General features: G+C 61.1%; 115 protein-coding genes and 1 pseudogene (1 of these 116 cut by a window edge). 56 read left to right on the forward strand and 60 right to left on the reverse strand.

Features of this window, described 5'->3' with window-relative positions; all coding sequences use genetic code 11:
* The 8 genes and pseudogenes from BFN67_RS23855 to BFN67_RS02900 all read right to left on the reverse strand — a co-directional run.
* Positions 1 to 123 (reverse strand): helix-turn-helix domain-containing protein (locus BFN67_RS23855; RefSeq protein WP_139789006.1); only part of this gene is annotated, 123 nt, incomplete at its 3' end.
* 123 nt (positions 124 to 246) lie between these two features.
* Positions 247 to 393 (reverse strand): annotated as a pseudogene (locus BFN67_RS23860) (A/G-specific adenine glycosylase); the annotation flags it as partial.
* A 161-nt stretch (positions 394 to 554) separates the two neighbouring features.
* The gene (locus BFN67_RS02875) at positions 555 to 1811 is read right to left on the reverse strand and encodes a TRAP transporter large permease (protein ID WP_080918111.1); all 1257 of its coding nucleotides are present in this window, start codon (positions 1809 to 1811) and stop codon (positions 555 to 557) included.
* Positions 1808 to 2353, reverse strand: a complete 546-nt coding sequence (locus BFN67_RS02880) for a TRAP transporter small permease (RefSeq protein WP_080918112.1) — start codon at positions 2351 to 2353, stop codon at positions 1808 to 1810. Before BFN67_RS02880 ends, BFN67_RS02875 begins: the two co-directional genes overlap by 4 nt.
* 26 nt (positions 2354 to 2379) lie before the next feature.
* Positions 2380 to 3375 (reverse strand): TRAP transporter substrate-binding protein, encoded by a 996-nt coding sequence (locus BFN67_RS02885; protein WP_080918113.1) that lies wholly within the window; start codon positions 3373 to 3375, stop codon positions 2380 to 2382.
* 75 nt (positions 3376 to 3450) lie between these two features.
* The gene (locus BFN67_RS02890) at positions 3451 to 4476 is read right to left on the reverse strand and encodes a transketolase family protein (RefSeq protein ID WP_080918230.1); all 1026 of its coding nucleotides are present in this window, start codon (positions 4474 to 4476) and stop codon (positions 3451 to 3453) included.
* 38 nt (positions 4477 to 4514) lie between these two features.
* Positions 4515 to 5369 (reverse strand): transketolase, encoded by an 855-nt coding sequence (locus BFN67_RS02895; protein ID WP_080918114.1) that lies wholly within the window; start codon positions 5367 to 5369, stop codon positions 4515 to 4517.
* 5 nt (positions 5370 to 5374) lie between these two features.
* On the reverse strand, positions 5375 to 6130 hold the full coding sequence (locus BFN67_RS02900) for an SDR family NAD(P)-dependent oxidoreductase (RefSeq protein WP_080918115.1): 756 nt from the start codon (positions 6128 to 6130) through the stop codon (positions 5375 to 5377).
* A 98-nt stretch (positions 6131 to 6228) separates the two neighbouring features.
* Between BFN67_RS02900 and BFN67_RS02905 the strand changes: the two genes are divergently transcribed.
* Complete coding sequence (locus BFN67_RS02905) at positions 6229 to 7113, forward strand: LysR substrate-binding domain-containing protein (protein WP_080918116.1); 885 nt, start codon at positions 6229 to 6231, stop codon at positions 7111 to 7113.
* Between the two features lie 26 nt (positions 7114 to 7139).
* On the opposite strand, the gene BFN67_RS02910 is transcribed toward BFN67_RS02905, so the two are convergent.
* Positions 7140 to 7340: a hypothetical protein gene (locus tag BFN67_RS02910; protein ID WP_080918117.1), complete on the reverse strand. Its 201-nt coding sequence runs from the start codon at positions 7338 to 7340 to the stop codon at positions 7140 to 7142.
* Positions 7340 to 8278 carry an arginase family protein gene (locus BFN67_RS02915; RefSeq protein WP_158083463.1) on the reverse strand — a complete coding sequence of 313 codons (939 nt, stop codon included), beginning with the start codon at positions 8276 to 8278 and terminating at the stop codon, positions 7340 to 7342. Before BFN67_RS02915 ends, BFN67_RS02910 begins: the two co-directional genes overlap by 1 nt.
* Before the next feature lie 127 nt (positions 8279 to 8405).
* On the opposite strand from BFN67_RS02915, the gene BFN67_RS02920 reads away from it, so the two are divergent.
* A complete protein-coding gene (locus BFN67_RS02920) occupies positions 8406 to 9392 on the forward strand; it encodes a DMT family transporter (protein WP_080918119.1) in 987 nt (328 codons plus the stop codon).
* Here the strand turns inward: BFN67_RS02920 and mtnA are convergent.
* The 12 genes from mtnA to rocF all read right to left on the reverse strand — a co-directional run bounded on the left by mtnA (position 9328) and on the right by rocF (position 23295).
* Positions 9328 to 10419 carry an S-methyl-5-thioribose-1-phosphate isomerase gene (gene mtnA / locus BFN67_RS02925; RefSeq protein WP_080918120.1) on the reverse strand — a complete coding sequence of 364 codons (1092 nt, stop codon included), beginning with the start codon at positions 10417 to 10419 and terminating at the stop codon, positions 9328 to 9330. The genes BFN67_RS02920 and mtnA overlap by 65 nt on opposite strands.
* Positions 10416 to 11687: an S-methyl-5-thioribose kinase gene (gene mtnK / locus BFN67_RS02930; protein WP_080918121.1), complete on the reverse strand. Its 1272-nt coding sequence runs from the start codon at positions 11685 to 11687 to the stop codon at positions 10416 to 10418. The genes mtnA and mtnK overlap by 4 nt, the downstream gene beginning before the upstream one ends.
* A 95-nt stretch (positions 11688 to 11782) precedes the next feature.
* A complete protein-coding gene (gene glpK, locus BFN67_RS02935; RefSeq protein WP_080918122.1) occupies positions 11783 to 13270 on the reverse strand; it encodes a glycerol kinase GlpK in 1488 nt (495 codons plus the stop codon).
* Positions 13271 to 13371: 101 nt separating this feature from the next.
* Entirely contained in the window at positions 13372 to 15099 is a 1728-nt protein-coding gene (locus tag BFN67_RS02940) for an ABC transporter substrate-binding protein (protein ID WP_080918123.1), read from the reverse strand.
* A 76-nt stretch (positions 15100 to 15175) separates the two neighbouring features.
* The gene (locus BFN67_RS02945; protein WP_425349731.1) at positions 15176 to 15583 is read right to left on the reverse strand and encodes a DUF2160 domain-containing protein; all 408 of its coding nucleotides are present in this window, start codon (positions 15581 to 15583) and stop codon (positions 15176 to 15178) included.
* A complete protein-coding gene (locus BFN67_RS02950) occupies positions 15583 to 16461 on the reverse strand; it encodes a carbohydrate ABC transporter permease (protein WP_245295145.1) in 879 nt (292 codons plus the stop codon). The genes BFN67_RS02945 and BFN67_RS02950 overlap by 1 nt, the downstream gene beginning before the upstream one ends.
* Positions 16462 to 16495: 34 nt before the next feature.
* Positions 16496 to 17362 carry a carbohydrate ABC transporter permease gene (locus tag BFN67_RS02955; protein WP_080918126.1) on the reverse strand — a complete coding sequence of 289 codons (867 nt, stop codon included), beginning with the start codon at positions 17360 to 17362 and terminating at the stop codon, positions 16496 to 16498.
* Entirely contained in the window at positions 17362 to 18453 is a 1092-nt protein-coding gene (locus BFN67_RS02960; protein ID WP_080918127.1) for an ABC transporter ATP-binding protein, read from the reverse strand. Before BFN67_RS02960 ends, BFN67_RS02955 begins: the two co-directional genes overlap by 1 nt.
* Positions 18454 to 18464: 11 nt before the next feature.
* Positions 18465 to 19544: an ABC transporter ATP-binding protein gene (locus BFN67_RS02965; protein ID WP_080918128.1), complete on the reverse strand. Its 1080-nt coding sequence runs from the start codon at positions 19542 to 19544 to the stop codon at positions 18465 to 18467.
* 20 nt (positions 19545 to 19564) lie between these two features.
* Complete coding sequence (gene glpD / locus BFN67_RS02970) at positions 19565 to 21094, reverse strand: glycerol-3-phosphate dehydrogenase (protein ID WP_080918231.1); 1530 nt, start codon at positions 21092 to 21094, stop codon at positions 19565 to 19567.
* 199 nt (positions 21095 to 21293) lie between these two features.
* Complete coding sequence (locus BFN67_RS02975) at positions 21294 to 22361, reverse strand: ornithine cyclodeaminase (RefSeq protein WP_080918129.1); 1068 nt, start codon at positions 22359 to 22361, stop codon at positions 21294 to 21296.
* Between the two features lies 1 nt (position 22362).
* The gene (gene rocF, locus BFN67_RS02980) at positions 22363 to 23295 is read right to left on the reverse strand and encodes an arginase (RefSeq protein ID WP_080918130.1); all 933 of its coding nucleotides are present in this window, start codon (positions 23293 to 23295) and stop codon (positions 22363 to 22365) included.
* Between the two features lie 129 nt (positions 23296 to 23424).
* On the opposite strand from rocF, the gene BFN67_RS02985 reads away from it, so the two are divergent.
* Positions 23425 to 23862 carry an Lrp/AsnC family transcriptional regulator gene (locus BFN67_RS02985; RefSeq protein ID WP_080918131.1) on the forward strand — a complete coding sequence of 146 codons (438 nt, stop codon included), beginning with the start codon at positions 23425 to 23427 and terminating at the stop codon, positions 23860 to 23862.
* 22 nt (positions 23863 to 23884) lie between these two features.
* On the opposite strand, the gene BFN67_RS02990 is transcribed toward BFN67_RS02985, so the two are convergent.
* The 7 genes from BFN67_RS02990 to BFN67_RS03020 all read right to left on the reverse strand — a co-directional run bounded on the left by BFN67_RS02990 (position 23885) and on the right by BFN67_RS03020 (position 31928).
* Positions 23885 to 25153 (reverse strand): cysteine desulfurase-like protein, encoded by a 1269-nt coding sequence (locus BFN67_RS02990; RefSeq protein ID WP_158083464.1) that lies wholly within the window; start codon positions 25151 to 25153, stop codon positions 23885 to 23887.
* A 129-nt stretch (positions 25154 to 25282) separates the two neighbouring features.
* The gene (locus BFN67_RS02995; protein WP_080918133.1) at positions 25283 to 26890 is read right to left on the reverse strand and encodes an FGGY-family carbohydrate kinase; all 1608 of its coding nucleotides are present in this window, start codon (positions 26888 to 26890) and stop codon (positions 25283 to 25285) included.
* Between the two features lie 22 nt (positions 26891 to 26912).
* The gene (locus BFN67_RS03000; RefSeq protein WP_080918134.1) at positions 26913 to 27641 is read right to left on the reverse strand and encodes an SDR family oxidoreductase; all 729 of its coding nucleotides are present in this window, start codon (positions 27639 to 27641) and stop codon (positions 26913 to 26915) included.
* Positions 27642 to 27660: 19 nt separating this feature from the next.
* On the reverse strand, positions 27661 to 28920 hold the full coding sequence (locus BFN67_RS03005; RefSeq protein WP_080918135.1) for a sugar ABC transporter permease: 1260 nt from the start codon (positions 28918 to 28920) through the stop codon (positions 27661 to 27663).
* Positions 28917 to 29738, reverse strand: a complete 822-nt coding sequence (locus tag BFN67_RS03010; protein ID WP_080918136.1) for an ATP-binding cassette domain-containing protein — start codon at positions 29736 to 29738, stop codon at positions 28917 to 28919. Before BFN67_RS03010 ends, BFN67_RS03005 begins: the two co-directional genes overlap by 4 nt.
* Positions 29739 to 29811: 73 nt before the next feature.
* Positions 29812 to 30897: an ABC transporter substrate-binding protein gene (locus BFN67_RS03015; RefSeq protein WP_080918137.1), complete on the reverse strand. Its 1086-nt coding sequence runs from the start codon at positions 30895 to 30897 to the stop codon at positions 29812 to 29814.
* A gap of 146 nt (positions 30898 to 31043) precedes the next feature.
* Entirely contained in the window at positions 31044 to 31928 is an 885-nt protein-coding gene (locus tag BFN67_RS03020; protein WP_080918232.1) for an AraC family transcriptional regulator, read from the reverse strand.
* Positions 31929 to 32208: 280 nt separating this feature from the next.
* Here BFN67_RS03020 and BFN67_RS03025 point away from each other — a divergent pair, with 280 nt between their 5' ends.
* Complete coding sequence (locus BFN67_RS03025) at positions 32209 to 32946, forward strand: SIS domain-containing protein (RefSeq protein WP_080918138.1); 738 nt, start codon at positions 32209 to 32211, stop codon at positions 32944 to 32946.
* Positions 32947 to 32961: 15 nt separating this feature from the next.
* On the opposite strand, the gene BFN67_RS03030 is transcribed toward BFN67_RS03025, so the two are convergent.
* The 11 genes from BFN67_RS03030 to BFN67_RS03080 form a co-directional block, all read right to left on the reverse strand.
* On the reverse strand, positions 32962 to 33879 hold the full coding sequence (locus BFN67_RS03030; RefSeq protein WP_080918139.1) for an SMP-30/gluconolactonase/LRE family protein: 918 nt from the start codon (positions 33877 to 33879) through the stop codon (positions 32962 to 32964).
* Positions 33880 to 34004: 125 nt separating this feature from the next.
* Positions 34005 to 35519 carry an L-piperidine-6-carboxylate dehydrogenase gene (gene amaB, locus BFN67_RS03035; protein ID WP_080918233.1) on the reverse strand — a complete coding sequence of 505 codons (1515 nt, stop codon included), beginning with the start codon at positions 35517 to 35519 and terminating at the stop codon, positions 34005 to 34007.
* Positions 35520 to 35778: 259 nt separating this feature from the next.
* On the reverse strand, positions 35779 to 37041 hold the full coding sequence (locus tag BFN67_RS03040) for an RNA polymerase sigma factor (RefSeq protein ID WP_080918140.1): 1263 nt from the start codon (positions 37039 to 37041) through the stop codon (positions 35779 to 35781).
* Positions 37038 to 37412: a YciI family protein gene (locus tag BFN67_RS03045; protein ID WP_080918234.1), complete on the reverse strand. Its 375-nt coding sequence runs from the start codon at positions 37410 to 37412 to the stop codon at positions 37038 to 37040. Before BFN67_RS03045 ends, BFN67_RS03040 begins: the two co-directional genes overlap by 4 nt.
* A 91-nt stretch (positions 37413 to 37503) precedes the next feature.
* The gene (locus BFN67_RS03050; RefSeq protein WP_080918141.1) at positions 37504 to 38697 is read right to left on the reverse strand and encodes an acyl-CoA dehydrogenase; all 1194 of its coding nucleotides are present in this window, start codon (positions 38695 to 38697) and stop codon (positions 37504 to 37506) included.
* A gap of 88 nt (positions 38698 to 38785) precedes the next feature.
* The gene (locus BFN67_RS03055) at positions 38786 to 39949 is read right to left on the reverse strand and encodes a serine hydrolase domain-containing protein (RefSeq protein WP_080918142.1); all 1164 of its coding nucleotides are present in this window, start codon (positions 39947 to 39949) and stop codon (positions 38786 to 38788) included.
* Between the two features lie 32 nt (positions 39950 to 39981).
* Entirely contained in the window at positions 39982 to 41181 is a 1200-nt protein-coding gene (locus BFN67_RS03060) for a serine hydrolase domain-containing protein (protein WP_080918143.1), read from the reverse strand.
* Between the two features lie 78 nt (positions 41182 to 41259).
* The gene (locus tag BFN67_RS03065) at positions 41260 to 42291 is read right to left on the reverse strand and encodes an ABC transporter substrate-binding protein (protein WP_080918144.1); all 1032 of its coding nucleotides are present in this window, start codon (positions 42289 to 42291) and stop codon (positions 41260 to 41262) included.
* Between the two features lie 28 nt (positions 42292 to 42319).
* Positions 42320 to 43069 (reverse strand): ABC transporter permease, encoded by a 750-nt coding sequence (locus tag BFN67_RS03070; RefSeq protein ID WP_425349732.1) that lies wholly within the window; start codon positions 43067 to 43069, stop codon positions 42320 to 42322.
* A gap of 43 nt (positions 43070 to 43112) precedes the next feature.
* Positions 43113 to 44039: an ABC transporter permease gene (locus BFN67_RS03075; RefSeq protein WP_080918146.1), complete on the reverse strand. Its 927-nt coding sequence runs from the start codon at positions 44037 to 44039 to the stop codon at positions 43113 to 43115.
* A gap of 19 nt (positions 44040 to 44058) precedes the next feature.
* The gene (locus BFN67_RS03080) at positions 44059 to 45159 is read right to left on the reverse strand and encodes an ABC transporter ATP-binding protein (RefSeq protein WP_080918235.1); all 1101 of its coding nucleotides are present in this window, start codon (positions 45157 to 45159) and stop codon (positions 44059 to 44061) included.
* 227 nt (positions 45160 to 45386) lie between these two features.
* Between BFN67_RS03080 and BFN67_RS03085 the strand changes: the two genes are divergently transcribed.
* The 4 genes from BFN67_RS03085 (at position 45387) to BFN67_RS03100 (ending at position 49051) form a co-directional block, all read left to right on the forward strand.
* Positions 45387 to 46103, forward strand: a complete 717-nt coding sequence (locus BFN67_RS03085) for a TetR/AcrR family transcriptional regulator (RefSeq protein ID WP_245295141.1) — start codon at positions 45387 to 45389, stop codon at positions 46101 to 46103.
* Between the two features lie 27 nt (positions 46104 to 46130).
* On the forward strand, positions 46131 to 47162 hold the full coding sequence (locus BFN67_RS03090; RefSeq protein WP_080918147.1) for a histone deacetylase family protein: 1032 nt from the start codon (positions 46131 to 46133) through the stop codon (positions 47160 to 47162).
* Positions 47163 to 47567: 405 nt separating this feature from the next.
* Positions 47568 to 48287 carry a helix-turn-helix transcriptional regulator gene (locus tag BFN67_RS03095; protein WP_080918148.1) on the forward strand — a complete coding sequence of 240 codons (720 nt, stop codon included), beginning with the start codon at positions 47568 to 47570 and terminating at the stop codon, positions 48285 to 48287.
* Positions 48284 to 49051 (forward strand): helix-turn-helix transcriptional regulator, encoded by a 768-nt coding sequence (locus BFN67_RS03100; protein ID WP_080918149.1) that lies wholly within the window; start codon positions 48284 to 48286, stop codon positions 49049 to 49051. The genes BFN67_RS03095 and BFN67_RS03100 overlap by 4 nt, the downstream gene beginning before the upstream one ends.
* An 18-nt stretch (positions 49052 to 49069) precedes the next feature.
* Here the strand turns inward: BFN67_RS03100 and BFN67_RS03105 are convergent, their stop codons facing one another.
* The 6 genes from BFN67_RS03105 to motA are packed head-to-tail and all read right to left on the reverse strand — an operon-like array spanning position 49070 to position 53874.
* Positions 49070 to 49501 carry a hypothetical protein gene (locus tag BFN67_RS03105; protein ID WP_080918150.1) on the reverse strand — a complete coding sequence of 144 codons (432 nt, stop codon included), beginning with the start codon at positions 49499 to 49501 and terminating at the stop codon, positions 49070 to 49072.
* A gap of 16 nt (positions 49502 to 49517) precedes the next feature.
* Positions 49518 to 50600 (reverse strand): flagellar biosynthesis protein FlhB, encoded by a 1083-nt coding sequence (gene flhB, locus BFN67_RS03110; RefSeq protein WP_080918151.1) that lies wholly within the window; start codon positions 50598 to 50600, stop codon positions 49518 to 49520.
* 19 nt (positions 50601 to 50619) lie between these two features.
* Positions 50620 to 51636 carry a flagellar motor switch protein FliG gene (locus BFN67_RS03115; protein ID WP_080918152.1) on the reverse strand — a complete coding sequence of 339 codons (1017 nt, stop codon included), beginning with the start codon at positions 51634 to 51636 and terminating at the stop codon, positions 50620 to 50622.
* Positions 51633 to 52043: a flagellar motor switch protein FliN gene (gene fliN, locus BFN67_RS03120; protein WP_080918237.1), complete on the reverse strand. Its 411-nt coding sequence runs from the start codon at positions 52041 to 52043 to the stop codon at positions 51633 to 51635. Before fliN ends, BFN67_RS03115 begins: the two co-directional genes overlap by 4 nt.
* A 14-nt stretch (positions 52044 to 52057) precedes the next feature.
* Complete coding sequence (locus tag BFN67_RS03125) at positions 52058 to 52999, reverse strand: FliM/FliN family flagellar motor switch protein (RefSeq protein ID WP_080918153.1); 942 nt, start codon at positions 52997 to 52999, stop codon at positions 52058 to 52060.
* Between the two features lie 2 nt (positions 53000 to 53001).
* Positions 53002 to 53874, reverse strand: coding sequence for a flagellar motor stator protein MotA (gene motA / locus BFN67_RS03130; protein WP_080918238.1), 873 nt, complete (start codon positions 53872 to 53874; stop codon positions 53002 to 53004).
* Between the two features lie 146 nt (positions 53875 to 54020).
* On the opposite strand from motA, the gene BFN67_RS03135 reads away from it, so the two are divergent.
* From BFN67_RS03135 to BFN67_RS03280, 30 genes are all read left to right on the forward strand, one after another.
* The gene (locus tag BFN67_RS03135; protein ID WP_245295142.1) at positions 54021 to 55136 is read left to right on the forward strand and encodes a DUF1217 domain-containing protein; all 1116 of its coding nucleotides are present in this window, start codon (positions 54021 to 54023) and stop codon (positions 55134 to 55136) included.
* Positions 55137 to 55152: 16 nt separating this feature from the next.
* Entirely contained in the window at positions 55153 to 55875 is a 723-nt protein-coding gene (gene flgF / locus BFN67_RS03140; protein ID WP_080918155.1) for a flagellar basal-body rod protein FlgF, read from the forward strand.
* Between the two features lie 139 nt (positions 55876 to 56014).
* Entirely contained in the window at positions 56015 to 57373 is a 1359-nt protein-coding gene (gene fliI / locus BFN67_RS03145; protein ID WP_139789011.1) for a flagellar protein export ATPase FliI, read from the forward strand.
* Positions 57354 to 58022, forward strand: coding sequence for a hypothetical protein (locus tag BFN67_RS03150; RefSeq protein ID WP_080918157.1), 669 nt, complete (start codon positions 57354 to 57356; stop codon positions 58020 to 58022). The genes fliI and BFN67_RS03150 overlap by 20 nt, the downstream gene beginning before the upstream one ends.
* A gap of 135 nt (positions 58023 to 58157) precedes the next feature.
* A complete protein-coding gene (flgB, locus tag BFN67_RS03155; RefSeq protein WP_080918158.1) occupies positions 58158 to 58538 on the forward strand; it encodes a flagellar basal body rod protein FlgB in 381 nt (126 codons plus the stop codon).
* 4 nt (positions 58539 to 58542) lie between these two features.
* On the forward strand, positions 58543 to 58962 hold the full coding sequence (flgC, locus tag BFN67_RS03160; protein ID WP_080918159.1) for a flagellar basal body rod protein FlgC: 420 nt from the start codon (positions 58543 to 58545) through the stop codon (positions 58960 to 58962).
* Complete coding sequence (gene fliE, locus BFN67_RS03165; RefSeq protein WP_080918160.1) at positions 58959 to 59282, forward strand: flagellar hook-basal body complex protein FliE; 324 nt, start codon at positions 58959 to 58961, stop codon at positions 59280 to 59282. Before flgC ends, fliE begins: the two co-directional genes overlap by 4 nt.
* A 7-nt stretch (positions 59283 to 59289) precedes the next feature.
* On the forward strand, positions 59290 to 60078 hold the full coding sequence (gene flgG, locus BFN67_RS03170; RefSeq protein WP_080918161.1) for a flagellar basal-body rod protein FlgG: 789 nt from the start codon (positions 59290 to 59292) through the stop codon (positions 60076 to 60078).
* A 2-nt stretch (positions 60079 to 60080) separates the two neighbouring features.
* On the forward strand, positions 60081 to 60611 hold the full coding sequence (gene flgA, locus BFN67_RS03175) for a flagellar basal body P-ring formation chaperone FlgA (protein ID WP_080918162.1): 531 nt from the start codon (positions 60081 to 60083) through the stop codon (positions 60609 to 60611).
* Positions 60608 to 61864, forward strand: a complete 1257-nt coding sequence (locus BFN67_RS03180) for a flagellar basal body P-ring protein FlgI (RefSeq protein ID WP_080918163.1) — start codon at positions 60608 to 60610, stop codon at positions 61862 to 61864. Before flgA ends, BFN67_RS03180 begins: the two co-directional genes overlap by 4 nt.
* Positions 61865 to 61945: 81 nt before the next feature.
* Positions 61946 to 62521 (forward strand): MotE family protein, encoded by a 576-nt coding sequence (locus BFN67_RS03185; RefSeq protein WP_139789013.1) that lies wholly within the window; start codon positions 61946 to 61948, stop codon positions 62519 to 62521.
* A complete protein-coding gene (gene flgH, locus BFN67_RS03190) occupies positions 62518 to 63222 on the forward strand; it encodes a flagellar basal body L-ring protein FlgH (protein WP_080918164.1) in 705 nt (234 codons plus the stop codon). The genes BFN67_RS03185 and flgH overlap by 4 nt, the downstream gene beginning before the upstream one ends.
* Positions 63223 to 63234: 12 nt before the next feature.
* Positions 63235 to 63717, forward strand: coding sequence for a flagellar basal body-associated FliL family protein (locus tag BFN67_RS03195; protein WP_080918165.1), 483 nt, complete (start codon positions 63235 to 63237; stop codon positions 63715 to 63717).
* The gene (gene fliP / locus BFN67_RS03200; protein WP_080918166.1) at positions 63714 to 64445 is read left to right on the forward strand and encodes a flagellar type III secretion system pore protein FliP; all 732 of its coding nucleotides are present in this window, start codon (positions 63714 to 63716) and stop codon (positions 64443 to 64445) included. Before BFN67_RS03195 ends, fliP begins: the two co-directional genes overlap by 4 nt.
* 239 nt (positions 64446 to 64684) lie before the next feature.
* Positions 64685 to 65476 (forward strand): flagellin N-terminal helical domain-containing protein, encoded by a 792-nt coding sequence (locus tag BFN67_RS03205; RefSeq protein ID WP_080918167.1) that lies wholly within the window; start codon positions 64685 to 64687, stop codon positions 65474 to 65476.
* A 123-nt stretch (positions 65477 to 65599) separates the two neighbouring features.
* The gene (gene fliF / locus BFN67_RS03210) at positions 65600 to 67234 is read left to right on the forward strand and encodes a flagellar basal-body MS-ring/collar protein FliF (RefSeq protein ID WP_080918240.1); all 1635 of its coding nucleotides are present in this window, start codon (positions 65600 to 65602) and stop codon (positions 67232 to 67234) included.
* A gap of 6 nt (positions 67235 to 67240) precedes the next feature.
* Positions 67241 to 67870, forward strand: a complete 630-nt coding sequence (locus tag BFN67_RS03215; protein WP_080918168.1) for a hypothetical protein — start codon at positions 67241 to 67243, stop codon at positions 67868 to 67870.
* Positions 67867 to 69111: a MotB family protein gene (locus tag BFN67_RS03220; protein WP_080918169.1), complete on the forward strand. Its 1245-nt coding sequence runs from the start codon at positions 67867 to 67869 to the stop codon at positions 69109 to 69111. The genes BFN67_RS03215 and BFN67_RS03220 overlap by 4 nt, the downstream gene beginning before the upstream one ends.
* On the forward strand, positions 69111 to 70487 hold the full coding sequence (locus BFN67_RS03225; protein ID WP_080918170.1) for a chemotaxis protein MotC: 1377 nt from the start codon (positions 69111 to 69113) through the stop codon (positions 70485 to 70487). Before BFN67_RS03220 ends, BFN67_RS03225 begins: the two co-directional genes overlap by 1 nt.
* Positions 70484 to 71800 carry a flagellar hook-length control protein FliK gene (locus BFN67_RS03230; protein WP_080918171.1) on the forward strand — a complete coding sequence of 439 codons (1317 nt, stop codon included), beginning with the start codon at positions 70484 to 70486 and terminating at the stop codon, positions 71798 to 71800. The genes BFN67_RS03225 and BFN67_RS03230 overlap by 4 nt, the downstream gene beginning before the upstream one ends.
* A 22-nt stretch (positions 71801 to 71822) precedes the next feature.
* Positions 71823 to 72320, forward strand: a complete 498-nt coding sequence (locus tag BFN67_RS03235) for a transglycosylase SLT domain-containing protein (RefSeq protein ID WP_139789014.1) — start codon at positions 71823 to 71825, stop codon at positions 72318 to 72320.
* A 216-nt stretch (positions 72321 to 72536) separates the two neighbouring features.
* Complete coding sequence (locus tag BFN67_RS03240; RefSeq protein WP_080918173.1) at positions 72537 to 73208, forward strand: response regulator transcription factor; 672 nt, start codon at positions 72537 to 72539, stop codon at positions 73206 to 73208.
* 103 nt (positions 73209 to 73311) lie between these two features.
* On the forward strand, positions 73312 to 74568 hold the full coding sequence (locus BFN67_RS03245; RefSeq protein WP_080918174.1) for a flagellar hook protein FlgE: 1257 nt from the start codon (positions 73312 to 73314) through the stop codon (positions 74566 to 74568).
* 27 nt (positions 74569 to 74595) lie between these two features.
* On the forward strand, positions 74596 to 76062 hold the full coding sequence (gene flgK, locus BFN67_RS03250) for a flagellar hook-associated protein FlgK (protein ID WP_080918175.1): 1467 nt from the start codon (positions 74596 to 74598) through the stop codon (positions 76060 to 76062).
* A 2-nt stretch (positions 76063 to 76064) separates the two neighbouring features.
* Complete coding sequence (locus BFN67_RS03255) at positions 76065 to 77111, forward strand: flagellar hook-associated family protein (protein WP_080918176.1); 1047 nt, start codon at positions 76065 to 76067, stop codon at positions 77109 to 77111.
* 15 nt (positions 77112 to 77126) lie between these two features.
* Positions 77127 to 77474: a flagellar biosynthesis regulator FlaF gene (gene flaF / locus BFN67_RS03260; RefSeq protein WP_080918177.1), complete on the forward strand. Its 348-nt coding sequence runs from the start codon at positions 77127 to 77129 to the stop codon at positions 77472 to 77474.
* The gene (flbT, locus tag BFN67_RS03265; protein ID WP_080918178.1) at positions 77471 to 77911 is read left to right on the forward strand and encodes a flagellar biosynthesis repressor FlbT; all 441 of its coding nucleotides are present in this window, start codon (positions 77471 to 77473) and stop codon (positions 77909 to 77911) included. Before flaF ends, flbT begins: the two co-directional genes overlap by 4 nt.
* A 1-nt stretch (position 77912) precedes the next feature.
* Complete coding sequence (gene flgD, locus BFN67_RS03270; RefSeq protein ID WP_080918179.1) at positions 77913 to 78317, forward strand: flagellar hook assembly protein FlgD; 405 nt, start codon at positions 77913 to 77915, stop codon at positions 78315 to 78317.
* An 18-nt stretch (positions 78318 to 78335) separates the two neighbouring features.
* The gene (gene fliQ / locus BFN67_RS03275; protein ID WP_080918180.1) at positions 78336 to 78602 is read left to right on the forward strand and encodes a flagellar biosynthesis protein FliQ; all 267 of its coding nucleotides are present in this window, start codon (positions 78336 to 78338) and stop codon (positions 78600 to 78602) included.
* A gap of 130 nt (positions 78603 to 78732) precedes the next feature.
* A complete protein-coding gene (locus BFN67_RS03280) occupies positions 78733 to 80400 on the forward strand; it encodes an MFS transporter (RefSeq protein ID WP_192856755.1) in 1668 nt (555 codons plus the stop codon).
* A 9-nt stretch (positions 80401 to 80409) separates the two neighbouring features.
* On the opposite strand, the gene BFN67_RS03285 is transcribed toward BFN67_RS03280, so the two are convergent.
* Positions 80410 to 82191 carry a chloride channel protein gene (locus BFN67_RS03285; protein WP_080918181.1) on the reverse strand — a complete coding sequence of 594 codons (1782 nt, stop codon included), beginning with the start codon at positions 82189 to 82191 and terminating at the stop codon, positions 80410 to 80412.
* 204 nt (positions 82192 to 82395) lie between these two features.
* On the opposite strand from BFN67_RS03285, the gene flhA reads away from it, so the two are divergent.
* The 7 genes from flhA (at position 82396) to BFN67_RS03320 (ending at position 87566) form a co-directional block, all read left to right on the forward strand.
* Complete coding sequence (flhA, locus tag BFN67_RS03290) at positions 82396 to 84483, forward strand: flagellar biosynthesis protein FlhA (protein WP_080918182.1); 2088 nt, start codon at positions 82396 to 82398, stop codon at positions 84481 to 84483.
* A gap of 17 nt (positions 84484 to 84500) precedes the next feature.
* On the forward strand, positions 84501 to 85244 hold the full coding sequence (gene fliR / locus BFN67_RS03295; protein WP_080918183.1) for a flagellar biosynthetic protein FliR: 744 nt from the start codon (positions 84501 to 84503) through the stop codon (positions 85242 to 85244).
* 4 nt (positions 85245 to 85248) lie between these two features.
* Positions 85249 to 85629: a hypothetical protein gene (locus BFN67_RS03300; protein ID WP_080918184.1), complete on the forward strand. Its 381-nt coding sequence runs from the start codon at positions 85249 to 85251 to the stop codon at positions 85627 to 85629.
* Between the two features lie 57 nt (positions 85630 to 85686).
* A complete protein-coding gene (locus tag BFN67_RS03305) occupies positions 85687 to 86232 on the forward strand; it encodes a rod-binding protein (protein WP_192856756.1) in 546 nt (181 codons plus the stop codon).
* Between the two features lie 3 nt (positions 86233 to 86235).
* Positions 86236 to 86661 (forward strand): hypothetical protein, encoded by a 426-nt coding sequence (locus BFN67_RS03310; protein ID WP_080918185.1) that lies wholly within the window; start codon positions 86236 to 86238, stop codon positions 86659 to 86661.
* A 16-nt stretch (positions 86662 to 86677) separates the two neighbouring features.
* A complete protein-coding gene (locus BFN67_RS03315) occupies positions 86678 to 87193 on the forward strand; it encodes a hypothetical protein (protein WP_080918186.1) in 516 nt (171 codons plus the stop codon).
* Positions 87194 to 87281: 88 nt separating this feature from the next.
* Positions 87282 to 87566, forward strand: coding sequence for an SCP2 sterol-binding domain-containing protein (locus tag BFN67_RS03320; RefSeq protein ID WP_080918187.1), 285 nt, complete (start codon positions 87282 to 87284; stop codon positions 87564 to 87566).
* A 21-nt stretch (positions 87567 to 87587) separates the two neighbouring features.
* Here BFN67_RS03320 and BFN67_RS03325 read toward each other — a convergent pair whose 3' ends face one another.
* Positions 87588 to 88154, reverse strand: coding sequence for a GNAT family N-acetyltransferase (locus BFN67_RS03325; protein WP_080918188.1), 567 nt, complete (start codon positions 88152 to 88154; stop codon positions 87588 to 87590).
* A gap of 92 nt (positions 88155 to 88246) precedes the next feature.
* Positions 88247 to 89380 (reverse strand): ornithine/lysine decarboxylase, encoded by a 1134-nt coding sequence (gene odc2, locus BFN67_RS03330; RefSeq protein WP_080918189.1) that lies wholly within the window; start codon positions 89378 to 89380, stop codon positions 88247 to 88249.
* Positions 89381 to 89897: 517 nt separating this feature from the next.
* On the opposite strand from odc2, the gene BFN67_RS03335 reads away from it, so the two are divergent.
* The 3 genes from BFN67_RS03335 to BFN67_RS03345 all read left to right on the forward strand — a co-directional run bounded on the left by BFN67_RS03335 (position 89898) and on the right by BFN67_RS03345 (position 92611).
* Positions 89898 to 90797: a LysR family transcriptional regulator gene (locus BFN67_RS03335; RefSeq protein WP_080918190.1), complete on the forward strand. Its 900-nt coding sequence runs from the start codon at positions 89898 to 89900 to the stop codon at positions 90795 to 90797.
* Positions 90798 to 90876: 79 nt separating this feature from the next.
* The gene (locus BFN67_RS03340; protein ID WP_080918191.1) at positions 90877 to 91536 is read left to right on the forward strand and encodes a DUF1007 family protein; all 660 of its coding nucleotides are present in this window, start codon (positions 90877 to 90879) and stop codon (positions 91534 to 91536) included.
* Positions 91537 to 91546: 10 nt separating this feature from the next.
* Positions 91547 to 92611 (forward strand): nickel/cobalt transporter, encoded by a 1065-nt coding sequence (locus BFN67_RS03345; RefSeq protein WP_080918192.1) that lies wholly within the window; start codon positions 91547 to 91549, stop codon positions 92609 to 92611.
* A gap of 12 nt (positions 92612 to 92623) precedes the next feature.
* On the opposite strand, the gene denD is transcribed toward BFN67_RS03345, so the two are convergent.
* The 4 genes from denD to BFN67_RS03365 all read right to left on the reverse strand — a co-directional run bounded on the left by denD (position 92624) and on the right by BFN67_RS03365 (position 95605).
* The gene (gene denD / locus BFN67_RS03350; RefSeq protein WP_080918193.1) at positions 92624 to 93601 is read right to left on the reverse strand and encodes a D-erythronate dehydrogenase; all 978 of its coding nucleotides are present in this window, start codon (positions 93599 to 93601) and stop codon (positions 92624 to 92626) included.
* 1 nt (position 93602) lies between these two features.
* On the reverse strand, positions 93603 to 93809 hold the full coding sequence (locus BFN67_RS03355) for a hypothetical protein (protein WP_080918194.1): 207 nt from the start codon (positions 93807 to 93809) through the stop codon (positions 93603 to 93605).
* 64 nt (positions 93810 to 93873) lie between these two features.
* Positions 93874 to 94866, reverse strand: coding sequence for a cation diffusion facilitator family transporter (locus tag BFN67_RS03360; RefSeq protein WP_080918195.1), 993 nt, complete (start codon positions 94864 to 94866; stop codon positions 93874 to 93876).
* Between the two features lie 40 nt (positions 94867 to 94906).
* Positions 94907 to 95605, reverse strand: a complete 699-nt coding sequence (locus tag BFN67_RS03365) for a GNAT family N-acetyltransferase (protein WP_245295143.1) — start codon at positions 95603 to 95605, stop codon at positions 94907 to 94909.
* 59 nt (positions 95606 to 95664) lie between these two features.
* Here BFN67_RS03365 and BFN67_RS03370 point away from each other — a divergent pair, with 59 nt between their 5' ends.
* Positions 95665 to 96849, forward strand: a complete 1185-nt coding sequence (locus tag BFN67_RS03370; protein ID WP_080918196.1) for a pyridoxal phosphate-dependent aminotransferase — start codon at positions 95665 to 95667, stop codon at positions 96847 to 96849.
* A gap of 4 nt (positions 96850 to 96853) precedes the next feature.
* Here the strand turns inward: BFN67_RS03370 and BFN67_RS03375 are convergent, their stop codons facing one another.
* Entirely contained in the window at positions 96854 to 97609 is a 756-nt protein-coding gene (locus BFN67_RS03375; RefSeq protein ID WP_080918244.1) for an SDR family oxidoreductase, read from the reverse strand.
* A gap of 215 nt (positions 97610 to 97824) precedes the next feature.
* Positions 97825 to 98760 carry an oxygen-dependent tRNA uridine(34) hydroxylase TrhO gene (trhO, locus tag BFN67_RS03380; RefSeq protein WP_080918197.1) on the reverse strand — a complete coding sequence of 312 codons (936 nt, stop codon included), beginning with the start codon at positions 98758 to 98760 and terminating at the stop codon, positions 97825 to 97827.
* A 179-nt stretch (positions 98761 to 98939) separates the two neighbouring features.
* Here trhO and BFN67_RS03385 point away from each other — a divergent pair, with 179 nt between their 5' ends.
* Together BFN67_RS03385 and BFN67_RS03390 are read left to right on the forward strand one after the other, a co-directional pair.
* Positions 98940 to 99815, forward strand: coding sequence for an N-acetylmuramidase domain-containing protein (locus tag BFN67_RS03385; protein WP_080918198.1), 876 nt, complete (start codon positions 98940 to 98942; stop codon positions 99813 to 99815).
* A 90-nt stretch (positions 99816 to 99905) separates the two neighbouring features.
* On the forward strand, positions 99906 to 100550 hold the full coding sequence (locus BFN67_RS03390) for a 2-dehydro-3-deoxy-phosphogluconate aldolase (protein WP_080918199.1): 645 nt from the start codon (positions 99906 to 99908) through the stop codon (positions 100548 to 100550).
* Between the two features lie 185 nt (positions 100551 to 100735).
* On the opposite strand, the gene BFN67_RS03395 is transcribed toward BFN67_RS03390, so the two are convergent.
* The 5 genes from BFN67_RS03395 to BFN67_RS03415 all read right to left on the reverse strand — a co-directional run bounded on the left by BFN67_RS03395 (position 100736) and on the right by BFN67_RS03415 (position 107437).
* Positions 100736 to 101092: a hypothetical protein gene (locus BFN67_RS03395; RefSeq protein WP_080918200.1), complete on the reverse strand. Its 357-nt coding sequence runs from the start codon at positions 101090 to 101092 to the stop codon at positions 100736 to 100738.
* Between the two features lie 478 nt (positions 101093 to 101570).
* Complete coding sequence (locus tag BFN67_RS03400; protein WP_204842118.1) at positions 101571 to 103241, reverse strand: AIPR family protein; 1671 nt, start codon at positions 103239 to 103241, stop codon at positions 101571 to 101573.
* Between the two features lie 211 nt (positions 103242 to 103452).
* Positions 103453 to 103800 (reverse strand): SH3 domain-containing protein, encoded by a 348-nt coding sequence (locus BFN67_RS03405; protein ID WP_080918245.1) that lies wholly within the window; start codon positions 103798 to 103800, stop codon positions 103453 to 103455.
* A 108-nt stretch (positions 103801 to 103908) separates the two neighbouring features.
* On the reverse strand, positions 103909 to 105690 hold the full coding sequence (locus tag BFN67_RS03410) for a peptidoglycan L,D-endopeptidase MepK (RefSeq protein ID WP_080918202.1): 1782 nt from the start codon (positions 105688 to 105690) through the stop codon (positions 103909 to 103911).
* 259 nt (positions 105691 to 105949) lie between these two features.
* Complete coding sequence (locus tag BFN67_RS03415) at positions 105950 to 107437, reverse strand: sigma-54-dependent transcriptional regulator (protein ID WP_080918203.1); 1488 nt, start codon at positions 107435 to 107437, stop codon at positions 105950 to 105952.
* A gap of 134 nt (positions 107438 to 107571) precedes the next feature.
* Between BFN67_RS03415 and BFN67_RS03420 the strand changes: the two genes are divergently transcribed.
* The 5 genes from BFN67_RS03420 to BFN67_RS03440 form a co-directional block, all read left to right on the forward strand.
* Positions 107572 to 109407: a M3 family oligoendopeptidase gene (locus BFN67_RS03420; protein WP_080918204.1), complete on the forward strand. Its 1836-nt coding sequence runs from the start codon at positions 107572 to 107574 to the stop codon at positions 109405 to 109407.
* A 23-nt stretch (positions 109408 to 109430) separates the two neighbouring features.
* On the forward strand, positions 109431 to 110561 hold the full coding sequence (locus BFN67_RS03425) for an aminodeoxychorismate synthase component I (RefSeq protein ID WP_139789016.1): 1131 nt from the start codon (positions 109431 to 109433) through the stop codon (positions 110559 to 110561).
* Positions 110510 to 111172 carry an aminotransferase class IV family protein gene (locus BFN67_RS03430; protein WP_080918247.1) on the forward strand — a complete coding sequence of 221 codons (663 nt, stop codon included), beginning with the start codon at positions 110510 to 110512 and terminating at the stop codon, positions 111170 to 111172. The genes BFN67_RS03425 and BFN67_RS03430 overlap by 52 nt, the downstream gene beginning before the upstream one ends.
* A gap of 52 nt (positions 111173 to 111224) precedes the next feature.
* Positions 111225 to 112169 carry a heme-dependent oxidative N-demethylase family protein gene (locus tag BFN67_RS03435; RefSeq protein WP_245295144.1) on the forward strand — a complete coding sequence of 315 codons (945 nt, stop codon included), beginning with the start codon at positions 111225 to 111227 and terminating at the stop codon, positions 112167 to 112169.
* Between the two features lie 101 nt (positions 112170 to 112270).
* A protein-coding gene (locus BFN67_RS03440; RefSeq protein ID WP_080918206.1) for a homospermidine synthase crosses the window boundary here: on the forward strand, positions 112271 to 113647 show its 5' portion. It continues 69 nt past the right edge of the window; the window shows 1377 of its 1446 coding nt (coding positions 1-1377); it begins with the start codon at positions 112271 to 112273; its stop codon lies off the right edge, out of view.

The following is a 113647-nucleotide window of genomic DNA, read 5'->3' on the forward strand; positions in this document are numbered from 1 at the left end:
CGGCGGCGTCGAATACGACAGCATCTTGGCCACGCTGTCGCGCGATATGTTGAAATGCTTCGCAGCCTGACGCCGGCTCATTCCTTCCGAGCAAGCCAGACGAACCTTCAGATACAATTCCACGGTGTAGATCCCCTAACCCTCCTGCGCTCGTTGCAGAAGGAAAATAGGTGGCCGGGTTTTACGCCGCCCGCAGCGGGATTATCCCGCCGCTACCGTGGACGAATTTTGCACCGCCGCTCTCACGCCGTCCTTGCGCGCTGTCCAACCTGTGGTCGGTACCTCGCTCATGCCGCCCAGCAGGCCACTTTCGGTGCGTTTGCGCAGCAGGATCGCGCCATCGTCGCGCACCGCGACAAAAGCGGCACCGCGACGCATGGGTCGTTCCGGCTTGGTCTTCGCGGCCCTCGCTCCATTCGCAATCGTCGGTATTCCTTTCATGATCGTCGCCGCAACAAGCGGCCCCGCGGCGCGCAAGGACGCCGATCATCGTGCCGCCGGCGGCGGGTTCCCGGCACCCCTTTCGCCTCCAGACATCTGCCAGCGGCGGCACTTCAGATTGTCAAAAATGGCACGAAGCTGAACAGCATCAATATCCCAAAGGCGGCCACATAGAACGGCATTAGTTCTCGGGTGGCGTGGAATATTGAGACCCGAGCGATCGAGCTCGAGATAAACAGTGTCGTCCCGACAGGCGGCGTAAACAGGCCGATCGCCAGATTGAGCACCATCATGATGCCGAGCTGGGTCAGGTCGAGATCGATCGCATTTGCAAGCGGCACGAAGATCGGACCGAGCAGCAGGATGGCAGCGGGAAGATCGATGAACATGCCGACGATGAGCATGATCAGGTTCATCGCCAGAATGATTAGCCACGGCTCCTGAAGGGTATCGACGCACCATTGCGCGAAGATTTGAGGAATCTGGGCAAAGGTGAGGAGCCAGCCGATGATTGCCGAACCCATGATGACCAGCATGACGACGCCTGTCGCGACGCCGGCAGAGAGCACGGCACTTTTCAGCCTGGCAAGCGTCATGTCGCGATAGACGAGAACCCCGACGAGCAGAGCGTACACGGTTGCGATCACCGAAACCTCGGTCGGCGTGGCAAATCCGAAGCGAAGCAGGACAAGGATCAGTATCGGCATCACGAGGGCGGGGCCGGCTCGCAAGGTCAGCAAACCAAACTTGCTCCACTCGAACGATTTCCGTTCGTAAGGAAAACCCCTCATCCGGGCCGATAGATTACAGACCGCTACAAAGGCGGCCGTGATCATCAGGCCGGGCAGGACGCCCGCCGCGAACAGCGCGCCGACAGACACGCCGGAAACCAGAGAATACAAAATGAGCGGGATCGAGGGTGGGATGAGGATGGCGATCATGGCCGAGGCAGAATTGTTGGCTGCGATAAATCCGGCCGGATAGCCTTCTTTTTTCTGCCATGGGATCAGCATCGAGCCCAGCGCCGTAGCGTCGGCGACAGCAGATCCCGACACACCACCGAAGACCGCTGAACCCACGACTGTGATCGAGGCCAGACCGCCCCGGTAGCGCTGCACGATGGCTCCGGCGAAATCGATGAGGTTGCGCCCGAGCGTACCGCTCATCATGAGGCTGCCCGCCAATATGAAGAACGGCAGCGCCAACATCGGGAACGACTGCGTCTGGCTGAACATCTGCTGGACGACCAGGTTCAGCGGCAGGAAGTCGGACGACAGCACGCTCAGGCCGGAAGCGATGACCAGGACATGCCCGACAGGGACCGATAGCAGGACCAGGACAAAGAATGAGATCGCGAGAACGATAATCATACGATACTCTCCTCTGCATTTGGTTCGGGCAGTCCCTGTAGGCCGAACAGGCAAATTCGAAGGATGAAGGATAGGCTGGTGAGGAAGACTCCCACTGCGAGAAAGACCAGCGCGTAATAGGCGTAGCTGCGGGAGATATGGAGAAGGGAGCTGTATTCGACCGAAACGATTTCGGACACGTTCAACGCGACCTTGGCGAATATCAGATAGGTGACTGCGAGGAGCACCTGGATGGAGATAGCCAGCAACCGAGCCGCTCGGGCAGGCAGGGATTGGATCACGAAGTCCACCGCGATGTGTGCGTTGTGTTGGGCCGCCAAAATGACTCCGGCGGCGATCATCCACGGAAAGAAATGCTCAGGTAGCTCGTTCAGCCAATTCAGGCCGCCTCCCGGCAGGATGTAACGAAAAATCACGTTCAGGGTCAGCGCGACCAGCAGAATTCCGGTTGTCAGATAGATGACCACCGCAGAAATCTTCTTGATCGCGCTATCCATGCGATCGGCCAAGGGCAAGACACGCCCTTCAAGAAATGACGTCATCTTGCCCTCCCCGATAAGGTCGCTCGCTAGCCTACCGCCGCGACGAGTTCCTTCACGAAATCCCCGAACGGCTTCGCCTGCCACTTGTCGTAAACGCTGGCCGTCGCCTTGCGAAGCGCATCGCGATCCGGCACGTTCACCGTGAGCGCCTTGTCGTCCTCGAACTGCTTCAGATATTTGGCATCGGCTTCCTGCATGAGTTGGCGTTGAAGATCGCCCGCCTCTTTCGCAGCTTCCTTGACCACTTTCATCTGGTCCTCGTTCAACCGCGCGGCGGCGATCTTGGACATCAGGAAAGGCGTGCTCTCCCATTTGTGGGAGGACATCGAGATGTACGGAGTCACCTCGTAGAGCTTGGCGCTGGCGATGTTTGCCAACGGATTTTCCTGCCCGTCCACGACCCCTTGCTGCAAGGCAACGTAGAGTTCGGAGAAGGCGATCTGTTCCGTAGACGCGCCAAGGGCCTCGAAGATGTCGATCGTCATCGGATCCGCGGGCGTGCGGATTTTCATGCCCTTGAGATCATCAGGTACATTGATCGACTTCTTCGTGTTCGAGATCTGGCGCACGCCGTTGTCCCACCAGCTCAACGGTATGATGCCGAGAGGATCGAATTTCGCCGCCAGCGTCTCGCCGATGCTTCCGTCCAGCACCCTGAAAGCCGCCGCTGCGTCAGCGAACAGAAACGGCAGCCCAAGTGCGCCGACTTCCGGCACGATGCCGGAGACGGGTCCCTGGCTGTTTGCCGTGAAATCGAGGCTTCCCGTGCGCAGGCTGGTGAGCATGGCAACGTCGTTGCCGAGCTGCTCCGATCCCGCGACGCGGATTTCGACCGCACCATCCGTCTTTTGCTTGACGAGTTCCGCAAACTTGTCCGCAGCGACAGTCCGAGGATTTCCCGGAGCGGCTCCATGGCCAAACGTCATTGTCGTCTGGGCCGAAGCCTTCCCGATGATGGCAAAACTTCCGCAAAGCGCTGCACTCGCGCCGAGAAAGGCGCGCCGATTCAACACAACAGACATTGCATTACCTCCCTTTTGCGGCCCTACTGCCGCGTTGAAATTCTCCCTGAGACCGTCACCTCAAACTTGCCCGATTCACTTCAACCAGGATCGAATCGAACCGCAGATAGCCTTCGTCGATAGCCCGTATTGATCGTGCAGGGTGGGCAGCGCTCCGGCGTCCAGGAACTCGTCCGGCAGTGCGATCTGTCGAAAGATGTTCTGGTTGGCCCCCTCTCTCATGAGAGTCGTCGCCACTGCTTCGCCAAGCCCGCCAATCACCGAATGGTTTTCAGCCACGATTACCGGGCGACCTAGCCGTGTGCATTCGCGCACGATGGTTTCGGTATCCAGCGGCTTGACCGTCGGGACATGGAGAACGCCGCAGGAAACACCTTCCTTTGCCAGTTCCTTTGTCGCCTCCAGGACGCGCATCGTCATCAGGCCGCTGGAAACGAACAGGAAGTCCTGGCCGTCGACGATCATCTTGGCCTTGCCAAGCTCGAATTTGTAGCCGTACTCGTCGAGCACGCGCGGAACCTTGCCGCGCAGCAGGCGCATGTAGACCGGGCCCTGATGAACGGCGATCTGGGGAACCGCCTGTTCGATCTCGATGGCGTCGGCCGGGTCGACGATCATCAGGTTCGGCATCCCTCTGAAAATAGCGATGTCTTCGGTCGCCTGGTGACTGGGACCGTATCCCGTGGTCAGGCCGGGCAGCGCGCAGACGATCTTGACGTTCAGCATCTCCTCGGCGATCGCAAGGCAGATGAAATCGTAGGCCCGGCGCGAGGCAAAGACGGCATACGTGGTCACGAACGGGGTGAAGCCCTCCCGCGCCATACCAGCCGCAGCACTCATCAACACCTGTTCGGCCATGCCCATTTGATAAAAGCGAGCAGGATAGGCTTTCGCGAAGACATGCAGGTCAGTGTACTTGCTGAGGTCGGCTGTCATTCCGACGATGTCATCGCGTTCCGCCGCCAGCTTGGTAAGCGCGTTGCCAAACGGAGCGGCAATCGTAGGCACGTCGTCGCCTGCGATCGAGGCGATCATTGCCGAAGTCGTCTTCCTCTCCGACGAGGCAACCGGACGGCGCGGGTCGTATTTTGATCGACGCAGGGAATGAGCCTGGCGCGCGCGATCTTCCAAAACACGGCTCATTGCGGTCTCCCTTCATCGAGAACCTTGAGAGCCTTTTCCCACTCGTCGGGTTCAACCCGGACGAAGTGCGTGATCTCGCGAGTTTCCAGGAAAGGCACGCCTTTGCACATGGTTGTGTCGCAGATCACCACGCGCGGCTGTTTTCCCTTGTGGCTTCGTGCCTGGTCGAAGGCGTCGCGCACGGCATCGATATCGTTGCCGTCCACCCGTTGTACGAACCAGCCGAATGCCGCGAACTTGTCGGTGATCGGCTCGCTCGACAGCATCTGCGTCGAAGGACCGTCGGCCTGCTGATTGTTGAAATCCACGATGGCGATGAGATTATCCAGGCCGTGATGGGCAGCCGACATCGCGGCTTCCCAGGTCGACCCCTCTCCCAATTCGCCATCCGACATCAGGTTGTAGACCAGTGATGAAGATTTCTTCCGCTTCAGACCTAGGCACATGCCCACGCAAATGCCGAGTCCGTGGCCAAGCGAACCGCCTGTGATCTCCATCCCCGGCGTATAGGTCACCATGCCCGACATCGGCAGACGACTGTCGTCTGTCCCGTAGGTCTCGAGTTCGAACTCCGGCAATATCCCGGCCTCGATCAGTGCCGAGTAGAGCGCAATCGCGTAGTGACCGATCGACAGGCAGAAGCGGTCCCTGTCCTCCCACTCCGGATCTTCAGGCTTGTAACGCAACGCATAGAAGTAGGAGACGGCGAGTATATCGGCGACGCCAAGAGCCTGTCCTATATAACCCTGACCCTGGACTTCGCCCATGCGCAGCGCATTCCGACGAATGCGATAGGCACGTTCGGGCAAGGAGATGTTCGAGCCACGATGTTGTTCGTGAGGTGAATCCATCTCCTTTATCCGTGGATCAACATGCCGCCGTTGACGTCGATGACGGCACCGGTGATGTACGAGGAGAGATCGGAGGCAAGGAACACGTAGGCTCCAGCCACGTCGGCCGCATCGCCAAGGCGGTTGAGGGGAATTCCTTTCAGGATTTCTGCCCGCATGGCATCGGTCAGCTTGCCGCCCGTAATATCGGTTTGGATCAGGCCGGGCGTGATGCAATTCACGCGGATGCCGTCAGGACCGAATTCGCGGGCCATTGCCTTGGCAAGACCCAGCACCCCTGCCTTTGCTGCGGAATAATGCGGGCCGCCAAAGATGCCACCCCCGCGCTGCGCCGAAACCGACGACATGCAGATGATCGAGCCCGATTTGCGCTTCTGCATCTGCGGGATGGCTGCCTGGCTGAGGTTGAGAATGCCAGTGAGATTGACCGCCAGGATTTTCTCCCAACCGTCTGGTTTGATATCCAAAAACTTCACCGGAGCAGTGATCCCGGCATTGTTGCAGAGTACGTCGATCCGGCCGTGTCGTCCGACGATTTCGTCGATAGCCTTCTGACAGGCTTCCCTATTCGTAACATCGCAGGCTACGCCAAAATGGCCCTCGCCGGTCAGGCTGTCGGCAGCCTTTTGCGATGCGTTGGCGTCGAGATCGAGAATAACAACCTTGGCACCGAAGGAGGCCATCATCTTCGCGGTGCTGAGACCAATCCCACGCTCGCTGGCCGCGCCCGAGATCGCAACAATCTTATCCTTAAGGATCATCTAGTCCTCCCGAAAAATCGAGGGGAGACTGCCTGATGCCAGAAGGAGGCACAAACGCAAGATTTACAAGCTAAGGTGAATTGTGTTCATCTATCCGGATGACGCCGCTGCCCCTGTCACTTTTGGCTCCCTTCGAAGCCGCAGGGCGATCTTGCTCGTTCCGGATTGCCTCTGAGGAGTTGAACCTGACTCCCAGCGCCGTAAGCCATGCCATCCGTAAGCTCGAGACACTCACAGGCGTGCGTCTGTTTTTGCGATCTGGCAGAAAAGTCCGGCTGACAGCCGAGGGCGAAGCACTACTCGAGCGGGTTCAGGCCGGAATGGAATCGATCAGGGAAGGCCTTGACCTGATTTCTACTCACCAGCCGCAGTTGCTCCGCCTGCATTGCGCTCCGAGCCTGGCGGCCCAATGGCTCACACCGCGGCTCTCTTCCCTCTTCCGCAGTTATCCGTCACTGGATGTGCGGTTGTCCGCAAACCTCCGGTATGCGGATTTCCCGGGGGCCGAATTCGACGCAGACATCACTTATGGCCAACACACGAGCGCAGGATGTGTCTCAATTCCCCTTGGCGACGAGACGGTGACCCCACTTTGCGCACCTCATCTCGCGCCTCGCATCCGGCAACCATCCGACCTGCTCCGAGAACGTCTCATCCATAGCGACAACAAACGGGTGCGTTGGGTCGACTGGTTTCGTGAAAACAAGATCACCGCTCCCGAGACAACAGGTTCTCGCTTCGACAGGAGTTTCATTGCCATTGCAGCAGCAGCCGATGGCCTCGGTGTTTGCCTGGAGTCGACTCGCCTCGCCGAGCGGGAACTTCGGGACGGCCGTCTTGTGAACCCCTTGGCGTCTTGCTCTCGTGCCGTCCAGTATGTCGGCCACTACTTCGTCTACCCGGAGAGTTCGAATAACAAAGCCAGCGTTCGGATATTTAGGGATTGGCTTCTGAAGGAAATCGGATTGCCCGAATTTCAATAAATTCAACTCGCCAGATCGCCACTTCTTCAAAATCCCTGCCAATATGCATGTTCGAGCGAATCGCTGACTCTTGTAAAGTCCAAACGCAAATCCGCAAAAAATTTTACGCCGCCATTTGCAAGATTGCTTGATTCCAACAGACTTCCTGCGAGCCTGACGAGTGCTTGCAGCATGGCATGATGCGCGATCCGCTCGCAACGAATCCCGTTTAAAACGATGTTCAGCATCAGGCAGCCCGTGCCAGATGGCCGAGAACATGGCTTACCAATCTACCGACGATTGTTGCTGTCATGCCGTTGATATCGGCGTTTGGCTGGAATTCCACGATGGAGAAGCCGGCCAGCCGCCGACCGCGCAACGCCTCGCCGATCAGATTTGTCATTTCGCCGAAGGTGAACCCCCCGGGCGATAGGGCATTTACTCCCGGACAGATGCTCGGGTCCATTGCATCGCAATCGATGTGGATCAGGAGCCGGCGGTCGCGAGGAAGCATATCGGCAACCTCCCTGATACCGATACGACGCCCCTCGCTGATCGTGACGATGTGTGATCCCCACGCCCGCGCCGTCTCGACCTCCTGCCGGCGCGCGCTGCCGACTGCGCGAATCCCCACCTGCGTCATGGAAGAAACACAGGCAAGTTCCGAGGCCCGTCGCATCGTACTGGAATAGCCGAACCGCTCACCGCCTATGTCGTCGCGCCAATCGATATGGGCGTCGACCTGCAATATGTGCAGGTCTTCGCCACCCTCAAAAGCACGCATGAAGGGAATAGCGACGGAATCGTCCCCTCCGATGAGAATCGGGACAGCCTTGGCCGCAAGCACACCTTGCGTGACAGCCTCGATATTGTGGCGATTGGCAGGCGCGTCATCATGGCTGGTCATTACGTTACCAAGGTCGAGAACCCGCAATTTTCCGTCGTCCAGCAACGGTCCGTCGAAATCGAAGTCCCAGTGTTCGATGTCGAGGGATGCGGCTGTGATTGCACGGCGTACCGCATCCGGCCCGGTCACAGTCGCGCTATCGCCGGTTGCGCGGGCATAGGGCGTGCCGTGAGCGGCCCCGAATATGGCGACCGCTCCTCCGGTTGGCTGTCGCGCCGCCGGAATTCCGAGGAATGTCTGCGCGCACGGCACGAGCAAATCTGAGGCAAAGCTGTTCATCGCGAGAGCTAAGGGACTGTATCTCGCGCTGTCCAGGCAAAATCGATGTTGAGTAAAACTGCGGGCCGGAATAATGGGACTGGCTGGGCCAGTCGGCTCCGCCTTTTCAGCAAGGATAGCACCGGCAATGGCCGTCTCCGTCGAGGATTCCCGCCCCGCGAATCGTGCCTTATGGTCCGCTTTCATCGCCCTTCTCGGGGGCGCTCTGGCCATGGGTATTTCGCCGATTTTCGTCCGCCTTTCGGATGTCGGCCCGTTTGCAAGCGCGTTCTATCGCGTGTTTCTTGCCTTGCCTGTGCTCTATGCCTGGATGCGGCTTGAGCAATCAAAGAACAAAACAGGCAAACCAGCCCGCCGCTTTTCGCCAGCGGTTATCGCCACTGGCCTCGCATTCACCGGAGACCTGTTCTTCTGGCACCTCGCCATTCTCAACACCAGCATCGCAAATTCCACATTCTTTGCGACCACGGCCCCGGTCTGGGTTGGGTTGATCGGCTGGGCCGTTCTGGGTCGCCGCGTAGCTCCCATGACCGTCCTTGGCCTTGTTTTCTGCCTCGTCGGAGGCACAGCGTTGGTTTGGCAATCGGTAGCCCTTTCGCCCGGCCATCTGATTGGCGACTTCTACGCCGAACTCACCGCCGTGTTCTTCGGCATCTATTTTCTAACCGTCGAATGGGCACGCCGCACCGAAGGCGCAGCGACCATTACATTCCACATGAGCCTGATCACGGCTGCATTGCTGGCCGTGACCGCAATCTGTGCCCATCTGCTTTACGGGCAACAACTGTTTCCATCGAATGCCATCGGTTGGTTGGTATTGCTGTGTCTGGCGATTATCAGCCATGCCGGCGGCCAGGGCCTGCTTTCGCTGGCGCTAGGCTCGCTACCTTCCATGTTCTCGTCTCTGGTGATCTTCCTCGAAGCGATTGCAGCCGCGGCGCTTGCCTGGCTTATTCTCGGCGAAGCCGTGACGCCGCTCCAGGCGCTCGGAGGACTGGCCATTCTCTTTGGCATCTGGCTGGCGCGGCCCCGCAAGGAGAAAAAGCACTTCACCGGTCAGGAAACAACGCCCTCAAGCCTTCGCGTGAAGCCGCTGCGACGCCGCGTTCGGTAATCAGGCCGGTGACGAGCCGCGCAGGCGTCACGTCGAAGGCCGGATTGCCGGCAGGTGTCGCATCCGGTGAAACACGCACCTGCGCGATATCGCCTGATGCGGTCTTGCCCCAAACCAGCGAGACCTCATCGCCAGACCGTTCCTCGATAGGGATCTCCTTCAGGCCGTCGAACACTGTCCAGTCGATAGTCGGCGAAGGCAACGCCACATAGAAAGGCACGCCATTGTCCTTGGCGGCGAGTGCCTTGAGATAGGTGCCGATCTTGTTGCAGACATCACCGTTGGCGGTGGTACGGTCGGTGCCGACGATGACCATATCAACATCGCCATGCTGCATCAGATGACCGCCGGCATTATCCACGATCAGGGTATGCGGCACGCCATGCCCTGCCATTTCCCAAGCGGTGAGTTGCGCGCCCTGATTGCGCGGGCGCGTCTCGTCCACATAGACATGGACTGGAATATCCGCCTCCATCGCCAGATAGATCGGCGCGGTGGCGGTACCGTAATCCACCGTGGCCAGCCAGCCGGCATTGCAATGCGTAAGGATATTGACCGGTTCGCCTGGTTTCTTACCGCTAGCGGTCTTGCGGATGATTTCCAGACCGTTCTCGCCGATAGCGCGGTTCAGTTCGACATCCTCGTCGGCAATTTCAGCCGCCCGCCCGTGAGCCGCTTTTGCCCGCTCGCCTTCTGGCAGCGGCTTCAGAAGCGCGCGCATCGCATCCAGGGCCCAACGCAGATTGATCGCGGTGGGCCGCGTCGCGTGCAGCTTTTCCCACGCGGCATCGAGCGCAGTGTCAGAAGAGTCATCAGTCATGGCAATTGCCATGCCATAAGCGGCGGTGACACCGATCAAGGGCGCGCCGCGGACCCACATGTCGCGTATGGCAATTGCAACATCGTCGAGCGTGCGCAACGTGACGATGCGGAATTCGTGCGGCAGCCAGCGCTGGTCGATGATATCGACCGCTCGCCGATCGTCATTCAGCCAGATGGTGCGATAATGACGACCGCCGACGTTCATGCGCGCACCTCCTTTTCAATCAGCGACGCCAGGGCATTTACATCTTCGGCGCAGTGCAGATGACGCCGATTGACGACCAGATGGCGGCCGAAGCTCAATGCCGGCGCCTCGCAGCGCGCGCGCAAGACCTCATCCCCGATGGTCTCGAAATCGGCATTGTGGGCAAGCCCAAGAATACGGCGATGGATCTCCACACCGGCAAAACCGAGTAAATCCTGCCAAAGCGAGTGCAGCACATGATCGAGCGCCTGCTCGGCGCCGAGCGGATCGCCGCATTTCTCGAAAAGGCTCGAAGCGTAGAGCATGCCGGTGCGCTCGGTACGCCACAAATGAGCAAACTCGGCGCGGAAAATCGACCATGTATCGGAGACGGTGCGTAACAGATATGCCCGCATGGATGCGCGTGAGCCTTCCTGCTCATGACCTGCTTGCGAGAAAAACGACATCCAGAAATTGGCCAGCAACATGCCGATATCGAATGCCATCGGGCCGTAGAAGGCGAATTCGGGGTCGATCACGCGGGTATCGTCATCCGTCACCATCACCGATCCGGTATGCAGATCCCCATGCAGGAGGGTCTCGGCATTGGCCGCAAACAAATGCTTGAGGCGCTGCGCCTCGACCTTGAGATCGCGGTCGGCACGAAGTTCAACCACCAGCGGATCGAGTTCTGGCGTGTGGCGGTTCAGCTCCGCCTCGAAATAGGGATCGGTAAAAACGAGGTTTTCGGTGATGTCGCATAGTTCGACGTTACCGGCGAACAGCGCTAGATCAGCTTTGCGCTCGCGCGCCGTCATTGCAAGATCGGAGCCGCGGAACAGCGTGCGTGCCGCAAACAAGCCGAGATCGGAGGCAATGCTCGGCAGTTCGCGCCCGTCGATCAGCGCCCTGCGCAGGATGATATGCGGCGAAAGATATTCCATGACGATAAGCGCCTGCGTCTCGTCGAAATGGTAGATCGCCGGCACTGTCCCCTTGCCGGCACGCGCCTCCTGCCGAACCAGCGCGTGATATTCGAAGAACGAGCGTTTCAGCGGCAGCGGCCAGCTTTCGCCGACAAGGCGAACATAGGGCAAAGCCTGTTTGACGACCGCCGCGCCCTTCGGCCCTTCCACGATGAAGACCAGATTGAGGTTGCCATCGCCAACCTCGCGCACGGCCCACGCCGTACTATCCGGGCCGAGTTTCGAGGCCAGTATCTCCAGTTCGCCCAGACGCGCCGGCAGAGCTTCAACCGTCAGGGGTTGAAAAGGAGCGGTACTGTTCATGAGCGGCCTCCCGATCCGTCACTGTTTTGATAACGGAACACTTGCCGGGTGGAAAGGCCGCGTACATTCGGTCGCCTTCCGGGATTTGCCAAGGGTTACGAAATCACCTTGCCGACCGCCTTGTGCCAGCCCTTCAGCTTGCGGGTCCGCTCGGCTTTGTCCATTGCCGGCTCGAAGCGCCGTTCCAGCGCCCATTGCGCGGCGAAATCTTTCGCCTGCGGCCACACGCCGGCTCTTGAGCCGGCAAGCCAGGCAGCCCCTAACGCCGTCGTTTCCAATATGGTCGGTCGATCCACCGGCGCATCGAGAATGTCGGCAAGCCGCTGCATGGTCCAGTCGGACGCGACCATTCCGCCATCGACCCTGAGCACGGTCCTGGAGGTCGCACCCTTCCAGTCTTTCTTCATCGCGTCCAACAGGTCGCGTGTCTGATAGGCGACCGACTCCAGCGCCGCGCGGGCAAATTCCGCCGGGCCGGAATTGCGCGTCAGGCCGAAGATCGCGCCACGGGCTTCCGCATCCCAATGCGGTGCGCCAAGCCCAACAAAGGCCGGCACCAGGTATACGTCCTGCGTCGGATCGGCTTTGGACGCCAGTTCACCGCTGTGCTCGGCCTTGCCGATGATCTTGAGCCCGTCGCGCAGCCATTGCACGGCCGCGCCAGCAACGAAGATCGAACCCTCCAGAGCATAGGTCGTCTCGCCGCCGAGACGATATGCGATGATGGTGAGCAGGCGGTTCTTTGAGCGCACCAGATCGGCGCCGGTGTTGAGCAACGCAAAGCAGCCCGTGCCATAAGTCGATTTCATCATGCCCGGCTCGAAACAGGCCTGGCCGATCGTTGCCGCCTGCTGGTCACCTGCAACGCCCAGAATTTTTATCGGCGCTCCGAAGAGCTTTGGATCGGTTTGCCCATAATCGTCGGCGCAATCCTTGACCTCGGGCAACATTGCCCTTGGCACGCGCAGGATCGAAAGCAGTTCATCGTCCCAACGGTTCTTGATGATGTTGTAGAGCAGCGTGCGCGAAGCATTGGTTGCGTCGGTTGCATGGAGCTTACCGCTGGTCAAACGCCAGATCAGGAAGCTGTCGATGGTCCCGGCCAGCAATTCGCCTTTCTCGGCGCGACGCCTCGCGCCTTTTATTTTGTCGAGGATCCAGGCGATCTTGGTACCGGAGAAATACGGATCGAGCAGCAGACCGGTCTTTCTGGCGAATTTCGGCTCCAGTCCCTGCTTTCTCAGCCGCGCGCAGAGTGGCGCGGTGCGACGGTCCTGCCAGACGATCGCGTTATAGATCGCCTTGCCGCTATCGCGTTCCCATATGACCACCGTTTCGCGCTGATTGGTAATACCGATGGCAGCGATTTCAGCAGCTTTGCGGCCGGCATTTCCAAGCGCCGATCTCGCCGTTGAGACAACACTTGACCATATTTCTTCCGGGTCATGCTCGACCCAGCCGGAGGCCGGAAAATGCTGGGAAAATTCCTTCTGCCCGACACCTGCCACCTTCATGGCATCGTCGAACACGATGGCGCGGCTAGATGTCGTGCCCTGGTCGATGGCGAGGATGAAACCGGTCATTGCCTTCCCTCTATCGCCTCCCTTACGCACACATGAACAGGGGAGACGGCGCGATGCCGCCTCCCCCGAGGTCATAATACGGGCGCGGCGCCCGCATCAACTCACTGCTGCTGCCAGCTCTTCACCAACTCGTCATAGTCGATGGTGATCGGCTTCTCCTTCTCGTTGTCCAGCTTGAGTTGCGGCGCCAGATTGCCCTTCTTCACCGCATCGTCGTGCCAGTACTGAAGGTCATGCTCTTCGGCGAGCTTGGGACCGATATCGCCTTGAACGCCCGACTTCTCCAGCCGACCAAGCACCTTCTCCTGCTCGGCGCACAGCGAATCCATCGCCTCCTGCGCGGTCTTGGCACCCGAGGCCGCGTCACCAACCGCCTGCCACCAGAGCTGCGCCAGCTTCGGATAGTCCGGCACGTTGGTACCGGTTGGCGACCATTGCACCCGCGCCGGCGACCGATAGAACTCGATCAGGCCACCGAGCTTCGGCGCACGTTCGGTGAAGCTCTTGTCATGGATGGTAGAGTCCCGGATGAAGGTAAGGCCGACATGGCTCTTCTTCACATCCACCGTCTTGGAGGTCACGAACTGGGCATAGAGCCAGGCCGCCTGGGCGCGCTTCGTCGGCGTCGATTTCATCAACGTCCACGAACCCACATCCTGATAGCCGAGTTTCATGCCGTCCTTCCAGTAGGAGCCGTGCGGCGAAGGAGCCATGCGCCATTTCGGCGTGCCGTCCTCGTTCATCACCGGCAGGCCGGGCTTGACCATGTCGGCCGTGAAGGCGGTGTACCAGAATATCTGCTGGGCAATGTTGCCCTGCGCCGGAACAGGCCCGCTTTCGGAGAAGGTCATGCCCTGAGCTTCCGGCGGCGCATAGGCCTTGATCCAGTCGAGATATCTCTGGATCGAATAGACGGCTGCCGGGCCATTGGTGTCGCCGCCACGCGCGACGCAGGAACCGACGGGCCGGGAATTCTCGTCAACCTTGATACCCCATTCATCCACCGGCAGACCGTTTGGCAGGCCCTTGTCGCCATTGCCGGCCATGGAAAGCCAGGCATCGGTGAAGCGCCAGCCGAGCGAAGGATCCTTCTTGCCATAATCCATATGGCCATAGACCTTCTTGCCGTCGATCTCGCGGCCGGTGAAGAACTCGGCTATGTCCTCATAGGCCGACCAGTTGACCGGAACGCCGAGATCGTAGCCATATTTCGCCTTGAAGTCGGCCTTGTTCTTCTCGTCATTGAACCAGTCGTAGCGGAACCAGTAGAGATTGGCGAATTGCTGATCGGGCAACTGGTAGAGTTTCTTGTCGGGGGCGGTCGTGAACGATGTGCCGATGAAGTCGTCGAGGTCGAGCATCGGATCGGTGACGTCCTTGCCCTCTCCGGCCATCCAATCGGTCAGATTGCGCACCTGCTTGTAGCGCCAGTGCGTGCCGATCAGATCGGAATCGTTGACCCAGGCATCATAAAGATTTTGCCCGGTCTGCATCTGCGTCTGGATTTTCTCCACGACGTCACCTTCCTGGATGATGTCGTGCGTGACCTTGATGCCGGTGATGGCGGTGAAAGCGGGCGCCAGCACCTTGGACTCGTATTCATGGGTGGTCAGCGCCTCCGACACCACCTTGATCTCCATGCCCTGGAAAGGCTTGGCGGCGTCGACGAACCACTGCATCTCCTTTTCCTGATCGGCGCGCGAAAGCGTCGAAAGATCGCCTATTTCCTTGTCGAGAAATGTCTTGGCCTCGTCCATCCCGGCATAGGCATTGCTTGCGCCCAGCAACAGGATGAGCGCCGTCGTCGATGTCAGAAAATGTCGTCTCATGTCTCTCCTCCAGATTAACTCGATTTTTCAGTTCCATCCGCGGCGGCACCTGCAGCCGTCGCGGCAGTTTTCCCCTCTAAACGTAGCGGAACACCCCCAGGGCATAGACCACGGAGAGAGCGAGAGCCCACCACAAGCTGGAGCCGACAAGCCCCAGCCAGGCGATGTGAATGAAAGCCGCGCCGAGCAGCGAAACGAACAGACGATCGCCGCGCGTCGTCTCGAAGCGCAATATGCCGACGCGCGGATTGCCGCCGGGCGAGGCATATTCCCATACGGCCATCAGCGACAGTAGCGCCGCAATTGTGAGGAAAAACAGGGCCGTAGGGAAGGTCCAGGCCATCCAGCCGCCGCTGGCCAGAGGCGCGGTCCAATCGCGCGCACCATCCTGGACGGGAACGAAAGCCGCAATCAATCCTGTGGCAATCGCATACACGCCAAGCACGATAGTCAGTGGGAGAACCCAGCGGCGAGTAGCCGTCATCATACCCTCCCCAGGGCAAAGCCCTTGGCAATGTAATTGCGTACGAACCAGATCACCAGGGCACCGGGGATCAGCGTCAGCACACCGGCAGCGGCAAGCAAGCCCCAGTCCATGCCGGCGGCCGAGACGGTGCGCGTCATGGTGGCGGCGATCGGCTTGGCATTCGTCGTCGTCAATGTGCGCGCCAGCAGCAGTTCCACCCATGAGAACATGAAGCAGAAGAAGCAGGCGACACCGATGCCCGACGCGATCAGCGGCATGAAGATCTTCACGAAGAAACGCGGGAAGGAATAGCCGTCGATATAGGCTGTTTCGTCGATCTCCTTCGGCACGCCCGACATGAAGCCTTCGAGAATCCACACCGCCAGCGGCACGTTGAAAAGACAATGCGCCAGCGCAACGGCGATATGCGTGTCGATGAGCCCGAAGGCCGCATAAAGCTGGAAAAAGGGCAGAGCGAATACCGCTGGCGGCGCCATGCGGTTGGTCAGCAGCCAGAAGAACAGATGCTTGTCGCCAAGGAAGCGATAGCGCGAGAAAGCATAGGCGGCGGGCAGCGCCGCACCGACCGAGATCACCATGTTCATCAAGACATAGATGATCGAGTTGATGTAGCCCGAATACCAGGCACTGTTGGTGAAGATAACGCGATAATTGGCCAGTGTCGGCTTGTGCGGATAAAGCGTCAACGAGTTGAGGATTTCCGCGTTGGTCTTGAAGCTCATATTGATGAGCCAGTAGATCGGCAGCAGCAGGAAGACGATGTAGAGCGTCGGCACCAGCCACCACCAGCGCGATTCCTCGCCACGCCGGCGCATCCGCTGGGCGATCTTGTCCTGCGTCACGCCACCGGCTGAAGGCATGGCCTCCCTGCCCATCGCTTCGCCCGTTCTCTCGTTCGCGCCGGCCATCTCAGCGCTCCGTGTCATAATTGGTCATGACCGTGTAAAACGCCCAGGACAAAAGCAGGATGATGAGGAAGTAGACCAGCGACATGGCCGCCGCCTGCCCCAGGTTGAATTCACCGAGCGCCATCTTGACCAGGTCGATCGAAAGGAAGGTGGTCGAATTGCCCGGTCCGCCGCCCGTCACCACGAAGGGCTCGGTATAGATCATGAAGGAATCCATGAAACGCAGCAGAATGGCGATCAGGAGCACGCGCTGCATTTTCGGCAGTTGGATGTAGCGGAACACCGCCCAGCGCGAAGCCCCGTCGATCTTGGCCGCCTGATAGAAGGCGTCGGGAATGGAAACCAGTCCGGCATAACAGAGCAGTACGACCAGGCTCGTCCAGTGCCAGACATCCATGATGATGACCGTCACCCAAGCGTCGAACGGGTCCTGCACATAATTATAATCGAGGCCGATTGCATGAGCGTAGTAGCCGAGCAGGCCGATGTCGTTGCGGCCGAACACCTGCCAGATAGTGCCGACAACATTCCACGGAATCAGCAATGGCAGCGCCATCAGCACCAGGCACACCGGAACGCCCCAGCCCTTGCGCGGCATGTTGAGCGCGATGAGGATGCCGAGCGGCACCTCGATGGCGAGAATAATGCCCGAGAAGATCAGGTTGCGCATCATCGACGCCCAGAAGCGGTCGGACGCCAACAATTCCTGATACCAGTCTATGCCGTTCCAGAAGAACACATTCTTGCCGAAGGTGTCCTGCACCGAATAATTCACCACGGTCATCAACGGGATTACCGCCGAAAATGCGACCAGCACCAGGACCGGCAGCACCAGGAACCAGGCCCGATTGTTCCAGGTCTTGTCCATCAGGCAGTGTCCCCCACTTCGACGCGCCCACTCATTTCGACGCGCCATGAATCGGAATAGATGTTGATGCCGGCCGGATCGAACCGCATATGCGGCTCGGCCGGAATGGTGTCGTCCTCGCCGATGATGGCCGCGATCTCCCGGCCCTCCAGAGAGGCGCGCACAACCTTGTGGCGTCCGACATCTTCGACCTTCGTTACCGTGACGGCCATGCCCTCACGCCCGACACGCACATATTCCGGGCGGATGCCGAGTTCGACCTGCCCGCTCGCCGCCTTTGGCGCGCCCGGAAGCTGGATGGTCTGTGAGCCGAGACGCGCCGTCGCGTCCGTCACAGCCACCGGAAGCACATTCATGCCCGGTGAGCCGATGAAATAGCCGACAAAGGTGTGGCGCGGCCGCTCGAAAAGGTCGGCGGGCGTGCCGATCTGCACGATGCCGCCGTCATACATGACCACCACCTGATCGGCGAAGGTGAGCGCCTCCGTCTGGTCATGCGTGACATAGACCATGGTGTAGCCGAAGCGGTGGTGAAGCTGCTTCAACTGCGAGCGCAGCACCCACTTCATGTGCGGATCGATGACTGTCAGCGGCTCATCGAACAGGATGGCGTTGACATCGGAGCGCACCAACCCGCGCCCCAACGATATCTTCTGCTTCTGGTCGGCGGTCAGGCCGCGCGCCTTGCGCGTCGCCCAATCGGCCAAACCGATCATGTCCAGCGTCTCGCGCACACGGCGATCGACATCTGCCGGCGCCACGCCGCGATTGCGCAGTGGGAAGGCCAGATTGTCGTAAACCGTCATCGTGTCGTAGATCACCGGGAACTGGAACACCTGCGCAATATTGCGCTCCTGCGTCGAAAGGCCGGTCACTTCATGGCTGTCGAACAGCAGGCGGCCATGCGAGGGCCGCAACAGGCCCGAAATGATATTGAGGAGCGTGGTCTTGCCGCAACCGGAAGGCCCAAGCAGCGCATAGGCGCCACCATCTTCGAAGACATGGCTCACTTGCCTGAGTGCGAAATCCGAATCCCGGCTGGGATTTGCAAGATAGGAATGGCGGATCTTGTCGAGTTCGATGCGTGCCATCACAATCTCCCTCAGGCCGCCAACTTCGGCGCTTCGACGGCCAGACCCTTGGCATCGAAGACCATCATGTGGCGCGGATCGACAAAGACCTCGATCTCGTCGTCGGCCTTCAGTTCATGGATTCCATGCGCCAGCATGACCCAGCGTACATCGGCAAAGCTGAGATGAATAAAGCTTTCCGATCCGGTGATCTCAGTCATGATAATCTTGGCGCGCACCGGAACCGCCGCCGCGTTGGGCTGTTCGAAGGCAAGATGGTGAGGCTGGAAGCCGATCGTATAGGTTGCGTCGGCAATGCCCGCGAATTTCGGTGGCACCGGCAGGTTGATGCCGCCATCGAGCAGGAAGTGCGAACCCTTCTTGGTTAGCTCGATGGTGTTCAACGGCGGATCGGCGAAGGTTCTCGCCGTTACCAGATCGACCGGATCGCGGAAGACCTCCACCGTCGGCCCGAATTGCGTGACTCGACCCTGGCTGAGCGTCGCCGTATTGCCGCCGAGCAGCAGCGCCTCCTGCGGCTCAGTCGTCGCATAGACGAAGATCGCACCGGATTCGGCAAAAATCTTGGGCAGTTCCTCGCGCAATTCCTCGCGCAGCTTGTAATCCAGATTGGCCAGCGGCTCATCGAGCAGCACCAGGCTGGCATTCTTGACGATGGCGCGGGCAAGCGCGGTGCGTTGCTGCTGTCCGCCTGAAAGGTTGAGCGGCGTGCGATCGAGAAAAGGCGTCAGCTTGAGCAACTCGGCAGCCTTACGGACCTCGCTGTCGATCTTGCTCTTTTGCACACCCGCCACACGCAGCGGCGAGGCGATGTTCTCATAGACCGTCATCGCCGGATAATTGATGAACTGCTGATAGACCATGGCGACATTGCGCTTCTGGACCGCAACGCCGGTCACGTTCTTCCCATCGAACCAGATAGAACCGGAGGTCGGCACATCGAGCCCGGCCATCAAACGCATCAAACTGGTCTTTCCTGAAAGCGTCGGTCCAAGCAGGACGTTGAGCGAGCCACGCTGGAGCGTCAGCGACACGTTGTCGATATGGGTATCGGCACCCACCGCCTTGGAAACGCCCCTCAGTTCCAGCATCCGCTCCTCCCCTCGCGCCGCTATTCCGCTGCTACGCTATGCCGGCCGCCGAGCTCTCGCAAGAATGCGTCGAGAGCTTCGGTCTCGTCCTTGCTGAAATGCAAGCCGCGCTTGGTGCGCCGCCACAGCATGTCTTCGGCGGTAAGCGCCCATTCGTTTTCGGCCAGGTAACGCACCTCGGCCTCATAGAGATCGGCGCCAAAGCAGCAGCCAAGATCGGCAAGCGACGCCGCGCTGCCGAGAATGGTTTTGGCACGCGTCCCGTAAAGGCGCACGAGGCGGCGCGCTATGCGCGCGGCGATAAATGGATAGGCCCGCCGCAGAGCCGCCACCTGGTCGTCAAATCCGGTGACCGGAAAATCTCCGCCCGGCAGTGGTGCCTCGGCTGTCCATGGTTGCCCGCGCTTGCCGAGAAAGCCCTCGATCTTGTCCACCATTGTTTCCGAGAGCCGACGATAGGTGGTGATCTTGCCGCCGAAAACGTTGATCAGCGGCGCACGCCCGTCGCCGCCCTCCGCCTTGAGCACATAGTCGCGCGTCGCTTCCTGCGCCTTGGAAGCGCCATCGTCATAAAGCGGGCGCACGGCGGAATAGGTCCACACAATGTCGTCGCGCTTGACCGGCTCGACAAAATAGTCGCTTGCCGCCGCGCACAGATAGTCGACTTCACTTTCGCTGATTTTCGCCAGATGCGGATCGCCTTCATAATCCCGGTCGGTCGTGCCGATCAGCGTGAAGTCCTCCTCATAAGGAATGGCGAAAATGATGCGGCCATCCTTGTTCTGGAAGAAATAGGCCCTGGGATCGTCGAACTTCCTGGCGATGACGATATGGCTGCCCTGCACCAGCCGGACATTGCGACCGGTGCTTTCGCCGATTGTGTCGTTCAAAATATGATCCACCCACGGCCCCGCAGCATTAACCAGCAGCCGGGCCGAAACATTTTCGGTCTTTCTCGCAAGGCGATCCTCGATCTGGAGCCTCCAGTGGTCGCCTTCGCGCCGCGCGCTCAGCACCTTCGTGCGGGTGCGGATAATCGCACCTCGATCAGCGGCGTCGCGGGCATTGAGCGTCACCATGCGGGCGTCGTTCACCCAGCAGTCAGAATACTCAAAAGCCTTGGAAAACAGCGGCTTCAAAGGCTTTCCGGCCGGGTCCGTGTGCATATCGAGCGTGCGTGTCGCGGGCAAAAGCTTGCGGCCGCCGATATGGTCATAAAGAAACAGGCCGAGCCTGAGCAGCCATGCCGGTCGTGACCCGCCGCGGAAATAGGGCAGCACGAAACGCAGCGGCCAGATGATGTGCGGTGCATTGCGCCATAAAACCTCGCGCTCCATCAGGGCCTCGCGCACCAGCCGGAACTCGTAGAATTCCAGATAGCGCAAGCCGCCATGGATCAGTTTGGTCGAACCGGAGGACGTGCCGCTGGCGAGGTCGTCCATCTCGGCAAGAAACACTGAAAACCCGCGTCCGGCTGCATCACGCGCGATACCGCAGCCATTGATGCCGCCGCCAATGACGAAAATGTCATGGATTGCAGACGCGTTCACCGAAACCCCTCTCCCACTTTCGGAATACATCCTCGTTCACATTCCGAAATCTCAATAATAAGGATATGAACCTAAAACGAATGTCAAACGAAATGTCGAGGAAAACGTGAGCCGCAGCACATACGCCAAAAAGCAAAGCGCGGCGCCCAAAGGCACCGCGCTTCCATTCCATTGAATCCGCTCAGATTTTACTGAAAGATCAGGTCGCCATCTGCGGCTTGGCCACCGCCTGCTCGGCCCTGAGCAGCATGCCGAACAGATCACGTGGCTCATCGGGATCGGCCAAGAGGTCGAGTTCTTCGTAGAGGCCGGTTGCCCGCAACTGATCGCGCACATAACGCAGCGCTGAAAAATCCTCTGTGGCAAACCCAACCGAATCGAACAGCGTGATCTGTTTGGCGTCTTTCCGCCCGGCCGCCTTGTCCGTCATCACCTGCCACAGTTCCGTCACCGGATGATCGGCGGCAAGTTGCTGGATTTCGCCCTCGATGCGGGTCTGCGGCGGATATTCGACGAAAATATCGGAGCGCAGCAGGATATCGCGATGCAGTTCGGTCTTACCGGGACAATCGCCACCAACCGCATTGATGTGGACACCAGAGCCGACCATATTGTCGGTCAGGATCGTGGCATATTGCTTGTCGGCCGTGACCGTGGTGATAATCTCCGCGCCCTCCACCGCCTCATGCCCGCTGGAGCAGATGGTGATGTCGAAGCCCATACCGGCAAGATTTTTGGCGCATTTGCGCGAAGCGGATCCGTCAAGATCGTAAAGTCGCAATTTATCAATGCCGAGCAGCGACTTGAAGGCAAGTGCCTGGAATTCCGATTGCGCGCCATTGCCGATGATCGCCATGGTGCGGGCGCCCTCCGGCGCCAGATATTTCGCCGCCAGCGCCGAAGTCGCGCCGGTGCGCAACGCCGTCAGGATCGTCATTTCCGTGAGCAGCATCGGATAGCCGGAGCCGACGTCAGCCAGCACGCCGAAGGCCGTCACGGTTTGCAGGCCCTCCCGCGTGTTTTTCGGATGGCCGTTGACATATTTGAAGCCGTACATCTTGCCGTCGCTGGTCGGCATCAGTTCGATCACGCCTTCGCTCGAATGCGAGGCGATGCGCGGCGTCTTGTCGAAACTTTCCCAGCGCAGAAAATCCTCCTCGATATAACCGGCCAGTTCGGTCAGGAATTTTTCCACGCCGACAGTCAGCACCAGTTTCATCATCGAATCGACACTGACGAAGGGAACGACGTTAAGTTTAGCGGTCATGTCAGTGGCTCCCGGAATAACTGCGTGTCGGACGGTCCATGATGCGCCGTCCCATCAGGCTGGCGGTCAGATCGACCATCAGCGTCGCGGTGCGGCCGCGCTCGTCAAGGAACGGATTGAGTTCGACAAGATCGAGGCTCGTCACCAGGCCGCTGTCATAGAGCATCTCCATGGTGAGATGCGCCTCGCGGAAGGTCGCGCCGCCGGGCACCGTGGTGCCAACCGCCGGCGCGATCGACGGTTCGAGGAAATCGACATCGAGGCTGACATGCAGCATGCCGCCGGCACTCGCCACCCGTTCGATGAAAGCGCGCAACAGCGGCGCAATGCCGTGTTCGTCGATGGCGCGCATATCATGCACGGTCACGCCGGTTTCGTTCAGGGCGTGCCGTTCCGCCGGATCGATGCTGCGCAGGCCAAGCGTGCAGATATGAGACGGCTCGACCGCGACAGGAAGATCGGGAAAATAGCCGGCAAAGCCGGGCCGGCCGCTGGCATAGGCCAACGGAACGCCGTGCAGATTGCCGCTGGCGGTCGTCTCCAGGGTATGAAAATCGGGATGCGCGTCCAGCCACAGTACGAATAGCGGACGCTTCGCCTCGGCGGCGCGGCGCGCCACGCCCGACAGCGTTCCGGCCGAAATGGAGTGATCGCCGCCAAGAAAGATCGGCATGGCGTCCTGGCTCGCTTCATAGGCCGCCTGCGCAATGGCGACCGTCCATGCATTGATTTCCGGCAGAGCCTTCAGCGCCGCATTGCCGTGAACAAGCGGACGAACGTCGCCCCGCTGCACCTGGCCAAGGTCCTCGACCTCATGCCCCAATTCCTTGAGCATGGCGACAAGGCCCGCTGTACGCAGCGCGCTCGGCCCCATTTCGCATCCCATACGCCCGGCGCCATCCTGTACCGGAGCGCCAACAATCCTGCAGCGCATCGCCTGCCTCCAACCAGATTCTCTGGCCTCATTGGAATGCCGACGCATGGCGAAGTGAACAATTTAAATTGGCAAGATAGACGATATTGCCTATCGATATGGAATGTATTTCCGCCAATATGGGAAGACATGGATAATCTCGACGAAAGACTGGTGACATTGCTGCGCCATGACGCACGCCGTTCGATCTCCGATCTGGCGATGGATCTCGGCGTATCGCGCGCCACCGTTCGCGGGCGCATCCAGCGCCTCGAACAGCAGGGCGAGATCATCGGCTATACCGTGATCCTGCGCGCCGACGCCTTCGGGCAATCCGTGCGCGGCATCATGATGATCGATGTCGAAGGCCATGCCGCCGACCGCGTGGTGCGCGCGCTCGGCGGTTTCTCCGAAGTCTCGGCCGTTCACACGACCAATGGCCGCTGGGATCTGGTGGTCGAGCTTTCGACGACCACGCTCACCGAACTCGATGCGGTGCTACGGCGCATCCGATTGATTCCCGGCATCACCGGCAGCGAAACCAGCCTGCTTCTGGCAACGCCGCGCAGCACCCGCGCGCGGCTGTGAAGCTATGGATTAAAGTTCCATTTCACGCACGCTTTGCCGCAAATTCGCTCAGAAGAGTGACGACCGAATCGACTTCCTCAAGGCTGCTATAGTGCGAAAGGCCGAGGCGGACGACGCCGCCGCTTTCGTGCACGCCCAAAAAGCCGGCAGCCTCATGGGCATAGAAATCGCCGGCCCAGCCAAACACGTTGTTGGCAGCGAGGTGCTGGATGGTTTCTCGCGGCGAGCGGTTCGGCAGGCGGAAGGAGAAGGTCGGAACCCGCGCGTCGAGCCGGTTGCGGCTGGCGATGCCGTAGAGCTTCAACCCGTCGATCCGGCCAATGCCGACGAGAAACCGGTCCATGAGACTGGCTTCGTAAGCCGTCGCGGCATGGAGGCCCGCCACGATCCTGTCGCGCAACGGCTGGTCGGCCTGCACGCCGCCGAAATTTTCGCCGAGCCAAGCCATATGCTCGATCGCGGCCTGCGTTCCCGCCTGTGTCTCGAAAGCCGGCGTTCCCGGCGCCAGGCGCCAGGGCATATCCTGTGCGGCGGGACGCACCTTGAGCGGCGTCAGATCATCGCGCAGCGCAGCGCGCACGAACAGGATGCCGGCATGAGGACCGAAGAATTTGTAGGCAGAACAGACCAGCAGATCGCAACCGATGGCTTGCACATCGATCGGAATATGCGGCGCGGATTGCACCGCATCGACCATGGTGACGGCCCCTGCCGCCTTGCCCGCCGCAACAATGCGAGCAACATCGTTGATGGTACCGAGCATATTGCTGGCGTGATTGCAGGCGACCAGTCGGGTTTTGGGACCGATCAAATCGTCCAGCATGTCATAACGGTATTCGAAACTGTCCTGATCGAACTCCAGCCAGCGCACTCTCACGCCGCGCTCCTCGGCTGCGATCAGCCAGGGTGCGACATTGCCGTCATGGTCCATGCGCGTCAGCACGATCTCGTCGCCCGCCCGCCAATCGCGCGACAGCATGCGCGAGAAATGGAAGATCAGCGATGTGCTGTTGAGGCCGAAGACGATCTCGTCGGCAGACGCATTGAGCAGCGAAGCCACCGCCGCATGCGCGTCCATCAGCACGTACTCGGCGGCGCGCGAGGTGCGGAACGCGCCGCCATCATTGGCGCAGCTTTCGATCATGGCGCGTGTCATCGCCTCGATTACGCGCTGCGGCACCTGCGAACCGCCGGGAGCATCGAGATAGATGCGCGGCCTGCCCTCGTCGGTCAGTGCCAGCGACGGAAAAGCGGCGCGTACCGCATCGATATCCCACCCGCTCGGGATCATGTCAGGTTCCTCCAGGATTCGGTGGTTCGCGCAGGATACGGCGCCAGGATCGATGCAGACCATAAGTCATGCAAATCGCAAGCGGAAGATCGCTTACTTGGGCCAGAACTCCCGCCGCGACGGGTAGCATCAAGCGCCGCGGATCGTCCGGCCTGTGGCCTGCAAAAGCTCGAATGCCTCGAACCGTTTGTCATGCCAGGCCCGCATGGCGGGGTCTGGCGCATAGATCTCGCCAAGCTCCGACATCGCCGCCATGGCGGCAACGGCATCGGGATAACGGCCGGCGGCAACCGCGCCTAGAATGGCGGAGCCAAGCAGGACGGGCTCCGGTGAGGTTGACGCAGCGACCGTCAATCCGGTCGCATCGGCCAGCAATTGCCGCACCAGCGGGCTTTGCCCCGCGCCACCACTGACGACGATCATATCGGTCGCGATGCCCTTGCCCTGCTGCACCTTGACGATCTGGCGAGCGCCGTAGCCGAGACCACAAATGCCGGCAAGGTACAGCGAGACAAGGCTTTCCGTTCCGGTATCCATGTCCAGCCCAGCGATCAGCCCGCGCGCATCAGGGTCGGCGAAGGGCGCACGGTTGCCGAGAAATTCCGGCACCACATGAACGCCGCCGACCAGTTGTGGCAAAGCCGCCGTGCCACCGCGCTCTTCAGCCTGCACGGCAAGCCAACCATTGAGGCTCAGGCCCCCGCGCGCTGCTTCCTTTTCGGCCGCTCCGGCAGCCGGATGAAAGCGCACGAGGTGATCGACGGCGGCACCTGCCGCAGATTGCCCGCCTTCGTTCAGCCAGAGTCTCGGCACCATGGCCGAAAAATACGGCCCCCACACGCCGGGCACGAAGGCCGGTTCTTGTGTGGTGGACAGAGTGCAGGCGGACGTACCGAACACATAGGCCATGCGTGAAAGTGCGCTGCCGCTGCCGCCGCGTGCGCCCACCGTTCCGATGCCGCCGGCATGCGCGTCGATCAGGCCCGCCGCGACAGGCGTGCCTGCCAGCAGACCCAAATCAGATGCCGCCTCCACCGTGAGGCCCTGTCCAAGCGATGTGCCGCCCGGAACGACCTCACGGCCTATGCGCGTGAAACCGTCATCCGCCAGCGCGCCGAGCCCAATAGCCTTGAAATAGCTCTCGTCCCAGCGCCCTTCATGCGCGAGATAGGTCCATTTGCACGTCACCGTGCAAACCGAGCGCGCCAAACTGCCCGTCGCTTTCCAGGTCAGGAAGTCGGTCAGATCCATGAACTGCCAGGCATCCGAGAAGGTCGCCGGCATGTTTTCGGCCAGCCACAGCAGCTTTGGCGTCTCCATTTCCGGAGAGATCGAGCCGCCGACATAGTTGAGCACCGCATGGCCGGTGGCATTGATGCGCCGTGCCTGCTCGATCGCGCGGTGATCCATCCACACGATGATGTTGCGCTCGGCTTCGCCGGACGGGCCGACCGGCAGCGGCGCCCCGCCGCTGCCCAGTACCACCAGCGAGCAGGTGGCATCGAATCCGATGCCGGCAATGGATGCGGGCGCGATGCCCGCCTGCTTCACGGCGTCCCGCACGCTGGCGCAAACGGCGCGCCATATATCGCTGCTGGATTGTTCTACAATGTCACCCGCCTCGTGCCAGACCTCGATCTCATGCTTGGCGGATGCAAGCAGCGCTCCCACCTCGTCGAACACGCCGGCGCGCGCGCTTCCCGTTCCGACATCGATGCCGATGAAATGAGCAGTCATGGAAACTCTCAGGCGTTAGGTGTCAGAGGTCGTTGCTTTGCGGCAGGATCACCAGATCGCGAATGGTGACATTGCGCGGCCGCGTCAGCATGAACAGGACTGCTTCGGCCACCTCCTTCGCTTCGATCAGGCCGCCGGCGGCCATTTCCTCGTCCAGCTTGGCTTTCGGCCAATCCTTGATGAGCGCGGTAACAACCGGTCCCGGCGCGACGGCGCCCACCCGCAGGCCGTGCTTGGCGACCTGGCGGCGCACCGTATGCACGAAGGCCTGCACCGCATGCTTGGAAGCCGTGTAGATCGGCTCCCACACCACCGGCACGAGGCCTGCGATCGAACTGGTCATGATGATGTCGCCGGTCTTGCGTTCCACCATATGCGGCAGGACCGCATGAACCGAGCGGAACATGGCATTGATGTTGAGGTTCAGCATGCGGTCCCAGGCATCGGGGTCGCCATCGATGATCTGGCCGCCGATATAGGAGCCGGCATTGGCGTGAAAAATGTCGAGTTGACCGGTCTTTTCCAGTATCTGCGGCATCATGGTGGCGACACTGGCCGGACTGGTCAGGTCGATCACCAGCGGGATCGCGTTGGCACCTAGTTCCGCTTGAAGACTTTTGAGCGCGGCCTCGTCGCGGTCCACCAGCACCACACGCACGCCGGCATCGAGCAGTTCTTTGGCGCACGCCAGGCCGATGCCCGACGCGGCTCCGGTGATGGCCGCGACTTTTCCCGAAAGATCCTGTTTCATTGTCCTGCCTTTGTTTGAATTACGCCCGGCCGTGTGAAACCCGCGAACGGCGTGCCAGCGAGTCGACGATGACGGCAATGGCAAGCACCGCGCCGGTGATCATGTAACGGAGCGATGACGACAGATCGAGCAGCGTGAGACCACTGGCGATCGACTGGATGACGATGATGCCGAGCAGCGCCGAATAAGCGCTGCCCCGGCCGCCGAACAGGCTGGTGCCGCCGATGACGGCCGCTGCGATGGCGTTCAAATTGACATCGCCCGTACCGGCCTGCTGGCTGGCCGAGGCCAGCCGTGCAGCCGCCATGATGCCGCCGGCTGCGGCAAGCGTCGAACACAGCACGAAGGCGCTGGCATAGACCCGCCGCACATTGATGCCGGCACGGCGCGCGGCCTCGCGGTTGCCGCCCACCGCATTCAGCGAGCGGCCCCATTTGGTGCGCGTCATGGCATAGTGCATGGCAATGACAAGGCCGACGAACAGGCCGAACATCCACGGCACGCCACGGTCGGTGTTCATGTAGAAGGCCAGAAACTCGAGTATGACGATGAGCACCACGGCTCTCAGGACGAGGCTCGCCAGCGATTGCGAGGAAAGTCCCGCTTCCTTGCGGCGCATCGCGGTACGATAGCCGGCCAAGAAAATCACCAGTCCGGCAAGCGCGGCAAGCGCATAGGAAACCCAATACGGCATGACCAGCATCTGGCCGAAATTCACCAGAGGCGAGCCGTAGGGCAGATTGATCGAGCCCGTTGAGCCGAGCAGATAAAGTTGCAGGCCGAGCACCGCAAGCAGCCCGGCCAGCGTAGAAACGAAGCTCGGCATGCCGAAGCGGTTGAACAGGAAGGAATAGAGCCCGCCGATCAGAGCGCCGACAATGAGCGCTGCAACGATGGCGAGCACCACCGGCCAGCCCTGATTAACCCACAGCACCCCGACCAGCGCCGAGGAAAAGCCGCTCACCGAACCGACCGAAAGATCGATTTCACCGACCATCAGGACGCAAACGACGCCGAGCGCGATCACGCCCACGGTCGAACAGTCAAACAGCAGATTGACGAGATTGTTGGCGGAAAGAAAGACTGGATTAAGGCTTTGGAATACCGTCCAGATGATGATCAGCCCGACGATTACCGGCAGCGAGCCTAGATCGCCCGAACGCACCCGGTCAAGGAAGGCGCGCAACGCCCCGCCGACACCGGCTTCATGCTTCACGCGTTCGTCGGCACGATCGAGCAGCGGCCCGGTGGAGGCATGGTTCCCGGCATTGTCGGTCATGGCCGTGCCTCCTCGCTGTTCTGCTGCATCGCCCTTCGCCGCCCGGCCCGCCGCGACACCGAATTGTCGGACGCGCCGGTAATGGCGCTGACCAGTTCCTGATTGGAAGCATCGGGATAGAAGATGCCATTGTTGCGGCCGAGCCTCAGCACCACGATGCGATCGGCCACGGCGCGCACATCCTCCATATTGTGGCTGATCATCACCACGCCGAGCCCGCGATCTCGAACGCGTTCGATCAGGTCGAGCACTTCGGCCGTCTGCGCCACGCCCAGCGCCGCCGTCGGTTCATCGAGAAGAATGACCTTCGGATCGAGCAGCAGCGAACGGGCAATCGCCACGGTCTGCCGCTGGCCGCCGGAAAGTGAGGCGACCGGCTCGCGCACACTGGGAATCCGGGCCGATAATTCGTTGAGCAGCGTCCAGGCACGGATTTCCATGGAAACCTCGTCCAGCCGCAGCGGCTCCAGTTCGCGCCCGAGAAAGATATTGGCCACGACGTCGAGATTCTCGCACAGCGCGAGATCCTGGAAGACGGTGGCGATGCCCAGCCCCAAAGCGGCGCTGGGGTCCGACAGGGTAACAGGCTTGCCCTTGAAGGTGATGGTGCCCGAGGTGGGCTGATGGACGCCGGCAAGCACCTTGACCAGCGTGGATTTGCCCGCGCCATTGTCGCCGACCAGCGCGACGACCTCACCGGCATGAACATCCAGATCGATGTCCGTCAAAGCCGACACGGCGCCGAAATTTTTGGAGACGCCGCGCAGGCTGAGCACCGCCTCATGCTCCCGAGCCGTTTCCTTCGCAATCTCTGCCATGGCTAGCCCTTTCCGGTAATGTTCAACATCCTCCGGCCGCCGGCAAAGGCGGCCGGAAAGCAGTTTACTCACATTACTCCGTGATACCGAGTTTCTTGCAGCCTTCGGCATAGCGGCCGGTGCATAGCGTCTCCGCAGTCTGGATCGGCTTGCCGTTGACCTGCTTGTCGATGATCTCGGCCTTCAGGTTCTCGGCGGTGATCAGCGTCGGCTTGAACAATTGCGAAGGCGTGTCGAACAGCGTCGTGTCGGCCTTCGGCGTCTTGCCTTCCAACAACTGAATCGCCACTTGCGCGGCTGCGGCAGCAACGATTTCGCTCGGCTTGTTGATCGTGTTGTACTGATCGCCGGAGATGATGAGTTGCAGGCCGGCGATGGTGGCGTCGTTGCCTGTCACCGGCGGCACCGGATTGACGCCCGCCGCCTTGAACGCGGCAATGGCCGCACCACCCGTACCGTCGTTGGCCGCGACCACGCCGACGATCTTCTTGCCGAAGCGGGTGATCTGGCCGCTGACCCATTGCTGCGCCTTTGGCGGCGCCCAGTCCGGCGTGTCGTATTCGGCCAGCGTCTTGTAGCCGCTGTCGGCGAGCCCTTCATGGATACCGTCGCGGATCAGGCCGGCGGCGGCATCTGTCGGCGAGCCGTTGACTTCGAGCACGCCAACATCTTCCGTCGGCACCTTTTCCGCTTTCAGATGTTCGACCAGGGAGGTGGCGATCATCTTGCCGATTTCCTTGTTGTCGAACGACACATAGAAATCGGCCGGGGTCGAGGGGATAGGCCGGTCATAGGCGATCACCTTGATGCCCTGTGCCTGCGCCTGCTTGACCAGCGAGGCGGCTGCTGTGGAGTCCACCGGGTCGATGACGATAACCTTGGCGCCCTGCGAGATCACCGAATTGAACTGCTGCTGCTGACGCGAGACATTGGCGTCGGCGTTCTGGTAGAGCACCTTGCAGGACGGGCACAGCTTGGACATTTCGGCGACGAAGCCGGGATGGTCATGCTCTTCATAGCGCGTGGAAGCCTGGTCGGGCATCAGGAACGCGATGGTTGCGTCCTTGACGGTCGATTCCTGCGCAAAGGCGGTAGTGCTGCCGAGCAGGATCGCCGCGAAAGCGGCAACGCCGGATAGTTTCCAGGATAGTTTGGTCATTCGATTTTCCTCCGCTGTTGCGTGTTTGGTCGGTCACGATACCTTCCCGGAAATCAGCTCAGCTGTTTCCGGAAGATTTGTTTTCGGCGCGGCGGGACGCCGTCACCACTTCTGTTTCTGTCGATGCTTTTCCTCCCTTGGTTCGCTCAGGCGGCCTTGTTCGCATTTATATTGTCCGCCAGAAGCCGCCTGAACTGGGATGGCGGCATGCCCTTTTCCGCCAGGAACTGGCGGTTGAAATTCGACAGATTGTTGAAGCCGACCTCGAAGCAGATATCGGTAATCGCCGCCTGTCCGTCGCTCATCAGCAACTGGCAGGCGAGATTGATGCGCAGCCGTTTGACATATTGCACCAGCGACATGCCGGTGTGCCGTCGAAAGGCGCGCGAGAACGCGCTTGGCGACTGCCCGGCGATGGCTGCCAGATCGGCTTCGCCGAAGGGGCGGGTCAGGTTTTCGCGGATATAGGCGATGGCCTTGTTGATGCCGACGGACATATAGCCGGACGGGTCGGGCAGATAATCGGGGCCGGTCAATGTCCGCACCGGCGAGGCGCGGACAAGCACGCCGGCAATCATCATGAAAAGCTCGATGCGCCGCACACCTTGCGCATCCATCATCTCTTCCATCAACGGCGCCACCTGCCCGGCTGTCTCCTTGCCGAACAGGGCGCCTCGACGCGAGGTTTCGAGCAGTGGCCCCAATGCCGAGAGTTCGGGGAAGACCTTCATCGTTCCCTCGATGAAACTCTCGCTGAACTGGATGATGCGGCCCCGCAGCGGCACGCTTGTGCCCTTGGGAATATCGCTGACCCAATTGTGCGGAAGGTTCGGCCCGGTAAGGACCAGATTGCCGGGCTCGAACTCGCCGATGAAATCGCCGACGAAGTAACAGCCGCTGGTCTCGACGACCAGATGCAACTCGTATTCGGGATGGAAATGCCAGCGCACGGTCCGGAACGGGTAACCATGCGACCAGGCGGTGAAGGATTCACCCCGCCTTATCTGCACGACCTCAAGGTCCGGTTCCATTTCATCTCCTCCGGCCAGCGCCGACGATAGGCTGGCGCCGCCTTTCATTCCCCCGGTTGACCGACTTGGCGTCGGTTCTGATCTGTCAGCAACGCTAGTCTCGAGAGAAGAACGGCGCCACTACGATTCAGCGATCCATACGATACTTTTTTGACATTCACGCCTTTATGGTATCACCATTTTGCGAGACGCGCGCGATCCGGCATACGCCGCTTTACAGGTCTCGGCTCTCTGACGCATATCTTTTGCCGTCTTCGGATCATTCACGCGGAGCCATAATATGAGTTCGACGCCGGTAGCCGCCGCTTATCTGGCCGAATTAGCCGCCCGCATGGGCCGATTGCTGGAACAGAACGCCGGAGCTATCGAGGCAGCAGCCGATGCGGTGGAAAAGACCGCGAAAGCTGACGGTCTCGCCTATCTGTTCGGCACCGGCCACAGCCACATTCTGGCCGAGGAGGCGCATTACCGCGCCGGCGGCCTGGCGCTTGCCGTGCCGATCCTGTCCACGCCGCTGATGGTGCATGAGGGTGCTGTCGCCAGCACCGGTTTCGAGCGCATGCCGGGCATGGTGGTGCCGATCCTCGAACATTATCCGATGGGCGCCAATGACGTGCTCATCATCGCCTCCAACAGCGGCGTCAACACCGCGACCATAGAGGCAGCCGGGATCGCCAAAACGCGCGGCACGACCGTCATCGCCGTAACGTCGCAGGAGTATTCAAGGCAGGCAGCGCACGGCCGCACCCGCCTGGCCGATATTGCCGACATCGTGCTCGACAATGGCGCACCGCCCGGCGACGCCATCACCGCCGTGCCCGGCAGCGAATTGCGCGTCGGGCCGATCTCGACCTCGATCGGCGCGGCCCTCATCAACGCCATCTTCGCCGAAGTCGCAGTGCGCTTGCAAGCGGCGGGTGCCGATGCGCCGATCTATCTCAGCGCCAATATGCCTGGCGCCAAGGAAGCCAACGACAGGTTGATTGCCCGCTACAAGTCGCGCAACCGGCACCTTTGAAAAACGGCGATCCGTTCAGTAGGTCTTGGCGCCGTTGACCATCAGGCGCACGCCATAGAGCGAAGTCGTGCCGCAGATATAGAGCACGTTGCGCTTGATGCCGCCGAACACGCAATTGGCCACCACTTCCGGCACCTTGATCTTGCCGATCAGCGTACCGTCCGGATCATAGCAATGAACGCCGTCGGCCGCGCTCGTCCAGATGCGGCCCTGATCGTCCAGACGGAAACCGTCGAAAAGGCCCACCGTACAATCGGCAAAGACCCGTCCCCCTGAAACCTTGCCCTCTTCGCTGACATCGAACACCCGCATATGCGCCGGATGCTCCGCGCCATGGGTGCGCCCGGTATCGACGACATAAAGCTGGCGCTCATCGAGCGAAAAGGCGAGGCCGTTCGGCTTGACCATATCGGTGACAACGGCATCCACCGCTCCGGTGGCCGGATCGACGCGATAAACATAGGAAGCGCCGATCTCGCTCTCGGCCTTGTCGCCCTCATAATCGGTATCGATGCCGTAGGTCGGATCGGTGAACCAGATCGAGCCGTCCGACTTGACGACGACGTCATTGGGCGAATTCAGCCGCTTGTCTTGCCAGCGATCGGCAATCGTAACAATGGTGCCGTCATGCTCAGTGCGGCTGATCCGCCGCGCCTGATGCTCGCAGGTAACGAGGCGGCCCTGCCGGTCAACGGTATTGCCGTTGGAATTGTTGGAGGGGTCGCGAAAGACGCTGACCGAACCGTCGGTCTCGTCAAAACGCATCATGCGGTTGTTTGGATTATCCGACCAGACAAGATAGCGCCCCGCCCCGAACCAGGCCGGACCTTCCGCCCAGCGGCAGCCCGTATAGAGCTTCTCCACATGCGCCGTACCGTTGAACAGCCGCGCGAAACGCGGATCGAGAACTTCATAGTGATCGGCGGCAGACATTTTGCTCTCCCATGCGCGTCCAGTGTGCTGACGCACACAAGAGCAAGCCGCGGCCAAAAGCAAGGGCGCGGCGTTGCCGCCGCACCCTTTTGTCCGACTTATCGGAAGATCCGTCGATATCGACCTCAGTCGATATCGAACGACACGCCCTGCGCCAGCGGCAACGCCGCCGAATAATTGATGGTATTAGTGGCGCGCCGCATATAGGCCTTCCAGGCATCTGAACCGGACTCACGTCCACCGCCGGTCTCCTTTTCGCCGCCGAACGCACCGCCGATCTCGGCTCCCGACGTGCCGATATTGACGTTGGCGATGCCGCAATCCGAACCGTCCGCACCGAGGAATCGCTCGGATTCCTGAAGGTCGCGCGTGAAGATGGACGAGGAAAGGCCCGCACCAACCGCATTGTGCAATTCGAGCGCGGTGTCGAAATCGGAATACTTCATCACATAGAGGATCGGGGCGAAGGTCTCTTCCGTCACAGGGGCAACCTGTTTCGGCATTTCGACCAGCGCCGGGTGCGCATAATAGGCTTCCGCATGGCCGCTTTCGAAACGCCCGCCACCCGTCACCTTGCCGCCGGCGGCCTCCGCCTCTTTCAATGCCTTCTGCATGCCTTCAAAGGCCGCCTTGTCGACCAGCGGGCCGACCAGCGCCGAACTTTCCAGGGGATTGCCGACCGAAACGCTCTCATAGGCTTTCTTGAGGCGCGGCACGATCTGGTCATAGACGCTCTCATGCACGAACAGCCGGCGCAGCGTCGTGCAGCGCTGGCCGGCTGTGCCCATCGCACCGAAGGCGATGGCGCGCAGCGCCATGTCGAGATCGGCGGTCGGGCAGACGATGCCGGCATTGTTGCCGCCAAGCTCCAGCACGGCGCGGGCGAAGCGCTTCGCCAACCGTGGCCCAACCGCCCGGCCCATGCGGGTCGAGCCGGTCGCCGAAACCAGCGGAACTTTCGGATGATCGACCAGCACTTCGCCGACGGCAGGCCCCCCGATCAGCACCTGAAGCAATCCCTCCGGCGCGTCGGAACCGAAGCGCTCCACGGCGCGCGCAAAAATCGCCGCACAGGCAAGCGCCGTCAGCGGCGTCTTTTCCGAAGGCTTCCACACCACCGCATCACCGCATACCAGCGCCAACGCCGTATTCCAGGACCACACCGCGACCGGGAAATTGAACGCCGAAATCACGCCGACCACGCCGAGCGGATGCCATGTTTCCATCATGCGATGACCAGGGCGCTCGGTGGCGATTGTCAGCCCGTATAACTGCCGGGAAAGACCGACCGCGAAATCGCAGATGTCGATCATCTCCTGCACTTCGCCCAGGCCCTCTGACGGGATCTTGCCGACTTCGATCGACACCAGCCGGCCGAGTTCGGCCTTGTGCGCGCGCAATTCCTCGCCGAGCAGCCGCACCAGCTCACCGCGCCTGGGACCAGGCACCAGGCGCCATTTCTGGAACGCCGCATGGGCCGCGCCGATGGCCTTGCCGGCTTGCGCCCCGGACATCTGCTTCAACGCCGCGATCTGCTCACCGGTGACCGGCGTGCGCACGATCAGGTCGCCGCCGCCAAGCGCATCACCGGAAACGCCAAGTTTCGACAACAGTTCGGAAGTCTCTTTCGCGATCGTCATTGCTTTTCCTCTTGGATCGGTTTTGGCGCCCTGCTGCGCCATTAGAGCGCCGTGCGTTCAATTGAACGCACAAAGGACGCTCTAACACTTTGATGGAGCATCGGAATAACTCGAAAACCGGATTCCACTTTTCGGTCCGATGCTCTAGGCGTGGCAATAACCCTTTCCGGAGCCTCGCGCCACCCCGGCATGGCCCAAGATCGGAACGCGCGGCTGGGCCAGAGGTCTGCGCCGTCACCTTCTCAAAAGATATTATTCGTTATCCAGTCTTCGCCGACGAACCCTGCTTCATCAGCCGGTCGATATGCATGCGGATATGGGCCGCCTCGGCCGCGGTATTGGCCAGCGCAATGGCACGGTCGAACGCGATGCGCGCCTCATTAGAACGGCCAAGCTGCATCAAAAGGCCGCCTTTCAGGCCGAAGAAATGGAAATAGCCGGACAGCTTTTCCTCCAGCGGCGCAATCATCTCCAGTGCCGCTTCCGGCCCGCGCACCTTGGAAACGGCAACCGCCCGGTTGAGTCTGACCACCGGCGAAGGCTGTATCCTCTCCAGCAGGCCATAAAGCAGGTCGATTTCCTGCCAGTCGGTGTCCTCGGGCTTGGCGGCACGGGCATGAAGTGCGGCGATTGCCGCCTGCACCTGATAGGGACCGGGTTTCCAATGACGCAGCGCCTTGTCGACCAGCGCCAGCCCCTCGCCGATCATCTGGCGATTCCACAGGCTGCGATCCTGATCGTCCAGAAGGACGATTTCGCCATTGGCATCGAACCGCGCTGATTGGCGCGCATGCTGGAGCAGCATCAGCGCCGTCAGGCCCATGATCTCCGGCTCGGTCTGGAACAGTTTGAGCAGCAGCCGGGCGAGCCGGATCGCCTCGTCGCATAGAGGAAAACGCGCCGCCACCTCGGCGCCGCCGCTGGAATAGCCTTCGTTGAAAACGAGATAAATCATGGCGGCCACCGCCGCGAGCCGCTCGGAGCGTTCGACCGCACCCGGCGCCTCGAATGCCACGTCGGCAGCGGCGATGCGCGCCTTGGCGCGGGTGATGCGCTGTTCCATCGCACTTTCACTGACCAGAAAAGCCCGCGCGATCTGCTTGACGCTCAGGCCGGAAACGATGCGCAGCGCTACCGCGATCTGCTGCGTTTCCGGCAGGTCGGGATGGCAGCAGATGAACAGAAGCCGCAATATATCGTCGCGGTAGTGTGCGCCGTCCAGCCGATCCGCCATATCGGCCTCGACATCGTCGAGATCGGAGACAATCTCCTCTGCCGGCATCGGTGCCTGGCGGCTGCGCTTGCGCACCGCATCGATGCCGCTGTTGCGTCCGACAAGGATCAGCCAGGCGGCGGGATCGCGTGGCGGGCCGTTCTGCGACCAGTTCTTCAAGGCGCGCAGGCAGGCATCCTGAAAGGCTTCCTCGGCCGTATCGAGATCGCGGAAATAGCGCAGCAGCGCGCCCATCGCCTGTGGACGGGCGGCACTGATCGCCGAACTGATCCAGCCGAGATCGGTCATAGCGTGGCCGCAACCCTGTTGAGAACGGAGATCGGCCGGATCTCGTATGAGCCGCCACTGGGATTGACCTCGGAAAGCTCCTTGGCAAAGCCCACGGCTTCATCGAGATTGGCGCAATCTATCGTATAGAAGCCGAGAAACTGCTCCTTGGTCTCGGCGAACGGCCCGTCGATCACCACCGCCTCGCCTTTGACCTTGCGCAGCGTCGTTGCCGCCGTTGTCGGCAAAAGCCGGGCCACCGGCCCAAGCTTGCCGGCCTTGGCGTATTTCTCCTGCACCGTCACGAGCCTGGCGATGACAGCTTCGTCCTCTTCCTTTGTCCATGAGCAGACGACGTCTTCGGAAGCATAACAGAGGATGGCATAGAGCATCGGGCGTCCTTCGGTTTCCACAAAGGACGAAACAGTAGAGCCCAATCCGACGACGCGTCGATAATTTTTTATCGACGGCTAAGGCGCAGCCTTAAAAGAACGCCTGCAAACCGGTCTGCGCCCGGCCGAGAATCAGCGCGTGCACGTCATGCGCGCCTTCATAGGTGTTGACCGTCTCCAGATTCTGCGCATGGCGCATGACATGGTAGCCGATCTGGATACCGTTGCCGCCATGCATGTCACGCGCCTGCCGGGCGATATCGAGCGCCTTGCCGCAATTGTTGCGCTTGACCAGCGAAATCATTTCCGGCGCGAATTTGTGCTCGTCCATCAACCGCCCGACGCGCAGCGAGGCCTGCAAGCCGAGCGCAATCTCCGTCTGCATGTCGGCGAGCTTCTTCTGGTAAAGCTGCATGCCGGCCAGCGGCTTGCCGAACTGCTTGCGGTCGAGGCCGTATTGCCGCGCCCGGTACCAGCAATCCTCGGCGGCACCCAGCACGCCCCAGGAAATGCCGTAGCGCGCCCGGTTGAGGCAGCCGAACGGCCCGCCGAGACCACGCGCATTCGGCAGCAGCGCGTCCTCATCGACCTCGACACCCTCCATGACGATCTCACCGGTGATCGAGGCGCGCAGCGACAGCTTGCCGTCGATCTTCGGCGCCGACAGGCCCTTCATGCCCTTTTCCAGCACGAAGCCGCGAATGACGTCCTTGCCATCCTCGCCCTTCAGCTTGGCCCAGACAACGAACACATCGGCGATCGGCGCGTTGGATATCCACATCTTCGAACCGGAAAGCCTGTAGCCGTCCGCGGTCTTTTCCGCGCGCGTCTTCATGCCGCCGGGATCGGAACCGGCATCCGGCTCCGTCAGACCGAAACAACCGATCCATTCGCCGGAAGCCAGCTTCGGCAGGTACTTTTTTCGTTGTTCCTCCGAGCCATAGGCATGGATCGGAAACATCACCAGGGAGGATTGCACGCTCATCATCGAGCGATAACCGGAATCCACGCGCTCGACCTCGCGCGCGATCAGCCCATAGGAGACGTAATTGGAGCCGAGCCCGCCATATTCTTCCGGCACGGTGACGCCGAGCAGCCCGGCCTCGCCCATCTCGCGGAAAATCGCCGGATCGGTTTCCTCGTTCATATAGGCCTGTTCGATACGCGGAGCGAGTTTGTCGGCGGCGAAGGCGGCCGCCGCATCGCGGATCATGCGCTCGTCTTCGGAAAGCTGATCTTCCAGCAGGAACGGATCATCCCAGACGAAGGCATTTCTGTCGGCCATGGCAAAACTCTCCAAAGTCTTAAACTCGCCCCGGCTTATCCGCCGGCAAAGCGCAAAAATCAAACGAAATTGGCCGTTATCTGTTGGCTCAGATCATCCGCGACAGCGCCTTGAGGAAGGCGACGATTTCCAGATCGAGCGGATCATCGACCGGTTCGAGCTGGGACGACAGCTTGGCGACCACCACCTCGCTGGCCGGATCGACATAGAGCCACTGGCCATGGATGCCGATGCCGCAATAGGCGCCCTCGCCTGTCTGGTACCACTTGTTGCGGTAGCGCCCTTGCGGAAACAGGAAGGCCATCGCGCCACGCTGCCAGGCCTCCGCGCTGCCGGCGCTTATGGTATCGCGCACCCAGGCTTCCGGCACGATCTGGCGGCCATTGGCCGCGCCGCCCTGCCGCATCATTTCGCCGACGCGCGCCAGATCGCGCGGCGCAACCGAAATGCCGCCCGCCGCGCGCGGCGCGCCTTCCATATCGACGGTGATGAAGGCGTCGCTGCCGGCACCCAGCGGCAGCCACAGCTTTTCGCGCATCAAATCGGCGTAACGCTCCCCAGAAGCCCGTTCGACCAGCAGGCCAAGCAGGTCTGAATTCGGCGAGCGATACCGGAAAATTTCACCGTGTTCGCCCGGCAGCCGCGGCAGCGTCATCAGGAAAGCGGCAAGGCTTTCCAATCCGCCGCCGGGATTCCACAGCGTAGCCTTACGGTAGCGGCCATAGGCGCTATCAGGATCGAGATAGCTTTCCTCGATGTCGATGCTCACCGTCATGTCGAGCACATGGCGCACCGTCGCATCACTATAGGCCGAGCCCGCCGCCTCGGGCAGATACTCCAACACCGGCGCGTTGAAATCGAGTTTGCCTTCGCCTTCGAGAATGCCGGCCAGGATCGCCGTCAGCGACTTGCTGATCGAAAAGATGATATGGCGCTGGCCGAATGCCATATGCGGCGCAAGCCAATCGCCGATGACCCTGCCGCCCTTCATGATGGTCAGCGCGTCGGTGTCGGACCGCTTCAGGAAGGCAGCAATCGTCTCGGAGCCGGACGGCAGTTTTTCAACAAGCAGGCCGCTCATATCCACCGGCGGCGGCTCTTCGCTTCGTACCGAGGCAATCAGCGCCGAAGGAACGATTTCGCCGGCATGCTGGAACGCCCAGCGATTGAAGGGGCTGGTGCGCCAATTGGCCAGCGTCACCTCGTTGCGGCGAAAGCCGAATTTTGTCTCGAACGCCGTCGCACCAACCATGCGTCGATCCTTCCTTCTGATCCGGTCGTTGCTCAGGCGAGCGCTGCCGCGACAGCGTCGATCGCCTGACCCGTCGCCACCGAATAAGCGTGATTGACGAAATCGGGATAGCTGGAAAGCTTCACCACCACCATTCGGCTGCTCCAGTCGATATGGATAAGTTGCCCGAACACGCCACGGCAGTTCAGCGCGCGCGAGCGCGGATCGCGGATCCAGAACTGATTGCGATAGCTGCCTTCCGGCAGGCTGACGTTGAACTGCGGACCGTGCTTACCGCTGCGTGTCGCCTCGATCCACTGGTTCGGCACGATGTTGCCGCTGCCTTCAAGCAGCATCTGCCCGAAACGGCCATAGTCGCGCAGCGTGGCGTTGAAGCCGCCATCGGCCAGCGCATAGCCGGCGCTGTCCACGGTAAAGCAGGCGCTCTCCTCCGCACCGAGCTTCTGCCAAAGCTCCGTCGAGACGAGTTCGGCAAGCCGCTTGCCGCTCGCCCGCTCCATCAGGAAGGCCAGCACGTCGGTTTCGATCGAGCGGTATTCGAAAGCCTCCCCATGCGGGCGGGTCTGTTCCTTCAGCCCAAGAATCAGTTCCCAGACATTCTGCGGCCATTGAAATGCCGGATCGCTGCCCGGCGGCACCGGCTTCCAGCCGGCGGCGACATCGACCTGGCCGATATCGGAGTATCGATCCGTATAGGCTTCGCTGAAACGAACACCTGTCGTCATGTCGAGCACATGTTGCACCGATGCCCCTGCCCAGCCGGTCTGGCCAAGTTCGGGCAGATAGGTCGTGACCGGCGCCGCCGGATCGATCAGTCCCCTGCCGACCAATATGCCGCAGACGATGCCCGTGACCGATTTCGCCATCGACTGCGAAAGGTGCAGCGTGCGTGGCGTCATGCCGTTGAAATAGCGCTCATAGGCCACAGCGCCGTTCTTCAAAACCAGGATACCGTCGGTATAGGTTTCATCGAGCAGGCCGGCCAGCGTTGTCTTCCCGCCGGCACTATTCTTCACCGGCAGCGCGTCCAGTTCGTCCACCCGAGCAGTGGGCAGCGCCCGAACCGGCCCATGGCCGCGCCAGACCTCGATTGTCGGCACGATCTCGCGGATATGCTGGAAAGCCCAGCGGTTCCACGGCGGGCGATCCCAGTCGTGCCGGGGCGGCACCAGGGCCGGCGGCGAGCCGCGCATGATTTCGGGCCGTGGGTCGCTGTTGCGATAAGATTTCATTGCTGATCCAGAATGTGACACCGGCCCGGCATGATGACCGGGCCGACGAGATTTACAAGCCGTCGTGCCGGCAGGAATTTACTTCAGCAAATCCGTCCAGATGCGGGTGTAGAGGTCATGCACTTCCGGCGAGCAGGATTCGAGGAACGCGCCTGATTTCTGGAATTCCTCCGGCACCACAAGTTCCGGCGCGCCCTTCATGTCTTCGGGCATATACTGCTCCGATCCCTTGATGCCGTTGGCATATTTGGCGAAGGCCGAAATCAGCGCGGCATTTTGCGGGTCCATGATGAAATTCATGAACAGCTTGGCGTTTTCAGGGTTCTTGGCGTCCTTGAGCAGCGCGACGCTGTCCATGAAAAAGGGAAAGCCCTCCTTCGGATAGCCGAATTTCACGTTTGGATTCTGCTCTCGCGCCCGCAGCGCAGCCCCATTCCAGTAATAGGCGGCGCCGTAATCGCGGCTGGCGAATTTCTCGATCGTGCCATAATCCATGGCGATCCACTTCGGCTTGGCCTCGACCAGCTTGTCGCGCACCTTCTTCAGGAATTCGCGATCGTCGGTGCACCAGTCGCCGCCGAGATATTTGATCGTGGCATACAGAACATCGTTCATTTCCGGCGCGACATTGATCTTGCCGACCAGTTCCTTCGGCGGATCGAGGAAGATCGACGAGGTGTTGATATCGCCCTTATAGAGCGAGGTATCGACGATGATGCCAGTCAGGCCCCACTGCCATGGCACGGTATAGTGCCGGCCCGGATCCCACGGCACATTGACCCAGCGCTCATCGACATTCTTGAAGTTTTCCATCTGGTCCGGGCGCGCTTCGGCGATCAACCCTTCCTTGACCCATATCTGCACGTAATTGGCCGACGGCACGACGAGATCGAAACCATGGCCGCCGGCGCGCACCTTGGCGAGCGCGGTATCGTTGGAATCATAGTCGGTGACGGTGACCTTGACGTTATACTCCTTCTCGAACTTCTTGATCAGTTCGGGATTGGTGTAATTGCCCCAATTGTAGAGATTGAGTTGCCCGTCGGCCCATGCCGACCCGCCAAGGGCGACCGTCATCGCCGCCGCCAGTGCTGTCACTATCCGTTTCATTTCATTCCTCCCGTTGAAGTGGTCTGCGTCAGGCTTTCTTCCGGTTGACGAAGAAGAAGATCGTTACGATGGCCACCGAAAGTGCGAGGAACGCGGTGGCTATGGCGTTGATTTCAGGCGTCACGACGCGGCGGAGCTGGCCGAGCATATAGGTCGGCAATGTCTCCTGCCCGGCCGACTTGACGAATTCGGTGATCACCACATCGTCGAGCGAAATCACGAAGGCCAGCATGAAGCCGGCGATGATGCCGGGCCTCAGCAGCGGCAGCGTCACACGGCGGAACGTCATCCACGGCCGCGCATAGAGATCGGCCGCAGCGCGCTCCAGCGTCAGATCCATGCCTTCGAGGCGCGCACGGATCGGCAGATAGGCGAAGGGAATGCAAAACGCGGTATGCGCCGCCAGAAGATAGCCGATGCCGGAATAGCCGGTCCAGACCTTGATGCGCGAAAACACGATCAGCAGCGCCACGGCGGTAACGATTTCCGGCACCATCAGCGGCTGGTTGATAAAGGCGTATTTGAAGGTCAGCCCGCGATAGGGCCGCGTGCGGGTGGTGGCCAGCGCCGCCATGGTGGCAGCGAGGGTGGCGATCGTCGCGGCTATGGCTGCAACCACCAGCGAGCGTATCGACGCCTCCTGCACGCGCTCGTTCTGCGCCGCCGAGATGAACCAGCGCAAGGAAAACCCTTCCCACAGCGCAATGGAATTACCGGCATTGAAGGCATAGACGACCAGAGTGACGATCGGCAGATAGAGCAGCACGAAGGTGAGCATCGCCACCGTCGCAAAGCCCGGCTGGGCGCTGATATCGAAATGCCTAGCCTTCACGCCCCGCCTCCCCGCGCGTCGCAGACCGCACATAGAAAAGCAGGGCGACCATCACCACCGCCATCAGCGTGATCGAGATCGCGGCCCCAAGCGGCCAGTTACGCCCCTGCCCGAACTGCAATTCGATGTAGTTGCCAAGCATCATGTTCTTGCCGCCGCCCAGCACGCGCGGAATGACATAGGCGCCGAGCGACGGGACGAACACCAGGATCGAACCCGCGATGATACCGGGCTTCACCAGCGGAATGATGATGCGCCAGAGTACCCTGAACCGGGTTGCGTAAAGATCGTAACCGGCCTCGACCAGCCGGAAGTCCAGCTTGTCCATGGCGGCATAGAGCGGCAGCACCATCAGCGGCAGATAGACATAGACCATGCCGAACAGGATGGCGGTGTCGGTGAACATGATCTGGATCGGACGGTCGATGACGCCGAGCGCCAGCAGCACGGAATTGAGGATGCCCTCGTTGCGGATCACCTCCTGCATGGCGAAGGTGCGGATCAGAAGGTTCGTCCAGAACGGGATGGTGATGAGGAAAAGCCAGGTCTCGCGCTTTTCCGGAGGGCGCGTGGCGATGAAATAGGCGGTCGGAAAGCCCAGAAACAGCGTCACCGCCGTGGTCATCACCGACAGTTTCAACGAGCGCCAGAAGACGCTGAGATTGGCGTCCGCCAGCGAAAGCGTATCGTCGAAAATATCGCGCTCGAAAAGAACCGAGAACCAGCCGTCGAGCGAAAACTGGCCGAACTTCACGTCGCCGTAATCGCCCTTGGCCATGAAGGAATAGGCCAGCATGATGAAGAGCGGGCCGACGGCGGCAAAAAAGATGATCAGCAGCGCGGGCGCGGAAAGCAGCCAGCGGTTGCGGACATCGCTTCTCGCTGCCGCCTCTGCCGCTTCCTGCGCGCTCGCCATGATCAGCCTCGCTCCATGGTCAATCTCGCAGGATTTGGGCGGCGGTGCTGCCGATAAGAATGCCGACACGCGCCCCCTTTTCGAACGTGCTGGCAGCATTTGGGGAATTCTGCCGGCGCACGACGAACGCTTCGCCGCCATCGAGCCGCAGATGAAAATGTGTGTCCGTACCGAGATAGACGATGTTCTCGATGGTTCCCGGCATCGAACTATCGAAATCCGCGGCGACCAGTTGCGCATGTTCGGGCCGCACCACCACGGTGACCGATTCCCCGGGCGAGAAGCCTTCCGGCAATCTCGCCTCGATCTCCACGCCCGAGGCCAGCCGCGCCCTGGCCCGCGCGCCGTTCATGCCGGCCATTTCAGCCCTCAGGAAATTGCTTTCGCCGATGAAGTCGGCGACGAAACGGTCCGCCGGACTGTCGTAAATCTCGCGCGGCGCACCAACCTGAAGCACCCTGCCCGCCGACATCACCGCGATGCGGTCGGACATCGTCAGCGCCTCCTCCTGATCGTGCGTGACGAAGATAAAGGTAATACCCGTCTCGTGCTGAAGACGCTTCAGCTCGATCTGCATTTCCTTGCGCAACTTGTAGTCCAGCGCCGATAGCGGCTCATCGAGCAAAAGCACCTTGGGCTGCGGGGCGAGCGCGCGGGCGAGCGCCACCCGCTGCTGCTGGCCGCCGGAAATCTGGCTGGTGCGGCGCGACGCCAATTGCTCCATGCGCACCAGTTTCAGCATCTCGGCGACGCGTGCGTCTGTCTCGGCTTTTGGCCGCCCGAGCATCTCCAGCCCGAAGGCGATGTTCTGCGCCACCGTCATGTGCGGGAACAGCGCGTAGCTCTGGAAAACGGTGTTGACCGGCCGCTTGTAAGGCGGCAGCGGCGCAATATCCCGCCCGTAGAGCAGGATTTCACCGGAGGTCGGGAAGTCGAAGCCGGCGATCAGCCGCAGCAGCGTGGTCTTGCCGCAACCCGAAGGGCCGAGCAATGTGAAGAACTCGTTTTCGCGAATGGGAACGCTGACGGTATCCAGCGCCACGACCGGGTTTTCGCCCGAGCCGAAGACCTTCCGGACGTCGCGGATTTCGATTGCATTTCTATCCGCCTGACCCGGCACATTCCACCCATTCGCTGCGACCCGCTCTTGGCGGCGGGCTGTTTCGAAAATGATTGTCACCAAAGCCATCAGGCTTGGCAACAGCGCAATCCGGTCTCGCAACAGAAACCTGCGTCCCGGCGACCTCGATTGCATGGCACCGGCGCATCCTCCCGAAAATTAAGGAAGACAGCATGTATAAAAAATGCGACTATTTATTCGCATTTGTCAACATGCATGATCTGTCGATGAACTCCGAACGACGCATTTCACCCATGGCGGCTGCAAATAACGCGCAGGGAATTGACGCTGTGGACCGCAATTTCAACCTGAAGATCAAGGCGGCGCTCAAGCCGCGCAAGACGCCGCGCCAACAGCGTTCGAGCCGGGTGGTCGATCGCATTCTTGATGCCGCGCTGGTCCTGACAAGGGAACAGGGCACCATGGCGCCGACGACGCTGGCCATCGCGCAGCGCGCCGGCCTCTCGGTCGGTTCGGTCTATCAATACTATCCCAACAAGGAAGCCATTCTGCTCGATCTGGCGCGGCGCTGGCTCTCGGCGTTTCCGCCGGTGATCGCCACGCGCGCCAGTGCGAATGCACCGGACAACCGCGATGCGCTGCGGCGCGACCTGCGCGAGTTCATCGATGAAATCGCGGCACTCTATCTCGATAACAGAAACCTTGTGCCGGTTCTGGAAGTCATGATGCTCAACCCGGACCTCAAGCCGGTTGTCGCCGAATATGACGAGAAGATCGCCGGCCTCTATGCCGCCTGGCTGATGCGCCTCAATCCCGCGCTCGATGCGGCGCGCGCGGCCCGGATCGGATTTCTGTTCATGGAAGTCGGTCATACCAGCCTGATCATGGCCGTTCGCGGAGAACACACGGTTTTTGACGCGGTCGTCAGCGACCTCGAAACCATGTGGCTGGCCTTGCTGACGTCGCATCTTGAACCCGCTTGACCTGTCAATCTGGAAAAGGAACTTGTCATGAAAACCGTCTTCTCGCCGCTGCATGCCGGCCATGCCGATACGATGGAACTGAACTCGGGCGAGATCGTGCCGGGTTTTGAGAAGCCGGCGCGCGCCGAGATCATCAAGGCGCGGGTGGAGAGCGAGAGGCTGGGACCGATCCTGCCGCCCGAAATCCATGACCTTGCCGCCGCCAAGAAAGTGCATACCAGCGCCTATATCGACTTCCTGCCGACCGTCTGGCCGCAATGGGAAGCGTCGGGCCGCGGCGGCTCGGCGATCCCTTTCACCTGGCCGACGCGCGGACTGCGTGGCGATGTGGTGCCGGACAACATAGACGCCCAGCTCGGCTTCTATTCCTTCGATGCCGGCGCGCCTTTCGTGAAGGGCACATGGCACGCCATCAAATCGTCCTACGATGTGGCGCTGACCGCCGCCGCCCTGGTGAAAGCCGGCGAGCGCACCGCCTTCGCGCTCTGCCGTCCGCCAGGCCATCATGCCGGCGCGGCCTTCATGGGCGGCTATTGCTACATCAACAACGCCGCCGTCGTGGCCCAATGGTTCCGCGACCAGGGCGCCGCGCGCGTCTCGATCCTCGACGTCGATTATCATCACGGCAACGGCACGCAGGAAATCTTCTACCAGCGCCGCGACGTCCAGGTGCTCAACCTCCACGCCGACCCGATGGTGGAGTATCCCTTCTTCCTCGGCCATGCCGACGAGCGCGGCCACGGTGAAGGCGAAGGCTTCAACCATAATTACCCGATGCCGTTCGGCACCGCGTTCGACGAATGGAGCGCGGCACTTGAGGACGCATGCGGCAAGCTCGTCGCCTATGCTCCCGATATCGTCGTCGTCTCGCTCGGCGTCGATACGTTCGAGAAAGACCCGATCAGCCAGTTCAAGCTGAAAAGCCCGGACTATCCGAAGGTCGGCGCGCGTATAGCCGCGCTCAACCTGCCGACATTGTTCGTCATGGAAGGCGGTTACGCGGTGGATGAAATCGGCGTCAATGCGGTCGGCGTGCTGACGGGATTCGAGGACCGGTAGAGCATGATCCGGAAAAGCGGACCCTGGCTTTCCGAAAAGATCATGCTCAAACAAAGGGATGAGAGCACGATGCGATTCAACCCAAAATCATCCTCCGGCACCACCTGAGTCGCAGATGGATTCCGCCGAAGCGATTTTGTCAATTCGGGTTTGATGTCGGATTCATCTGCGGTTACATTAACCCGAATCAGCCGTTCCTATGGGGGGCACGGCGAGCCATCACAAAGTCTGGCAGTCCGGGTTTCGCCCGGCGCAGGCGCGATTGCTTTCGCGTCCCCCTGACGGATTCGTCCGATCGGGCGCATTGTGCTGCGCCGCGTGCGTTTTAATTCGAAGTTGTGCGTAACCGGGTTCGGTTGCCGGCAATTGCCGGTGCCGGCATGAGGAACGATTCTGGCTGCGACCATGACCTGCACCGCTGCTCAAGACCATCCGGCAAGCATCGACAATCCAGGGCAACGCCTGGCATCGCGTGGCGAACTGACCGCCTTCCTGACCGGGCTTGCCGAAGAGATCGGCGCCGATCATTACATGTTGGTCGGCATCACCCACGATCAGGCGCGTGCCGACGCGCGCATCATTGCGTCGAACTGGATGTTCGATGCCATCGAACTCGCCGGCAAACGCGTGATCGCCAGCCTGGCCAACGGCCCGCTCACCGCAGCACTCGGCGCGCCGCCGCTGCCGCTGGTCACGGCAGAGGTGGCAGGCGCGGTCGGTCTGCTCAACGCGGAAGAAGCACGCCTGCTCGATGCACTCGGCCATGCCGAAATCTGCTCCCTGCGCATAGATGCCGGCCGCCAGCGCCTGTTCGCGCTGTTCTCGGCCGCCGAGGCCGGGGCGATCGACCAGGCCGCGCTGACCAGAATCCAGATGAAATGCTGTTATGCGCTGTCACAAGCCCGGAACCTCTTTGCAGGGGCCGCTATGCAGGACCCGCTTTCCGATCGCGAGCGCGAATGCCTGTTATGGGTTTCCGAGGGCAAGACGACCGACGAGGTCGCGCTGATCCTCGGCGTCTCCTCCAACACGATCAACAGCTACATCACCCATGCGATTCAGAAATTCTCCGCCAGCAATCGCGCCATGGCGATTGCTACGGCAATCCGGAGCGGCATCATTTGAAACATGTTCGCATCAAGGACGGTGAGCACACCGCCTTCGGCAATGAAAACAACCCGTTCGGCTGGTTGCCGCCGGCTGCGCAAACACCGGCCGCCTTCAACCTTACCGATCTGGTTCGCCGTTGTCGCTGGATCGCCAGCGACATCGGCGCCAGCGGTTTCGCCCTGTTCTTCCACGACCCGTCGCCGAACGGCGTCCAATTGGCACCCTGTTTCGATTCAAGCTATCCGGGCATGAACGCGGCCACGAAAGCCATTGCCGCTTGCGTGCCGACCGGCGAGATCGTGCGCCACTTGCAAGGCAGGACGGAGCCGTGCTGGTGGTCGAACGATGCATTTTCGGAAACAGCCGCCGCTCTCGGCAAACTCGCCTGGATATCGAAAGTCGCTGCGATGACAGCGGAACATTGCGGCATCGCCTTTCCAGTCCATGCCGAGCGCGATCGGAGCGGACTGATCGTCTTTCTCGGAACGGAAATCGCCATGAGCCAGGACGCTCTGTTTGACGTCCACGCCCGCTGCTTTTCGTTGTTTTCGGGGCTGTGCCGAATCCGCTCGCGCGTCGATGGCCAGACCATCTCCCGGCGCGAGCTCGAATGCCTGAAGCTGACCGCGAATGGCTACACCAGCGAGGAAATCGCGCGCCTGCTCAAGCTTTCCGTGCATACGGCCAATCAATATCTCGCCCAATCGGCGCAAAAGCTCAACGCGGTGAATCGCACGCAGGCGGTCGCCAAGGCTCTGCGGCTGGGGCTGATCGAATAATCGGCGGCTTGCCGCGGATCAGCCGATCGTTTCGGACCGCCTGATCCGAGCGCCCTCAATGGCATCGCGCAGCCGGGCCGTGTTTTCCTCAGGATCGTCACTGGGAAAAGTGAAAGACACATAATTCACCACCACGGATGCTTCCTGCTCCGTCAAGGAGAGCTGGAAATAAACCGTCGCACCGCTCGGCCGCAATTCCAGATCGAGGACGATGCGCGGCGCTCCACCCCAGTCGACATGCGCCTCGCCGCCATGCCCAAGCCTGACCGCGCCAGGCAGGAAATACAATTCCGCCGCCGACTCCACCAGATCCGCCAGGCAGGCGAAATGTTCGAGCCGGATGAAGGCGATATAGTCCGCGACATCCACCAGCCTCAACTCATGCACGACCTGCCGGATGGCCTCGGCAACGATGATCTCACGGGAATCCGCATGTGGCTGTCGATTCATGATCCTGGCGTCCTGCTCATGAAACCGTTCCCTGTCCGGCCTTGTTGGAATAGACGATCCGGACCAACTCGGCCACGGCTTGATAAAACTGCTGTGGAATGACGCTATCGACCGAAACTTGCTTGTACATGGAGCGCGCCAGCGCCACGTCCTCGAAGACCGGAATGTTGTGCTCCCTGGCGATCTCGCGGATTTTCAATGCGACCAGATCCTGCCCCTTGGCCAGCACGACGGGCGCGCTGTCTTCCTCTCGCACATAGCGCAGCGCAATGGAAAAATGCGTCGGATTGGCAATCACCAGCGTGGCGCGCGGCACCGCCGTCATCATGCGCCGCCTCGCACGGTCGCGGGCCAGCGAACGCAGCCGCGACTTGACGATCGGGTCGCCCTCCGACTGCTTCATCTCGTCCTTGACTTCCTGCTTGCTCATCCTCAGATCGCGCCGCCAGTGGAAGCGCGACCAGATGAAATCGGCCGCCGCGATCGCGGCCATGACGAAGACGATCGCCATGAGGATATTGACGAGGATCGAGCGGATCACCAAGGCAAATTCCAGCGGGTTGGTGATCATGCCGTCCAGGAGCCTGCGGTGGACCTGCGACAGTACCATCACCAGCACGGCGCCGACGAATCCCAGCTTGGCCAGCGATTTGACGAACTCCGCCAACCCTTGCGCGCCGAACAGGCGTTTCCAGCCCTGAGCGAGCGAGATACGGGAGAACTGCGGGCGGATGCGCTCACCAACGATCTGCGGCATGTTCTGGAACACCGATGCGGCAATGCCCGCCGCCACCAGCAGAGCCAGCAGGCTCAGCACCGCCTTGCCGATTTCCATCAGGACCGTCCTGTAAAGCGAAATGACATCGGCGGCCGAACCGAGGGCCCAGGCATCCGGCTTTTCCAGGAAGACGGACAGGAACATGCCGAGATCGACCGCCGCGGCCTTGGCATAGAACAGCGCGAAAACCAGGATCGCGATGAAGGACGCAAACAGCGCGGTTTCCTTCGAATGGGGCAGCTTGCCCTTTTCGACAGTGTCGCGGATCTTCTTTTCAGTCGCTTCCTCTGTCTTGGAATCCTTGTCGTCCGATTCGGCCATGGATCAGCGAGACCGGTCGTCAGGCCGCTTCGGCAATCGGCGCCGAAGGCAGTGAAAAGGCCCCTTCGCGCGCGAGCCGAACCGTCGTCGAGGCAATGGTCTTGCGCGCGCCCATGATATCCGCCAGCGCAATGCCTTCCGCACCCTGGCTGAGTTCGGACTCGATCATGCGCCGTGAACGGGCGCCGATGGACGACAGCACCGCCTCGGTCAGCTCAGCATCGGCACCGCGCAAGGCCAGCGTCACCACCTCGGTCGAAAGTCCGTCGAAGATGAGCACGCGGGCCTTCTGCTGCAGGAACGGCATGTCGTCGAAATTGAAGATGCGCGCCTTGACCCCGGCAAGATCCGGCGTATCGGCCGCCTCAAGGTCCTGTATGACCTCGTCAAGCTGGGACTTCTCCAACTCGTTCAGCATATTGGCCACGCGGATTTGCCCGGAAGACGTATCCCTGGTCGAACTGGTGTTGAGCACGCGTTCGCGAAGCTGTTTTTCGACGATGCGCGTCGCCGCATCCGGCACATTGGCCAGCGCCACCATGCGTTTGACGATTTCGCCGCGCTGCGGCTTTTCCAGTATCAGCAGTACGGCGGCGGCCAATTGCGGCGAGACCCTCGACAGCACCATCGCCGCCGTCTGCGCATGTTCGCCGGCGAGGAAGTTTGCCAACCGCTCCGGCTCCAGCTTTTCGATTTCCGGCCAGATCGACTGCGGCTCGGCGGGTGTGGTGTCCGCGCTTCTGCCGTTCATGATCGCGTTCACCTCCTCGGGCGACAGCGATTCATTGAGGATAGTGTCCATCTTGTCGGCGGAATCGAGCAGGCCGGCGCCTTCCGTGAACTCGGCCTCGAATTCCGCGACGATCCGTTCGAGGTCGCCTTGCGGAATGGTGCGCAACAGCCGCGCCGCCTCGATCAGCGCCTTGAGCTCTTCCTGCTTGAAGAATTTCAGCAGGCGGCTGGCCGAAGGCTTGCCCATCGCCACCAATATGGCGGCGGCCTTCTGTGCCCGTGTCAGGGTGAGCGTCATCGTCACGCGCTCTTTGCGGTTGCGGCGATTTCGGTCAGGCGGATGCCGAAGCGCGATGCGTCGCCCTCAAGCACGGTGATTTCGCCGCGCGCGATCCGGCGGCCATTGACGATCACGTCAACCGGCTCGCCGATGCGCCGGTCCAGCGCCACGACCGAGCCGCGCTGCAAGGCCATCAGTTGTGAAACCGGCATTTCAGTGCTGCCGAGCACGATCTGGACATCGACGGGAATATCCATGATGACGCTGGAACCGCCGCCGCGAAACGCCATTTCCGGCCGCTGTTCCTCTTCCCGAAGCACCCCGCGCAATTCCTCGATGGCACGATCGAGTTGCTCCTGCGGCTGCTCGAGCGTCTCGTCTGCGGCCTCGACCGCTTCCGCCTGCGTTGCGGTGTCGTCATTGTCGCTCATCGTCGTCTCCAATTTCAGATGCCGGCCTGGCGAGCCAGGCTGTCGATGAAATCCTGGCCCTCGTCCTGGGTCCCGCTGATGCGGACCGTATAATTCTCGCCAAGCTTGCCGAATTCGCAGGCAAACAGCGCCTTGCTGCGCGCCCACAGACGCGCCTGCACCGGCGCTCCCTTATCCAGTTCCAGCACCTGCCCCTTCTGCAACCCCGCGATCTGGCCGAGCGTCAGCCGCCCCAGCGGCATGGTGGCGTCAAGCCGCACGCTCGAGCGCATCACCTCTTCGGAAAGGCGCGCGCGCCAGTGGCCGGGCGCTTCGCCGTCATCGGCAGCGTCCGCGCCATTGCGCCGGGTCAAAAGCACGCGCTGGGGAATGAGGATGGTGAGCGTGCCGGTTTCGGTCGGGGTCGAAAGTCCGATGACGATACGCACGGCAGCGCCGTCACGCAGCACACGCCGGCGCGCCTCCGGGCCGGACAGCGCCGGCGCAATCGGCAATTTCAGTTCCAGAGAACGCCGGCCCGAACCGTTGAACACCTCTGCCGCCTGTTGGAACACCAGAGCGGCGACATCCACCTCGACATGAGAAAGCTCGCGCTCGATCGGCACGATGGCCATGTCGGCATCGCCGCCGAAGAGCGCGCTGACCATGATGGCGATTGCGGGGGCATCGAGCACCATGGTCATCGCGTCGGACGAGAATGCCGACGCTACGACCGCCATGGCGAAGCAATCGCCGGCCCGCGCACGCGCCTCGGGGACACGGCCGACCTCGACGGCCCTCAGTTCGAGCGTCACCGCAGCCCCGGTCTCGACCAGGCTCTTTTGCAGCAAGGGCAGCGCCCGCTCGGCCATGGAGCGTCCGGCGCCGATGACTTGCGAGGCCTCGCCGCTATCGCCAACCAGCCGTTCGAGAATGGGAGAACACGCCCGCCCCTCACCCATTGTGGCGTTGCCCATGATCAGGCCGCCTTCTTCTCGATGGCGGTGCTCATCGTGTTCTGCTCGACCGCGTCGATGGACGGCCGGTCATGCGAGGAGATGGTCTTGCGGCCGAATTCGATGGCGACCTGCGGCAGCGCGCCGTTCATGTAGGCAAGCAGCGTCTGCTTGACCACGACATAGAGCCGGTTCTTCTTCTCGCGCACCGTCTTGATCTTGGTGGCGATCGGCCCGACCACCGCATAGGACAGGAAGATACCGAGAAAGGTGCCGACGAGCGCCGCTCCGATCAGCCCGCCGAGGATTTCGGGCGACTGGTCGAGCGCGCCCATCGCCTTTACCACGCCCAGAACAGCAGCCACGATGCCGAGCGCCGGCAGCCCGTCGCCCACCGCCACCAGCGCGTGATAGCATTTGAGCTTGTCGGCGCGGATCGTGTGGATTTCTTCGTCCATCAGTGCCTCGATCTCATGCGGGCGCGCATTGCCGATAATGATGATGCGGCAATAATCGCAGATGAAATTGGTCAGGTCGCGGTTCTTCAGCACGGTCGGAAACGCCTGGAAGATCGCCGACTCCTGCGGATTGTCGATATGCGCTTCAACCTCGCTGCGGGATTTGGCGCGCAGTTCGCGCATCAGCGAGTGCAGCACGCCGAGCGTCTCCAGATAGTCCTGCTCGTTCGGCACCGCCTGCTTGAACGCTTCGAGAATGCCCCTGCCGGTGTCTTTCACCGTTTTCATCGGGTTGGCGACGAGAAAACAGCCGAGCGCCGCGCCGCAGATGACCACCGCTTCCCATGGCTGCATCAGCACGTGCAGATGGCCGCCCATGGCCATGAAGCCGCCAAGCACGCAGCCGAGTGTCACCATCAATCCGATCAGAATGCCCACGGCCGGTCCTTCGCATATCACATCAGAAAGACGGGATAGCTGTCCTGCCTTGTGTGAGGCTTGAATCATGGATGAGGAAACGGTTCAGCTTCGCGCAAGCAAGCGTTTTTAAGCTCGGGCTTACAGATTGGCGGAGGCCGCATCGCTTGAACACTTATCTCAGCTATCAGCTTATCGCGCGGGACATACCCAAGGCGCTCGACCGGATCGAGAAGCAGCCGGTGGTCGATCGCGAAACGAAATATTACGAAGAAAACATCGGCAAGGTCACCTCGATCGACGAATTCGTCCAAAATGACCGCCTGTTCAAATACGCCATGAAGGCCGCCGGCCTCGGTGACATGGACTATGCAAAGGCGTTCATGGCCAAGGCCCTCAAGGAGGGCATTTCCGATCCCGAAAGCTTCGCCAACAAGCTGACCGACAAACGCTATGCGCAGTTCGTCCGATCCTTCAACTTCGCCGCCCATGGCGCGCAGACGACCGTCTACAACAAGGCGCAGCAGGAAACGGTGAACAATTATGCCGTGCAGGCGGCAATCGACGACACCGACCCGGCCACCGTGAAAGCGGAAACCGATTATTACCTGACGAAGATCGGCAGCGTGAAGTCGATCGACGATCTGTTGGCCGACGACCGACTCTATGCCTATGCGATGAAGGCCTATGCGCTCGATCCGGCCGAGGACGGCAGGGACCTGATGCGCAGCGTTCTGGAAGGCGGCATCCGCGACCCCAAAAGCCTCGCCAATACGATGGACGACAAACGCTTCGCCGCCTTCGCCGGGGCCTTCAACTTCGAGGAACTGGGCGAGAACGCCACGACCTACAGCGCCTCGCAGCAGCCGGTCGTCGCCAACTATATGCGACAGACGCTGGAGGAAGACGCCGGCCAGACCAATCAGGGTGTACGCCTGGCGCTCTATTTCCAGCGCAAGGCGCCGACACTGACCAACTGGTACGAGGTGCTGGCCGACAAGGCCTTGGCCAATGTCGTGCGCACCGCATTCGGCCTGCCGGATAGCTTCGCCTCCGCCGATATCGACAAGCAGGTCCAGCTTTTCGAGGATCGCTTCGACATCAAGGATTTTGCCGATCCCGAAAAGCTCGGCACGTTTCTCACCCGCTTCACCAGCCTTTACGAGATCAACAACCCCACATCGAGCACGGTCACCTCGGTCAGCGTGCTGTTTTCCCAGCCAACGACCGTGGGCGTCTCCACGGACCTGATGATGGCCATGCAGCAATTGAAGCCGGTCTAGGGTCAGGACGCACGCCATGCAGGACAGCCTCTACGTCGCCCTTTCCGCCCAGATCGCCCTCGAGCGGCGGCTGACGACCATTGCCGATAATGTCGCCAATGCGTCGACCGTCGGCTTTCGCGCTACCGGCGTGCGCTTTGAGGATGTGGTTTCGGGCACCGGGCCGAAATCGGTGTCCTTCGCCTCCTCCGGCAAAACCTATCTTAACGGCGCGCATGGTGCGCTCAAGCAAACCGGAAATCCGCTGGATTTCTCCATTCAGGGCGATGCCTGGTTCGGCATCCAGACGCCGGCCGGCACGGTGATGACGCGCGACGGGCGCTTCACCATGAACGAGAATGGCGAATTGCTCTCCATCGAGGGTTTTCCGGTAGTCGATGCCGGTGGCGCGCCGCTCCAGCTCGACCCGCGCGGCGGTGCGCCGATAGCCGGCGCTGATGGGTCGCTGCATCAGGGCAGCAAGATGGCCGGCGCCATCGGCCTGTTCGATTTCGACCCCGGCGAGAATTTCGTTCGCTACGGTAATTCCGGCATTGTCCCGGCTTCGGCCCCGCAACCCGTCACCGATCGTGCGGATGTCGGCGTGGTGCAGGGCTTCGTCGAGGAATCCAACGTCAACCCGATCCTGGAGATGACGCGGCTGATCCAGGTGCAGCGGGCTTTCGAGAACGTCGCGGCGCTGATGCGCGAAAACGGCGCATCGAGCGACGAGGCGATCAAGACGCTCGGCTCCAGATAGAGCATTTCCAGCAAAAGCGTGCGCGGCTTTGCGTTCGCAAATGCGTAAAAAACAAACTCAATAGGCTGATTGAATGTCACACGGCCAGCCTCTGGCAGCAAATGCCCCGGTCCAACCCGCCACGAGGCCGTCGCCCGGCATGGGTCCGTCCGGCCGCCTCGCGCTTCTGGAACAGGTCTGGCAGCGTTTCGCCGATCAGTCCGCGCTGCTGAAGCGTGGCGGCCGCATCGCCGAGATATCGCCCACTCATTACAAGGTGCGCGGGCTTTCCGACGTCGCCCGGCTCGGCGATCTGGTCGAGCATCGCGGGCACAAGGCCGCGAGCCAGGGCGAGATCGTGCAGATTGGCGGCGAGGAAATCGTCGTCGCGCCATTCGAGCGCAGCGTCGATGCCGGCATCGGCGACGCTGTGTTCCGGCGCGGCCCATTCGCGGTGACGCCGCATGACTCCTGGCGCGGCCGCACCATCGACGCGCTGGCGCGCGCCATCGACGGCGGGCCGCCGCTACTGCGCGACCACGGGCATGAGGACGCGGGCACCGCCACGCCGGGCGCGCTCGACCGGCAGCGCGTCGGCACCGGTTTCATGACCGGCGTTCGGGTGATCGACATTTTCACCCCGCTCTGCTTCGGCCAGCGCCTCGGCATTTTTGCCGGATCCGGCGTCGGCAAATCGACCCTGCTCGCCATGCTGGCCGGCGCCGATGCCTTCGACACGGTGGTGGTGGCGCTCGTCGGCGAGCGCGGCCGCGAGGTACGCGAATTCCTCGAAGACACCATCGGCGCGGTTGCCATGGCCAAGACGGTGGCGGTCGTCGCCACCAGCGACGAGAGCGCCATGATGCGCCGCCGCGCGCCCGATTCGGCGATGCGCGTCGCCGAATATTTCCGCGACCGTGGCGACCGCGTGCTTCTGGTTCTCGATTCGATCACCCGTTTCGCCCATGCGCTGCGCGAAGTGGCGACAGGAACCGGCGAGCCGCCGGTGGCGCGCGGTTATCCGGCTTCCGTTTTCACCGACCTGCCCAAGCTTCTGGAGCGCGCCGGGCCGGGTGCCGAAGGCAAGGGCTCGATCACCGCCATTATTTCCGTGCTGATCGACGGCGACGATCACAACGATCCGGTCGCCGATTCGGTGCGCGGCATTCTCGACGGCCATGTCGTGCTCGACCGCGCCATCGCCGAGCAGGGCCGCTACCCGCCGGTCAACCCGCTGGCCTCGATATCGCGGCTTGCCGGCAAGGCGTGGACGCCCGAACAGCGCATCCTGGTGACGAAGCTGAAGGCGATGATCGCCCGCTTCGAGGACACGCGCGATATCCGCCTGCTTGGCGCTTATCAGGGCGGCGCCGATCCGGAACTCGATCTGGCCGTGCAGCAGGTGCCGCTCATCTACGAGGCGCTCGGCCAGGCGCCGGCGGACCCCGGCTCCGCCGACCCATTCAGCGATCTCGCCCGTCATCTGAAAGCCAGGCAGCATGTCGAACCCGCCGAGTGAAGCCAGCGCGCCGGAGGCGATCCTGCGCGAAATGATCGCCGAGGCGCATGGCGCCGAAGACGCGTCCAATACGCTGAAAAGGAGCCGGGAGACCCTGATCAACGGCCTTTTTCAGCCACGCGAATGGCCGGCGCCGCCACCGGCGCAGTTTCCACGGCTGGAGAATAAAAGCGAACGGCGCAGCGATTTCATCATCGCCGCGCTCGGCGTGGCGCTCGGGCTCACCTGCGCGCTGTTTCCCTGGTACATTTTCTTCAATCAGGAGCAGTTCGGCATCCAGACCATTAAATTCGGCGGCAAGGGCAACGGCTCCGGCCGTGCCGTCGCCAGCCAGCCGGCATCGGCGATGCCGGCCGCGCTGCCTGATCTGCCCGGCGGCACTCTCGATCTTTTCATTACCGGCCATATCGATCGCACGCCGCAAAAGGCCAAGGCACCGGGGCTGGAGGAGCAGCCCTTTCCCGGCGAAGCCGCCGAGTTCCAACTCCTCCACGTCGCCAATAGCCGAGCCATGATCGCCGACGACAAGGGAATCTGGCTGGTCCAGCGCGGCGATCGCCTGCCGGATTCGAGCCGTGTCGCGGCCATCGAGAAGCGCAACGGCAAATGGGTCCTGGTCACCAGCACCGACCGCGTCGTCGAGCAATAGAGCATTTCCAGCAAAAGTGTGACGCGGTTTTGCGTCCGCAAATGCGGCAATAACGATCCGGAGCATCCATCCGATTTTCGCAAGGTCCGCGCAAGACTGGCGGTCTAGCCTGCGCAAATAGCCCGGAGATGCCCCATGGACCCCGTCAATCTTTTCGACCTTGCGACCAGGCAGGCGCAATGGCTCGCGGTGCGCCAGACGACGGTGGCCAGCAACATCGCCAATGTCAACACGCCCGGTTACACGGCCAGGGACGTCGAATCCTTTGAAAAGATTCTCGACCGCACGGCCGTAACCCTGCGCGCGACCCAGCAGGATCATCTGAGCGGCGAAGGCGTCACCAGGGGCATCGCGGTCAAGCCACAGGAGCCGGACGGAGCCGTCCTGCCTTCCGGGAACACCGTTGTGATGGAAAACGAATTGCTGAAGGCCGGTGAAGTGCGCCGCGCCTTCGAGCTGAACACGGCCATCGTCAAGGCGTTCCATTCCATGATGCTCGCCGCGACAAAGGCCTGATCCAGTGGACGCCTTGACCGCCACCCTCAAAATCGCCGCTTCCGGCCTCGGCGCACAGTCCGAGCGCCTGCGCGTCGTTTCCGAAAACCTCGCCAACGCTCAATCCACCGGCGACGCGCCGGGGGCCAACCCTTACCGCCGCAAGACGATCAGCTTCGTTTCGGAACTCGATCGCGCGTCGGGCACCAACATCGTCGAGGTCAGTTCCATCGACCGCGACCCATCGGCCTTTCCGGTCGAATTCCAGCCCGGCAACGTCGCCGCCGACGACAAGGGCTACGTCAAGCTGCCCAATGTCAACGTGCTGATCGAAATGGCCGACATGAACGAGGCCAACCGCTCCTATGAAGCCAATTTGCAAGTCGTCAAGCAGGCCCGCGACCTGATTTCCATGACCATCGACCTGATGAGGAACCAGTCATGATCGGCCCCATCGACACACTTCACCTCAAGCCGGCCATCGACACGAACGACGGTCTTGGCATCTCTGCCGGCAAGGGCGCGGAAGCTGTTTCCGGCGCCGACGCAACCAGTTTCACCGAGGCGCTCCGACAGGCAGCGGAACAATCCGTCGGCACGCTGGAGAAGGCCGAGCACATATCGTTGCAGGCGCTGAAGGGCGAAGCCGACACGCGGCAGGTGGTCGATGCGGTGATGAACGCCCAGCAGACATTACAGGCGGCCATCGCCATCCGCGACAAAATCGTCTCGGCCTATCTCGAAGTCAGCCGCATGAGCATTTGAGGACAGAATGAAAGCCCTTGCCATCGCCGCAACCGGCATGACCGCCCAGCAGACCAATCTGGAAGTCATCGCCAACAATATCGCCAACATCAACACCACCGGCTACAAACGGGCGCGGGCGGAATTTTCCGACCTTCTCTATCAGGTGGACCGCACCCAGGGCGTGCCCAATCGCGCCAACGGCTCGATCGTGCCCGAAGGCATCGCCATCGGACTCGGCGTGAAAACCACGGCGGTGCGCAACGTCCACACCCAGGGCGAACTCACCAGCACCGGCAACGCCTTCGACATGGCCCTGAACGGCAAGGGCTGGTTCCAGATCGAGGGCGCCGACGGCAGCACGCTTTACAGCCGCGCCGGCGCGTTCAACACCAATGCCGAAGGCCAGCTCGTCACGGTTGACGGCGCCAATGTCGTCCCCGCGATCACCGTCCCGCCGGACGCCGTGCAGGTGATCGTCAACAAGACCGGACAGGTCTTCGCCCGCATTGAGGGCCAGACGGATTTGCAGGATCTCGGCCAGTTGACGCTGGCGACCTTCGCCAATGAGGCGGGGCTCGCGCCGCTCGGCGACAATCTGTTTCAGGAAACGCCCGCCTCCGGCCCGGCCAATATCGGCGTTCCGGGCGATCCCGGCTACGCCAGCATCGAACAGGGCTATCTGGAAAACTCCAATGTCGATCCGGTCAAGGAAATCACCGAACTGATCTCGGCGCAGCGCGCCTATGAAATGAACTCCAAGGTCATCCAGGCCGCCGACCAGATGGCCGAAACCGTGTCGCGGAACATGAGGTGACAATGATGCCCGGCCGCACCCTGCGCATTGCTTTCTGTCATGGCCTACTGGTGCTGGCGCTCACCGCCGGCGCCAGCTTGCCAGCATTCGCGCAGGACCAGTCGACCTCGACCCAAGCGGCGTCAACAAAGGCGAGCCAGCCGTCTGGCGAGGCCGTGCTGATTCCGAACCGTGTCATCTATCCGGGCGAGACGATCATGCCGGCCCTGCTCAAGACCGTGGTGCTGGCGCCCGGCCGCCAGAAGCCGGAGGCGGTCGCCACCCGTGCCGGCGAATTGAACGGCAAGGTCGCCAGGCGCACGCTGCTGCCCGGCCATTATATCCCCGTCAGCGCCATTCGCGACGCCTGGCTGGTCGAACAGGGCGCACCGGTGCAGGTGGTCTTCGCCGCCGGCGGGCTCACCATCACCGCTACCGCCGTGACATTGGAATCCGGTTCGGCCGGCGATCTCGTCAAGGTCCGCAACCCCGACAGCGGCAAGATCTTTTCCGGCACGGTGATGGAAGACGGCACCGTCAGGGTCGGCGCATGATCCGCCGCGCCGCGCTCCTTGCAATTGCCGCCGCACTTGGCTTGCAGCCGGCATTCCTTGGCTTGCAGCCGGCCTTGGCCGACGGGCTGACGGCCAAGGCCAGGCGCGAACTGGCGGCACGCGGCATAACCGACGCCGACTATGATTCCGCCGCCACGGCCCGGCTGTTCGGAACCTCGAACGGATCAAGTTCGCTGCCGCCGGGCCAGGTCGCCTCGCGCATCAAGGATATCGCCCAACTGCAAAGCGCGCGCGACAACCAGCTTGTCGGCTATGGCCTCGTCATCGGGTTGGCCGGCACCGGCGATTCGCTGCGCAACTCGCCCTTCACCGAGCAATCGATCCGCGCCATGCTGCAAAATCTCGGTATCGCCACCGAAGGCGGCCAGGCCCGCGCCAAGAATGTCGCCGCAGTCATCATCACCGCCAACATGCCGCCCTTCGTGCAGTCGGGCGCGCGCATAGACATCGACGTGTCCTCGATGGGCGATGCCACCTCGCTGCAGGGCGGCACGCTGATCATGACGCCGCTGAAAGCCGCCGATGGCGAGATCTACGCCGTCGGCCAGGGCGCCGTCATCGTTTCCGGCTTCCTCGCGCAGGGCCAGGCCGAGCAATTGACGCAAGGCGTCCCGACCGCCGGCCGCGTGCCCAACGGCGCCATTGTCGAGCGCGCCGTCGGCGCTTCATTCGGTGAGCAATCGCAATTCACCCTGCAATTGCGCAATCCGGATTTTTCCACCGCCACCCGTATCGCCGACGCCATCAACGATTATACGAGCAATCGCTTCGGCATGCGCACCGCCGCCGAACGCGACGCGCGCACGGTGCAGATCCGCAAGCCCAAGAACATTTCCGCCGCCCGCTTCTACGCCGAGATCGAGAACCTCGTGGTCGGCGCGGACGCACCGGCCCGCGTCGTCGTGGACGAACGCACCGGCACCATCGTCATCGGCAACGAAGTGAAAATCTCGCGCGTCGCGATCAGCCACGGCACGCTGACGGTGCGCATCACCGAAGCACCGCGCATCGTTCAGCCCGAACCGTTCTCGCGTGGCGTCACCGCCGTGGAACCGAGCACGGCCATCGAGGCCACGCAGCCCAATGCCCGCGTCGCCGTTCTCGACGGGCCGAACCTGCAAACGCTGGTTTCCGGCCTCAATCGGCTTGGCGTCAAGCCGGACGGCATCATCGCCATTCTTCAGGGCATCAAATCGGCCGGCGCGCTCCAGGCCGATCTGGTTCTTCAATAGGCGGCGACGATGGCTTTTCCGCTGCCCCCTCGCCTGAACACCTGCCTGATTTCCGGCCTGATTTCCGGCCTGCTTTTCGGCATGCTGACAGCAGCCAATGTCGCCCATGGCGAGCCTGTCCGGCAAGTGTTGCCCGGCGCTCCGGCCGCCATCCAGCCACTGGAATTGAAACGCGAGGCGCCGCTGACCACAGAGGCCGTCGCGGCAACGGAAAAAGCGGCAGCACCCGTTACCACCGGCTCCACGCCGGCCCCCACTGAGGAAAGCGAAATCCAGCGCTTCTGCTCCAACATCGCCGACGCCGCGCGCGACCGGCGCTATTCGCTCCAGGCCGCAGAGCTGAAGCAGCTTCGCACCGAACTCGATGGCCGCGTCAAGGCGCTGGAAGCCAAGCGCGCCGAATACGAGGAATGGCTGAAGCGGCGCGAGGTGTTCCTCGCCCGCGCGCAGGAAGGCGTGGTCAAGATCTATGCCGACATGAAGCCCGACGCCGCGGCGGAGCGGCTGGCGCTGGTCGGCCCCGAACTGGCCGCCGCCATACTGATGAAGCTCGAGCCGCGCAAGGCCAGTGTCATCTTCAACGAAATGGACGAAAAGGCCGCCGCCACGCTGACCAAGGTAATGGCGAGCGCGGCGCGCAGGGTGGACCCCTCATGACCAGACAAATATTGATCCTGTGCGCGGCGGCCATGCTCGGCGGTTGCGCCGCCGATCTCAACGAGGTCGGCCGCAAGCCGACCCTCTCACCCGTGGGCGCCGGCATCGAAGGCGGCAGCACCTCCATCTATCGTTATCCCGAATCGCCGGCCAAGCCGGTCAAGAAATTCTCGCTTTGGGACGATCGGCAGAGCCGCCTGTTCACCGATCCACGCGCCTTGAGCCGCGGCGACCTCCTGACCGTCAAGATCCGCTTCAACGACCGGGCCAAGTTCAAGAATCAGAACGATCGCAGCCGCACGGCGGAACGCTCCATCGGCTTCGGCGCCGATCTCGGCTGGGACAGCTACAAGACCAGCGGCAAGGGACTCGGCACGCTGGATTCAAAGACCGAAACCAACGCCGACGGCGCCATCGAACGCTCCGAGGCGCTCGATCTCAATGTCGCCGCCGTCGTCACCGACGTGCTGCCGAACGGCAATCTGATGATCAAGGGATCGCAGGAAGTGCGCGTCAATGCCGAGCTTCGCGTGCTCACCATCGCCGGCATCGTGCGCCCGGCCGATATCGGCGCGGAAAACACCATCTCCTACGACCGCATTGCCGAGGCGCGCATTTCCTATGGCGGGCGCGGACGGGTGAGCGAGATCCAGCAACCGGCCTATGGCCAGCAGATCCTCGACCAGGTCCTGCCGTTCTGACGGAGACACATCATGGCATCCGTCGATGAGGCGCAGCCCCCGAAGACCGGTCCTTCGCTGGTGGTCCAGCTTGCCATGCTGGCGGCGATGACGGTCGCCGCGCTCGGCGCCGGCTGGCTGTCCGGCTCCTATCTCAAGCGCACCGAGGCGCCGGCAAAGCCAGCCGCAGCCAAGGCGGAAACGGCAGAAAAATCCGGCGTGATCGCCGACGGCATGACGCTGGTCGATCTGCAACCGATCACCACCAATCTCGCCGCTCCCAATGATGTATGGGTGCGGCTCGACGCCTCGCTGGTTCTCGACGAGCCGCAGCCGGAACAGATCGTCCAGGCGATCCATCAGGATCTGCTTGCCTTCATCCGCACCGTCAAGCTGCATCAGGTCGAAGGCGCCAGCGGCTATCAGCATTTGCGCGCCGACCTCAAGGAGCGCGCGCAAATCCGCAGCGAGGGCCACGTCAAGGACGTGCTGATCAGGACGCTGGTGTTCGAATGAAAACCCTGCTTGCCTCCATCGCCCTTGTGATGGCGATGGCCACGCGCGCCGCCGCCCAGCAGATCGATCTCGGCGGCATCGGCCAGTTCGACGGCACGACCGCCGGCTACATCATCCAGATGTTCGGCCTGCTCTCCGTGCTTTCGGTGGCGCCCGGCCTGCTTATCATGGTCACGAGCTTCACCCGCTTCGTCATCGCCTTTTCGATCCTGCGGGCCGGCATCGGCCTGCAATCGACGCCGGCCAATCTGATCCTGATCTCCCTGTCGCTGTTCATGACCTTTTACGTCATGGCCCCGACCTTCGATCAGGCCTGGAACGGCGGCGTCAAGCCGCTGATGAACAACCAGATCAGCCAGGCGGAGGCGCTGGAGAAGATTTCCGATCCCTTCCGCGGCTTCATGCTGCGCAATGTGCGCGACAAGGATTTCGACCTGTTCGCCGACCTCGCCCGCGAGCGTGGCCAAAAGGTCGCCCGCGACACGGTGGACCTGCGCATCCTCGTGCCCGCCTTCATGATCTCGGAAATCCGCCGTGGCTTCGAGATCGGCTTCCTGATCGTGCTGCCCTTCCTGGTCATCGACCTGATCGTCGCCACCATCACCATGGCGATGGGCATGATGATGCTGCCGCCGACAGTGATCTCGCTGCCGTTCAAGATCATGTTCTTCGTGCTGATCGACGGCTGGAACCTTCTGATCGGCAGCCTGGTGCGCTCGTTTCACTAGAGCCTGATCTCGAAAAGTTGCAGACTTTTCGGATAAGATCATGCGGCAAAACAAGAACCCCATACAACGCCGCCTTCACCGCCTGCCGTTAGCGGTTTGGTAGGAATTCGTGGTCATAAAAGCAGGCACAAGGTTGGAATGCGTCGCCACAGACGCATAGGCATGATGCCGCTCCATCCTCGCCGGTAGATTTCCGGCATGTCCCTCCGTAAAATCCAGTCCACAAAGGGGCAGGTCACATGACCAGCATTCTCACCAACGCGTCCGCAATGACGGCATTGCAGACGCTTAACCAGACCAACAAGAATCTCGCCGCCACGCAGAACCGCATCGCAACCGGCCAGCGCGTCTCGACCGCTTCGGACAACGCCGCTTACTGGTCGATCGCAACGACCATGCGCAGCGAGAATCTGGCGCTCTCCGCCGTCAAGGACACGCTGAATCTCGGCGCCGCAGTTGTCGATACCGCCTATACCGGGTTGAACGAAGCAATCGATCTGGGCAAGCAAATCCAGTCGAAATTCGTAGCTCAGGCGCAGTTCGCGTCCGGGTCGGCCGAACATACGGCCATCGCGAACGAAATCACGGCTTTGACGGCTCAGATCACCAAGATCGCCGGTTCGGCCACGTTCCAGGGCAAGAATCTGCTCGCGACAGGCGGTGACCTCACGCTCGTCAATGGTATCGATTCCGCAACAGGCGCCGCGGCCACCACGACCATCGCCGCCTATGATCTGGCAGGCGCGGCAACCAGCATGACCGATGCCGCCACCACCAAAACCGCGCTGGACGCCATGAACGCCGCAGCCGCCAAATTCGGCACGCAAAAGAGCAGCATCGAATCGCAGCAGCGCTTCACCAAGGCCATGATGGATGCGATCGATCGCGGCGTCGGCGCTCTGGTCGATGCCGACATGAACGAGGAATCGACTCGGCTCCAGGCGCTTCAGGTGCAGCAGCAGCTGGGCATCCAGGCGCTGTCGATCGCCAATTCCAGCCCGCAGTCGATCCTGTCTCTGTTCCGCGGCTGATCGAAACCGTCTCAGGCACAATTTCGCCGGGCCGCGCTTTCAATTGAAGGCGCGGCCCGATTTCATTTTCGCACAAGCTTCGTTTCCTAATCTGACCCGGCGCAATTGTGCGAGGAGCAATCCGTGCCGGAACAAGTCCAGAGAATCGTCTCCAATCTGCAGGCCTTCGGCACCAGAAGGCTGATGCTGATGGGCGCCATCACCGCGCTGGTGATGGCCGTGATCGGCGTCGGCGCGCTCTATCTCAACCGCCCCGCCTATGAGACGCTCTATGTCGGGCTCGAACGCTCGGACGTGAACCAGATCGGCATGGTGCTTGGCGAAGCCGGCATCAAGTTCGATGTCGGGGCGGACGGCACCAGCGTGCTGGTTTCCGCCGGCAACACGGCGCGGGCGCGCATGCTTTTGGCCGAAAAGGGCCTGCCGACCAGCGCCAATGCCGGCTACGAGCTGTTCGACAATATCGGCTCGCTCGGCCTCACCTCCTTCATGCAGCAGGTCACTCGCGTGCGCGCGCTGGAAGGCGAGATCGCCCGCACCATCCAGTCGCTTTCCGGCATCAAGGCGGCGCGCGTCCATATCGTCATGGCCGAACGCGCGAATTTCCGCCGCGAAGAACAAAAGCCCTCGGCCTCCGTCGTCATCCGCTACAGCGGCAGCGACGCGGAAAAGACCGCCATGTCGATCCGCCACCTCGTCGCCGCCGCCGTTCCGGCGCTTTCGGTTGAAAATGTCACCATTCTCGACTCCCACGGCACCCTGCTCGCCTCCGGCGATGACCCGTCCAACAGCAGCGCCGCCCGCACGCTCGGCGTCGAGCAGACCGTGGAAGCCCAGATCGAGGAAAACATCCGCCGCGCGCTCTCGCCCTATCTCGGGCCGGACAATTTCCGCGCCAGCGTCAAGGCCGACGTCAACACCGACAGCCGCCAGACCGAGGAAACCATCTTCGACCCCAATTCGCGCGTCGAGCGTTCGGTGCAGTCGGTGAAGGCCAACGAGGCCAGCAACCAGATGCAGGGCTCCACGCCCACCACCGTCGAACAGAACCTGCCCGAAGCGCAGCCGGAAGCCACCAACGGCCAGAAGTCGAGTTCGCAGAACGACCGCCGCGAGGAGATCACCAATTACGAGATCAACTCCAAGAAGATCGCCACCGTTTCCAACGGCTACACCTTGACCCGAATGTCGGTCGCCGTGGTGGTGGACCGCAAGCGGCTGGCCGCGATCCTCGGCAAATCCGCAACCCCGGACCAGATCGACACCCGCATCGCCGAAATCCAGAAGGTCGTCGCCTCCGCCACCGGCTTCGACGAAAAGCGCGGCGACATCATCGAGGTGCAGGCGGTGGAATTCATCGACGGGCTGGACGGCGTGCCGGTGGAACAGCCCGGCATGCTCGATGCACTCAGCCATTACACCGGCAGCCTCATCAATGCCGCCGCTTTCATCGTCGTTGTCTTTCTGGTCGCGTTCTTCGGCCTGAAACCGATGGCCGCGGCGCTGACCGCCCAGCCGGCAATCGCCGCCGCCCCAAGCTTCGATGACGTGCAGCGATCGCTGCCGACGCCGCAGGACGTGGCGGCGGACACCCCCGCTCTGCCGGGCGCCGACAACGCCCCCGCGCCGGCGATCGACGATTTGCGCCGCAAGCTCAGGCCGGCGCCGCAGGAAAGGCTGGCGCGCATGGTCGACATCAACGAAGAACGCACCGCCACCATATTGCGCAAATGGGCGTCCGCGGAAGCGGCGGCCTGATCGACAATGAACGCCGCTTTATTCGATCTCCTGCCGGATTTCGGGACAACAGCGCCGAAGGCATCCAGGGCTGCCCGAAACGGTGCATGCACGTCGCCGGAGAGTATTGAACCCACGGTTCCCGAGCGCGATCTCGGCGCCCTTGTCGCCGAGGCGGTGGCGGAAGCCGAAACCGCGCTGGCATTGCGGCTGAACGAAGCCCATCAGGCCGAGATCTCGGCCTTGCAAGCCGCGCATCTTGCTGAAAAGACCGCGTTTCTGGAAACGCTTGGCGACGATGTCGGCAAAGCCGTGGCAGCGCACATGACCGAAATGGAACAGCGCGTCGCCACGCTCACCGCAACAGCGGTGGCGCGCTTGCTGGGCGGGCATCTGAGTAACGATTTACAGCGCCGCTCATTGGAGGCGCTGACCGCCACGCTTAGCGATGCGATGCGCGACGGCGAGGCCGTGCGCATCAAGATTCGCGGCCCGGCGCTCCTGTTCGAGACCTTGCAAACCGCCCTCGGCGGGCTCGCCGGCAATCTCGATTTCAGCGAGGCCGACGGCTTCGACCTGACGGTCACGATCGACGATGTCGTGTTCGAAACCCGCATGGCCGAATGGTCGGGCGCGCTTTCGGAGGTCCTTGCATGAATATGGACCAGCCGCGACAGGAGATCATCATCGTGCGTCGCAACCGTGACGACCACGACGACGCGCATCACGGCGGTGTGTGGAAAATCGCCTTCGCAGATTTCATGACGGCATTGATGTGCTTCTTCCTGGTGATGTGGCTGATCAACGCCGCCAACGACCAGACGAAATCCGCCGTCGCCAGCTATTTCAACCCTATCAAGCTGATGGATCGAAACACCGGCAGCAAGGGGCTTTCCAGTCTCGGCACCGGCCAGAAAGGTGAAGGCCCGCCAGCCGGCAGCACGCAGGAAGACGACAGCGAGAACGGCCAGAGCGAAGCGGGCAAGGCCACCTCCAACGCCCAGCAGAGCGACCAGGGCACGAAATATCCTTCCGATGAAAAGCTGTTTACCGATCCCTATGCGGTGCTGGCTGAAATCGCCATGGACGCCGGCACGATGCAAAATGTCAGCCGCAAGGGCGAAGGCGGCGCGCAGACGTCCGGCCCGGCCACCGGCGCTTCGGGCGGGCAATCCTATCGCGACCCGTTCGCACCCGATTTCTGGTCGCAGCAGGTGGCGACACCACTTGCCGAAGCCAGCGCCGAGCGGCCAAAGATCGAAGACCCGCCATTAAAACCCGGCGACAAGGCGGCCGAGGCCCCGAATCCGAAAACGGAAGCGGTGTCCATGACGGCTGAAAAGCCCCTTCCGGACAGTTCGGGCCTACAGGTCAGGACCGCAGACACGGCAACCGAGCTTCCGCCTCTCGAAAAGACCCGGCCGAAGCCGACGGAAGAGAGCGTCAAGGCCGCGGCGCAGGTCGAGGCCGAACTTGCCGAGGCGTTCAAGCCTGGCGAGACGATCAGCAAGGGCATCTCGGTCGAGGCGACCGACAAGGGCGTCGTCATCTCGATCACCGATCAACTCGATTTCGGCATGTTCCAAATCGGCTCGGCCACGCCCAGCCGCGATCTGGTGCTGGCCATGGACAAGATCGGCCGCATCGTCGAGGGCCAGAAGGGCAGGATCGTCATTCAGGGGCACACCGACGCCAGGCCGTTCAAGGGCGACACCTATGACAATTGGCGCCTTTCGACCGCCCGCGCCCATGCCGCCTATTACATGCTGGTGCGCGGCGGCGTGGACGAGGCGCGCATCACCGAGGTGGCGGGTTTCGCCGACCGGCAACTCAAGGACAAGAACAACCCGCTATCGGCCGTCAACCGGCGCATCGAGATCCTGCTGGAGACCGACTGATGCGGCGCGCGGCACGGCTCTGCATCGCCGGCATCACGTTGGCGGGGGCGGCCCTAGCGGGGTTGGCATTTCCGGCGCGCGCGCCGGCAGCCGAGCCACTGCAACTCTACCAGTTCGTGCGTTCCCTGCAACTGGTGCAGGACCGCATCGCCGCCGGCGATCACGCGACTCTGCCCATGCAGGCCAAGCTGCTCGAAATGATCGATGCCAGCCTTCGGGCGACAGACCCGCAAGACCTCACGACGCCGGAGAATTTCCGGGCGCTGCTGGTCTATGGCATGAGCGGCGGCAACCCGCTTACCGTGAAAACCTCAAGCGCGCGCATGGCGCTTGACGCCAGCCAGCGCGCCCTGATGGACGGCGTACTGGCCTATCTCTGCGGCCGGCCGGCTGCCGCGATCGAGGCGCTCAAGCCGATCGATCCGATGGCCATGCCCGCCGACCTCGGCGCTTTCGTCGCCCTGGTCAAAGGCTCGCTGCTCGGCGCGGAAAAACCGGAACAGGCCCTTCGCCTGCTCGATCAGGCCCGGCTGCTCAGCCCCGGCACGCTTGTCGAGGAAGCCGCCTTGCGGCGCTCCACCGGCATTGCGATCACCGTTGGCGATGCAGGCCGCTTTGCTCTGGCATCGACGCAATATGTCGAGCGCTTCCTCCATTCGCCCTATGCGAGCCAGTTCGCCGATTCATTTGTCGCCGGCGTCGTCGCCTTGAACCAGACCGTCAGCCGGGACAGGATCGCCGACATCACGGCCATGATGGATGCCGAACGCGAGCGGGTCATCTATCTGCGCATCGCCCGCAGCGCCGCCATCGCCGGGTTGACTGACCTTTCAGCCTTCGCCGCAGCGAAAGCAAGAGCGGATCACTCGCCGACCCGCCCCGACGATCCGCGCGGCCTGCTTTACAGCAGCCTCTCCGCCCTCACCTCCGCGACCATTCCTGAACTCGGAAAGGCATTGCAGAAGATCGACCGGAGCGGCCTCTCGGCAAGCGACCGCAAGCTCCTGGACGCGGCGCAAATCGTGGCGCGGGAAGTCGTTGCGCCGCCGCCGCCGATTCTTGCCGCCAAGGCCGATCCCCTGCCCGGCACGAATGATCGCGCTGCGCCCAAAGCATCGGCCGACCCGGCCAGGCCCGAGGCAACCGTGGACGAGAGCGGCCTGCCTCCCGTGGAAGGCGTTTTGCCCGAGCCAGAAAGCGGACAGCAGGAGGGAAGGCCATCGCCAGCCGATCTTGCCGGCGTCAGCCGGAACGCACCCGAAGCGAACGCGGCGACGGCGGCGGTGCCTACCGACGACCCCACGGCAGCGGCCATAGCCCGCACGAAACGCAAGCTCGACATGATCGATCAATTGCTCGGAGCTTCTCCGCAATGACACCCAACATTGGTCCCAACAATACTCCCAACATTGCAACCGATGCCCAGAGCCGCTCCACACCGCCGCCACCGAGAAGCACCAGCGACGCGGAATCGAGCAAAACCGGTGCTTTCAGCCAGATTCTGGATAAGGCGCAGCAGATGCCTTCGAGAAAGCAGGACATCGAAGGCAGCCCAAACCCAACAATCATTCCCAACATCGCAAATGAACAGGAAAAGCACGCAGACAGAGCGGGCAGGCTGCCGCCTGAATGGTTCATCGCACGCGCGGGCAACACAAGCAGCGAGGAGAAACAACCTGCCAGGACCGAGCCGGAAACCCCGGAAGGCAAAGATGGCAAGGACCGCCAATCGGCGAATGACAGGCAGCCCGCACAGAATGTCCTGATGTCAGCCCTTCAGGTAACCGGCACAGGCAGGACGACAACGGCAGATTCAGGTTCCACCGCCGCCTTCGCCATGGGCGGCTTGTCCGCGCAACAGGAAAACAGGACAGCCGTGGCCGGAAAGGATTCTGTCCAGCCACAGCCGCCATCGAAATCGGACGGACCTCGGATATTCCCACCCCAATCGACGATCACTTCGAGCGACGCCGCCTCTCCACGATTCGATCCGGCGATGGCCGACGCGCCGCCGGACTTACAACTCAAGGGCGTATCTGGCAGTCCGTCAGCCAAGCCGGATGAACAGTCGCCCCGCACCGTCCCGATTGGCGCGCATCCCGCTGCGGAACGGGTATCGGTGATCGCGGCCCAGTCCATTCCCGCACCCGTGCACCACCAGATCGGCCGGACGGCACTCAGCCTTGTCGGCTCCATTGCCGGCGACACCAACTGGCAAGCGATGCTTCCCACAGCCGGGACAAGCACCTTTTCCGCTCCTTCTCACCTTGCTCCGACGCATATGCTCAAGATCGAACTGCATCCGGCGGAACTTGGAATGGTGCAGGTCGGGCTCCGTCTTGCCGGCGGGCAACTCTCCATCGAGATCACGCCGCAAACACACGAAGCCTGGCGCCATCTCGCATCCGATACCGACACCATCGCGCGCTCGATACGCGATCTCGGCTTCGATATCGGCAAGGTCACGCTGCTGCAGCCAGCACTCGCAGCGGTTGCACCTGCAAGACCGGATGTCGGCGCCGGGTTAGCATCGGCGGGGCGCGATCAATCCTTTCAGCAGCAGGGACAGGCAGGCAGCGGAGGCTCGAATGGGCAGCAATCGGGGCAAGGCCACGGGCAGGAACAAGGCGGCAGCCATCGCGCTTGGACGCCTGACGGCGGCCATTCTGGTCGCGGCCTGGTCATCTAGCCTGCCCGCATCGGCAGCAACCATGCAGGCCAACCCCTGCGAGCCGGAAATCCTGCGCGCCGCCGATCGCTATGGCATTCCAGCCGGTATTCTCTATGCGGTCGGCCTGACCGAAACCGGGCGCAAGGGCAGCCTGCAACCCAACGCGCTGAACATCGAAGGCAAGGCCTTCTTTCCCGCAAGCCGGGCCGAAGCTGTCGCCAAGGCCGAGGCCGCCCTTCAGCAAGGCAAGGTGCTGATCGATCTCGGCTGCATGCAGATCAACCAGCATTATCACGCCGCGCATTTTCGCGGCTTGGCCGACATGCTCGATCCACACCGCAACGTCGATTACGCGGCACGCTTCCTCGCAAGGCTTCACGCCCGGCATGAATCATGGTCGATGGCCGTCGCCCGCTATCATGCCGGTCCCGACAATGACCCGGCACAAAAAACCTATGTCTGCCGCGTGATCACCAATATGGTGGCGGTCGGCTTCGGGCGCTGGACGACAAACGCCCGCGCCTTCTGCAACCCCTGAGTTGTACAGCCGAAATTGAGCTTTGCCCCAGCCTCTATCCCATGACCGACAAGGGCTTGCAGTCTCGCCGCATGTGCCTGCCCCGTCAGGCAATGCAACCTTAGCGATTCCCGTACTCCCAAGAAACCATCTACAAGATTTCACGGTTGTTCCCGCTTCGCCTCAACGGCTACTTCATTACCGGGGTTAATAAATTTTGATTCGGAGGGCGGGCCGATGATCGTGGTCGTTGACGAGCGTGAGCTTGTGACCGAGGGGTACAACTCACTTTTTGATCGCGAGGGCGTCGCCTGCGCGGGCTTTGCGCCGGACGAGTTCGACGCATGGGTGTCGAGCGCACCGGAAGCCGATCTAAAATCGGTTCGGGCCTTCCTGATCGGCGATTGCCGCGAGGGCACGGTCTCTCCGCGACAAATACGCGGCCGCACGGGCGCGCCGGTTATCGCGCTCAGCGAGCAGAATTCACTGGAAAACACACTGCGCCTGTTTGAATCCGGCGTTGATGACGTGGTGCGCAAGCCGGTTCATATTCGCGAGATCCTGGCGCGCATCGCCGCGATCCGGCGCCGGGCCGAGGCGGATGCAACGCCATGGATCCAGATCGGCGCATTGCGCATCTTCATGGATGGCCGCGATCCCGAAATCGACGGCGCACCGCTGCCTTTGCCGCGGCGTGAGCGCCGTATCCTGGAATATCTCGCGGCCAATCGCGGTCGCCGCGTTACCAAGACCCAGGTTTTCAATGCCATCTACGGCATTTTCGATGAAGAAGTCGAAGAAAATGTCGTCGAAAGCCACATCAGCAAGCTGCGCAAGAAGCTGCGTGAAAGGCTGGGCCAGGATCCCGTCGATTCCAAGCGATTCCTCGGCTACCGGCTGATCGTCTGATGCCTCTCGGGCCACGAGGCATCCAAAAGCCCGCCACCAGCTTCGCGCAAGTCTGCCGGCCTAACCTCGCGCCGACCGCAAAGGACAACAAGGAGCCGTCGCGATGAGCCTGTATGGAATGATGCGAACCGGCGTTTCGGGCATGAATGCGCAAGCAAACCGCCTGTCGGCAACAGCCGACAATATCGCCAACGCCGATACCACCGGCTACAAACGCGCATCGACAGCTTTTTCCACCCTTGTCATGCCGAATACCGGCGGCGCCTACAATTCCGGCGGCATCACCACCACCGTGCGGAATTCAATCTCGGCACCCGGCGTGCTGCAATACACCACATCGGTTTCCGACCTGGCGGTCAACGGCAACGGCTTCTTCGTCGTCCAGGACCCCAGCGGCTCGCCGTTCCTCACCCGCGCCGGCTCCTTTGTGCCGGATGGTGAAGGCCGGCTGATCAACGCCGCAGGCTATCAGTTGATGGCCTACAGCTATGAAAACGGCACTCCAGCCGCCACCGTGAACGGTTTCTCCGGCCTGGTTCCGGTGCGCATTTCCGATCAGGAAATGACTGCTGTGCCGAGCACGGAAGGTTATTTCAATGGCAATCTGCCGAGCGGGGCCGCGTCGGTCGCCGCCGGCGACCTGCCTTCCACCAACAGCGCGACGGCGCAATACACCAACAAATCCTCGCTGGTCGCCTACGACAACCTCGGTAACAAGGTGCTGCTCGACGTCTATTTCACCAAGACCTCCGACAATAGCTGGCAGGTCTCGGTGTTCGACCAGTCGAAGGCGACGCCGGGAACTTCGTTTCCCTATGCCGGCGGTGCTCTGGGCTCGGTCAACCTGGCGTTCGACGCCGGCACCGGCAAACTCACCGGCGCTCCCGACAGCGTGACATTCACCGTTCCGGGCGGCGCGTCACTCGATCTCGATCTGTCGAAGCTCAGCCAACTTGGCACCGGCTTCACTGTAACCGACGGCGCCGTCAATGGCAGCGCGCCCGGCACGATCGACAAAGTGCAGATCAGCGGCGACGGCGTCATCTACGCTCAATACAAGGACGGCTCCGCCAAGGCACTCTACAAGATCCCGCTGGCCGACGTGCAAAGCCCGGACCAACTCACCGTTCTGGCCGGTAACGTTTACGCCCAGGGTACGGATTCCGGCGCGATCAAGATCGGTTTCGCCAATGAAGGCAAGGCCGGCACGATCGTTTCCGGCGCACTTGAAAATTCCAATGTCGATATCGCGGAAGAGCTGACGGACATGATCGCAGCCCAGCGGTCCTACACCGCGAATTCCAAGGTCTTCCAGACCGGATCGGATCTGATGGACGTCCTTGTCAACCTGAAGAGATAGGCTCTGCAAGGCCGGTGAAAGAGTAGCATGTCCCTGTCGTCCGCATTGACCATCGCACAATCGGCGCTTCTGGCAACATCGCGCCAGACGGCAACCGTCGCGCGCAATGTCGCGGATGCCTCCAGCCTGGATTACTCGCGGCGCACGGCCACGGTCATCAGCATGGCGCCAGGCGCCCGCGTTGTCACGATCCAGCGCGCCGCCAATGACCAGCTTCTGCGCCAGAACCTCGCTGCCCTTTCCGCCTGGAGCGGCAAGAGCACACTCGCCGGCGGTCTTGACAGGCTGGATCTCGCCGTCAACGGCGTGGACAATGCCGCCTCGCCGTCAACGGCGATCACTGACTTGCAAAAAGCCTTGCAGCTTTATGCGACATCGCCCTCGAAACAGACCCTGGGCACCAATGTGGTCGAGGCGGCACGGCGCGTGACGCAATCGCTGAACCAGGGAACACAGCAGATCCAGGCTTTCCGGACGGATGCGGACGGCCAGATCGCCGATGCGGCGGCCAAGCTGAATGCCCTTCTCGGCCAGTTCCAGACGGCCAACGAAGTGGTGGTTTCCGGTACGCGCGCGGGCACGGATGTTTCCGATGCGCTCGACCAGCGCGATGGTTTGCTGAAGAAGATTTCCGAATACGTCCCGGTTTCGAGCTATACGCGCGGTGACAACGATATGGTCGTCATCACCGCCGGCGGCTCGACCTTGTTCGAGACCGTCCCGCGCTCGGTAAGCTTCGAGGCCTCACCTGGCTACACCGCCGGCATGAACGGCAACACCGTCTATATCGACAATGTTCCGCTTTCGCTCGACGGGCCGGACGCCGGGGGCAAGTTGGGTGGCTTGCTGCAACTGCGCGATGGCACCGCCGCCACCATGCAAAGCCAATTGGACGAGATCGCGCGCGGTCTGGTCACCGCATTTTCCGAAGCCGAACCCGGACTGGGGCAACCCCGCTTTGCCGGCCTGTTCACATGGGCAGGCGCTCCGATTCCGCCGCTGGTGCCCGCCGCTGGAACTCTGGTCGACGGCCTTGCCGGCAGCATCACGATCAATGCTGTGATCGATCCGAGCCGGGGCGGCAATCTCGCTCTGTTGCGCGACGGCGGCATCAACGGCGCGGCCTACATCGTCAAACCATCAGGCGCCGGCTCCTCTTACGCGGATCTGCTGATCGCCTATGGCGACCGGCTTGAGCAACCGATGAGCTTCGACCCTGCAACCGAGATTGGCGGCAGCTCGTCAGGTCTCGCCGGCTTTGCATCGGATTCCATCGGCTGGGTTGCCGGCCAAAGGCAGCTCGCATCCTCCGATGCCGCCACCAAGGAGGCGCTTGCACAGCGCAGTGCAGACGCACTTTCGAACGCCACCGGCGTCAATGTCGATACCGAAATGTCGCTGATGCTCGACCTTGAGCATACTTATCAGGCATCCGCCCGCTTGATGTCGACTGTCGGCACAATGCTCGACGCACTCCTCGAGGCGGTGAGGTAGAGATGAAGACCGTATCTGTTTCCTCCGCCTCCGTTTCCAACGCCATGCGCTACTCGCAGATGCACATGCAGATGGAATTGGTCGAGGCACAGAAGGAGATGACGACGCTGAAGGTCGCTGACACCGGGTTGGCACTCGGAACCAGAGCCTCGCAATCGGTCAATTTTCACCGGGACCTCGATCGCCTGAACACCATTATCGATTCCAACGGACTGGTGGCCTTGCGTCTCGGCACGACGCAAAGCGCGCTCGATCAGATCGGCGCCCTCGCCCAGACACTCATGGAAACACTGACGACGGCGACGACGGGCGACCTATCCGGTGCGGTCCTCTCGGATAGCGGCAAGGCGACATTGCAATCGTTGACCGGTCTTGCGAACACCGCTCTCAACGGCGAGTATCTATTCGCTGGCACCAACACCGACATCAAGCCGCTTGACGACTTCACGGCGGCGGATTCACCTGCCAAGGCCGCCTTCGATGCCGCCTTTTTCAGTCATTTCGGCTTCACCAAGGACGATCCGGCAGCGGCCAGTATAACGGCCGCGCAGATCGACGATTTCATCATCACCAAGGTCGAGCCACAATTTCTAGGCGCCGGTTGGGGTAACTGGTCGAGCGCCACCGATCAGGGCATCGTCAGCCGCATATCGCTTAACGAGACGGTCGAGACTTCCGTCAGTGCCAACAATGAGGGCATCCGCAAACTGGCGATGGCCGCAGCCATGGCCACGGATCTGTTTTCCGGGAATCTGAGCGACGAGGCCAGGAAGGCCGCCGCCACCCGCGCACTCTCCCTGTCGGGGCAAGCAATCAGCGACTTGAGCCAGATCCGGGCCCAGACCGGTATCGTGCAGAAGAGCGTGTCTGACGCCAGCGATCGCATGAAGACGCAAACCGATCTGTTCAAGAAGCATCTGCTCGATCTTGAAGGTGTTGACCCCTATGAGGCCGCGACCCGCGTCAACGATTTGATGACTCATATTCAGACGTCGTTCGCGCTGACGGCCCGCATCCAGCAACTCAGCCTGTTGAACTATCTGACCTGACGAGAGGCCGGCGCCATGTATCAGTACTCTTATGCCGATATACAAACCGACTCGGCGGCAGATGCCAAGGATCGCGAGCGGCAACTCCTCACCCGTTCGATCGACCTTCTGACAACGGCGGCGACAAGCGGGGCCAACAGCCTGCAAGCGGTCGAGGCGCTGCATTTCACCAATCGCGTCTGGAGTGTTCTCATTGAGGACCTCGGCTCGCCCGATAATGCTCTTCCCAAGGAACTGCGAGCCAATTTGATCTCGATCGGGCTGTGGCTGCTACGCGAAATCGAAGACATACGCCAGGGACGCACCGATAATTTCGATGGGTTGATCGAGGTCTCCCAGATCATACGCGACGGTATCCAATGAACAGCACGCTGAAGCTGTCACTAAGAGCCAATGAAAAAATCTACATCAACGGCGCGGTCATCAAGGTCGATCGCAAAGCAACCATCGAACTGCTTAACGATGTGCAATTCCTGCTGGACAGCCATGTGATCCAGCCGGAAGATGCCTCAACCCCGCTCAAACAGCTTTACTTCATCGTGCAGGTCATGCTGATGAACCCGCAAGGCGCGGCAGAGGCACTCGTCATGTTCCGCCGGTCGCTTGATCTTCTGCTGGCGAGTTTTGACGATACGCAGATACTCAATGCGCTCAAACATATCGACCAGCTTGTCAACGAAGGGAAAATCTACGAGGCGCTGAAGGCGATCCGCTCGCTTTACCCTGCGGAACGCAGAATCCTCCAGGGCGGGCAAATCGCAACCGAAGCCTCCCTCCCCTTGGCCGTAGGAGCACAATGATATGACCGTGAACATGAATACGACCCTGCCGCCAGGTATCAGCCAGACACCGGCCAAATCCAAGACGACGGTCGATTACAATTCCTTTCTCAAGCTGATGATCGCGCAGATGAAGAACCAGGATCCAACCCAGCCGATGGATTCGACCCAGTACGTCTCCCAACTGGCCACCTTTTCCCAAGTGGAGCAGACGGTTCAGACCAACAACAAGCTCGATCAGATCATGCAATCATCGGCGCTTGCGCAAGCCGATTCCCTGATCGGACGCTCGATAACATCGGCCGACGGCAGCACAACCGGAACCGTCAAGGAAGTCCGTCTGGCAAACTCCGGCCTTGTCGCAATACTGGAGAATGGTTCCGAAGTGGCCGTGGGTCCCGGCGTTTCGATAACGGCTATAGGCTGAACTCGGAAAGAACGCAGTATGAACGAGGCCGACGCCCTCGACATCCTTCAATACGCGGTCTGGACCGTGCTAAGCGCCTCGGCGCCCGCCGTGCTTGTCGCCATGGCGGTGGGCATCGGCATCGCCCTCATACAGGCATTGACCCAAATTCAGGAAATAACGCTGACCTTCGTTCCCAAGATCGTAGCCATCATGCTGGTGGTCGCTCTTTCCGGACCGTTCATCGGCGGCCAGATCTCGTCTTTCACCAACGTCGTCTTCGAGCGTATCCAGACAGGTTTCTGATCGCGGTCTCTCCGGTTCTCGACGACCGCCCCTTTGTGGCCCATCATTTCCCGCGAAAAGGCGTTCCATCTTTGCCGTACGGTGATCTACCCTGTGCAGATGGTCAGCATCTGATTCAGGTTGCGAACGCATGCCGCATCAAGGCGAACCGGCGCCGTTCATCGAGGACGAAGATCACGAGGGCGAAAGCTCGGCCCTCGCCCCTTTCCGCGTCGGTATTTTCCGGGCGGTCTGGAGCGCCAGCCTGGTTTCCAATTTCGGCGGGCTGATTCAAGGCGTCGGCGCTGCGTGGCTGATGACCACGATCGCGACATCGCCCTATCAGGTCGCGCTTGTGCAGGCCTCCACGACCCTGCCGATCATGTTGTTCGCGCTGATTGCCGGCGCAATCGCCGATAGCTTCAATCGCCGCAAGATCATGCTGACCGCACAATGCTTCATGCTGGTCGTGTCGGCGCTGCTGGTCGGCTTCACCTATTTCGACTTGCTGACGCCGTGGCTGTTGCTTTCCTTCACCTTCCTGATCGATTGCGGCACCGCTCTCAACAGTCCGTCTTGGCAGGCTTCGGTCGGCGACATGGTTCCCCGCAACAGAGTGCCCGCCGCTGTCGCCCTGAATTCCATGGGGTTCAACATGACCCGCAGTGTCGGCCCGGCCATTGGCGGCATCATCGTCGCCGCCTTCGGTCCAGCCGCCGCTTTCGCGGCCAACGCGCTGAGTTACGTCGGTTTGATCACCGTGCTTGCACGGTGGCGCCAACAACCTGCGGCCCCGAGCCTGCCTCGTGAAACACTGGGCGCGGCAATGGGCGCCGGTCTGCGCTACGTCGCCATGTCGCCCAATATCGGCAAGGTTCTGGTGCGCGGTTTTGCCTTCGGCTTTTCAGCCGGCGCGGTATTGGCATTGCTGCCGCTGATCGCGCGAAATCTGCTGCATGGCGGCCCTTTGACCTATGGCCTGATGCTCGGGGCTTTCGGAATCGGCGCCGTGGCCGGCGCTCTAACCAGCGTGCGGCTGCGCCAGCTCATGTCGAGCGAAACGATGGTGCGTGCGGCCTTCGTCGGCTTTGCATTGTGCGGATGGAACGCCGCGATCAGCACGCATGCGTGGCAGACCGCGCTCGGCCTGATGGTCGGCGGCGCGAGCTGGGTGCTGGCACTCTCTCACTTCAATGTCACCGTACAGATGTCCACACCGCGCTGGGTCGTCGGACGTGCCCTGTCCATCTACCAGATGGCAACCTTCGGCGGCATCGCACTTGGAAGCTGGATATGGGGCGTTGTCGCCGACGAGCATGGTGCCGCTGTCGCGCTCGTGGCCGCGGGTGTGGCAATGCTGGTCGGAGGCGCGGTCGGCTTCTGGCTTCCGCTACCTCACCACACCGCCCCCAATCTCGATCCACTCAATCGCTGGACCGAACCGATGCTGGCGCTCGACCTCAAGCCGCGCAGCGGCCCGATCGCTATTATGATCGAATACACGATCGAAGACGAGGATGTCCCGGAATTCCTTGCCGTCATGACCGAGCGGGGCCGCATTCGCCGCCGCGACGGTGCCCGAAACTGGTCTCTGGCGCGGGATCTCGAACGCCCTGAAGTGTGGCTGGAAAGCTACCACACGCCGACCTGGCTCGATTACATCCGGCATAACAAGCGCTTTACCCATGCGGATGCGGACATTAGCGAGCGTGTGAGGGCCTTGCACAAAGGCCCGGACCGCCCTCGCGTCAGGCGCCTGATCGAGCGGCCGACAACAGCCGCAACCCTGATTTCGACCAGACGATCGGCAGATCATTGAGCATTGCTGTCAGCTTTCGCCAGAAAGATCGCGCCGCGCCTTGTCGAGTTCCTCGGCATAACGCCGCATCAGATAGCCTTCCGTCAGCAAACCGACGACCGTGCGATCGGTGAAATCCCGCACGACGGCCAGTTCTTCCGCTCCCGCGCGCTGGAAGGTCTCCGCAGCCGATTGCACATTCATTGTCGGCACGAGCACGGCGTCCTTGAATTTCGCGAGCACGCCAACCGCTGTGTCTTCTTCCATCTGGTCGCTATAGAGTTCCGCGACGATCAGCATGCCGGCATAAACTCCCTCACCATTGACCGCGACGACGCGCTGCGCCGAACCCAGCGGCACCTGGGCGCGAAAATCAGCAAGCGTCGCACGGGCATCTATGGTGCGAAAGCCCTTGCGCATCATTGTCTCGACAGTAAGCGAACGCATCCAACTGACGTCGTGCGCGCTTCGGATAGTCTCACCACGCAGATGGAAACGCCAGGTCGAGAAGGAATAGCCGAAAGTCTCACGCACCAGCACGGCCGACATGATGGACGCAGCCAGCACAACGCCGGTCAGGGTCAGGTCGCCGGTCGATTCCAATGCGAGAAACGTCATGGTCAGCGGCCCGCCGACAACGCCGACAGCCAATGACGTCATGCCCACGACCGCGGCGACAGAAGGATCGATGCCGGTAGCTGGAGACACGAAAGCCATCACGCCGGAAAATATCTTGCCGAGCAGGGCGCCAAGAAACAGCGAGGCGAAAAACAAACCGCCGCGGAAACCCGACCCCAGCGAGATCGCCGAAGCCGCGAGCTTGAGCACAAAGACGCTGGCTACGACGCCGATGCCATAGTTCATCGCGAATTCGCGATGCAGCGCGCCATGTCCGCTGGAAAGAACCTGTGGTGTAACAAGGCCGAGCAGTCCGACGAGACAGCCGCCGACGAACGGACGGAGGGAGGATTCGATTCTGAGATGCGCGAAAGCACGCTCGATTATCGTCATCAGTTTCATGATGACGATGGAAACGCCGCCACCGATGAGGCCCAGAAGCACGAAAGGCAGGTATTGGGCGGGGGTGAGCGGCGGCAGGCCGGACAACTCCAACGGGAACGGAACGCCACCGAACATCTCCGCCGTAAGAGAAGCACAAATCGCCGCGGCCATCACCGGCGCGACATTGGCCATCGAATAAACGCCGATGATGAGTTCAAAGCCGTAGAAGGCACCAGCCAGCGGCGCATCGAAAGCTGCCGCGATGGCTCCCGCCGCGCCGCAGCCGACGAGAATGCGCACATCGTTGCGCCTGAGCCTCAACATGCGCGCCAGCCGCGATGCCAGGCCGGAGCCGACCTGTGTATAGCCGGCTTCAAGCCCGACCGATGCGCCGAACCCGCTGGAGATCATCGTCTGGACCGCGATAATGAATGTGTCGGTCAACGACATGCGCCCACCATAAAGCGCATTGGCTTCGATCGGGTCCACCGGTCTTCGGAACTTCCACTTTCTCAGGAAGATCACAGTCAATCCAAGCAGGATGCCGCCCGCTGCCGGTACGAGCGCCTGGAAGGAATTGTCGAGCGAGAACATCGCTGACAATCTCGCGCCCGGCGGCAGACCGAACAACAGCCAATGCAGGCCTTGTACGGCCTGACTCATAGCCGCGACGAAAACACCGGCCATGATCCCGACGAAACCTGCAAGCACGACAATGAAGACACCACGCGCACGCAGAACCGGGATCGATCGGATCAGAATAGCACGCAGCCGGCGCGCATAGGTGATCGAGTGGTTGGCGGAAAACACCGGGCGGCTCTCGGGCGGGCAAGAGGCAAGATCATGTCATGTGTCGCGCCTGATACGCTGCGGATGCAGCAATGGCAACCGCACTGCCCAAACACACCACGCGCATTCGCGCGTCTGCCTGCCATGCTCACGCAAGCTTGACCGGCTAGGGTCAAGAACTGGCGTGCCTTGGCACGCGACTGACAATTCTTGTGGGGCACAGATATGGCGATCAGCGAAAGCATCTCGGCGGAAGCGCAATCGCGCAACGGCCGCGACATCTTCTTCGCCTTCGGCATCGTCGTCATTCTGGCAGTGTTGTTCCTGCCGATCCCGGCCTTCCTCATCGACATCGGATTGGCCTTCTCTATCGCGCTTTCTGTGCTGATCCTGATGGTGGCGCTATGGATCCAACGACCGCTGGACTTCTCGTCGTTCCCCACCATTCTGCTCATCGCAACGATGCTGCGCCTGTCGCTCAACATCGCCACCACGCGCATGATCCTGTCGCATGGCAATGAAGGAACCCATGCCGCAGGCTATGTCATCTCCGGATTTTCCAAGCTGGTCATGTCGAGCGACTTCGTCATCGGCCTGATCGTCTTCCTGATCCTCGTCGTGGTGAATTTCATCGTCATCACCAAGGGCGCAACCCGTATCGCCGAAGTCGGCGCGCGCTTTACCCTCGACGCTATTCCCGGCAAGCAGATGTCGATCGACGCCGATCTCTCCGCCGGCATGATCGACGACAAGACCGCCCAGCTACGGCGGCGTGAACTGGAAGAGGAAAGCTCGTTCTTCGGCTCGATGGACGGCGCCTCGAAATTCGTGCGTGGCGACGCCATCGCGGGCCTGATCATCACCGTCATCAACATCGTCGGCGGCATTGCCATCGGCTATCTGCGTCATGACATGGGCATCGGCGAGGCAGCCGACGTGTTCATTAAGCTCTCGGTCGGTGATGGGTTGGTCACGCAGATTCCAGCCCTCATCGTCTCGCTTGCCGCCGGCCTGCTCGTTTCCAAGGGCGGCACACGGGGGTCCGCCAACCAGGCGGTATTCGGACAACTCGGCGCCCATCCGCGTGCACTCTACGTGGCCGCTTCGCTGCTCACGCTGCTCAGCCTGATGCCGGGCCTGCCGATGTTCCCATTCCTGACACTGGCCGGCGCCATGGCCGGCCTCGGCTATGTCATACCCATGCGTCACAACCGCCGCATCGCCGAAGAAGAAGCGCAGAAGGAAGGCGAAGCGGCAGCCAAGGCGGAAGACGAAAAGAACTCCGTCAAGGCGTCGCTCGCCACCGCCGAGATCGAACTGCTGATCGGCAAGCAACTTTCGACCAAACTCATCACCTCGCATCAGGAGCTTGCCTTCCGCATGGCCAAGATGCGCAAGAAATTCGCGGCGCAGTACGGTTTCGTGGTGCCCGAGGTTCGACTTACCGACGATTTCGCCATTGCGCCAAAAGGTTATCAGATCAAGATTCACGGCACCGTTGTTGCCGAATACCAGATGCGCGTCGGCGAATTGATGGTTCTGCTCGGCAACCGCGACACGCCGGACATTCCCGGTGAAGAGGTGAAGGAGCCAGCGTTCAGCATGCGCGCCTATTCGGTGCTGGAGACTTTTGCCGAAGACCTGAAGCGCGAGCAATACACCTTCGCCGACAACATGTCGGTGCTGCTGACTCACCTCAGCGAAGTGGTCCGCAATAATCTGCCGCAGCTTCTTTCCTACAAGGACATGAAAGCCCTTCTGGAAAGGCAGGATCCTGAATATCGCAAGCTCGCCGACGAAATCTGCACCTCCCACATCTCCTACCCCGGCCTGCAGGCTGTGTTGAAGCTGCTGCTTGCCGAGCGCATCTCGATCCGCAACCTCCACCTCATCATAGAGGCGATCGCCGAGATCGCACCGCATGTGCGTCGTACTGAACAGATCGTGGAACATGTGCGCATCCGCATGGCGCAGCAGATTTGCGGCGACCTCGCCGAAGGCGGGGTGCTCAAGGTGTTGCGGCTCGGCAACCGCTGGGACCTTGCCTTCCATCAGGCGCTCAAGCGCGACGCCAAGGGCGAGGTGCGCGAATTCGACATCGACCCACGCCAGTTGGAGGAGTTCGGCCAGGAGGCCACCAAGGCGATCCGCAAGCATCTCGAGACCGGCCAGCGTTTCGTGCTGGTGACGGCTCCCGATGCACGGCCCTATGTGCGCATGATCATCGAGCGGCTGTTCACCACCTTGCCGGTGCTTTCCCATGTCGAGATCGCCAAGGGCGTTGAAATCCGGGTGCTTGGGACCATCTCGTGAGCGTCCTTCTTGCAGGAATGACGCAGAATGCCATTATCGCGGCGTTCCTCGCTTTTTGCCGCGTCGGCGCATGCTTCATGCTGATGCCTGGATATTCCAGCGTGCGCATCCCGATGCAGGTGCGCCTGTTCACGGCCATAGCCGTCTCACTCGGCATGCTCACCTTCCTGTGGCCGCGCATCTATCCCTACGCCGATCCCCACCCGGCCGTGCTTGCCCCGATGATCCTCTCGGAACTGCTCGTCGGCGGCCTGATCGGGGCGATGACCCGCCTTTATATGGAAGCGGTGCGCTTTATCGGCGCCGGCATTGCGATGCTGATGGGTTTCAACACGATGGGTGGAACGGCGATTGAAGAAGCTGAACCACAGGCTCCGTTGGCCGCTATGATTTCACTGTCCGCGCTGCTGCTCCTCTTCGTCTTCGACTTTCATCATGAGGTGATCCGCGCATTGGTCAATTCCTACCAGGTCGCGCCAGTCGACGTCTTCTTCAACCCGCAAGCTGCACTGGTCGATGTCGCCGACACACTGTCGGGCGCCTTCTTTCTGGTGCTGCGTCTTGGCAGTCCCTTCATCGCCTATGCCATATTGGTCAATCTGACGATCGGCTTCGTCAACAAGCTGACGCCGCAAATTCCGATCTATTTCATCTCCCTGCCCTTCGTCGTCGCCGGCGGGCTGATCCTGTTTTATTTTTCCGGCGCAACGCTCCTGTCGCTGTTTGCCGACGGCTTTATCGAAATGACATTGGCGCGATAGCAGCATGACCAACCGCCGCGAACGTTTGAAGAAGCTTGTCGAGGTCCAGGAGCAGTTGAAGGCGCTGCACGAAGCGCGCCGTGCAGGCCACCTGGTGGCGGCAGTCACGGCGGAAGCCGAAGCCGAAATGCTCATCTCACGGTTCAACGCACCAGATTCGCTAGCCGGGATGTTCCCGCAGCTTTATCACCGCCGCGTCGTCGAGGCTGTTACGGCGCGCGACCTGAACCATGAAATGGCGAAGCAGGAGGCGGAGCAGATCGCCAAGGCGACGGCCCGCACCAATATCGTCGAGCGCGCCTATCGAACGGCCCTCGCCCAGGACGAGCGCGAAAAATCCGACCGCGAACGCCTCGAACTAATTGAGCGAAAACAGACCAAGTAAGCCTGCCACAAGCTTGTTCATCCATGATGGCTGCAAGAGAAAAATAGGGGAATCCTCTTGGCGATATCACCTCCCAGCGACATCGTGCTGGACGTCGCCCGTGCGGCGACACCTCAGGACCTTCGGGCGGCGCGCAGCGCGCTGGCCGCGCGAACCGGTGTTTCGGCAATTGCGTTCCCCGATGACACGCCCATGCTCTCTCGCGCCAATTCCGGCGCTGCTGCCGATCCGGCGCAAAGCTACAAGCATTTCGAGGCCATGGTGTTGCAGACCTTCATCCAGAACATGCTGCCCAAGGCTACGGAAGACGTTTACGGCAAGGGTCTGGCAGGCGATATGTGGAAATCGCAACTCGCTCAAAGGATGGGCGACGTCATCGCGGATCGCGGCAGTATCGGTATCGCCCGCTCGCTGCTTGCCGACCATTATCTCGACGGCAAGCGCAAGGTGGCGATCGGTGCCGTCTCGACAGGCCCGCAAAGGACCGAGATCGATACCCAGACCCGGCTTTCGGATTCACTGATCCAGAACCTGCAGATGAAAACCGCGCGCGCGCTGCATGCCGGCGATGAACATGATCAACGCATATCGACAAAGGCCTAGCGTATGAGTGACCAAGCCACCATCTCTGAAAACCTTCCAGCGCGCACGGGTGTCGATCCTCACCTGACGGCTGCACGGCGGCCAGCCAGCCTCGCTTCCATCATCGGCCGGATAGAACAGGCGATCGATGAGGAGACAGTAGGATTGCGCTCGGATCCGCACTTTGACCTCAGGGCATCAAACACGCGCAAGAGCCGCTGCCTCTATGAATTGAACCGCGCCATAAAAGGCGCAAATCTGGCAGAAATGGCGGTGGGACATCGGGAAAGCCTGACTCGCCTGCGCGAGAAACTAGCCAGGAACGAGGCCGCGATCCTCGCCCATCTCAGCGCGGTCGGCGAAGTGGCGGCGTTGCTCAAGAATGTCATCCAGACAGCCGAAGCCGACGGCACTTACTCAGCCAGCGAATGCGGGTGGGCGCAAGGTTGAATATGGCGGGCAGCGGATGATCAGGATCATCGTAGCGGCGCTGTGGATTTGTGCCGCAACCGTGGGAGCGGTCTTCTATTCGTTCCAGGCAGCGGGCGAAGCTGCGGACCAGCGGGCCGAGCCCCTTCTGGGCGGGTTGGATTATGTCAATACGAACATGATCTCGGTGCCTGTCGTGCGGGATGCACAGGTCAAAGGCTATTTCCTGACCAAGCTGGTTTATACCGTGGAGCCTGCCATACGAGCAAAGCTTTCGGTGCCGGCGGAAGCCTTGATAACGGACCAGGTCTATTCCTACCTCTATGCGAACCCGCAAATCGATCTGGCAAAAGATTCTCCAATCGACCTCGACACGTTTCGCAAGAACATTCGCGATTCAATCAACGTCCGGATCGGCGCGAAACTTGTCGACGATGTGCTGGTGGACCAGATCAATTTTCTGACCACAGATGAAATCCGCGACAACGCCATTCGCCGGCGCAATGCGCAAAGGGCAGATGCTGAAGTAAGAAATCAATCAGCAGGCGAATAACGCATCAAAGCGCTTCGTACGTTGATGACAGTGCCGGTTTGACTATATCTTGAGCATGAATAGCCAACAGTGCAGGGAAAGCCTCAGGATGGGAATTCAGGACGTCGCGAACAGGCTCAAGCCCCAGGTCGAAAGTGCTGGCTTCGATCGGTCAGTCAAATTCGACACAGGCGAGGACGGGGTCATTCTCATTGACGGCGCCAACATTTCGACCACCGATGGACCGGCCGATTGCACGATCAAACTTTCGCTCGACGATCTGGAATCCTTGCTGGCCGGCGACCTTAACCCGACCATGGCATTTATGCAGGGCAAGCTCAAGGTCGAAGGCGACATGTCGGTTGCGATGGCGCTCAGTCAGTTGATCGGCTGAGCGCCACGCATAGCCGCAGGTTCAGGCGGCGTGCGCGAACTTCGATGGGCTAGTTCGCCGACCGATTGCCCGCAAGGTACCGTGCGCACCATCGAGGGCGCCTTCAGCGATTTCCAGGGCCAGCAGGCGCGCCGGCTCATATGGGCCAGGCATGGACAGGCCGGAGGTCCGTGCCGCCGAAAAGCCGAAGCGCCCATAATAGAGCGCATCGCCGACAAGCAGGATAGCGCGATGGCCAAACCGCTGCGCCTCAATGATCGCACGACGCACAAGGGCGGAACCGATACCTTCACCCTTCAAAGCCGGATCGACCGCCAGCGGACCAAGCAGAAGCGCCGGCGCACCGTCTTCGCCCAGCCGAATGTTCCAAAGCCGCACCGTGCCAATGACCACGCCTCTGACATCGCGAGCGACGAACGCCAACCCTTCGGCCGGTTGGCGGCCGCGCCGCAATTTCTCCGATGACTTCCTCTTGCGTCCCGGCCCCATGGCGCGGTCGAGCAGCGCCTCGCGCGCCGGAACGTCTGCCATGGCTTCGAGAGTGATAACAAAGACCGGCTGTGCTGCTAGAGCTTCCGCATTTTGCATGTCCGCGATCCTTTACCAGCGGATGACCATTCCACGAGCAAAAACCGGGCGATGGCACAACACCGCCCAGGCCGATCTGAAGGCCGCAGCCTTCAGATCACGTAGGATCGCAGGGGCTCGAAGCCGTTGAAGGCGACCGCGGAATAGGTCGTCGTATAGGCCCCGGTACCCTCGATCAGCACCTCGTCGCCGATGGTCAGCGACAAGGGCAGCGGATAAGGCGACTTCTCATACATCACATCGGCCGAATCGCAGGTCGGACCGGCAAGTACGCAGGCGCCCTTCTCGTCGCCGTCCCGTTCGGTCAGGATCGGATAGCGAATCGCCTCGTCCATCGTCTCGGCCAATCCGCCGAACTTGCCGATGTCGAGGTAGACCCAGCGCACATTGTCATTGTCGGCCTTGCGCGAAATCAGAACGACTTCCGACTTGATGACACCGGCATTGCCCACCATTCCACGACCGGGTTCGATGATCGTCTCGGGAATGACGTTGCCGAAATGCTTGCTGAGCGCCTCGAAGATCGCCTGACCATAAACTTCCGCCGCCGGCACGTCGCGCAGATAACGGGTCGGGAAGCCGCCACCCATATTGACCATACGGAGCACGATGCCTTCTCCGGCGAGGGTCGAAAACACCTTCTTGGCGTCGCCCAAGGCACGATCCCAGGCCGAGAGATCAGTCTGCTGCGAGCCGACATGAAAGGACACGCCATAGGCATCGAGGCCAAGCGAAGCCGCATGGCGCAGCACATCCACGGCCATCGTCGGCACACAGCCGAACTTGCGTGACAGTGGCCATTCAGCCCCTTCGCCATCCGTCAGTACACGGCAGAAAACCTGCGCGCCCGGCGCAGCCCGTGCAATCTTCTCAACCTCTTCCACGCAATCGACGGCGAAAAGACGGATGCCGAGTTCATAGGCACGCGCGATATCGCGCTCCTTCTTGATCGTATTGCCGAAGGAGATGCGCTCAGCCGTGGCACCGGCATCGAGCGCCATTTCTATTTCGGCAACCGAAGCGGTATCGAAGGAAGAGCCCATGCGGGCCAGCAGGCGCAAAATCTCCGGCGCCGGATTGGCCTTGACGGCATAATAGATCTTCGACTGCGGCAGCGCCTTTTCGAAGGCGCGGAAATTCTCTGCGACAACGTCCAGATCGACGATGAGGCATGGCCCGGCCGGCCGCCGGCTGGCGAGGAAGTCGAGGACACGCTGGGTAGCCATCGGGTTTCTCCATCCGCGCCGATAAGGCGCGCGCAAGGGTTGCGTGGCGCGACAGTGTCACGCGAACACAAAATCAAACAAAGGCAAGACGACCAGTCATGATGCCGGCCGGTGGAAACCCGGAACCATGAAACGCCGTCTCGCGGCGATGAACCTTAGCCTTGCCCGGCATCGGTTCGCTTTGTCTGCCTTGGCTTGGATGGAGAACCCGTCCGCACTGCCGGCAATGAAGGTGTGCCTCTTTGAGTAACCCCGATCTTTGGACGACCGGAAGAGAACCAGAAAGGCCCGCACCGTCGTTGCTTCAAGGTGTCCTCGATTTCGCGGTTGGCCGCCAAACCGACTGGAGGGGTTAATTCCAGGTACCTTACCGATTGCCCTCGCCATTCGAGGATCGGCGGACACCCACAGGCACGTGCGACTTTGGGCAAGCGCGATATAAGGACAAGCTCTTTCACAATCAATTAAAATCGCCACCCGACTTGAAAAAAATGTCACAGGCAGCCAAAGCTGCGACATGGATACGCTTACCCGCATGCGCGCCTTCATTGATGTGGTTGAAGCGGAAGGATTTTCCGCCGCCGCGCGCAAGATCGGACGATCCAAGGCGCTGCTTTCCAAATATGTGCGCGAACTGGAAGACGAACTCGGTGCGCTGTTGTTGAACCGCACCACGCGCCAGTTTTCACTCACCGAGGCCGGTCATACCTATTATCAGCGGGCCTCCGAGATCGTGCGCGAAGTGGACAGCCTCTCGGATGCGGTGCGCGAATCGTCGAGTGACGTCCGCGGACGAATCAAGCTCTCTGCCCCGCGCACTTTTGCCGATGCCCCCATCGGCCAGTCTCTCATCGACTTCGCGAGAGAGCATCCCGACATCGTGCTCGATATCCGACTCGATGATCGCTTCGTCGATCTCGTGGAAGAAGGCTTCGATCTCGCCATCCGTATCTCCAGGCTGGAAAACTCCTCGCTCATCGCCAGACGGCTGGCGCCGTTTTCGATACGGTTATGCGGTTCGCCCGAACTTGTCGCCCGACATGGCATGCCGACCCGCCCGCAGGATCTGACACGCTTGCCATGTATCGTCGATACCAATGGCCGCTGGATGGCCAACTGGCCGTTTCGGGGCGAAGGTGAAGACACGATCAGCGTGGCCGTATCGGGACCGATAGAGGTCAACAGCCCCCTGGCCGCGCGCGCCGCTTCCGTCGCGGGGCTTGGTTTCGCGATGCTGCCTGATTTCATCGCGGCACCCGAACTTTCGAGCGGCCGCCTGCTCCCGGTGCTGGACGATCGCATCCTTCAGGGCAGCGGCATATTCGCGGTCTATCCGCATCGGCGCTACCTGCCTGCCAAGGTGCGTGTCTTTGTTGATTTTCTCGTTCAATGGTTCAAGACGCGCGAACCGGATTGATTCCTTAGATCGGGTCCCAATTTCGCCCGCTTTCTGGTGAGGTTCGGCCAATTCTGGAACGAATGGAATAGCAGCCAACATGCGCCAGACAAAAACGATCCTTCTGCTTGCCACTGCGCTGCCGCTTGTCGGCGTCTCAGCGCCAGTCGAGGCGCATCCGCATGTCTTCGCCGAGGCGCGCCTGGATGTCGTGCTGACAGCCGACCACAAGGCTGTGAAGTCACTGCGGCATCTGTGGCGGTTCGATGAACTCTTCTCCAGCACCGTATTGATGGAATTTGACAAGAATTCGGACCGCAAGCTCGACGATTCGGAATTGAAAGAGGTCGCCGACACGATCTTTTCCTCGCTTGCCGAGTACGACTATTTCCAACTCGTCACAGTGAACGGCAAGGAAATACGCATGAATGCGCCGCCGCATCTGGTGGCTGACATCACCGACAACCAACTTGTCGTGCTGTTCGAATCCGAACCGCCCGCGCCGATCGCACTCTCCGGCAAAATCGACTTCGGCGTCTATGATCCGACCTTCTATACCGCGATCGATTTCAGTGACGATGCCAACATGAGCGTGGAGGGACTGCCTCCAAATTGCACGCGCACCGTCATCCGGCCGAATCCTGACGAAGCAATCTCCGAGAACCAAAAAATGCTCACCGATGCCTTCTTCAATGATCCGACCGGCAATGATCTCAGCAAGATCTTTGCCACCAAGCTGGAACTAACCTGCCAATCGTGAAAGCCGCCCGATGAGAACGACACTTGCCTTGGCATTGAGTTTCGCGGCACTTGCACTGGCCCTTCATACGGCCACGTCCGCTTATGCCCAAAGTTCGCTCGGGATCGGCACCAACGACACCATGGGCGGGTCCACCGGGCTGTTCGCTCATCAGCTTCTGTGGATCAACCAGAAGCAGCAGGAGTTCTACCGGGCACTCGCCGATGCGATGAAGGCAATGCGGCAGGACGGAACCAAGCTGTGGCTGTTGATCGGCCTGTCTTTTCTCTACGGCATATTTCATGCCGCCGGTCCGGGCCACGGCAAGGCGGTAATCTCGTCCTATATGGTGGCGAACGAAGTCGCGCTGCGGCGCGGCATCCTGCTGTCATTTCTCTCGGCGCTGCTGCAATCGCTAACGGCGATTATCGTCATGCTTCTCGCCTATTTCGCGCTGCGCGGCACCAGCATCTCGATGACCGACGCCGCCCGATTCCTCGAAATCTGCAGCTATGTATTCGTCACGGTTTTCGGCGCATGGCTCCTATGGAAAAAGGCCGGCCGCTCACTGATACGTCTGCTCAGCGGTGCCCCTTTCTATGAACTGGCAACGGCGAATGCCGGCGACGGGCACCTTCACCATCAGAACCCTCCGGCGATCCATGCCCATAAGCACGATCACGCCCACGACCATCGCCATGATCATGGCCTCGGCGAAGTCTGCGAAACCTGCGGCCACAGCCATGCGCCCGATCCTGCCCTGCTTTCAGGTGATCGCTTCGACTGGCGCAGTGCCTGGGCGGCAGTGGTGGCGGTCGGCATCCGCCCATGCACCGGCGCGCTGATCGTGCTGTCCTTCGCCCTGCTCAATGGTCTTTGGCTGGGCGGCGTCCTGTCGGTCCTGGCGATGGGGATAGGCACGGCTATCACCGTCTCCATGCTGGCAACCATTGCCGTTACCGCAAAGGATTGGGCCGTGGTGCTGGCCGGCGAAGGACGGTTTGGCCACCGCATTCATTCAATCATCGAGATCGCTGGGGCGGCCTTCGTCTTTCTGTTCGGCGTCCTGCTTCTGTCGGCTAGCCTCAGCGCCTGATCGAACTATCCTTTATTCGGCAACCTTGCCGCCCAGTTCGTCGTCGATATGGGCGCGGATGATCTCGTCGAAACTCGTTTCGGCCTTGAAGCCGAGCTCGCGCGCGCGGCGTGCCTCGAAACGGGTGGGCCAGCCCTTGACGATTGCCCATATCGTCTCGTCGGGCTCTTCCCTGATCAGTTTCACCGTCTTCGATCCGGCGATTCGCTCCAACGCTTCGATTTGTTCCCCAACGGTTACCCCGACGCCGGGCATGGTGAGATTGCGACGCGGGCCAACCTTGTCGCCGTCGATCTCCGCTGCATGAACCAGGAAATTGACCGCCGAGCGCGGACTGGCATGCGTGTGAACCACCGAGCGCGGCACCGGGAGGATCGCCTCCTGCCCGGCGAGCGGTTCGCGAATGATGCCTGAAAAGAAGCCTGATGCAGCCTTGTTGGGGCGACCGGGCCGCACACAAATCGTCGGTAGTCTGATCCCGATACCATCGAAGACGCCGCGTCGTGTATAATCCGCCAGAAGGACCTCACCGACAAGTTTCTGGGAGCCGTAGGAGGTCAACGGGGTCAGATGGAAATCGTCCGGGATCACTTCCGGGAACGGCGCCCCGAATACGGCGATGGACGAGGTGAAGACGAGACGCGGCGCATAGCCGGCCAACCGCACCGCATCGAACAAAGCGCGCGTCCCATTTAGATTGACGCGATAACCCAATTCGAAATTGGCTTCGGCCTCGCCAGAGACGACGCCTGCCAGATGGAAGATCACATCGGGGCGCGCAGAAATCAATTTCTCACAAGCTCCGGCCTCTGCCAGATCGCCGGTATGTGCCATCACCTCGACGCCCTTCATATCCGGCGCCTGCGGCGGAACGATATCATGGAGGTCGAGCGCCTTGATCTGGCTGCCGCGCAACTGGCCGTCATGCGTCAGCCGTGCAATAAGCTTGCGACCGACCATGCCGGCCGCGCCCGTGATCAGAATTCGCATCTTATTGTCCCCTTCTACGCTGGGCGCGAGAGCGCAACCAGAACACCAAAAACAATGCAAAGATGAACAGGACTGCCACAAACGCGGCAAGAATGCCTGAAACTTTTCCGGCCGCCAGCATGATCGTCGGCAGATAGAAGGCGAACAAGCCAAACAGGATCATGATTGAAATGGCGGCGATTGCCGCATTTCTGGTGTCGCGGTTCATGCTTACGTCCCATATGGAAATACCAGCCCAACGGACCTAAGGCGGTCTTAGCTAAGACCTGCCGCTAATGATAGTGCCCCGAATGCAACTCGTCGCCATGGTCAAGAGTATGCGCATGTCCGCCGTGCTCATGTGAACCGTCGGCGCAGTGGCCGAATTCAGGCTCCACTGTCGCATGGTCGATATCGTGCTGGTCGGCCAAGCGCCGCTTGATTGCACAAACCGCCTGATGTGCATCCACGCCCTCATCGAGGCAGGCATGGAGCGTTGCCATATGGCGGCTGCCATCGAGCGACCAAACATGCATGTGGTGGACCTCACGCACGCCAGGCACGTTCTTCTCGATATCACGTGCAATATCGTCGCGATCGAGACGCGGGGGCGTCCCTTCCAGCAGCACATGCGCCGCATCGCGCATCAATCTCCAAGCCGTGGAAAGGATCAGTACGGCTACTAGAACTGATAGGATCGGATCGATGGGCGTCCAGCCGGTTACCAGTATAACCACCGCCGCGGCGATTGCCGCCACCGATCCCAACAGGTCGCCGAGAACATGCAGAATGGCGCCGCGCATGTTGAGACTTTCGCGGTCGCCACCATGCAGGATGAGAAAGCCGGCAATGTTGACCACCAAACCGATCCCAGCGACGCCGAGCATCGGTCCACCCAGAACGAGCGGTGGCGCCTGGAATCGTTTCCACGCCTCATAGACGATCAGCAGGGCAATCACGAAGATGGCGATGCCATTGGTATAGGCTACCAGCGTCTTCACGCGCCCGAATCCGTAAGTCAGTTGCGCTGTTGCCGGCCGCTCGCCAAGGTGGAAGGCATACCAGGCGAGCGCCAGCGCCAAGCAGTCCGTCAGCATATGGCCGGCATCCGCCAAAAGGGCGAGCGATCCGGTCAACCAACCGCCGAGTGCCTCGACCACCATGAAGCCGCCAGTGAGACAGGCGACAAGCAGCACCCGCTTCTTGTCGGAGGCCCCATGGAGACCGTGATCGTGCGAGTGGCCGGCATGATCGTGGCCGTCATCGTGATTGTGGGCATGGGTCATGAGACAGCCTTCCCTGTGGCGAAATAACCTTACGCCCCAATTACTTACGGAAATCTTCGAGGCGCATCTTCTGTTTGCCCTCGGTATCAAAATTGTCCGGAGCGAGCCAGCCCTCGTAAGCTTTTTTCAGCGCCGGCCATTCCCGGTCAATGATTGAAAACCAGGCCGTGTCACGGTTTTTGCCCTTGACCACCAGATGCTGGCGAAAGACGCCCTCTGGTCTGAACCCGAACCGCTGGGCCGAACGTCTGGAAGGCACATTGTCATTGTCGCATTTCCATTCATAGCGGCGATAGCCGAGTTCATCGAAAACATATTGCATGAACAGGAACTGCGCTTCGGTCGCTCCCGGCCGCCGGGACAGGCTAGGTCCCCAATAGACATTGCCGATCTCGATGACGCCGTGTTTGGGGTCGATACGCATCAGCGTCTGGCGCCCGACAGCCTTGCCGCTGGCCTTGTCGATCACTGCAAAGAAAAGCGGGTCCTGACTGGCTTCGGCATTGACCAGCCATGGCTGGAAAGCAGCACGACTTTGCGGCGGGTAATCAGGGAGCCAACAAAAGCGTTCATCGGCATCGGCTACTGAGGATGCTTCATAGAGGTCGTCACCATGCTTTTCGGCACTGAATGGCTCGAGCCGCACGAAACGCCCTTCCATCGCCTTGCGTTCGGGCCGCGGCCCCGGCTGCCAGTTTTTCAGTTCTTCCGGCACGGTCTTCTCCAATGTGTTTGACATTTCCGGCGGGACGTTCACAAAACAATTCCGGGCCCACAAGAACCACCGGATCCATAAAAATGCTCCACACAGTACCGGCTTTCGATCGCCTCGGGGAAGAAAACGCGTTCGCCGTTCTGGCGCGAGCGACAGCACTTGCCCATCAGGGGCGAGACATCATCAATCTCGGTATCGGCCAGCCGGATTTCCAAACGCCACCGCATATTGTCGAAGCGGCGATCAAGGCGCTGCGTGACGGTCATCACGGCTATACTCCTGCCAACGGTCTGCTGGCTCTGCGTGAAGCGGTGGCACGCCGCACGCTTTCCACAACCGGTATCGAGGTGTCACCCGAGAGTGTGATGATCCTGCCCGGCGGCAAGCCGACCATGTTCGCCGCCATTCTGATGTTCGGCGAACCCGGCGTCGAAATCCTTTATCCCGACCCCGGCTTCCCGATCTACCGTTCGATGATCGAGTTCACCGGCGCCACCCCCATACCCGTGCCAATCCGCGAAGAAAACGGCTTTGCCTTTTCGACCGAGGAAACGCTGGCGCTGATTACACCGAAAACGCGCCTGCTCATCCTGAATTCACCGGCGAACCCGACAGGTGGCGTTACGCCGCAAGATGAAATCGAAAAGCTGGTCAAAGGGTTGGAGGCGCACCCGCAGGTTGCCATCCTGTCCGACGAGATCTACGACGTCATGACCTATGACGGTGAAAAGCACACCTCGCTGCTGCGCTTTCCCGAAATCCGCGACCGTCTTGTGGTGCTTAATGGCTGGTCGAAGACTTGGGCGATGACCGGCTGGCGCATGGGTTGGTCGATCTGGCCGAACGGCGAAAAGAGCGCCGATCTCTATGATAAGATTCGCAAGCTGGCGGTCAATTGCTGGTCCTGCGTCAACGCCCCCACCCAGTTTGCCGGCATCGCGGCAATCGACGGCCCACAGGACGAGGTTGAAAAGATGATGCACGCCTTTGACCGCCGCCGCAAGGTTGTGGTGGAAGGGCTGAACGCGCTACCCGGCATCTCCTGCATCATCCCCAAGGGCGCCTTTTACGCCTTCCCCAACATCAGGGAGACAGGCTGGAAGGCCAAGAAACTCGCGTCGGCTCTACTGGACGACGCTGGTGTGGCGCTGATCGGCGGGCCGGACTTCGGCACACTCGGCGAAGGCTATATGCGGCTTTCCTACGCCAATTCGGAGGAAAACATCCTGCGCGCGCTGGAGAGGATCGAGCGGTTCCTGAAACGCTGAATACTTATCCTCTACCGACGAATGGCATCTTGGTCGCCATCACGGTCATGAACAACACATTCGCGTCCAGCGGCAGGCTTGCCATGTGAAGCACGGCATCGGCGACGCGTTGCACGTCCATCACCGCTTCCGGCGCGATCGTGCCATTCGCCTGCGGCACGCCGACCGTCATCGGCACGGCCATCTCGGTCAGTGCATTGCCGATGTCGATCTGGCCGCAGGCAATGTCAAACGGCCGGCCATCGAGCGCGAGCGTCTTGGTGAGGCCGGTAATCGCGTGCTTTGTCGCCGTATAGGGCACGGAGCCGGGCCGCGGTGCGTAAGCCGAAACCGAACCGTTGTTGACGATGCGCCCGCCCATCGGTTTCTGGTGCCGCATGATGCCAAAAGCTGCGCGCGCGCACAGAAACGAACCGGTCAGGTTGACCCCGACGACATCATTCCACACCTCGACAGGAATCTCATCGATCGGCGTCGATTTGTAACTCATGCCGGCATTGTTGAAGAGAAGGTCGAGATGGCCGAATTCGCGCGTGGTTTCGGCAAACAGGTGATCGACTTGGTTCGGCTTGGTAATATCGCATGCCACCGCCAGCGCCCTGCCTTCGGTCTTGCCGGCGGACGAGATGGCATCGTCGAGCAAGCGCTTGCGCCGGCCACACAATGCCACGTTCCATCCGGTCTTGAGCAGCGTAATGGCTACGCTCTTGCCCACACCGGTGCCTGCGCCGGTCACAATTGCGGTGTTCTGTGCTGCCATGACGATCTCTCCCGAAAAGAAGCCAGCCATCGCAAATGAAGCCGACCATGGCAAGCAGGCATCGCGCTTGCACACAAAAAGGGCGGTCATTGGCGACCGCCCCAATCTGGACCAGCCTGGGAGGAGGAAAGCCGATCCGACTATCTAAAATGATGCGCGCACTCGGTTAACAAAAGGTCAACGTGCGCACGGCCGCTTGGTTCGCGGCCTTTTGCTCAATCTGCCTTGGCACCGATATGTGGCCCGCTTCCCCTCACCTGCGCCAATTCGACCTGCTTTTGGCGCTCACGATAACGGGCGCGGTCGGCATCGCTACGCGCCTCGAAGCAATGCGGGCATGAAACGCCCTCGATAAAGTGCGGGGAAAGTCGTTCTTGCTTTGTGAGCGGCTGGCGGCACGCCCTGCATAACTGTGCCTCCCCCTCAGTTAATCCATGCGTGACGGAAACACGCTCATCGAAAACAAAGCATTCGCCTTGCCAAAGACTTTTTTCAGCCGGCACGTCCTCAAGATATTTCAATATCCCGCCTTTGAGATGAAACACGGCATTAAAGCCGGCGGCCTTGGCATAGGCTGTCGCCTTCTCGCAGCGTATGCCGCCGGTGCAGAACATCGCCAATTTCTTGTCTTTCAGCGCCGAACGGTTATCCTCAAGCCAAGCTGGAAAATCGCGAAAGCTCGCCGTTTCAGGATCGACCGCTCCCCGAAAAGTGCCGAGCGAAATCTCATAAGTATTGCGCGTATCGACGACGACCGTCTCAGGATCGGAAATCAGCGCATTCCATTCGGTCGGCTCGACATAGGTGCCGACACTTCGGGTTGGATCGATGCCTTTCACACCCATGGTGACGATTTCACGCTTCAGCCGCACCTTCATGCGATGGAATGGCATCGTGGTCGCACGGCTGAATTTTACTTCCAAGCCACTCAATTCGGGAATTGATTCCAGATATGCAATCAAATCGGCAATCGCCGCGTCGCTACCAGCTACGGTGCCGTTTATCCCCTCAGCGGCCAGAAGAAGCGTGCCCTTGATGCCGCGCTCATGGCAAAAGACGGCAAGAGGCGCACGCAACGCCTCAAAATTGTCTACGCGGGAGAAGCGGTAGAGAGCCGCGACCTGGAAGGATTGTTGTTGTTGGGTATTCATGCGCTTTCCGTAATGGTTAAAGGGCGTGGATACAAGAATTTGTCGGGTCGCAGCCGGACACAAGTTTTTATAATGTTTTCAGTGGCGTCCATGCGCGGCGCGGAAGGCCCATCCAAAAATTCATCCACGGCCCCAACGTGATAGGCGAGACTTCCTGGATACAGGAACGAGGCCCCAAAATGTTCGATGACAACGTTATCCATCAAATCTCCTCGGCAGCGCGCGCCGCCGGATTGGAACCGTCCTTGCTGCTCGCCATCGCCGATATCGAAAGCGCCGGCAATGTCTTTGCCCTTGTAAATGGCCGTAAAGAACCGCTTATTCGCTTCGAGGGCCACTATTTCGACCGCCGCCTGAACGAGCAGGATCGGGCGCTTGCCCGCGCCAAAGGCCTGGCCTCGCCGGTCGCCGGCGCCATCGCCAACCCGCCTTCCCAACAACAACGCTGGCGAATGTTGGAACAGGCGGCGGCGATTGATGCAAAAGCGGCCTATGAATCCACCTCCTGGGGGCTTGGACAGGTGATGGGCGCGCATTGGCAAATGTTGGGTTTTGTTGGAATCGAATCACTGGTGGCCGAAGCCCGCTCGGGCGCGCAAGGCCAAGCCCGGCTGATGGTGCTCTACATCGAAAAGACCGGCCTCGCCGACGCCTTGCGCGCGCACGACTGGGAAACCTTCGCGCGCGGCTATAACGGGCCGGGCTTCAGGCGCAACGATTACGACGCCAGGATCGCCGCCGCCTATCATTACTATGCGGACAGCGCGGCATCCGGCGGCACGCCCGCGCCGCGTGCTCCCCTGTTGCGGCGTGGCTCGAAAGGCGAAGCGGTGGCCGAACTCCAGCGGCGCCTTGCGACGTTGGGTTACGGCAGCGGCGCGGATGGCATGTATGGCCCGGCAACGGCCAAGATGGTGATGCGCTTCCAGACCGATCACGGGTTGGCCGCCGACGGCATTGCCGGGCCGCGAACCATGGACGCGCTGGAAAAGGCGCTTGCGCCGGGCGGCCTGCTCAAGCGGCTCTGGACAAGGCTTCGCGATTGGCTGAAATGATGATCGCGGCCGGCCACCGGCGCGGAATGGACTCGCCCTCCACCCTTTGTTAAATCGTTTGAATTCCGATCCGCCACCGAAAGACGAAAAATGCCCAGCAAGACCGAAAAACTCCTTTCGCTGCTCAACGGCCAGCCGGTCATCCCGGTCCTCAAGATCAACGACCCGGCACATGCAGCGCCGCTGGCATACGCATTGGCGCGCGGCGGCCTGCCGGTCATCGAGATCACCCTGCGCACGCCCGGCGCGCTGGAAGCGATCCGGCGCGTGATCGCGGAGGTTGAAGAGGCGATCGTCGGCGCCGGCACCATCCTCAACGCCGCACAATTCGAGGAAGCGGCAAGCGCCGGCGCGAAATTCATCGTCAGCCCCGGCCTGACGAAAGAATTGCTGACCGCCGCGGACGCCAGCCCCGTGCCGCTGCTGCCGGGCGCGATCACGCCGGGCGAGATCATGACCGCGCGCGAGGCCGGGCTCGATTTCCTGAAATTCTTCCCCGCCGAACAGGCCGGCGGCGCCGCCTTCCTGAAGGCCCTCGCCTCTCCGATTGCCGATGTGAAATTCTGCCCGACCGGCGGCGTGAGTTCCGGCAACGCCATGGATTACCTCAGCCTGCCCAATGTCGTGTGTGTCGGCGGCTCCTGGGTGGCGCCCGACGCGATGGTCAGGGAAGGCCGCTGGGATGAGATAGAGGCTCTTGCAAGGCAGGCGAGCGAACTAGTGGAGCGAATTTGACATTTGAGTCCCGGTTTGCATCGAGCGTCGTTTCAAATATCAAATTCAAAGCTCCATTAGAATCATATACTTGCTTGGTGGTTTTATGATTCAGACATTTGCCTGAGCGCCTTGCATGAGACGGATGCAAATGCCTGAATCAAACCACCAGGCAGGCGCTGGACCGCCCGGCCGGCGGGTGGATTTCAGGAATAGGTGATCGCAGCGGCGACCACCCCGGCAAGCGCCAGCAGCACGCCGGACAGGAACCATTTGAGCGTGACCCGATAAACCGGCACATTGTCGTCTTCCACCTGCAGCGAGCGCCACAGCGCGACAGACAGGCAGACTGCCGACAGGAAAATGGGCACCGTGGCGAGGAATGTCGGCAGCGTCCACTCGCCGGAAGCTTCCAGCCCCCAGAAACGCAGGAAATAAAGCGAAAAGCCCAGCATCACCGTTATGGCGGTAATCACGCCCTGACGGTAGCCGTTCGGAAGCGGCCGGTGGTTTTCCGCTGCTTCCGCAAATGGCGCTTCACTTGTTGGCTCGTCACCGTCCATGCGACCGCGCTCTTCAAATGCCCTGGCTATTCGGTCTGCCGAGGCCAATCGTCGAACAAAAAGGCTCCGCTGCATAGCCTAAAGCATTTTTCAGGCAGACGGAATCGTCTGGCGTCGCACTAATGCGGCTAAGGAAATCAAGCGAGTGCAGCGGGAACCACACTCGTCAGAACGCCCGCTGCTCTTATCCCGATAACCGTCCCCACTTTCGGGCGGCATGCTTTGGCTGTTGGCCGAAAACGGGTGGAAAGCAGAATGGCGGCTTCCGGATGTGTATGCCGTAAGTCTGCCATTCACCCAGCCAACGAGCTTCAGGAATTTTGCGCCAATTGCGGACATTTGGGTTAGATGCAGCACGGCTCCGCAACCGATAAAACAAGAGTGTCTCTAACGCACCCTTATAAGCCCGCAGATTCAATTACTATCGGTACCACAATGTACAATTATAATGCTGAATATACATCAATTACAATATATTTTATTTTGGCGAAATTAATGACTCGATCTTGGTTCTAGTACCATAGTCTTTGAAAAATCTATTGAAAGAGAAAGTTTCATTCATATTGCTCTTCACACATGATCGAACAGCCTCAATAGCCTCGTCAATCCGAGAGAGAGCATCATGTGAAAATTCATCTATGCCATCCCGATCGCAGATGCGGCGAACCGCAAAAAGAACGTGATAGGCACCATCAATAATGAACAGGTCTTCTTGGTCTACCTTCTCGTCCCTTCTCAGGCGGCGCTGCACGTCCTTCTTGAAAGCATCGATCTTTTTCAAAACCGCCAGCGGGATGAGCAGGTTTTCGGGCAAGAGGTCATCTGAGAAAACTGTCTCAAACAAGTCGCCAAAGACACGACCGCGATCTTTTTTCGCTACCTCTGGCATATCAAGGGCGTAAGCTAAATAAGCTTGGCCAGCCGTTTGAGCGTCGACTCGCTTTTCGCGTGGCTGGTCTGCAAACTGGCCCGTTTTCCGTTCATAAAAATAGCCTTTGGCAGCCAATGCCTCTTCAATTTTGCGCTGTACAAGAGAGTTCGCACGTAGATCACGGCTTTTAATTGGAGTTTGGCTATTCGTTGTCTCCGAAACCTTGTGCCCAACGGATTGCTCTTTCGCTTCAATTATTCTTACCAGTAATAAAACATCAGCCACTCGCTCAAGATCGCGCGCAGATGCTTCGAACAGCGCATTCGAAGTTTGACCTCCATTCACTATTTGCACGTCTTTCAACGAAACTACCGGAGCTCGAGCGCCCTTTGCATATGAGAACGATGAACACGTTATAGTGAGGCCATTGTTTAGATACCAAAACAGGTGCCGATCTTCAGATAGTGCCGTTGAAATTATCTCTTTATTAATATTATTGCGATTGGAAAGATAAACGCGAACATTCTCATCAAATATCGGCCTATAAACGGAGTCCTTATCATCTGGGTCAGAAATTAGTTTTACCAGCTCAGCCGTGTCGATTGTGCAAATCAGAGCTCGAACATTTCCGTCAGTTCTATCGTAGTAGTCTTTATCAATAATACGGATATCTCGATCAATCTTCGGGCGTTTTATCGAAAGAAAAAGATTTATGATTTCATCTAGGCCGTAGTGATTTTCGCCCACGCCATTCCACTTTTCAATGGCTTTCCGGAGCCGATTGCGCTCATCTGGCACCATCGGCAGCGTATTCGAACAAAAATGAACTTCAATGGCAGGATTTTTCTTGGCGAGACTCTGCCAAGCTTCCTTTACTTTCTCGAAAAGTATAGGATTGCAATTATTCTGCGATATATCTTTATCTAGTAAATCATTCAAAAATGAAAGTATTTTATCAATTTCGTTAGATGGAAAATTAGATTTTGATTTTATAAAGTCTTCAGTAAATTTTAATTGAAATACATGTATCGTGTTTTTACCATCACGATCATCAATAAATAAAGCGTCAACTCCTCGGTCTTGGCCGCCATCTGTTATCGAGTCGTATGCTTCCTCTTCAGTTATATCTAAAATTGACGCAACCATGAGAGGCATGAATGCTTTACTGGCGGTGTCGATGCCGAGCTCTGCGTCGATCCACTCATTAACCTTATGAGTCACCGTGCTAAAATCTATCAGTGTTGCCATTGCCGTCCCGCTAATTTCTTCATTGCTCACCTACCTCCTTGCAGGTTGTGCCGCAAGATGAGGCAAGTCCCTATGCCAAGTAGGTACCACGTTTATATGAAGTATGCTCGAACGGCAGCTTTCTTGTCACGGTTGCCACAAACTTGCCCGTCTCCAATCAACGTTCGAAAGCACTGGAACGCCAGCAGCCGCGAAACTCCCAATCAAGCGACAATTTGCGATCCGAATTCTGTGGTGGATATCAGGGATTGTACGGGGCGAGGTTGCGCAGAGGCACCCAGCCCTCATCGCCTGCTGCAGAGCGACACCAGGCCCAACCATGTGTTTCTTCGACAACGATCAGGATTTCGTTCCTGGCGCAGGTCAGTTCTGCGGCCGAATAATCTCGATTGGCGTGCCAACGCCCGCCTCTGTTTTCCACGATGGCGTCAGGCACCCACCCAACTTTGCCGTCCAGCCCTTCGGCCCAAAGCCATGTATGGCCATCCCATTCGTCGGCTTTCTCCGTCAGAATGACAGGATCACCGGCATTCACGCTGACCGGATCGGCATAGGAGGCGGAATGGCCTTCAATGACAATCACCTGCATGATCGCCTTTCCCGTCGCAAATTGCCAAACCGGCAACAACAGGCACCGCTTTCCGCGGCAAAACCGTAGCCAGGAACCAGCTATCTTTTTGCCGGGGAACGCACTCGCCTACTTGAAATGCGCCACCGAGAGGAATTTCACCGCTGAGCCGGTGAAGCGGCTGGAGTTGGCCACCTCGGCGTTCGGCTCGAAGCCGACCGTATAGACCTCTCTCGGCGGCGTGCGCACGAGGTTATACGCGAAACGCGGCGCCGTGGTGGAACCCTTGATCGTCGCCACATAGTCGGTGCTGTGCAAGGCCCAGCGCGCAACCTGCGGCGCCGCCGCCACGACGACCGCCCTGGCTTCCGGCCTGGCATCCGCCGCGCTTGCCCGCGCTTCCTTCGGCGTCGTCTTTGCCGACCCGGCAATGGCGGCCGAGTGACTGTCTGCGGAAGGCCGTTCGATGGATGCGAGTTTCGGCGACGCGGCGTCGATCCCCGACGGATCGCTGAAGACGGAGCGTTTGGCCGAAAGCGACGCGACGCCGGCTTGTTCCGCCGAGGCCTTTTCCAGAAGAGCCTTCACCTCGTCGGTGCCCGCTCTGTCGGATGCCCGGTTATCGGGCCGCGCGGATGGCAATGCGGAAAAAACGCCGCCGGTGAGCGAAGCCTGCTTCGGCGCTTCGGCCAGCGCCATCAAGACCGGCTTTTCAGATTGGGAGGCGACGGCCTGCGCCTCGTCGGGCCGCCAGCTTGGCAGCGGAGCCGGGCGCGCCTCGCTCGTTTCGGCATTTTCGAGCGCCTGTAGCGTGCTGGCGTCGGTCATGCCAAACGGAATGTCCTGTGGGGCGACCGGCGCGGCAGATGCAACCTGCACGGAAGCGGTCTTGATCGTTTCAGGCGCATTGGCATCGGCCATGCCGAAGGGGATATTTTCGGGTGTTTCGACACCGGTCTCGGCTTTCGGCCGCGGTGCGAAGCCCGGCAGCGGAATGTCGCCCGCCGGCAGCGCGGCGATGATGGTTTCGGGCGTGTCCTGTTCCGGCTGCGGAATCTCGACGCGGTTGGCATCCTGCGGCGCGACGATTGCGATGCGCGTCTCGCTCTTGGCCGGTTCCGGTTTGCTCGCCTTGGCTTTCGCCTTCGGCGCGGGTGCGGAAGCGACATCGGCATTGTCGTCCGCCTCGTCTTCGCCGCCGCCGAACAGGGCGGCCAACAGGCCATGCGACTTGCTGCTCGACCCGCCGGCGCTGGCCAGCGCAATCGCCGGCTCGCCATTGGCCTTGCGCGATTTATAGGCGGCGAGCGCCTGCTGATAGCCGGGCAACGGCTTGCCGTCGGACGGCACATGCAGCGTCTTGCCATTGGGGAACACGCGCACCAGTTCCTTGCGGCTGATGCCCGGCCAGTGGCGCACATTGCCGACGTCCATGTGAACGAAGGGCGAGCCGGAGGTCGGGTAATAACCGACGCCGCCGCCCTGCATTTTCAGGCCGATATCGCGCAGTTTCTTGAGCGGCACGCCGGGGATGTAGAAATCCATCGCCTTGCCGAGCACATGCTGGCTTTTCTTGGCCACGCCTCTGGAGCGGCTGCGCAGCATGGAATTGGTCTCGGGCGCGCGATAGCCGCAAATGATATTGATGTAGCCGGTGGCGCCGCTGGCCTTGTAGGCTTCCCACACCAGGTCCAGCAGCCGCGGGTCCGTCCTGACGGATTCGTTGCGGCGCCAGTCGCGCAGGATATGGTCGATCTTCTTCAGCCCGGCCTTGTCGTAGCGGCCGTTGCGCTTGTAGACGATCTCCGCCTTTTCGTGCGTGTGCAGATGATAGAGCTTCAGCGAGCGGACTTCGGCCTTGGCGACGGCCATGCTGGCGGCGAGAAACCCTATCGCGGCCAGGGCCGCCATCGGCCATCTGGGCCAGAGGTTCCGTTTAGAGGTCCGCCCGTTCTTGTGTCGTTCGATTCTGTTCAAATCAAATGGCCCTGCAGGCTGCCGTTTGTCCCCGGATTTGCCCAAACGGATGTGATCAATCTACATCCGACTATCGATCCTAATGGTTAATCCCACCTTATTGAAGTTGAATTACGGTAACATGGTGGCAACTTCCCGGCAAAAAATTGCCCCGCCCATCGTGGTAAATGATCGGTTTAGGCGCCCGGGGCGCTCAGGTTTCGGCGTCGATACCATATTCCTTGAGCTTGCGGTAGAGCGTGGAACGCCCGATCCCCAGCCGCCGCGCCACCTCGCTCATCTGGCCCTTGTAATGGGAGATGGAGAACCTGATCATGTCGAGCTCCAGCGCGGCAAGGGTGCGCACATTGCCGCGTTCGTCTAGCGCCTGAAACAGGCCGGAACGCGGCCGAACAGCGCCTGCCGCCTCGTCTCGTGCCGAGGGCTCCGGCTTCCGAGCGCCGGGCGCGTCGTCCGTGGCGCCGGCCTCGTTTGAACCGAGGTCAACCCTGCCTTCGACCTGCGCCCTGATCTGCGGGAATTCCGCTTCGCTCAGCACGTCGCCTTCGGCCAGCACGAGGGCACGGAACACCGCATTTTCAAGCTGCCTTATATTGCCCGGCCAATCATAGGCTTCGAGCATCGCCAGCGCCGGGCCGGCAATGCCGCGCACGCGCCGGGACGCGCCGCCCATGCCGACATGTTCGATGAAATGCCGGACAAGAGGCGCGATATCTTCCCGGCGCTCGCGCAAGGGCGGCACGAAAATCGGATAGACGTTGAGGCGGTAGAACAGGTCCTCGCGGAATTTTCCGTCCTTCACCTGCTGCAGAAGGTCGCGGTGGGTGGCCGAGATCAGACGTATGTCGACCTTGACGGTCTGGCGGGAGCCAACCGGATCGACCTCGCCGGACTGCACGGCGCGCAGGAGCTTGACCTGCACGTCGAGCGGCAGGTCGCCGATCTCGTCGAGGAAAAGCGTGCCGCCGTCAGCCTCGACGAACTTGCCGACATGCTTTTCCGTGGCGCCAGTGAAGGCGCCCTTTTCGTGGCCGAACAGGATCGATTCGACCAGATTGGCAGGGATGGCGCCGCAATTGACGGTCACGAACGGCTTTCGCCGGCGCTCGCTCTCGCCCTGAATGGCGCGGGCCACCAGTTCCTTGCCGACGCCGGACTCCCCTTCGATCAGGATCGGGATATCGGAAGCGGCGGCCTTCAGTCCCAGCCTCGTGACCTTGTCCATCCTGGGGCTGCGCGTCACCAAGTCGCGGAAGCCGGATGACGCCGGGGCGTCCCCTCGGGAGCGTCTCACCTCTCCCCCGGCCGCCGCGACCTTCAGCGCCTTGGCGATCGCGTTGCGCAATCTGTCCGGCGAGGCGGGTTTGACGACGAAATCGAAGGCGCCGTGACGCATCGCCTGCACGACGGTTTCGATGCTTCCGTGCGACGTCTGGACGATGACGGGAATGACGAAGGCGCGCTCGCGCATCGCCTTGAGCACGCCGATGCCATCGAGGCCGGGCATGGCGAGATCGAGGATCATAGCCGAGAACGCCCCGTCGGGAGCCTTCTCCAAGGCAACCAATGCGGCCGCCCCTCCGTCCAGAACGACAGTCCGGTGGCCGAATTTCGTCAAAACCCCTTCGAGCAACCGCCGCTGCACCGGATCGTCATCGACTATGAGAATGGAACCTGTCATGTGTGCCCGAAACGACGTTCCGCCTGTTTTGCCCTATGGATCATCTTGGCACAGGATTCTAAACAAGCTTTCAAAAAAGCCGGTGAACGAAATCCATAGGATTTGACCGGCTTTCGCTCGGAAAGGACATTGCAATGCCCGCAGCTTCGGCCAACCAGCACGCAACCGCATCCACGCCAGGGCAGCGGGCCGCTCCGGGCGATCTGCCGGAATGGAACCTGGCCGACCTCTACCCGGCCATGGATGCGCCGGAACTCAAGCGCGACATCGACAAAGCTATGGCGGACTCGGCCGCCTTCGAGGCGCGATGGAAAGGCCAATTGGGTGATGAGGCCGCCCGCGCCGAGCAGGGAAGACTGGGCACGGCGCTGCGCGCCTATGAGGCGCTGGAAGAACTGATCGGCCGCATCGTTTCCTATGCCGGGCTGGTCTATGCCGGCGACACCTCCGATCCCAGGCGTGCCAAGCTTTACGGCGATATCCAGGAGAAGATGACGGACGCCAGTTCCCATCTTTTGTTTTTCGCGCTCGAACTCAACCAGATCGAAGATGCGACCATCGAGAAGGCCCTCGAAGCCGATCCAGTCTTCGGTCATTACCGTCCTTGGGTGATCGATCTCAGGAAGGACAAACCGCACCAGCTCGACGACCGCATCGAGCAATTGTTCCACGAAAAGTCGATCACCGGGCGCGGCGCGTGGAACCGCCTGTTCGACGAGACGATGACCGACCTGCGCTTCACCGTCGATGGCGAGGAACTGACACTGGAGCCGACACTGAACCGGTTGCAGGATCAGGATGGCGAAGTACGCCGCAAGGCATCCGAGGCGCTCGCGGCAACCTTCTCGGAAAACCTGCGCACGTTCACGCTGATCACCAATACGCTGGCCAAGGATCTGGAGATTTCCAACCGCTGGCGCGGCTTTCAGGATATCGCCGATTCCCGCCATCTGGCGAATCGCGTCGAGCCGGAGGTCGTGAACGCGCTGACGGCTGCCGTTCACGACGCCTATCCTCGCCTATCGCACCGCTACTATCGGATGAAGGCCCGCTGGCTCGGCATGAAGCAGATGAACCACTGGGATCGTAACGCGCCGTTGCCCGAAACGCCGAAAGCGACAATCCCCTGGGACACCGCGAAGGACACCGTGCTTTCGGCCTATCACCGTTTTTCGCCTCAGATGGCGGACATTGCCCGTACCTTTTTCGACCGGCGCTGGATCGACGCTTCGGTGCGGCCCGGCAAGTCGCCCGGAGCCTTCGCCCATCCAACCGTGCCGTCGGTGCATCCTTACGTGCTTCTGAACTATATGGGCAAGCCGCGCGACGTGATGACGCTGGCCCATGAACTCGGCCACGGCGTGCATCAGGTGCTGGCCGGCGGCCAGGGCGCGCTGATGGCATCGACGCCGCTGACGCTCGCCGAAACGGCCTCGGTGTTCGGCGAGATGCTGACCTTCCGTTCCCTGCTCGATGCCAGCACCGACCGGCGTGAGCGCAAGGCGATGCTCGCCCAGAAGGTCGAGGACATGATCAACACGGTGGTGCGCCAAATCGCCTTCTACGAGTTCGAGCGCAAGGTCCACACGGAGCGCCGCAACGGCGAGCTCACCGCCGACCGGCTGGGCGAGTTCTGGCTGGAGGTGCAGGCCGAAAGCCTCGGCCCGGCGATCAAGCTGCGCGAAGGCTACGAGACCTTCTGGACCTATATCCCGCACTTCATCCATTCACCGTTCTATGTCTATGCCTATGCCTTCGGCGACTGCCTGGTGAACTCGCTCTACGCGGTTTACCAGAATGCCGAGCGCGGCTTTCAGGACAAGTATTTCGACATGCTGAAGGCCGGCGGCACCAAGCATCACACCGAACTCTTGAAGCCTTTCGGATTGAATGCTTCCGACCCCGCATTCTGGCAGATCGGTCTCGGCGTCATCTCCGGCCTGATCGACGAACTGGAAGAACTGGATTGATTTCTGCGCCTGACGCCCCCTTCATTCTCCTGCGCGACGACCTCGCCGGCAGCGAAGCTCTGTTCGAGCGGCCGGCGGAGATAATCGTTGCCGACAGCGCGGAAAGTTTCGAGCCGGCATTGGCCGCCGCGCAGGCCGCCCATGACACCGGCAAATGGCTGGCAGGCTATTTCTCCTACGAGGCCGGCTATCTGCTGGAGGACAAGCTCAAGCCACGCCTGCCGGAAGGCCGGCGCGCGCCGCTCGTCTGCCTCGGCGTCTTCGACAAACCCGTGCTGCGCGCAATCGCCTCGGCGGGCCGTCCCGCCACCAACGGCCCGATCTTCGACGCACGCGCAACTTGGTCGTTCCAGGATTATGAACGGCGCTTCGCACGCCTGCACCGGCATCTGCGCGAGGGCGACTGCTATCAGGGCAATCTGACGTTTCCGGTCCATGCGCACTGGTCGGGCCAACCGCTCGCCGCGTTCGACGCGCTGACGGAGCGCCAGCCGGTGCGCTATGGTGCGCTGGTCGATCTCGGCGGACCCGTCGTCCTGTCGCGCTCGCCGGAACTCTTCTTTGAGGTGGACAGGCAAGGCTGGATCGAAACGCATCCGATGAAGGGCACCGCGCCGCGCGGCGCGACCCCACAAGAAGACGAGCGGCTGAAGGAATTCCTGCGCAACGACGAGAAGAACCAGGCGGAGAACCGCATGATCGTCGATCTCTTGCGCAACGACATATCGCTGATCAGCGAGGTGGGCACGCTCGACGTACCGGAGCTTTTCCGCATCGAAAGCTATCCGACCGTGCATCAGATGGTCAGCCGGGTGAGGGCAAAGCTCCTGCCCGACCTCTCGATCCGCCGCATCCTTGCCGCCCTTTTCCCTTGCGGCTCGATCACCGGTGCGCCGAAAATCCGCGCCATGGAAATCCTGCGCGAACTGGAAGGTAAGCCGCGCGACGTCTATTGCGGCGCCATCGGCTGGATCGCTCCGGACAAGCGCATGCGCTTTTCGGTGGCCATCCGCACCATCTCGCTCTTTCGCGATGGGGAAGCGGTCTACAATGTCGGCGGCGGCATCGTCTTCGATTCTACCGCCAGTGAGGAGTATCAGGAGTGTCTGCTGAAGGCGCGCTTCGCAACGGGAACGTCCCCGGCTTCGAGTTGATCGAGACACTGCGCTGGCAGCCCGATACGGGATTCCTACGCGGCGATCTTCACCTGGCACGGCTGGCTGCCTCGGCCGGCGCGCTCGGCTTCAGCCACGACCCGGATCGGATTGGCACGGCATTGCATGACGCCATCGTCGGCTCTAACGAGCCGCAGCGCGTCCGGTTGACGCTGGCACGCGACGGCGCCGCGCAATGCTCGGCTCAGCCTTTCCAGCCGCTCCCCGCAGGCACGGTCTGGCGCTTGAAACCGGCCAGGGCGCGACTGGATTCGGCCAATCCGCTTCTGTGCCACAAGACAAGCAGGCGCGAGATCTTTGCGCAGGCGCGCGCCGAATACCCGCCGGATGCAGCCGACGAGGTGTTGCTTGCCAATGAGCGGGGCGAGATTTGCGAGGGCAGTTTCACCAATCTGTTCGCCGATTTCGGCGATGGCCTGCTTGCCACTCCGCCGCTCGATTGCGGACTTCTACCAGGTATTCTGCGCGCCGAACTGCTTCGGCAAGGCAAAGCACGCGAGGAAATCCTCACTCTCGATCGGCTGAACACAGCCAGGGCGCTTTATGTCGGCAATTCGCTGCGCGGCCTGATTTTAGCACGGCTGGTCTAAGCGGCAGAGATTGCAGCCGAGACGGCGCTGCGATATCGCCTTGGCCAAACAAATGAGACGACAGTTTACCATGCCGGGACAAACGCCCATCCACACGCCCTATGACGGCTCGTCCAAGCCTTTCACCATCGGCCTGAGCCCTCTCGATCTCAAAGACTGGATCGAGGTGGATGAAAATCTCCTGCCGCATCTGGCCGAAAAGCAGCGGCTTTACTCCGAAATTCCCACCGACATCTTCGTCGAGAAAAACGAGACGCGCGATGCACAGCGCGAAGTGCTCGGCCTGATCGAGTCGCATCTGGCGGAGACCTGTCCCCGGACGCACCGCCGCAAAGGCGACCGCGTTGCAGTGATCGGCTTCGACGACGACAATATCGCTCTCCCCGATGCACCACTGGCCAAGGCCTCGATGCTGGTTCAGGAAGATTTGATCCTGATGCGGCGCCATAACGATGGCTGGCGCCTTGACGCCGGCGCGCTCTGCTTTCCTTCGTCCTGGTCGCTCACCGAAAAATTCGGCCGCCCCTTGCAGGAAATTCATATTCCGATCCCCGGCTTCGGCCCCGGCACGCGGCCCGACATCCTGATCGAACGCATGTTCGACAAGCTTCAGGTGGAGCAGCCGGTGCAGCGTTACAACTGGTCGATGCAGGCGGGCGATGCGCTTTACCTGCCGCTTTCGAACAGCCAACGCGATATCCGCGCCACTGAGCGACCTTCCAATTATCCGGATGGCGACATCAACGCCCATGCGTTCATCCGCGTCGAACGCCAGACATTGAGGAAACTTCCCACGTCGCAGGATATCCTGTTCACCATCCGCATTCACCTCGATCCGCTGCGGACCCTGGAGAAACATCCCGAGCGGGCGCGGATCGCCGCCTCCTTCGCCACCCAACTCGAGGCATTGGACGAGGCCCAACTCGACTATAAGGGCCTGACCGCCGACCGCGATGCGCTGGTCGCGTTTCTCAGGCAAGCAGCCGTACAGGCGTAGCCAATTTCGCCTTTTTGCTGGCAGGCCATTCCGATCTGTGGTTTAGCGCCTCATTATTGGTCAGCCACAACGGCGAGCCGATTTTTCAGAGGTTCTGCAGAATGGCACAGGAAAACTGGCCCGTTTACGGCGAGATCACCGGTCCGATCGTCATGCTCGGTTTCGGTTCCATCGGCCGGGGCGCACTCCCTCTGGTCGAGCGTCATTTCAAATTCGACCGCTCGCGCATGGTCGTCATCGATCCCAGCGATCACAACCGCCGGTTTCTCGATGAAAGCGGCGTCGCATTCGTCCAGCAGGCGGTGACCAAAGCCAATTACAGGGAACTTCTGACCCCCCTGCTGCAAAAGGGCGAAGGCCAGGGCTTCTGCATCAATCTGTCGGTCGATACCGGCTCGGTCGATCTGATGCGACTGTGCCGTGAACTCGGCGTTCTTTACGTCGATACTGTGATCGAGCCCTGGCTCGGCTTCTATTTCGACACCGATGCCGATAATGCCTCGCGCACCAATTACGCGTTGCGCGAAAGCCTGTTGGCCGAGAAGCGCGGCAATCCGGGCGGCAGCACCGCCGTATCCACCTGCGGAGCCAATCCCGGCATGGTGTCGTGGTTCGTCAAGCAGGCGCTGGTCAATCTGGCGAACGATCTCGGCATGGAATTCACCACGCCTGGACCGCGAGACCGCGACGGCTGGGCGAAGCTGATGCAGAAGGCCGGCGTCAAGGGTATCCACATTGCCGAACGAGACACCCAGCGCGCGGCGAAACCCAAGCCGCTGGACACGTTCTGGAATACCTGGTCGGTCGAAGGCTTCATTGCCGAGGGCCTGCAGCCGGCTGAGCTTGGCTGGGGCACGCATGAAAACTGGACGCCCGACAATGCACGCAGCTTTGAAACCGGCTGCAAGGCGGCGATCTATCTCGACCAGCCTGGCGCCAATACGCGCGTGCGCTCATGGACGCCGACGCCAGGGCCGCAATATGGTTTCCTGGTGACGCACAATGAATCCATTTCCATCGCCGATTTCTTCACCGTGCGCGGCAAGGACGGACAGGCCGAATATCGCCCGACCTGCCATTATGCCTATCACCCGTGCAACGACGCCGTACTGTCGTTGCACGAAATGTTCGGCGCCGCGGGCAAGGCGCAATCTGTCCAGCATGTGCTGGATGAGGACGAACTTGTCGACGGCCTCGATGAACTCGGCGTGCTGCTCTACGGCCATGCCAAAAACGCCTATTGGTACGGTTCGCAACTGTCGCTGGCGGAAGCGCGCAAACTGGCGCCCAACCAGAACGCGACCGGCCTGCAAGTGAGTTCGGCCGTGCTGGCCGGCATGGTCTGGGCATTGGAAAACCCGCTGGCCGGCATCGTCGAAGCCGACGAAATGGACTACCAGCGTTGCCTTGAGGTGCAGTCGCCCTATCTCGGCCCCATGGAGGGTTATTACACCGATTGGACACCGCTGGACGGCCGG

The organism is Manganibacter manganicus (assembly GCF_002075885.1).
In the GTDB taxonomy this organism is placed as follows: Bacteria; Pseudomonadota; Alphaproteobacteria; order Rhizobiales; family Rhizobiaceae; genus Mesorhizobium; species Mesorhizobium manganicum.

Excerpts from the sequence above, each read along its gene's own strand:
- BFN67_RS02875 (WP_080918111.1), bottom strand. The coding sequence starts at position 1,811 with ATGATTATCGTTCTCGCGATCTCATTCTTTGTCCTGGTCCTGCTATCG.
- flhA (WP_080918182.1), top strand. The coding sequence starts at position 82,396 with ATGGCGATCAGCGAAAGCATCTCGGCGGAAGCGCAATCGCGCAACGGC.
- BFN67_RS03215 (WP_080918168.1), top strand. The coding sequence starts at position 67,241 with ATGAACGCCGCTTTATTCGATCTCCTGCCGGATTTCGGGACAACAGCG.
- odc2 (WP_080918189.1), bottom strand. The coding sequence starts at position 89,380 with ATGGCTACCCAGCGTGTCCTCGACTTCCTCGCCAGCCGGCGGCCGGCC.
- BFN67_RS03280 (WP_192856755.1), top strand. The coding sequence starts at position 78,733 with ATGCCGCATCAAGGCGAACCGGCGCCGTTCATCGAGGACGAAGATCAC.
- BFN67_RS03315 (WP_080918186.1), top strand. The coding sequence starts at position 86,678 with ATGATCAGGATCATCGTAGCGGCGCTGTGGATTTGTGCCGCAACCGTG.
- BFN67_RS02995 (WP_080918133.1), bottom strand. The coding sequence starts at position 26,890 with ATGACTGCTCATTTCATCGGCATCGATGTCGGAACGGGAAGCGCGCGC.
- BFN67_RS03420 (WP_080918204.1), top strand. The coding sequence starts at position 107,572 with ATGCCCGCAGCTTCGGCCAACCAGCACGCAACCGCATCCACGCCAGGG.
- BFN67_RS03385 (WP_080918198.1), top strand. The coding sequence starts at position 98,940 with ATGTTCGATGACAACGTTATCCATCAAATCTCCTCGGCAGCGCGCGCC.
- BFN67_RS03220 (WP_080918169.1), top strand. The coding sequence starts at position 67,867 with ATGAATATGGACCAGCCGCGACAGGAGATCATCATCGTGCGTCGCAAC.
- BFN67_RS02900 (WP_080918115.1), bottom strand. The coding sequence starts at position 6,130 with ATGATCCTTAAGGATAAGATTGTTGCGATCTCGGGCGCGGCCAGCGAG.
- BFN67_RS02895 (WP_080918114.1), bottom strand. The coding sequence starts at position 5,369 with ATGGATTCACCTCACGAACAACATCGTGGCTCGAACATCTCCTTGCCC.
- flbT (WP_080918178.1), top strand. The coding sequence starts at position 77,471 with ATGAACAGCACGCTGAAGCTGTCACTAAGAGCCAATGAAAAAATCTAC.
- BFN67_RS03225 (WP_080918170.1), top strand. The coding sequence starts at position 69,111 with ATGCGGCGCGCGGCACGGCTCTGCATCGCCGGCATCACGTTGGCGGGG.
- flhB (WP_080918151.1), bottom strand. The coding sequence starts at position 50,600 with ATGGCCGAATCGGACGACAAGGATTCCAAGACAGAGGAAGCGACTGAA.
- mtnA (WP_080918120.1), bottom strand. The coding sequence starts at position 10,419 with ATGAACGTCGGCGGTCGTCATTATCGCACCATCTGGCTGAATGACGAT.
- BFN67_RS03150 (WP_080918157.1), top strand. The coding sequence starts at position 57,354 with ATGTCGAACCCGCCGAGTGAAGCCAGCGCGCCGGAGGCGATCCTGCGC.
- BFN67_RS03355 (WP_080918194.1), bottom strand. The coding sequence starts at position 93,809 with ATGAACCGCGACACCAGAAATGCGGCAATCGCCGCCATTTCAATCATG.
- flgB (WP_080918158.1), top strand. The coding sequence starts at position 58,158 with ATGGACCCCGTCAATCTTTTCGACCTTGCGACCAGGCAGGCGCAATGG.
- mtnK (WP_080918121.1), bottom strand. The coding sequence starts at position 11,687 with ATGAACAGTACCGCTCCTTTTCAACCCCTGACGGTTGAAGCTCTGCCG.
- BFN67_RS02945 (WP_425349731.1), bottom strand. The coding sequence starts at position 15,583 with ATGACGGCTACTCGCCGCTGGGTTCTCCCACTGACTATCGTGCTTGGC.
- BFN67_RS03085 (WP_245295141.1), top strand. The coding sequence starts at position 45,387 with ATGAACTCCGAACGACGCATTTCACCCATGGCGGCTGCAAATAACGCG.
- BFN67_RS03090 (WP_080918147.1), top strand. The coding sequence starts at position 46,131 with ATGAAAACCGTCTTCTCGCCGCTGCATGCCGGCCATGCCGATACGATG.
- BFN67_RS03235 (WP_139789014.1), top strand. The coding sequence starts at position 71,823 with ATGCAGGCCAACCCCTGCGAGCCGGAAATCCTGCGCGCCGCCGATCGC.
- BFN67_RS02915 (WP_158083463.1), bottom strand. The coding sequence starts at position 8,278 with ATGAACAGCTTTGCCTCAGATTTGCTCGTGCCGTGCGCGCAGACATTC.
- denD (WP_080918193.1), bottom strand. The coding sequence starts at position 93,601 with ATGCGAATTCTGATCACGGGCGCGGCCGGCATGGTCGGTCGCAAGCTT.
- amaB (WP_080918233.1), bottom strand. The coding sequence starts at position 35,519 with ATGACGATCGCGAAAGAGACTTCCGAACTGTTGTCGAAACTTGGCGTT.
- BFN67_RS03405 (WP_080918245.1), bottom strand. The coding sequence starts at position 103,800 with ATGCAGGTGATTGTCATTGAAGGCCATTCCGCCTCCTATGCCGATCCG.
- BFN67_RS03255 (WP_080918176.1), top strand. The coding sequence starts at position 76,065 with ATGAAGACCGTATCTGTTTCCTCCGCCTCCGTTTCCAACGCCATGCGC.
- BFN67_RS02985 (WP_080918131.1), top strand. The coding sequence starts at position 23,425 with ATGGATAATCTCGACGAAAGACTGGTGACATTGCTGCGCCATGACGCA.
- BFN67_RS03375 (WP_080918244.1), bottom strand. The coding sequence starts at position 97,609 with ATGGCAGCACAGAACACCGCAATTGTGACCGGCGCAGGCACCGGTGTG.
- BFN67_RS03340 (WP_080918191.1), top strand. The coding sequence starts at position 90,877 with ATGCGCCAGACAAAAACGATCCTTCTGCTTGCCACTGCGCTGCCGCTT.
- BFN67_RS02965 (WP_080918128.1), bottom strand. The coding sequence starts at position 19,544 with ATGCTGGAACTGAGGGGCGTTTCCAAGGCGGTGGGTGCCGATACCCAT.
- BFN67_RS03395 (WP_080918200.1), bottom strand. The coding sequence starts at position 101,092 with ATGGACGGTGACGAGCCAACAAGTGAAGCGCCATTTGCGGAAGCAGCG.
- BFN67_RS02990 (WP_158083464.1), bottom strand. The coding sequence starts at position 25,153 with ATGATCCCGAGCGGGTGGGATATCGATGCGGTACGCGCCGCTTTTCCG.
- flgD (WP_080918179.1), top strand. The coding sequence starts at position 77,913 with ATGACCGTGAACATGAATACGACCCTGCCGCCAGGTATCAGCCAGACA.
- BFN67_RS03415 (WP_080918203.1), bottom strand. The coding sequence starts at position 107,437 with ATGACAGGTTCCATTCTCATAGTCGATGACGATCCGGTGCAGCGGCGG.
- BFN67_RS02910 (WP_080918117.1), bottom strand. The coding sequence starts at position 7,340 with ATGCTGAACATCGTTTTAAACGGGATTCGTTGCGAGCGGATCGCGCAT.
- BFN67_RS03105 (WP_080918150.1), bottom strand. The coding sequence starts at position 49,501 with ATGAATCGACAGCCACATGCGGATTCCCGTGAGATCATCGTTGCCGAG.
- flgK (WP_080918175.1), top strand. The coding sequence starts at position 74,596 with ATGTCCCTGTCGTCCGCATTGACCATCGCACAATCGGCGCTTCTGGCA.
- BFN67_RS03310 (WP_080918185.1), top strand. The coding sequence starts at position 86,236 with ATGAGTGACCAAGCCACCATCTCTGAAAACCTTCCAGCGCGCACGGGT.
- BFN67_RS03205 (WP_080918167.1), top strand. The coding sequence starts at position 64,685 with ATGACCAGCATTCTCACCAACGCGTCCGCAATGACGGCATTGCAGACG.
- BFN67_RS02975 (WP_080918129.1), bottom strand. The coding sequence starts at position 22,361 with ATGACCGCTAAACTTAACGTCGTTCCCTTCGTCAGTGTCGATTCGATG.
- BFN67_RS03055 (WP_080918142.1), bottom strand. The coding sequence starts at position 39,949 with ATGGTTGGTGCGACGGCGTTCGAGACAAAATTCGGCTTTCGCCGCAAC.
- BFN67_RS02905 (WP_080918116.1), top strand. The coding sequence starts at position 6,229 with ATGACGCCGCTGCCCCTGTCACTTTTGGCTCCCTTCGAAGCCGCAGGG.
- BFN67_RS03010 (WP_080918136.1), bottom strand. The coding sequence starts at position 29,738 with ATGGCAGAGATTGCGAAGGAAACGGCTCGGGAGCATGAGGCGGTGCTC.
- BFN67_RS03180 (WP_080918163.1), top strand. The coding sequence starts at position 60,608 with ATGATCCGCCGCGCCGCGCTCCTTGCAATTGCCGCCGCACTTGGCTTG.
- flgH (WP_080918164.1), top strand. The coding sequence starts at position 62,518 with ATGACCAGACAAATATTGATCCTGTGCGCGGCGGCCATGCTCGGCGGT.
- BFN67_RS03240 (WP_080918173.1), top strand. The coding sequence starts at position 72,537 with ATGATCGTGGTCGTTGACGAGCGTGAGCTTGTGACCGAGGGGTACAAC.
- BFN67_RS03390 (WP_080918199.1), top strand. The coding sequence starts at position 99,906 with ATGCCCAGCAAGACCGAAAAACTCCTTTCGCTGCTCAACGGCCAGCCG.
- BFN67_RS03005 (WP_080918135.1), bottom strand. The coding sequence starts at position 28,920 with ATGACCGACAATGCCGGGAACCATGCCTCCACCGGGCCGCTGCTCGAT.
- BFN67_RS03345 (WP_080918192.1), top strand. The coding sequence starts at position 91,547 with ATGAGAACGACACTTGCCTTGGCATTGAGTTTCGCGGCACTTGCACTG.
- BFN67_RS03300 (WP_080918184.1), top strand. The coding sequence starts at position 85,249 with ATGACCAACCGCCGCGAACGTTTGAAGAAGCTTGTCGAGGTCCAGGAG.
- flgA (WP_080918162.1), top strand. The coding sequence starts at position 60,081 with ATGATGCCCGGCCGCACCCTGCGCATTGCTTTCTGTCATGGCCTACTG.
- BFN67_RS03245 (WP_080918174.1), top strand. The coding sequence starts at position 73,312 with ATGAGCCTGTATGGAATGATGCGAACCGGCGTTTCGGGCATGAATGCG.
- glpK (WP_080918122.1), bottom strand. The coding sequence starts at position 13,270 with ATGACCGGTTTCATCCTCGCCATCGACCAGGGCACGACATCTAGCCGC.
- flgG (WP_080918161.1), top strand. The coding sequence starts at position 59,290 with ATGAAAGCCCTTGCCATCGCCGCAACCGGCATGACCGCCCAGCAGACC.
- BFN67_RS03040 (WP_080918140.1), bottom strand. The coding sequence starts at position 37,041 with ATGACCGATCTCGGCTGGATCAGTTCGGCGATCAGTGCCGCCCGTCCA.
- rocF (WP_080918130.1), bottom strand. The coding sequence starts at position 23,295 with ATGCGCTGCAGGATTGTTGGCGCTCCGGTACAGGATGGCGCCGGGCGT.
- BFN67_RS03320 (WP_080918187.1), top strand. The coding sequence starts at position 87,282 with ATGGGAATTCAGGACGTCGCGAACAGGCTCAAGCCCCAGGTCGAAAGT.
- BFN67_RS03020 (WP_080918232.1), bottom strand. The coding sequence starts at position 31,928 with ATGGAACCGGACCTTGAGGTCGTGCAGATAAGGCGGGGTGAATCCTTC.
- BFN67_RS03185 (WP_139789013.1), top strand. The coding sequence starts at position 61,946 with ATGCTGACAGCAGCCAATGTCGCCCATGGCGAGCCTGTCCGGCAAGTG.
- BFN67_RS03095 (WP_080918148.1), top strand. The coding sequence starts at position 47,568 with ATGACCTGCACCGCTGCTCAAGACCATCCGGCAAGCATCGACAATCCA.
- BFN67_RS03015 (WP_080918137.1), bottom strand. The coding sequence starts at position 30,897 with ATGACCAAACTATCCTGGAAACTATCCGGCGTTGCCGCTTTCGCGGCG.
- BFN67_RS02885 (WP_080918113.1), bottom strand. The coding sequence starts at position 3,375 with ATGTCTGTTGTGTTGAATCGGCGCGCCTTTCTCGGCGCGAGTGCAGCG.
- BFN67_RS03050 (WP_080918141.1), bottom strand. The coding sequence starts at position 38,697 with ATGGCCGACAGAAATGCCTTCGTCTGGGATGATCCGTTCCTGCTGGAA.
- BFN67_RS02960 (WP_080918127.1), bottom strand. The coding sequence starts at position 18,453 with ATGGCACGCATCGAACTCGACAAGATCCGCCATTCCTATCTTGCAAAT.
- BFN67_RS03070 (WP_425349732.1), bottom strand. The coding sequence starts at position 43,069 with ATGCTCACCTTCGTGCTGCTCTATCTGCCGATCGTCACTCTGGTCGTC.
- flgF (WP_080918155.1), top strand. The coding sequence starts at position 55,153 with ATGCAGGACAGCCTCTACGTCGCCCTTTCCGCCCAGATCGCCCTCGAG.
- BFN67_RS02880 (WP_080918112.1), bottom strand. The coding sequence starts at position 2,353 with ATGACGTCATTTCTTGAAGGGCGTGTCTTGCCCTTGGCCGATCGCATG.
- BFN67_RS02940 (WP_080918123.1), bottom strand. The coding sequence starts at position 15,099 with ATGAGACGACATTTTCTGACATCGACGACGGCGCTCATCCTGTTGCTG.
- BFN67_RS02950 (WP_245295145.1), bottom strand. The coding sequence starts at position 16,461 with ATGGGCAGGGAGGCCATGCCTTCAGCCGGTGGCGTGACGCAGGACAAG.
- BFN67_RS03025 (WP_080918138.1), top strand. The coding sequence starts at position 32,209 with ATGAGTTCGACGCCGGTAGCCGCCGCTTATCTGGCCGAATTAGCCGCC.
- fliE (WP_080918160.1), top strand. The coding sequence starts at position 58,959 with ATGATCGGCCCCATCGACACACTTCACCTCAAGCCGGCCATCGACACG.
- fliQ (WP_080918180.1), top strand. The coding sequence starts at position 78,336 with ATGAACGAGGCCGACGCCCTCGACATCCTTCAATACGCGGTCTGGACC.
- BFN67_RS03435 (WP_245295144.1), top strand. The coding sequence starts at position 111,225 with ATGAGACGACAGTTTACCATGCCGGGACAAACGCCCATCCACACGCCC.
- fliN (WP_080918237.1), bottom strand. The coding sequence starts at position 52,043 with ATGAGCGACAATGACGACACCGCAACGCAGGCGGAAGCGGTCGAGGCC.
- BFN67_RS03060 (WP_080918143.1), bottom strand. The coding sequence starts at position 41,181 with ATGAAATCTTATCGCAACAGCGACCCACGGCCCGAAATCATGCGCGGC.
- BFN67_RS03000 (WP_080918134.1), bottom strand. The coding sequence starts at position 27,641 with ATGAAACAGGATCTTTCGGGAAAAGTCGCGGCCATCACCGGAGCCGCG.
- flaF (WP_080918177.1), top strand. The coding sequence starts at position 77,127 with ATGTATCAGTACTCTTATGCCGATATACAAACCGACTCGGCGGCAGAT.
- BFN67_RS03370 (WP_080918196.1), top strand. The coding sequence starts at position 95,665 with ATGCTCCACACAGTACCGGCTTTCGATCGCCTCGGGGAAGAAAACGCG.
- BFN67_RS03125 (WP_080918153.1), bottom strand. The coding sequence starts at position 52,999 with ATGGGCAACGCCACAATGGGTGAGGGGCGGGCGTGTTCTCCCATTCTC.
- BFN67_RS03030 (WP_080918139.1), bottom strand. The coding sequence starts at position 33,879 with ATGTCTGCCGCCGATCACTATGAAGTTCTCGATCCGCGTTTCGCGCGG.
- BFN67_RS03410 (WP_080918202.1), bottom strand. The coding sequence starts at position 105,690 with ATGGCGGCCCTGGCCGCGATAGGGTTTCTCGCCGCCAGCATGGCCGTC.
- fliI (WP_139789011.1), top strand. The coding sequence starts at position 56,015 with ATGGGTCCGTCCGGCCGCCTCGCGCTTCTGGAACAGGTCTGGCAGCGT.
- BFN67_RS03230 (WP_080918171.1), top strand. The coding sequence starts at position 70,484 with ATGACACCCAACATTGGTCCCAACAATACTCCCAACATTGCAACCGAT.
- BFN67_RS02920 (WP_080918119.1), top strand. The coding sequence starts at position 8,406 with ATGGCCGTCTCCGTCGAGGATTCCCGCCCCGCGAATCGTGCCTTATGG.
- BFN67_RS03045 (WP_080918234.1), bottom strand. The coding sequence starts at position 37,412 with ATGCTCTATGCCATCCTCTGTTATGCTTCCGAAGACGTCGTCTGCTCA.
- BFN67_RS03365 (WP_245295143.1), bottom strand. The coding sequence starts at position 95,605 with ATGTCAAACACATTGGAGAAGACCGTGCCGGAAGAACTGAAAAACTGG.
- BFN67_RS03075 (WP_080918146.1), bottom strand. The coding sequence starts at position 44,039 with ATGGCGAGCGCGCAGGAAGCGGCAGAGGCGGCAGCGAGAAGCGATGTC.
- BFN67_RS03195 (WP_080918165.1), top strand. The coding sequence starts at position 63,235 with ATGGCATCCGTCGATGAGGCGCAGCCCCCGAAGACCGGTCCTTCGCTG.
- BFN67_RS03360 (WP_080918195.1), bottom strand. The coding sequence starts at position 94,866 with ATGACCCATGCCCACAATCACGATGACGGCCACGATCATGCCGGCCAC.
- fliP (WP_080918166.1), top strand. The coding sequence starts at position 63,714 with ATGAAAACCCTGCTTGCCTCCATCGCCCTTGTGATGGCGATGGCCACG.
- trhO (WP_080918197.1), bottom strand. The coding sequence starts at position 98,760 with ATGAATACCCAACAACAACAATCCTTCCAGGTCGCGGCTCTCTACCGC.
- BFN67_RS03065 (WP_080918144.1), bottom strand. The coding sequence starts at position 42,291 with ATGAAACGGATAGTGACAGCACTGGCGGCGGCGATGACGGTCGCCCTT.
- BFN67_RS03325 (WP_080918188.1), bottom strand. The coding sequence starts at position 88,154 with ATGCAAAATGCGGAAGCTCTAGCAGCACAGCCGGTCTTTGTTATCACT.
- BFN67_RS03335 (WP_080918190.1), top strand. The coding sequence starts at position 89,898 with ATGGATACGCTTACCCGCATGCGCGCCTTCATTGATGTGGTTGAAGCG.
- BFN67_RS02955 (WP_080918126.1), bottom strand. The coding sequence starts at position 17,362 with ATGGACAAGACCTGGAACAATCGGGCCTGGTTCCTGGTGCTGCCGGTC.
- fliR (WP_080918183.1), top strand. The coding sequence starts at position 84,501 with ATGACGCAGAATGCCATTATCGCGGCGTTCCTCGCTTTTTGCCGCGTC.